Genomic DNA, 113,332 nt, shown 5'->3' with positions numbered 1-113,332 from the left:
GGTGTAGCGCGACACGAGGTAGCGCGGGGCGCCGACCGGGGCGATCGCCTCGTCGAACGCGGCTGCGAACACCTCGGCGTCGTCCTCGGTGCCGACGAGGCGGAAGCGGTACTCCCCGCCCGGGTGGACGTCGACCGCGAGCGCCGACGCGCCGATGGTCGTCAGCCCGGCCGAAGCAAGGCCGTCCGCGACTGCCGCCGCGACCGCCTCCAGCGGTGGGACGCCCGCCGTCAGGGCGAGCTGTTCTCGCACCCACGAGGCGAGGTCGTCCGCGTGCGATCGAGCGGTCACGGCGCTCCGGCCGAGGGTCGCGAGCCCGCCCACTGCGCCGGCCACGAGCGCCCACTCGCCGACGGTGAGGGAGGCGGCGCCGACACCGGCAGCCGCCGCGCCCAGCGCGAGGGACGTACGCCAGCTCGTCGCGGGGACCGGGGCCTCGGTCGTCATGCCGTCCGAGGTCAGCCGCCACGACGGAGGGACCGGCGTGAGGGTGACGACCTCGTCGGGTGGCGCGAGGTCGACGGCGGGGCGGCGTACGCGCAGCGACGCGAGCGTGACGTCCTGGTAGGGCTCACCCACCTTCCAGGCCTCGCGGATGGCGTCTCGCGCGGAGGCAGCCATCAGCATCCGTGCGTTGAGGGCGTCGAACGAGTCGACGGGTGGCGGGGTGAAGGGGGAGAAGGACGCGTCGATGTGGGCGACCCCGTCGACGATGTCGCCGTCGGCGTCGATGCCGTGGAACCCCTGGTGCTTGCGCACCAGCCGGGACCAGTCGTTGTCGCCCCTGGGGTGTGACTCCGAGACGCACACGACGGTCCAGTTGGTGGCGACCTTGTCCGGCCAGGTCGGGTCGGTGCGCAGCGCCCGGCCGCGTGTCTGGACGACGGCCGTGAGGGTGGTGGCGGTGGTCAGGTCGACGAGCGAGGAGACGCCGCGGGCGTTCCACCCCTCGCCGAGGAGACCGCGGGTGCCGACGAGGACCTGGGTCCGGCCGGACTCGAAGAACGCGGTGACGTGGCCGACCCAGGCGCGCGAGGTCCATCCGGACGCGCACGTCGCGACCGGGCCATCCGCGGTCTCGACGTGCAGGCGCGAGGCCAGGTCGGGGTCGCGGTCGGTGACGAAGGCGACGAGGTCGCGCAGCGTCGCCTCGGAGGCGGCGACGACGGAGCCGGTGACCAGCATCGGGTGCAGGAGCGCGGTGCTCGGGTCTGCGAGCAGGGCCTCCAGCGCCGCGATCGCCGACCCGGCCTCGGCGTCGAGGACCCCGTCCAGGGTCAACGGCACGGTCGCGGTCGCGCGCTCGTGGTCGCACAGCACCAGCACCCGGGTCCGCTCGCCGATCGCGGCGTGCTCGGACGCGATGATCTGGACGGCGGCGCCGGGCTTGGCGTACGACCTGGCCAGCACGCGGTCGACGGTGGAGCGCCCGCGTCGTACGCCGCGACGCGTCCACTGGTGGCCCACCGACGGCAACGCGGCCCTCACCACCGCGAGCACCTCGGCGTCGGCCGGGTCGGCGGACTCGGCGACGTGGTGGAGCAGCCAGTCGCCGAGGAGCCGGACCCAGTCCTCGGCCGACGGGGCGTGCCGGTGCCCCTCCCGAAGCCGGGCGCCGACGGGCAGGGCGAGTAGGCCCGCGTGGTGCATGCGCAGAGCGGCGTCGCACAGATCGGGCTCGCGCTCGGCGAGCGCCGCCCAGGTGGTCGTGGCGGGGACGGGCTCGACGAACCGGGCGGTGAGCCACTCGTAGAAACCGACCGACCCGAAGCCCGGGGTGGTGAGCAGGGTGGTGAGCTCGGTGAAGCGCAGCGCCTCGCCGGTCAGCCAGACCTCCTCGGTGGCCGTAGGGGTGGTCAGCCAGACGAGCTCGTCGAACGGCGCGAGGTGGCCCTCCTTCACCACCGCCGGCACCGAGACGCGGTAGCGGATCTCTCCGAAGAGCCGGTCGACGAGGGCGCGCTGCTCGCCGGCGAGGCTCTCGGGCGGTGTCGCGGTCAGCGCGAGGACGTGCGCGCGACCGATGGCGTCGAGCAGCTCGGCGAGCAGCCGCCCCCACACCTCGAGCAGGTGGTGGCACTCGTCGAGGACGAGCACCAGGCGTGGCTGGGTGCGGATCCGCTCGAAGAGGGCGACGCCGTTGGGGTGCAGCCGGTCGACGACCGGGGTCGTGGAGTCCACGTCGCCGGCGGCCTCGGAGTCGAAGACGGCCAGGGACTGGTAGGTCAGGCAGGTCAGCGGGCTGAGGAGGGACTTGTCGTCGCTCGCGTCGAGCCCCAACGTCTGGGCCTCGGCGATCCACTGGGACTGGATGGCGGTGTTGGGGGCCAGCACGACGGCGCGGGTGTCGGGGTGTGCCCGGAGCTCGCCCGAGACGGCCTCGAGTCCGACGCGCGTCTTGCCTGCGCCGGGCGGCAGGACGACCCATGCGCGTGGGTGATCCGCGTCGGCCCATGCGCGGGTGAGAGCCTCGAGCGCTTCACGTTGGTGGATGCGCAGCGGCGGCACGGCGGACGTGTCCGGATCGGGCACCGTGGACGCCTCCTGGTCGGCTCGGGGGACTCACCTGGCGAGCCGCCGTGCGCTGCAGGTGTGTCGGTGAATGCTGCCACGCGGCCGCGACCTCCACCGTCTCGGAGAGGCGGGCGCCAGCCGCCAGGCCACGGACGCCCGCGAGTGGTGTGAGTCAGAGGTGGCGCGGCAGCTCGTCGGCAGCGAGCTGCTCGAGGTGCGTCGCCGCGTCGTGGATCGCGGACTCGGTGCTCGGCGCGCGGTCGACGACGGCGTAGGCCGCGTCGATGCCGGCCGCCGCGAGGGCGGGTGGGGACAGGTGGTTGACCCCGCAGACGGCGACCACTCGGGCGCCGGCGGCCCGGGCGAGCCGTGCCACGCCGATCGGGGCCTTGCCGCGCAGCGACTGCTCGTCGAGCGCGCCCTCGCCGACGACGACGAGGTCGGCTCCCGCCAGAGTCTGCTCGAAGCCGACCATCTCGAGGACGAGGTCGATCCCCGGCCGGAGCGTGGCGCCGAGCACGGCCATCGCGGCGAACCCGACGCCGCCCGCTGCTCCGGCGCCGGGGGAGTCGCGGACGTCGCGGACGTCGCGGCCGGTCGCGGCCGACACCAGGTCGGCGAGGCGGCCCAGGTGCGCGTCGAGCTCGGCCACCTGCGCCTCGTTCGCGCCCTTCTGGGGCCCGTAGATCGCCGCTGCGCCGTGCGGGCCGGTGAGCGGGTTGTCGACGTCGCACGCCACCACCACCTCGACCTCGCGCAGCCGCGGGTGGAGCCCGCCGAGGTCGACGGCCGCCAGCGCGGCGAGGGCGCCGCCGCCGTCGCCGATCTCGGCACCCGACGGGTCGAGGAGTCGCGCGCCGAGGGCCTGGAGCAGGCCGGCCCCGCCGTCGGTGCAGGCGCTGCCGCCGACGCCGAGCACGATGCGTCGCACGCCCGCGTCGAGCGCCGCCGCGATGAGCTCGCCCGTGCCGCGGCTGGTGGCGGTCATCGGCTCCAACCGCCCGCCGGGCAGTCGCACCAGCCCCGACACGTCGGCCATCTCCACGATCGCAGTGCCCGCGAGGTGTGCCCACGCAGTGTCGACCGGCTCGCCGGTCGGCCCGCTCGCGCGGACGTCGACCCTCTCGTAGCCAGCCGCGACGGCGGCGTCGAGCGTCCCGTCGCCACCGTCGGCGACCGGGGAGACCGCCACCTCGACGTCGCCGGCGACGCCCGCCAGCCCGCGCTCGAGCGCGGCCGCGACCTCGGTCGCGGTGAGCGAGCCCTTGAACTTGTCGGGGGCGAGGAGGACGCGGGTCATGGCGCCAACCTAGGGCGTGCGTCGGCGCGTCCGGCACGCGGATCCCACGCGTCGTTCTGCGGCGACGCGCGCGCCGACGACATACGATCGCGCGCATGCAGCCCAGCCCACCCGCAGGTCCCTACGGCGGCGAGCACATGCGGCCCGGCCCGCCCGCCGTCCACCACAGCCGCAAGCCGCTGCGATGGCTGTGGGTGTTCCCCGCCTTCTCGATGGGCCTGCTGGCCGTGGTGCCGCTGATCGCCATCGCGACCAAGTCGAGGACCCGGCAGGCATGGACGTGGGCCGGCGGCCTGGGCGCCTCGTGGCTCGTGGGCTTCATGCTCGTCGCCGCCGACGACAGCGACGGCCTGGGCTCCGACATCGGTCTCACGCTCTACTTCGCTGCCTGGATCGGCTCCGTCGTCTACGCGCTCGTCATGGGAGGGAAGGTCGCGGGGCCTGCCCAGGTGAGCTATGTGCCGGTGGCTGCGCCCCTTCCGTCGTACGACCCCAACGCGGCCGCGGTGGCCCTCGTGCAGGCCGAGCGCGCCAAGCGCGAGGAGGCGCGCGCCCTCGCGAGGCGCGATCCCGCCATGGCCCGCGACCTGCGGATCGGTCGGCCCGACCTGCCCCGGCAGTACGACGACGGCGGGCTGGTCGACGTCAACAGTGCGCCCGCCGAGGTCCTGCAGCAGTCGCTCGGGCTCACCGCCGACCAGGCCACGGGCGTCGTCGAGTCACGCCAGCAGCTGAGCAGGTTCGAGCACCCCGAGGACCTGATGACCCTCGCCGGCCTCGAGCCTGCCGCCTTCGACAGCGTGAAGGACCGGATCATCCTGCTGTGACGAGGTGAGCAGCTGACGGTGGGTGGACGGAGCTCAGCGCACCTCGCGGGCGAGCCGGGCGACCGCCTCGGCCACCCGCCGCCCGAACATGACCGCGTCGTTGTGGTCGGCCCCCTCGAACACGACGCGCTCGACGAGGGCCGGCGCGCCGTCGGCGACCCGCGCGCTGAGCTCGGTCGGCACCACGCTGTCGCGGTCGCCGTAGATCACGGTGACGGGGACGTCGCTGGCGGCCAGGGGCTCCAGCACGGGGAACCGGTCGCGGAGCAGCGTGCGCACAGGCAGCCACGGGTAGTGGTGGCGACCGACGTCCGCGAGCTCGGTGAACGGCGACCGCAGCACGATGCCGGCCGGACGGTGCCGCTGCTGCAGGCCTGCGACCACGCCGGTGCCCAGCGACTCACCGAAGAAGAGCGTGCGGTCGAGCGGATGGCCGAGGTCGCCCAGGGCGCGCACCGCGGCGTCGGCATCGGCGGCCAGTCCCTTCTCGCTCGGCCTGCCGGGGTTGGCGCCGTAGCCGCGGTAGTCGACCAGAAGCACGCTGAATCCACGATCGCTCAGCTGCCGCGCGAGACCGGCGCGTCCGGCGCGGTTGCCACCGTTGCCCGGCGCCACCAGCACCGCCATCCCGGTGTCGCTCGCGGCGTCGGCCGCGACGTACCACGCACCCAGCTCGAGCCCGTCGGACGTCTGCAGGGTGACGTCACGGGCGCCGGGGAGCACCTCGTCCGCAGGCGGCACGTCGCTCGCGTCGGGGAAGTAGATCAGCTGCCGCTGCAGTCCCCAGACGGCCGCCAGGGCCAGCCCGCCGACGAGCAGCACGACCACGACCGCCATGAGGATCCTCCTGCCGAGACGACGGGTCATCGGGTCAGAGCCCGCTGAGGTCGGGCGGCACGTCGACCGAGTGGGCCTGCAGCACCTCGAGGGGTACGACGTCGAGCGCGCGCTCGGACGTGGCCGACAGCACGACGGGGGCGGCCACCCCGGCGTCGTACGCCTGGAGCCAGCGGACGGCGACGACACACCAGCGGTCGCCCGGGACGAGACCGGGGAAGTGCCACTCGGGACGCGGGGTGGACAGGTCGTTGCCGACCGCGGCCTGGTGGGCCAGGAACTCCTCGGTCATCACCGCGCAGACGGCGTGCAGGCCGACGTCCTGCGGGCCGACCGTGCAGGTGCCGTCGCGGTGGAAGCCCGTGACCGGGTCGGTGCCGCAGGGGTCGAGCTCGCCGCCGAGGACGTTGCGCTCCGTCATGGGGTGATCATCGCGCCTGCCACCTGACGGGCGCCCGGGGCGGGGCCGGTGGTTGGGTTGCGCCATGAGTGGTGAGCAGCTGCGCGAGCGCGAGATCACGGCCGCGACGTCCCTGACCCTGCCCGACGGCCGACTCAACCGCGAGGCCGTCGGCTGGACCCGGACCCCGCTGATCACCACCGACGGGATCGGGCGCGGCCGGGTGGGGCGCGGGCGCAACAAGCGCTGGGAGTACTGGGGGGTCACCACGCCCACCCATGTGGTCGCGCTCGTCGTCTCCGACATCGACTACGCCGCCGTGCACAGCATCTGGGTGCTCGACCGCCGCACCGGCGAGGAGGTCGCGCACGACGCCATCGGCGTGCTGGGACGCAGCGCGACCCTGCCCGGCACCCTCGGCCGCGGACCGGCCCGGGCGCGCACCAGGACGGTGAGCATCGACCTCGACGAGGTCGACGGCGGCACCCGGCTGCGCGCGGAGGGGAGCCGGGTGCGCGTCGACGTCACCGCCGAGCGCCCGCCCGGGCACGAGAGCCTGGGCGTCGTCGTGCCGTGGTCGGACCGGCTCTTCCAGTACACGGTCAAGGACGTCGCGCGTCCGGTCGTCGGCACGGTGTGGGTCGACGGCCAGGAGTACGCCGTCCCGGCGGGGGAGTCGTGGGCGGTGCTCGACCACGGGCGCGGGCGCTGGCCCTACGCGATGCACTGGAACTGGGGAGCCGGCTCGGGACGCACCGACGGACGCGTGGTCGGCCTCCAGGTCGGCGCGAGGTGGACCGACGGCACCGGGATGTGCGAGAACGCGCTGGTCGTCGACGGCCGCCTGACCAAGATCAGCGAGGAGCTCGACTGGCGCTACGACACCGACGACTGGATGGCGCCCTGGCGGGTGGCCGGCGAGGCCGCCGACCTGACCTTCACGCCGTTCCACCTCAAGCGCTCGGTCACCGACCTCAAGGTCTTCTCCTCGCGCACGCACCAGTGCTTCGGCCACTGGTCGGGGCGCGTGCGTGACGAGGCGGGGGAGTGGATCCGCGTCGACGACCTGGTCGGCTGGGCCGAGGACGTCCGCAACCGCTGGTGAGGGCGGCGGGTCAGGCGCCTCGCGCCGCCTTCTTCGCCGCCGCCTCGTCGCGCCGCTCCACGAAGCGGGTCGCCTCCCCGTCGAGCGCGGCGACGGCCGCGGCCAGCTCGTCGCGGGCCGCCTCGCCGTCGGCGTCCAGGTCGGTCAGCTCCCACACCCCCCACTGCCGCAGGAGCGGCGTGACGATGTCGTCGTGGTGGATGCGCAGGTCGTAGATGCCGGCCTTGGCCATCTGCACGGCCTTGCGGGAGAAGCCCGGGATGACGCTGCCGGGCATCTCGAACCCGACGACCTCCTCGGTGATCGCGCGCATGGTCTGGCTCGGCGTGAGCTCGAGCGCGGCGGTGACGAGGTTGCGGTAGAAGATCATGTGGAGGTTCTCGTCCTTGGCCACGCGGGCGAGCAGCCGGTCGGCGATCGGCTCCTCGGTGTAGCGGCCGGTGTTGCGGTGCGAGACCCGGGTGGCGAGCTCCTGGAAGGACACGTAGGCGCACACGTTGAGCAGCGACTTGTCCATCGCCTCGTAGCCGGTCTCCATCGTCTCCATCCGCGCCTGCTCGAGCTCGACGGGGTCGACGCCGCGGGTGACGAGGAGGTAGTCGCGGATGCAGAACGCGTGACGACCCTCCTCGGCCGTCCACCGGTTGACCCAGGTGCCCCAGGCGCTGTCGCGGCCGAAGGCGCGGTCGATCTCGCGGTGGTAGCTCGGCAGGTTGTCCTCGGTGAGCAGGTTGACCTCGAGGGCCGTGCGGGCGACGGGGGAGAGCTGCGACTGCGCCACCTCCCACGGGTCGCCGCCGAGGTCGGCGAAGTCGCGGCCCAGGCTCCACGGGACGTACTCGTGGGGCATCCACTCGTCGGCCATCGACAGGTGCCGGTTGAGGTTGTCCTCCACCACCGGCTCGAGCTCGGTCAGCAGCTGGGTGCTCTCGAGTGCGGCCATGCCATCTCCTCGTGGGGCTCCTCGTGGGGCTCCTCGTCGGGCGGACGCGAGGACGGACGGCCTCACCCTCCCTGCCTACACCCGCGGGGGTCCGCTGGATAGGGCGGACGAGCCGGTGGCGGGGATTACTCATCTGAGTTACTTTTTATCCATGCAGGTAACTTCCCGCTCGGTCACGTCGGAGGCCCGTCGGGCGCAGGTGCTCGAGGCGACGATCGCGGTGGTCGCCGAGGAGGGTTTCGCGCGGGCGTCGTTCGCCCGGATCGCCGAGCGCGCCGGCCTCTCCAGCACTCGGCTGATCAGCTATCACTTCGCCGGCAAGGACGAGCTGGTCGCGGCGCTGGTCGAGCACGTGGTCGCCGGGATCGGCGCGTACGTCGGCCCGCTGGTCATGCGACAGGACACGGCCCGCGGCCGGCTGCGCGCCTACATCGAGGGCGTCGTCGGCTACGCCGACACCCACCGCGCGCCGATGGCCGCGCTGCTCCAGGTGGTCATGTCCGGCGCGTGGGGCCAGGGCGCGGCCGGGCCGAGCGACGTCAGCCACCTCGAGCAGATCCTGCGCGAGGGCCAGGAGCGGGGGGAGCTGCGCGGCTTCGACCCGCTCGTCGTGGCGAGCACGGTCCAGCGCGCGGTCGAGGCCGTCCCGTTCCAGCTGCAGGCCGATCCCGACCTCGACTGCACGGCGTACGCCGCCGAGCTGGTCGAGCTCTTCGACCGCGCGACGAGCGCCGACCCGTGACCCTGCTGCGACCGGTCCTCGGCATCGTGGGCTCGACCGCGCTCTACTACCTGATGCGCCAGGCCGGCGTCAGCGTCTACGCCGCCCTCGTGGTCGGCGCGGTGCTGTCGCTCGTGCCGGCCTGCCTGGCGATGCTGCGCGGCCACCGCCCCAGCGGGCTCGAGGCGTTCTTCACCGTCCTGCTCTTCGCGAGCTTCGCGATCTCGTTGCTGCCCGGCGACGAGCGGTTCCTCCTCGCCAAGGACGCGCTCGTCACCGGCGGCGTCGGCTTCTGGTTCCTCGCGAGCCTGTGGTGGGCCGAGCGCCCGCTCGCCTACCAGTTCGCCAGGCCCATGGTCGAGGGCCGCCTCGGCTGGCCGCGCGACTGGGAGGGACTCTGGCAGCGCGAGCCCTGGTTCCGGCGGATGTGGCGCACCTCGAGCACGCTGTGGGCGACCGGCACCCTGCTCGACGCGGTCGCCCGGGTGGTGATGGCCTACACGCTCCCGGCCGACGCGGTGCCCGGGCTCAACCTCGCGATGTACCTCGCCACGGCGGTGGTGCTCAACGTGGTGACGGCCGTCGTCTACGTCCGCGCCGGCGCCGTGGGGCGAGCGCGTCGGGGCCGGGCGACGACGGGCTGAGCGCGCGACGACCAGCGTGTCCGACGGGCGCTCGCCGCCGGTCGCCGCACACCTACTGGGCTGTCCGCACGGAGCGGTAGCACGGCGAGCACCCGGCCGGGAGCATCGGCGTGGTGACGCCCCGCCGGGGCCTGACCAGAGGAGTGAGCATGTTCCGAGGCTTCGCCACCATCAGCTTCACCGCCGACGACCTGGGTGCGGCGAGCGCCTGGTACGCCGAGCTGCTCGGCGTGCAGCCCTACTACTCGTTCCCGCCGGCTCCGGCGGAGCCGGCCTACGTGGAGTTCCGGGTGGGCGACGACGAGGACGAGCTGGGGATCATCGACCGCAGGTACGCCCCGGGCTCTGCCGGGGACGGGCCGGGCGGCGCGGTGATGTTCTGGCACGTCGACGACCTCCCCGGCACCCTCGCCACCCTCCTCCGGATGGGCGCCGTCGAGCACGAGCCGCTCACCGAGCGCGAGGCCGGCTTCGCGACCGCCTCGGTGGTCGACCCGTTCGGCAACGTGCTGGGCGTGATGCACAACCCGCACTACCTCGAGGTGCTGGCGGCCCGACGCGGGTGACGACGCCGCTCGCAGAATGTGATATCACTTTGCCATCACATTCTGACGGAGGGTGCACATGAGCGGTGAGCAGCAGGTCAAGGACGCCGGACACGTCGACGAGTCGGAGGGCGGGACCCCCGCCGGCCGGCCGGTCGGGCACGAGGGGACGCGGGTGGACGTCACCGAGCGTGTGGCGTGGTCGGTCGACGGCTTCGCGGGCCTCGCGGTCTCGCTGGCGCTGATCGGGCTCGGCTGCTGGTTGGTCGTGCTCGGCATCATCGACGCCGACGCCGGGCGCGGCGGCATCGGCCAGATCCTCGGCGGATCGACCGTGGTGCTCCTCGGGCTGGTGCTCTCAGCGTCGCTGACGATCGTGGCGCCGGGACAGACCCGGGTCGTGCAGTTCTTCGGCCGCTACGTCGGCACGGTGCGCAAGCCGGGCCTGCGGATGCTCGTGCCCCTCACCACGCGCCGCAACGTCTCGGTGCGCGTGCACAACTTCGAGACCCACGAGCTCAAGGTCAACGACGCCGACGGCAACCCGATCAACATCGCCTCGATCGTCGTGTGGCAGGTCGCCGACACGGCCCGGGCCACCTTCGCGGTCGAGGACTACGAGGACTTCGTGGCGGTGCAGGCCGAGTCCGCGCTGCGCCACGTGGCGATGAGCCACCCCTACGACCACGCCGCCAACGAGGTGACCCTGCGCGGCGACACCGAGATCATCTCCGGCGAGCTGGCCGCCGAGGTCGCCGCCCGCATCGCGCTGGCCGGCCTCGAGGTCATCGAGGTGCGCATCTCCGCCCTCGCCTACGCCCCCGAGATCGCCCAGGCGATGCTCCAGCGCCAGCAGGCGTCGGCCGTGATCGCCGCGCGCGAGAAGATCGTCGAGGGCGCGGTCGGCATGGTGGAGAGTGCCCTCGCCCAGCTCGAGAGGAAGGACATCGTCGACCTCGACGCCGAGCGCAAGGCGGCCATGGTGTCCAACCTGCTGGTGGTGCTCTGCTCGGAGCGGGGCACGACACCCGTCGTCAACGCCGGGTCGCTCTACACCTGAGCGGGCCCGGCCATGGGCGAGGAGACGGAGCCGGCGGCTCCCCGACGGGGTCCGGAGCGCAAGCCCGTGCTGGTGCGCCTGGACCCCGCCGTGCACGCCGCCCTCCAACGGTGGGCGGCCGACGAGCTGCGCAGCGTCAACGCCCAGATCGAGATCGTGATCCGCGACGCGCTCCGGGCCGCCGGCCGGGCGCCGCGCGACGCCGGCCCGGTGCCCAGGCGCGGCCGCCCACCCGCCACCCGGGACGAGTGACCGCGGGGTCCGTCACGGACGCCGCGGTCACGGCCCGTCGAGCCGGACGACCAGGTCGGCGGCGTCGCGGGTGGCCGTCACCCGCTGGGCGTTGGGCTCGTCCACGCGCGTGACCCACGACCGCGCGGCCCCCGGGGACTTGCCGTACCGCTCGTGGCGGCGCACCAGCCGCTCGCGTCGTACGCCGGGGTCGAGGTCGACGTACCACGCCTCGGCGAGCAGGGGGCGGACCCGGTCCCACCCCCCGTCGGGCAGCAGGAGGTAGTTGCCCTCGGTCACGACGAGCCGCGCGGTCGGCTCGATCGCGATCGCCGCCGCGACGGGCTGCTCCAGGTCGCGCTCGAAGCCGGGGGCGTAGAGGGTGCGGTCGGGCTCGGCGTGGAGCCGGCGCAGGGCGGCGACGTAGCCGTCGACGTCGAACGTGTCGGGCGCGCCCTTGCGGTCGCGGCGGCCGAGCCTGCCGAGCTGGACGTCGGCGAGGTGGAAGCCGTCCATCGGCAGGTGGGCGACGGCGTCGGGGCCGAGGTCGTCGGCCAGTCGCGCCAGCAGCCGCTCGGTGAGCGTCGACTTGCCGGCGCCCGGCGGGCCGACGATGCCGAGCACCGCGCGGCCCGGCTGGTCGAGGAGGCGCGTGGCGCGCTCGACCAGCGCGGTGAGGCCGGGGATCCCGGGCGGCGTACGCCCGTCGGGGTCCGCCGCGTGGTCCATGCCGCGAGCGTAGGGGTGAGCGCGTCCATCGCGGGAGGTCGGCGCTGCCGACGGCGTGCTCGCGCGAGACGACGACGTCGAGGTCGTCGCCCGCGGCAGCCGGGGCTCCACGGGGACGCCGATGACCCGCGACCGGCTGCTCCCCGAGCTCGCCGAGCCGCGGGTGCTGCGCACCCGCGCCGATCAACCGCCGCACGCGTGACGTTCGGCCCTCCCCGAGCTCGCCCGCGGTCCCTAGCGTGGGGGCGAGGAGGAAGGGGGCCGTGGTGACCGACGACGTGCTGGTGGTGGACTCGCTGGTCCGCCGGTTCGGGGACCTGACGGCGGTCGACGACGTCTCGTTCCGCATCGCGCCGGGCGAGACCTACGGCCTGCTCGGGCCCAACGGGGCGGGCAAGACCACGATGATCTCGATGGTGGCCGGCCTCATCGCGGCGGACCACGGCACCGTGACCGTCGCCGGCGAGCGGATGACCCCGCGGACCACCGACCCCAAGCGGCACGTCGGGCTGGTGCCGCAGGAGCTCGCGATCTACCCCGACCTGACGGGTCGCGAGAACCTCATGCTCTTCGGCCGGTTGCAGGGCCTGCGCGGTGCGGCGTTGAAGGCGCGCGTCGACGACGTGCTCGACCTGATCGGCCTGGCCGACCGGGCCAAGGACCGCAGCAAGCACTACAGCGGCGGCATGAAGCGCCGACTCAACATCGGCGTCGGCCTGCTCAACCGGCCGACCCTGCTGATCCTCGACGAGCCCACCGTGGGCGTCGACCCGCAGTCGCGCAACGCGATCCTGGAGTCGGTGGAGGCGCTGTCGGTCGAGGGCATGGCCGTGCTCTACACGACGCACTACATGGAGGAGGCCGAACGGCTCTGCGACCGCATCGGCATCATCGACGCCGGCCGCCTGGAGGCCGAGGGCACGCGCGCCGAGCTCATCCGGCTCATCGGCGGTGTCGACACGATCCGGCTCGGCGCCAGCAGCGGTGACCTGGCGGACGCCGCCGAGGAGCTGCGCCGCATCCCGGGCGTCGAGCGCGTCGACGCCGACCGGAGCGCGGCGACGCTGACCGTCAAGGACGCCTCGACTCTCGTCGCGCCGGTCGTCGGCACGGCGGCGGCGCACGGCGTCACGCTGGCCGACGTGGAGATCTCCCGGCCCGACCTCGAGTCCGTCTTCCTCCACCTCACCGGCAAGGGCCTGCGGGACTGACGATGCGCCAGCTCCTCGTCCTCACCGGTGCCGACCTGCTCCAGCGGCTGCGCGACCGGTCGGTCCTGATCTTCGCGCTGGTCGTGCCGCTGGCGTTGATGACGGTCTTCAACCTGGTCTTCGGCGCCGCCGAGGACGTCGACCTCGCCCCGGTCACCGTCGCGGTCAGCGCTCCCGCGGCCGACGACGTCGCTCAGGTGCTGGTCGGCGTGGTCCGCTCGCTCGACGACGCCGACGAGCTCGACGTCACCGTCGTCGAGACCGACGACGAGACGGCCCGGCGGCAGGTCGAGGACGGGGACGCCGGGCTGGCACTGCTCGTCCCCGAGGGCTTCGGGCAGGCGGCCGGGGACGGGACGCCCGTCACCGTCGTCGCCGTGCGCGGCGACGAGGCCGGGGTCGAGACCGACATCGTGCTGTCGGTGGTCGACGGGGCGCTGCAGCAGCTGGCCGGCGGCGCGGCCACCACCCGCGCGGCCCTGGCCGAGGGCGTGCCGCGGGACCAGGTCGCCGCGCTGGTGGAGGAGGCCACGGCCGACGCGCCGGCGTACGACCTCGTGCGCGGCGAGGCGTCCGACGAGCAGCTCGGCGCGGGTGCGGCGCTGGTCGCGGGGCAGGCCGGGCTCTTCCTGCTCTTCACCGTGAGCTTCGGTGTCAGCGGGCTGCTGGTCGACCGCGAGGCGGGCACGCTGGCCCGGCTGCGCTCGATGCCGATCCCGCGGTGGGTGGTGATCGCGTCCAAGGCGCTGGTCAGCTTCGTGCTCGGCGTCGTGTCGACGAGCATCCTGCTGGCGCTGGGCGGCTACCTCTTCGACGCCCACTTCGGCTCGGTCCCGGCCGTCGCCCTGCTCGTGCTCTGCGCGGCCGCGGCCGGGACGTCCGTGATGTTCCTGGTCGTCCGGGTCGCCCGCACCACCGAGCAGGCGGGCATCGCGACCTCGATCGTCGCGCTGGTGCTGGGCATCGGGGGCGGCGCCTTCTTCCCGGTCGGCGCGAGCGGCGCCCTCTCGCGGGTGCTCGACCTCAACCCGGTGTCGGCGCTGCTGCGCGGGCTCGGCACCACCTCCGCCGGCGGAGGCATCGGCGACCTCGGCGCGCCGGTGGCCGTCATGCTGGGCTTCACCGTCGCGATGCTCGTCGTCTCGCGGCTCGTCCCCGACCGGGGAGCGCTGTCATGAGGAACGCCCTCACCGTGGCCGGCGCCGAGCTCCGGCTCTTCCTGCGCGACCGCTCCAACCTCTTCTTCGTCTTCGTGTTCCCCCTGCTGCTGGTGCTGATGATCGGCCTGCAGTTCGGCGAGGACGCGACCGCGGGCCGTGTGGCGGTCAGCGGCCCGGACTCGTCGCTGCGCTCCGCGCTGGTCGAGCAGCTCGAGACCCAGGACGTCGTGGTCAGCGACGACGCCGCGTGGGACGAGGCGCTGGCGCTGCTCGCCCGCGGCCGGCTCGACGCCGCCGTGCGCGTCGACGGTGACGCGGGGACGGCGTACGACGCCGGCGGGCCCGTGACGCTGGAGGTCGTGCGCGGCTCCTCGGGCACCGCCCAGGTCGTCGAGCAGGACGTGCGGACCGCCGTCGAGGCGCTGCGATCGAGACGCGGGCAGCAGCTCGCCCTGGAGGCCGCCGGGGTGCCGGCCGATCGGGTCGCCGCAGCGCTCGCAGCCGCCGAGCGCGAGGTCGGCGCCCCGCGCCTCGAGGTGACGAGCGTCGACCGGGTCAGCGAGGAGTTCGACGCGATGGGCCAGTTCGAGTTCGGTGCCGCGGGGCAGCTGCTGCTCTTCGTCTTCCTGGCCTGCCTCGGCGGGTCGGCCACCCTCATCCAGGCCCGTCGGCTCGGTGTCGTGTCGCGGATGCTGGCCGGGCCCGTGACGCCCGGTGAGCTCATCGCCGGCCAGGTGCTCGGCCGGTGGGCGATCGGCCTGTTCCAGGGCGGCTACCTGATGCTCGCGACCAGCCTCATCTTCGGCGTGGCCTGGGGCAGCCTGCCGGTCGCCCTGCTCGTGCTGGTGCTCTTCAGCCTCGTCGCGGCGGGGGCCGCGATCCTGCTGGGCACCCTGCTGGAGAACGAGGGGGCGGCCAACGGCGCCGGCATCGGGATCGGGCTGGTCCTCGCGGCACTGGGCGGGTCGATGTTCCCGCTCGAGCTCTTCCCCGACACGATGCGCACCATCTCGCGCTTCACCCCGCACGCGTGGGCCTACGAGGCGCTCGCCGACGTCCAGCGCCGCGGCGCCGGCCTGGTCGACGTGCTGCCGGAGCTCGCCGTGCTGGCGGGGATGGGGGTCCTGCTGGGCGCCCTCGGTGCCTGGTCGCTGCGGCGCAGCCTGGCCCGCGCGATGTGACGGGCTCGGCCCGCCGGCACACCCCGACGGACGGTTGACCGCCTCACTACCGTGGTCCGCATGACTGACGAGGTGAAGCAGGCAGCCACCGAGGCCGCGCAGCGAGTGGTCGACGAGGTCTCCTCCTGGCAGTACAGCGCCGAGGACAGCACCATCGCCGAGCAGCTCGACGAGGGGCTCGCCAAGGCGCAGGTCTCGCTCAGCGCAGACGAGCGCACGCGCATCCTCACCGAGATCGACGCCATGAAGGACGAGCAGTCCTCGGCCCCCCAGGTCCGGTCCGCGACCCCGGTGGAGTGACGTCATGGACGTGCGAGGAGTGCTCACCGAGGGCTTCGGCCGGATCACCGAGATCTACGACGGGATCGCCGACGGCCTCGACGACGAGACGCTGCACCACCGCCCCGACGGGGTCGGCAACCCCATCGGCTGGCTGCTGTGGCACCTGGCCCGGGTGCAGGACGACCACATCGCCGACCTCGCCGGGGAGCGGCAGGTCTGGGAGCGGTTCCAGGACCGCTTCGGCCTGCCCAACGGCACCGACGACGTGGGCTACGGCCACACCAGCGAGCAGGTCGACGCCCTGCGCATCGAGGACCCGGCCCTGCTCGTGGACTACCACCACGAGGTGACGCTCGCGACCGCGCGCTACCTGCAGACCGTCGACGAGGCCGAGCTCGAGCGGGAGGTCGACCAGCGGTGGGACCCGCCGGTCACCGCGGGCGTACGCCTGATCAGCATCGAGGCCGACTGCCTCCAGCACCTGGGGCAGGCGGCCTACGTGAAGGGACTTCTCGGGTCGCGCTCCTCCTGACACAGGGGGGAGGTCGGGGCCAACCCCTAACCTGATTAAGGTAGTCGAGTTAGTCGCCAAATCCGAAAGGACATCGCCATGCCCTCCTCCCACCGACCGATCAGCATCGACCGCCGGAGCTTCATGGGGTTGGTGGGCGCCGCCGGCATCGCGTACGCCGCCAGCTCCTGCGCCGGGCCCGGCTCGACGTCCGGTGGTGGTGGCACGGCTCCCTCTGGTGGATCGGCCACCGACACCATCTCGTTCGCCCACTGGCGCGCCGAGGACCAGCAGGTCTTCGACTCGATCATCACCGGCTTCGCCGATGCCAACGCCGACGCCGGGGTCAAGCAGGACATCTCGCCGTCGCAGGACTACCAGTCCAGCGCGATCCAGCGGTTGCGCGGCGGCGAGGTCGGCGACGCGTTCACCGCCTTCCGGGGCGCGCAGTTCGAGGACATGGTCTCCGCCGGTCTCTTCGCCGAGCTCGGCGACCAGGACTTCGTCTCCCGCTACAGCGACCGCTTCACCCCCGTGGGCCAGAAGGACGGCACCCAGTACGGCCTGCCCTACCAGGTCGTGTTCCTGATGCCGATCTACAACGTCGACCTCTTCGAGAAGGCCGGAGTCTCCGAGCTGCCGCAGGACTGGGACGGCTTCCTGGCACTCTGCGAGCAGCTGCGCTCGGCCGACGTCACCCCGATCGCCTGGCCCGGCGGCGACGCCGGCAACGCCGCGCAGCTGTTCAACGCGATGACCATGAACAACGCGCCGTCGGACGACTTCGGCACGAAGATCGAGTCCGGCGACTACAAGTGCACCGACGACTGGTTCCTCAAGACGCTCGGTCAGTACGCCGAGCTGGCGCCCTACATGCAGAAGAACGCCACGGGGAGCGCACCCGAGCCGCTGCAGCAGCTCTTCACCGAGCAGAAGGCCGCCATGCTGGCCACCGGGAGCTACCACATCGCCGCCACCCGGGCGCTGGGCGCGGAGTTCGCGATGGACCTCATCGCCCCGATCACCACGTCGGCCGGCGAGGCGCGCTACGAGGGGGTGCACAACGCCACGTTCATCCTCGGCGTCAACGGCAGCTCCGACAAGCAGGAGACCGCCGTCGCGTGGCTCGAGCACCTCTCCGACCCCGAGGTGGCCGGCGAGTACGCCAACGGCACCGCCCAGCACGTGACGGTCGAGGGGGTCGACTACACCAACCCCGACCTCAAGCGGATCGAGCCCTGGCTGTCGAGGAACACCGCCCTCGCCCCGCGCTACCAGTTCCTCGACCTCGACGTGGAGGCCGCGGTCGAGGCGGCGTGCGTCGCCGTCGTGGGCGGCCAGTCGCCGGAGCAGGCGGCCGAGGAGGCACAGAAGATCGTCGACGAGCAGATCGGATGAGGAAGCCCGACGGGCCCGGGCGACCACACCCGGCGCTCTACCTCTTCCCCCTGCCCGCCGTCGCCCTCTACGTCGTCTTCTTCGTCATCCCGACGGTGCAGGCGGTGCAGTACGCCACCACCGACTGGGACGGCTTCAGCCCCGACTTCGAGCGCGTCGGCGCCGACAACCTGGTCAAGCTGGCGACGGGCGGCGACTCGCTCTTCACCACCGCGCTGACCAACAACCTCAAGTTCCTGCTGGTCGTGGTCGTGCTCCAGACGCTGCTCTCGCTCGGTCTGGCGCTGATGCTGCTGCGCACCACCAAGGCGTCGGTGTTCCTGCGCTCGGTCTACTTCCTGCCCACCATCTTGTCCTCGGTGTCGGTCGCCTTCATCTGGCGCTTCGTCTACGACCCCAACGTCGGACCGGTCAACCAGGCCCTCGGTGCCGTGGGGCTCGACCAGCTGCAGTCGGGCTTCCTGGGCAACCCCGACCAGGCGATCTACTGGGTGGCGATGACCCAGGTGTGGGCCCACGCGGGCCAGCTGATGGTCATCTTCATCGCCGGGCTGCAGCAGATCCCCGAGGACCTCTACGAGGCCGCCCGCCTCGACGGAGCCGGTCGCTGGCACCAGTTCCGGCACGTCACCTGGCCGCTCGTGGCGCCGACCACGACGATCGTCGTCGCCTACACCACGATCCAGTCGTTCAAGGCCTTCGACCTGATCCTCGGCCTCGGCGGCAACCCGCCGCGCCGCTCCCTCGACATCTTGTCGACGCGCATCTACACGACGTTCACCAACGCCGAGTTCGGCTACGCCGCGGCCGAGTCGCTGATCTTCATGGCCATCATCCTCGCCGTGACGTTCCTGCAGCGCCGTGCGCTCAAGCTCACCCAGAGGGGAGCGTGAGGACCCGGTGACCGCCACCCTGGGCCGCCGGGCGCTGCTCGGCCTCTACGCCCTGCTCATCCTCCTGCCGCTCTCGCTGGTCCTCACCGGCAGCTTCAAGACCACCCCCGAGCTCTTCGACTCGCCGTTCGGCCTGCCGGGCTCGGTGAGCCTCGACAACTACCGCACGGTGCTGGGCGACCAGGCGATGTCCACCGCGCTGCGCAACAGTGCCCTCGTCACCGCGGGCGGCGTCGCCCTCACGCTGCTGCTCGCGATCCTCGCGGCGTACGGCGTCGCGCGCATCCCCGGCTGGCGCGGGTGGGCGATCCACGGCTTCCTGGTGCTGGGGATGGCCGTGCCGGCGCAGGCCAACATGATCCCGCAGTACGTCCTCTTCGACCAGCTCGGCCTGCTCAACAGCCTCCTCGGACTGGTGCTGATCGAGACGGTCGTGTGCCTGCCCGTGGCGGTCTTCATCCTCGCCGGCTTCATGCGCACGCTGCCGCCGGAGCTCTACGAGGCCTCGGCCCTCGACGGAGCGGGGCCCTGGCGCACCCTGTGGTCCATCGTGCTGCCGCTGTCGCTGCCGTCGATCGCGGCGACCGCGATCTTCCTGGTCGTGATCCAGTGGAACGACCTGCTCTACCCGCTGCTGTTCATCCAGACGCCGGAGAAGCGCACCCTGCCGCTCGCCCTGCTCGACTTCCAGGGCGAGTTCCTCACCAACTACCCGCTGCTCTTCACCGGCGTGCTGGTCGCCTCGGCGCCCCTGGTGGTGGCCTACGTCTTCCTCCAGCGCTACTTCGTCGCCGGGCTGACCGCCGGCTCGGTGCGCGGCTGACGTCCCCTCCACCGTCGGCTCCGGAGCCGACGACGCGGCGCCGAGCGAGCGGGTGTCGTGAGCGATCATGACGGCATCTTGAGGACGTGGATGGGCCCGGATGCGGGTCGGCGAGGCATACTTAGGGGTGATGACCTCTCAGAGCGGCCGACGGCCCAAGCACCTCCCCAGCAGCCCCTTCAAGCCTGCGGTCGAGCCCGTGGTCGAGGTGTTCGCGGTCGGTGACCGCGTCACCCACGACCTCTACGGGCTCGGGCAGGTCACCCACCTCGACAGCCACGCGGTGACCGTCGACTTCGGGTCGAAGTCGGTGCGGATCGCGCACCCCTACCCCAAGCTGCACCACCTCTGAGGCGCTTCCAGCTGGCGCCGCGACGCGGCGACCGCGCGCCGTGACGGCGGTCAGCGGCAGGGCAGCGAGCCCAGACGGGCCAGACCCTCCCGGTCGCCGGGACCGAGCTCCACCTGCCCGGTGTTGTCGGCGTACATCAGCTCCATCGGCTCCTCGATGTGGCCGAGGCCGACCACGTGGGCCAGCTCGTGGAGCACGATGGCCTCCATGGTGCGCGGCTGCTCGGCCACCGCCGCGGGCGTGAAGGCATCCAGGTCCAGCACGACGCTGCCGCTGACGAAGGTCAGGTGTCCGGCCGACCCGCGCTCGGCGACGGCCCCGCCCACGCCCGCAACCTGACCGGCCAGGTCGGCGTACTCGGTGTCGTCACCCCAGCCGATGACGACCGGGTCCGGCCGGCCGAAGAGCCTCCCGCCACCGGGGAACGGACGCTCGTCGGTCTCACCCTCGTCGGCGAACGCCAGGCCCGTCGCCGCGCTGATCCGCCTGATCGCCCCGTCCACCAGTCGCCGTCCGCCCGGCGGCTCGCCGGCCGGGTTGATCCGGTAGCGGATCTCCTCGCACGGGTCCCACCCGACCGGGTCGCCGGTCCCGCGCTGAGTCATCGCCCATGTGAACGCACCGCCCTGCCCGACGACGCGGGGCGCGGACAGCGGCCGCTGGGCCTCCATCCCGATCGCCCGGCGCAGAGTCTCCATCTGCTCGGCCGGGTGCCACGCCACGACCGCCGCGAGCATGGTCGCGGTCAGGAGCATCGTCAGCCAGGTCGAGGAGCGGGACACCTGCCCAGTGTGGCCGGTGGGTGGCGCGGGGACAGGGGATCACGTCAGATGCGCCGCTGTCCGCGGCGCGCGTGAGCGACGTGCCACCATGGCCGCATGCCGGCCGAGCTCGTCGTACGCCAGGCCGGGTTCGCGCCGGTCAAGGGCATGCGCCACCTGTCCCTCCCGGCGATCGACCTCGACGCGCACGGCGCCCTGGGTGACCGCTCGCTCTGTCTCGTCGACGTGGACCGCGCGCGGGTCCTCAGGACGGTGCAGCACCCGTCGCTGATCGGTGTCGTCGCGCGCGTCGCCGACGACCTCCTCGACCTCACGCTCACCACGGGCGAGTCGCTCTCCGCTCCCGTCGTCCCCAGCGGCCGCAGCGTCACGTGCGACTACTGGGGCCGGCAGGTCCTCCTCGAGCTCACCGAAGGTCCCCACGCCGAGCTCCTGTCCGACTGGCTCGCCGTGCGTGTGCGCCTCGCGGCCGCGCCGCGCGGGGGAGTCGTGTTCGGCGAGCCGCTCACCGTCGTCGGCACCGCCTCGTTGCGTGACCTCGCCGGCCGGGTCGGGCACGCCGGGCTCGTCGCCGAGGCGGCGCGCTTCCGGTCGACGCTCGTCGTCGAGACCGAGGAGCCCTACGTCGAGGACTCGTGGACAGGACGGGAGCTGGTCGTGGGTGGCGCGACCGTGCGGATAGGCGGCCCGGTGCCACGGTGTGCCGTCGTCGACCACCACCCGGTGACAGGGGAGCGGGACGTGCGGCTGCTGAAGGCGCTGGCGCGCGAGCGTCCGGTCAACGGTGCCGGCGAGCCGATGCTGGGGGTCTACGCGGGCTGCGTGCGCCCGGGCCGGGTCGTCACCGGCTGACCTGTCGCTGGGGCGGCGTCGAGCTGGGTCGAGCACGCCCTCGAGTGAGCCGTCAGTGACCGACGCGCCGGTCGGCCTGGCGCGGCACCACAGGCCCACGGTCGATGTCGGCGAGCTCTCGGCGAGCGAGGTCGAGGGCGCCGAGGAGGGCCCCCAGGGCGTCGATGGTGTCGTGCGCGGCGGTGTCCCACCGGTCCCAGTGCGAGCCCCGGTGGAGGGCCGCACCGCCCTGCCACGCCACGACGAGCCTGTCGACGCTGAGCTCTGCGTCGCGTCGTCGCGCGTCGATCTCGGCGACGCGGGCGGCCAGGCGCGAGGAGTCGGCCGACGGCTTGGGACGGTGGTGGTGGTGCAGGTGGCCCGAGATGATCATTGCGGGTCGTTACCCACCCGGTCCCCCCGGTTACACCCCACTTGACGACACCTAGACGGAACCGTGACGCACCCTTGCCCAACAGCGAGCCTGCCCACGGCCCGCCCGAGGTCCTACTCTGGACCGACCCACCGCCCACCGCCCACCGCCCACCTCGGAGGCCCACGTGGACACCATGACCCCTGCCTACGGCGCGGGCACGCTGCTGACGATCGCCGCCCTCGCCGTCGCCGTGCTCCTGCTCCTGATCATCGTCCTGCGCATGCACGCCTTCGTGGCGCTGGTGCTGGTCAGCCTGGGCACCGCGGTCGCGGCCGGCGTGCCCCTGGCGGACGTGCCAGCGATATCGATCGCCGCCTTCGGCAGCACGCTCGGCAACGTCGCCCTGCTCGTCGGGCTGGGCGTGATGATCGGGCGGATCCTCGAGGTGACGGGTGGCGCGCAGGTGCTGGCCGACACGTTGGTCAGTCGCTTCGGGGAGAAGCGCGCCCCGCTCGCCCTGGGCGTCGCCGCCCTGTTGTTCGGCATGCCGATCTTCTTCGACGCCGGGCTCGTGGTGTTCCTCCCGATCATCTTCTCGGTCGCCAAGCGGTTCGGCGGCTCGGTGCTGATGTACGCCCTCCCGGCCGCGGGAGCGTTCGCCGCGATGCACGCGATCGTGCCGCCCCACCCGGGCCCGGTCACCGCTGCCACCGAGATCGACGCCAGCATCGGTCTGACCCTGCTGGTCGGTGTCGTGGTGGCGGTCGTCGCCTGGATCGTCGGCGTCTACGTCGTGACCACCGCCTGGCTCGGCAAGGTGGACGTCCCGATCGACGACTCGGTGCTCACCGGCGGCCGCGAGGCCGACACCGCCAACCCACCCGGCTTCGCGCACGTGCTCGGCATCCTGCTGCTGCCGGTGCTCCTCATCGCCGCCAACACGATCTTCACCACCCTGCGCACCAACGGCTCCATCGCCGAGGACGGCGTGCTCGTCGACGCGCTGATCTTCACCGGGCAGACCCCGGTCGCGCTGCTCATCTCGCTGCTCGTGGCGACCTACACCCTGGCCGTGCGTCGCTACTCGCGCGGCGAGACCGAGCACCTGCTCAACGAGTCGCTCGGCCCGATCTGCGCGATCATCCTCATCACCGGTGCGGGCGGGATGTTCGGCGGCGTGCTGCGCTACAGCGGCATCGGCGAGGCGCTCTCGGACTCGCTCGCCGACATCGGGCTGCCGCTGATCGTCTCGGCCTTCGTGATCGCCACCACCCTCCGCGTCGCGCAGGGCTCGGCCACGGTCGCCCTGACCACCACCGCGGGGTTGATCTCGGCCGGCGTCGCCGACGCCGACCCCTCGTCGCTGCAGCTCGTGGCACTCGTACTGGCGATCGCCGCAGGCGCCACCGTCCTGTCCCACGTCAACGACTCGGGCTTCTGGCTGGTCGGCCGCTTCTTCGGGATGGACGTGCGGACCACGCTGAGGACGTGGACGGTGCTCGAGACCACGCTCGGCGTGAGCATCTTCGTGCTCGCCCTCGGCATCTGGGCCGTCGGATGACGGCGTCCGAGGCGGCTCCTCGCCACCTCGTCTTCATGGGCGTCTCCGGGTCGGGGAAGTCGACGGTGGGCCGTGCGGTGCAGGAGCGGTTGGGCTGGGAGTTCGCCGAGGGCGACGACTTCCACCCCCCGGAGAACGTCGCCAAGATGCGCGAGGGGATCGCGCTGGCCGACGCCGACCGCTGGGGATGGCTGGAGTCGCTGGCCGCCTGGACCGCCGAGCGCGACGCCCGCGGCGAGCCGACGATCATCACCTGCAGCGCCCTGCGCCGCGCCTACCGCGACGTGCTGCGGCGCGGCGGCGAGGGCACCTTCTTCGTGCACAGCACCGGCGACAAGCACATGCTGCTCGAGCGGATGAGCGCCCGCGACCACTTCATGCCGCCGAGCCTGCTCGAGTCGCAGCTCGACACCCTCGAGCCGCTGCAGCCCGACGAGCACGGGATGGACATCGACCCCGCGCTGCCGGTCGACCGGCTCGCCGCGATGGTGCTGGCGAGGCTCGACCTGCCCTGACCCGGCGGGCCTCAGCCGACCCGCCGCGCCCGGAGCACGGAGTCGCTGACGGCGATCTGCTCCCCCGACCCGGGGTGCGCCTGGGTGCGGGAGCGGGTCTCGCACGTCTCGACCACGAAGCCGTCCGGAAGGCCCGGCAGCAGCGACTCGGGGGTGAAGAGGAACGAGTGGTGGCCGTGCCTCATGCCGGTGGCCCGGTCGCCGGGGTGGTGCCCGACGACCAGCAGCGTGCCGCCCGGCGCGACCGCGGCGGCGAGGCGTCGTACGAGCTCGGGCATCGCGCCGTCCGGCAGGTGCATGAACTGCGAGGAGACCAGGTCCCACGTCTCGCCCGCCGCGTCGAAGGTGCGGACGTCGACGCGGCGGGTGGCGACCCGCTCGCCGACGCCGGCCTGCGCGGCGTGCTCGGACGTGCGGGCCAGCGCGGCGTCGGCGAAGTCGATGGCGGTGACGTCCCACCCCTGCCGTGCCAGCCAGACGGCGTCGCCGCCCTCGCCGCACCCGACGTCGAGTGCGCGGGCCGGCGCCAGCGAGGCGACCTCGGCCTCCAGCTGGGCGTTGACCCGACCGCTCCACACGCGCTCGCCGGCGTAGCGGTCCTCCCACGCCGGGCGCTCGAACATCCCCGCCCGTCGCGCCTCGACCGCGCGAGCAGCGTCCGCGGCCGCGAGGTCGCCGTTGATCCACGCACCGACGCGGGTGCCGTGGGCCGCCGAGGCCATCAGCGTCATCGAGATGTCGGTGGCGTTGCCGGCGGCGAAGACGCCGGGAACCGTCGTGGCGCCGTTGGGCTCCACACCGATCACGGACCCCAGGACGGCGCCACCCATCTCGACGGGCTGCGGCTCGATGCCGAGCGGGGCGAGGTGGTCGGCACGCACGTGCGGCCGCGACGCCACCACGATCGCCTCCCGCTCGAGCACCGAGCCGTCGGCCAGGCGCAGCCCGACGAGCCGCTCGCCGTCGGTGACGACCTCCCGCGGCGTGCCGTGCTCGACCCGTACGCCGATCGCGCCCAGCCTCTCCAGCTCGTCGTCGGCCAGCTCGACGCCGTCGTGCACGATCATCACGACGTCGGCGGAGAGCTGGCCGAACAGCAGGCCCTGGTGGCCGGCCATCGGCGAGGTCGCGAGGATCGCCAGCGGCCTGTCGCGCACCTCCCAGCCGTGGCAGTAGGGGCAGTGCAGCACGTCGCGGCCCCACCGCTGCGCCAGCCCCGGCACGTCGGGCAGCTCGTCGACCATCCCGCCCGTGACCAGCACCCGGCGGGCGCCGTAGCGCCGTCCGCCCTCGGTGGTGACCAGGAAGGCGTCGGCCTCGCCGGACACGCCGACCACGCGGTCGGCGAGCACCTCGACGCCGTAGGCCGCGACCTCGGCGCGGCCGTCCCCGAGCAGCTCCAGCGGCGCGACGCCCTCGCGCCCCAGGTAGTTGTGGGCGTGGCCGGCGGGGGCGTTGCGCGGCTCGCCCGCGTCGACGACCAGGACGGACCGCCTCGACCGGCCCAGCGCCATCGCGCCGCTCAGGCCGGCGACGCCGCCGCCGACGACCACCACGTCGTACCTCTCGTTCTCGCTCATGCGGCGAGCATGCGCCGCCGACGGCCGGTTTGACAAACATCCTTGCCGAAGTGGCAAAATCGCGGCATGGGCGACGAGGCGGTGCTGCGGGGCGTGGGCACCCGGCTGCGCCAGCTGCGGCTCGAGCGCGAGGCGACCCTGAGCGACCTCGCGGAGGAGACCGGCATCTCGGTGAGCACGCTGTCGCGGCTCGAGTCCGGCCAGCGCAAGCCCACCCTCGAGCTGCTGCTGCCGCTCGCGCGCGCCCACCGCGTCGCGCTCGACGAGCTGGTGGACGCGCCCGAGACCGGTGACCCGCGCATCCGCTCGAAGCCCGTCGTGCGCCACGGCCGCACATTCATCTCACTCACCCGCCGACCCGGCGGGCTGCAGTCGTTCAAGATGGTGTTGCCGGTCGAGCGCGACCCCCGCCCGACCCTGCAGACCCACGAGGGCTACGAGTGGCTCTACATCCTCAGCGGCCGGGTGCGCCTGGTGCTCGGCACCCGCGACATGCTGCTCGAGCCCGGCGAGGTGGTGGAGTTCGACACCCGTACGCCCCACTGGATCGGCAACCCCGGTCCGACGCCGGCCGAGGTGCTCGCGATCTTCGGGCCGCAGGGCGAGCGGATGCACGTCCGCTCCTGAGAGGTGGGGCGGCGCCGCGGAGCGCGGTCGGATGTGCCGGGGCCTCGCCGCGGCTGTCGGTAGGGTGCCTCGCGAGGCGACCGGGAGCGGCCGCCGACCACCATCTCGAACGCCGGGGGAACGATGCGCAGCGAGCTCTTCGACCAGACCAACCAGGAGAACGCGACCACGGAGCGCTTCAGCCTGCACCACCGCAAGACGCTGCGGGCGGTGCTGGGCGAGCCGGTGCTGGCCGCCAAGGGCTCGATGGTCGCCTACCAGGGGCAGGTGACCTTCGAGCACAAGTCGGCCGGGTCGCTCGGCAAGATGATGCGCCGGCTGGTGACGACCGAGGACACGCCGCTGATGACAGTGTCGGGACAGGGCGAGGTGTTCTTCGCCGACAGCGCCAAGGACATCTTCCTGGTGCACCTGGAGGGCGACGGGCTCTCGGTCAACGGCACCTCGCTGCTCGCGATGGACGCCACGCTCGACTACGACGTCCATCGCGTCAAGGGTGCCGGGATGATGAGTGGCGGGATGTTCAACACGCTCATCCAGGGTGCGGGCACCGTCGCGCTGACCAGCGACGGGCAGCCGCTGATCCTCGACTGCTCGCAGTCCCCGACCTACGTCGACGTCAACGCCGCGGTGTGCTGGTCCGCCAGCCTGGTCCCGCAGGTCGTCAGCTCGATGAACGTGCGCTCACTGGTGCGCGGCGGCACGGGCGAGGCGTTCCAGTACGCCTTCCAGGGCCCGGGCTTCGTCGTCGTCCAGCCCTCGGAGGGCCCGGTCGTCCCGCCCCACAACCACGGCTCCGGCGGCTGACGCGCCCCACGCCGCGGACGGGATCGCCGCACCGGGCCGCGGGCGCCCGCCGTTGACGGGTGAGGAAAGGGTTGCGGTTCTCCTGCCGCTGGGCGAGGATCTGGCCGGTCGTCGCGGTGCATCTCGGACGCGTCGACCGGGTCGGTGAGGCTCCACCACGGTGCGTCTCGCGATCCCGGTCGACGGTGGACGGGCTGTGCCTCTCACGGCTCCCATACACCCCCGCGACCCTGGTTCTGCGAAAACGCCACGGAATGTCGCCGAACTCCTTAGGTTGAGCCTGCGCCGGTCATGCCGGTGCGTTCTCGACTTCGACGTAGGGCTCACACAGGCGAGGCACACATGACTCAGGACGCAGCCCAGACCCGGAAGGGTGTGGGCCACTCGGTCGCCGGTTGGCCGCTCGGCCGGAAGATGGCCCTGGCCCTCGCGATCCCGCTGCTGCTCGCGGCCCTGCTCAGCGGCCTGCGGGTCACCGGCGACTACGGCGACTCGCGTCAGGCTGCGCGCAGCGCGCAGCAGGTGACCGTCATCCAGCCCGCGATCGACTACCTCACCGCGTCCGAGACCGCGATGGTGGCCGCACAGTCCGACAGCGCTGCCAGCCAGGGCGACCTGATCGACTCCATCAGCGACATCTCCGAGAACGCCGAGGCGCTGGTGCGCGCCCGTGACGAGGCCGACCTCGACGAGCTGCAGGCCGCCCACGTCAACGCCCTGCTCGACCTCAGCCAGGCGATGCGCGGCGAGGGTGCCGAGACGCTCGGCCCGGCCACCTGGATCGCGCTCGTCCGGCAGCTCGAGTCCAGCGTCTCGCAGCTCATCACCAGCGTGAACGCCGCGCAGGAGACGCCCGAGCCGCGCCTCGAGCAGCTCTCGCAGGCGATGAGCGGGCGGCTGTCACTCGCGCTGCAGCAGGGCCTGCTCGCGACCACGTTGTCCCAGTCGAGCTCGCAGGAGCTCTTCTCCGAGATCGGCGTCGAGGCCGCGGCCATCGACCGTCTCGCCGGGTCGGTGGAGGGCGTGAAGGACCAGACCGCCCTCCTTCGCACGCAGAACACCCGCCACGCCGGCCAGATCCGCGACGACGCCGCCACCGACCTCGACGGCCGTGACGCGTACGCCCCCTACGACGCGATCACCGAGAGCCTCGTCAGCGGGGTCACCGCGACCCTCGACGACGCGGCCGGAGCCGCGCAGCGCAACGCGTTCGTCGGCGCCGTGCTCACCCTCCTGGCCCTCGCCGCGGCGATCGCGCTCGCGTTCTTCATCGCCCACAGCCTCCTCGACCCGATCGGCAGGGTCCGCGACGGTGCGCTGGCCGTGGCCCGCCACCGCCTTCCCGACGCGGTCTCCCGCATCCGCGCCGGCCAGGAGCCCGAGCCGATCCGGCCCATCGACGTCCACACCGACGAGGAGGTCGGCCAGGTCGCCCGGGCGGTCGACGACCTCCACCGCCAGGCCATCCACCTCGCGTCCGGCGAGGCCCAGCTCCGCCAGACCGTCAACGCCATGTTCGTCACGCTCTCGCGCCGCTCGACCTCCCTGGTCAACCAGCAGCTCGCGCAGATCGAGCGCCTCGAGCACGACGAGGAGGACCCCAAGCGCCTCGAGTCGCTGTTCCGACTCGACCACCTCGCCTCGCGGATGCGGCGCACGGCCGACTCGCTGTTGATCCTGGCGGACGCCCCCAACCGGGCCGCCGGGCAGTTCAGCCTGACCGTCGGCGAGGCGCTGCAGGCGGCGACCTCCGGCGTGCAGGACTACCAGCGCGTGCAGATCCTCTCCAACCTCGGCACCCGCGTGGGCGACGAGGCCGCCGCCGACGTCGTCCACCTCCTCACCGAGCTGGTCGACAACGCGCTGAGCTTCTCGCCTCCGGCAGAGCCCGTCAGGCTGGCCGCCAAGGAGAGCCCCGACGGGGTGAGCATCACGATCACCGACGCCGGCCTGGGCGTGCCGCCCGCCGAGCTCGAGCAGCTCAACAACGACCTGCAGCACGGCGCCGAGGCCACCCCCGACACGGCCCGCCGCATGGGCCTGTTCGTGGTGTCCCGCCTCGCCGAGCGTCACGGCATCCGGACCCACCTGGCCCGCAACCCGGGCGGCGGCATGACGGCCACCGTCCACCTCCCGCTGTCGATCCTGCCCGACCTGGCACCGGCGGGCGCCCCGGCGCCCACGGCCGAGGCGAGCAGCACCGCCCCCTCGCCGAGGGTCGGCGCGGACCTCGTCGGCGCCGCGGCCGGCGACGCCCCGGCTCTGTCCAAGCGCGAGGCGCGCAACCGGGCCCGCGCTGAGAAGGCCGAGGCCAAGGCCGCCGAGCGCGCCGCCGCCGCCGAGGCCAAGGCCGCAGCCAGGGCCGCCAGGGCCGAGGCCGACCTGGAGCCCGTCGCGACGGGTACGACGTCCGCTGGGACCGACGCCGCTGCCACCCCGGCGCCCACTCCCGCTGCCGCCCCCGCTGCCAGCCCAGCGCCTGCTCCCACCCCCGCCCCGGCTGCGTCCGCCCCGGCTGCGTCCGCCTCGTCCGAGCCGACTCCCGACCGACCGCCGCTCGGCACCCTGCTCCCGCGCCGCGCCCCCGGCGCCAACATGCCGCTCACCGGCGCGGACGCGTTCACGCCCCCTGAGACCTCGGGCGCCACCGGACCGCTCTTCGGCAAGCGTCCCGAGCCCTCCGGCGCGAAGCCCGACGCGGCCGCCGCCGGGAGCTCCCCCGCCGAGCGCGCCGAGCGTGTCGCGCGCGTCGTCCCGATCACCGCCCTCGCCTCGCGCCAGCGGGCGCAGGCCGAGCAGGCGGCGCACTTCGAGGCGCCGGCGGCGTCCTCTGCGGACACCTCCGCGCAGGACGAGACCTCCGCCGACATCGCGGGCGAGCAACCGGTCGAGCACCCCCGGGCGCACGACCCGCTGTCCGACCCGCTCCCCGCCGGCGCGTTCGACGACCCGTTCGCCCCCGAGCGGTCCGACCCTGGGCCGTCCGCCGCCGAGCCGTTCGCGGCCGACCCTGCCCCCGTCGAGCCGTACTCGGCCGACCCGTTCGCCGCCGAGCCGTTCGCGGCCGAGCCCACCCCCGCCGAGCCCTACTCGGCCGACCCGGCACCCGCTGCCCTGGTCGCGCACCACCGCGAGGTGGAGGTCGACGCGGACGACCCGCTCGGCCTGGGCACGCCCGCCCGGCGGCAGCCGGTCGCGGAGCCGGAGCCCGAGCCGGTGGCGCCCTACGACGCGGCCGCGCTCCTCACCGAGGGCGCCGACCACCGCGCCAACGGGCACCGAGCCGACGGCCACACCGCCGACGGCCACCCGATCGGCGGCGGCCTCGGCCTGCCGACCCGCGGCGCCGAGCCGGCCCGATCCGGCGGCGAGTCGCCCATCTTCAAGTCGATGCGCTCGGGCTGGCTGGCCGGTGCCGGCGAGGGCGAGTGGCACCAGACCGAGGTCGACCGCGGCTGGGAGCTCGCCGAGCAGGTCACCGAGCCGGCTCCGGTCGCCGAGTCGACACCCGCCGGCCTTCCGCGACGCGCACCCGGCGAGCGCCTCGTCCCCGGAAGCGTGACGCCCCCCACGGCCGCCAAGACGCGCGACCCCGAAGCGATCCGCCGGCGCCTCCAGGCCCACACCGCGGGAGTCTCCCGCGGGCGACGCGCAGCCCAGAGTTCCACCCAGCACACGGAAGCAGGACCCTCATGACTCACGACACCTCCGCTGCCCCCGCCGCCAGCACGGCTGGTGACGACCGAGACCTCGACTGGGTGATGTCGCGATTCGTCGACGACGTGCCCGACGCGGCGCACGCGATCCTCGTGTCCGCCGACGGTCTCCTGATGGCCTCCAGCACCAGCATCCCGGGCGAGCGCGCCGAGCAGGTCGCGGCCGTCTCGTCGGGCCTCGCCAGCCTTGCGGTGGGCGCGGCCCGGCTCTTCGAGGGCGGGTCGGTGATGCAGACCATCGTCGAGATGGAGATGGGCTTCCTGATGCTGATGAGCGTCGGCGACGGGTCCAACCTCACCGTGCTGACGACCGAGCAGGCCGACATCGGCCAGGTGGGCTACGAGATGGCCCTGCTGGTGGACCGCGTGGGACGTACCGTCGAGGCCCAGGCCCGCGTCGGTACGGGCGGCTGAGCGGGCTCGTGCCGTGACGCCTCCAGACGACCCGGACGCCGAGGGCTACCGCCCCCGGTTGATCCGGTCCTACACCCTCACCGCAGGCAGGACGGCCGCCAAGGTCGAGCTGGCCATGGAGGCCACGCTCCGCCTGCAGGCAGGGGTGGAGGCCCCGGTGCTGTCACCGTCGGCTGCGCAGGTCCTCGAGGTCTGCGACCGGCGCTCCGTGGCCGAGGTGTCGGCTCTGACCAAGATGCCGATCGGCGTCACCCGGGTGCTGCTGGGCGACCTGATCGAGCAGGGCCTGGTCCGCATCCAGGCCACCATCACCGACAGCACGTCGACAGATGAGCGTCTCGAGCTCATCGAAAGGACCCTCCGTGGACTTCGAAACTACTAAGGCACAGCGGGCGGCTGCGTCGACGAAGATCGTCATCGCCGGCGGCTTCGGGGTCGGCAAGTCGACGCTCGTCGGCGCGGTCTCGGAGATCGACCCGCTGCGCACCGAGGCACTCGTCACCAACGAGTCGGAGGGCGTCGACGACCTCGCCGCGGTGCCCACCAAGGCCACCACGACCGTCGCGATGGACTTCGGCCGCCTGACCCTGGCCGAGGACCTCGTCCTCTACCTGTTCGGCACGCCGGGGCAGCGCCGCTTCTGGTTCATGTGGGACGACCTGTGCCGCGGCGCGATCGGCGCGATCGTGCTGGTCGACGTGGCTCGCCTCGATGAGTCGTTCTCCCCGCTCGACTACTTCGAGTCCAAGGGCATCCCGTTCATCGTGGCCGTCAACGAGTTCGACGGCGTCCCGCGCTACCCCACCGAGGAGATCGCCGCGGCGCTGGCCCTGCCCGCGGACGTGCCGATCATCAGCCTCGACGCCCGCGACCGCGAGCAGGCCAAGGGCGCGCTCGTGAAGATCACCGAATACGCCCTCATGCGACTGCGCGAGTCGCTCACCGTGAATGCGAACTGACGCCATGACCCGCAGCATGACCCGCACCATGACCCGCACCCCTCGACGCGCCGGCCCCGCCCGCACCGCGCTCGCCGCCCTGTCGTCGGTGGCCCTGATGGCCACCCTGAGTGCCTGCGGCGGCAGCGCCAACGCCGACGAGGCCGACGCGCTGAGCGACGTGTCGCTGGTCTTCAGCGGCGCGCTCACCGTCTGCAGCGACATGCCCTACGCGCCCTTCGAGTACGAGAAGGACGGCAAGCCCACCGGCTTCGACATCGACCTGGTCCGCAAGGTCGCCGACGAGCTCGACGCCGAGCTCGACGTGATCGACGTGTCGTTCGACGACATCACCTCGGGCACCTCGCTCAACAACGACGTGTGCGACCTCGCCATCTCGGCGATGACGATCACCGGCGAGCGCGCCCGCGTGCTCGACTTCTCCAGCCCCTACTTCGACGCCAAGCAGGCACTCATCACGCCGCGCGGCTCCGGGCTCGACTCGCTCCCCGAGCTCGCCGGGATGCAGGTCGGCGCGCAGAAGGAGACCACCGGCGAGACCTACCTCAAGGACTTCGCCCCGGACTCCACCCAGATCGTCACCTTCGACGACGCGGCCGGCCTCGAGGCGGCGCTCGCAGCGGGCTCGCTCGACGCGGCGATGCTCGACAACACGGTGTCCGGACAGTTCGTCACCTCCAACCGCAGGCTCAAGCTCGCCCGCGAGTTCGAGACGGGCGAGCAGTACGGCATGGCGGTGAAGAAGGACGGCAACATCCCGCTGCTGCGCACGATCAACCGCACGCTCGCCGAGCTCCGCGAGGACGGCACCTACGACGAGATCTACGCCACCTACTTCAGCTGACGGCTCCGGCTGGTCGCTGCCCGCTCAGCCCTCGGGGGTGGTGAGCTTCTCCAGCCGGGCGCGCAGCAGCGGCACGCGGTGGCTGTTGCCCTCGAGGGTGACGTACTGCTCGCCGAAGATCGCGAGCAGCGCGTCGTCGAGGCGGCGCACCGCGCCGGCGGGGTAGCGGTAGCCCATCCGGCGGATCACCGCGTCGGCGTCGACGGACGTGAGCAGGTCGTCGAGGTCGTCGACACTGTCGATGCCGAGCTCGGCGAGCAGGCCGGCGATCCAGTCGTAGTGGTCGGTGTGCGACCAGCCGGCGTCGCTGTAGTGCCCGGCGAGGAAGGTCGCGAGCTCCTGGCCGACGATGTGGTCGGCGTCGGCCTCGGCGGTGCTGCCGGGCGCGGCCGCCTGGATCCGCTCGCGGATCGTCGCGAACTCGCGGTCGGCCAGCTCGATCAGGCCGGCGGCCAGCGTGAAGCGGCGGTCGAGGTCGGCGGCGGCGTCCTCAGGCACGTTGCCCTTGTAGCGGATGTCGTGCTCGAACTCGGCCCACGCGTGCTGGAGCACCGTGCGCACCTGGACACTGGCGCGCTCGCCGACGAGCTCGGGGTGCTCCTCGGCCGCGTCGGTGCGCACGAGGAGGTGCCGGCTGGCGTAGCCGAAGCGGCCCGCGCGCGCGGTCTCCTCGCCCAGGTCGCGGTCGTCGAGGATGGTGAGCTCGTCGTCGAGCAGCTCCGCGACGGCCGCGACGTCGCTGTGGACGTAGGTGATCACCCGGACGCCGATCTGGTCGGTCACCTGCTCCAGCGGGTCGGGATAGACCAGCCGGCCGTCCAGGGCCCGGTTGGCCTTGGCCGCGAACGACGCGACGCTCTTGGTCCGCCCGGTGACGCTCAGGTAGTCGATGCCCGCGTCGTCGAGCAGGGTGCGGATCAGCGTCACCCACCCGGCGGTCGCCGCGGCCAGCTGCGGCTGTCGGGCGGCGTAGGCGCGCACGGCCTCGCGTACCGGCTCGGCCTGGGTCTCGGGGCCACTCATGGCGCCAAGCCTGCCAGTGCAGGCGCCACGGCGTCGACGCGGCGTCCCGCGTGCGAGCCTGCCGGGGGAGCGGGACCCGCGTCGATATCGTCGGAGGACCATGACAACCTCACCGCGTCGCTCGGGCGCCCGCACCCGGTCCGCCTCCGCCCTCCTCGCCGCCCTGGCCCTCTCGGCGTCGCTCGCCGCCTGCGGGTCCGACGACGAGACCGCGACCGACCCGGCCGGCGCCTCGAGCACCCCCAGCCCGTCCGAGCCCACGACGTCCCCGTCGGAGTCGCCGTCGGAGTCACCGTCCGAGCCCCCTTCGGAGTCGCCCTACGTGCCGGCCGGCGCCGAGCCCATCGACGTCGTGGGGTCCGCCGGGGTCACCGAGGCCGTCGTCATCGGCGCGACGGAGGGCGGAGGGTCGCCCTCGACGATGGCGTTCGCGCTCGACACCGACCGGGCCGTCGCCGACTTCGTCGCCGACCTCGCTGCGGGCCTGCCGGACCAGGTGGCGGCCGTCGCGGCCGACCTCCGCGACCGCTCGCCCGACGCGACGCCCTACGGGGCGGTGGTGTCGACCGGGTGCGAGCCGCCACGCAGCGTCGCCATCGACGCGGGCGAGGCCGGCTTCCAGGTCGTGCCGGCCCTGCCGAAGAGCACCGTCCAGTGCTTGGCCCCGGTCACCTACGTCGTGCTGTTCGCAGCCCCCGACGCCTGAGCCCCCGAAGCGGGGCGGACACCGGACGCCGGCACTGCGCCGGCGTCAGGGGGTGGGCGGGGTGACCGGCGGCGTCGTGGGGGGCGGCGTGACGGTGGGGGTCGGCGTGGGGGTCGGCGTGGGGGTCGGCGTCACGGTCGGCGGCGGCAGGATCGGCACGACCGGCGGCAGGTCGCCGTGGTAGACCACGCCGAACCCGTTGGGCACGAGCCGCTCTGAGCCGTCGGAGGGCTCGTTGACGATCCCGAACGCTCCACTGCCGGTGCGGCTGTACATGGCCGAGGAGCCGCCGCCGTCGAGGTTGATGGCGTTCTCCGCGCCGAGCGCGGTCATGATGTCGGCGAGCTCGACCATCGTGTAGCCGCGGCTCACCGCGGAGCGCCCGTCGACCACGAGGATCAGCAGCCGGCGGCCGTCGGCGTCGATGCCGACCGCCGTGCGGGGGTGGGCGATCGTGTTGTTGACGACCGTGCGCACGCCGTTGACGAGCAGGGGGCGGTCACCGCTGATCGCGACGGTCGGCCGGCCGCCGACGATGCGCTGCGACAGGGTGATCTTCTTGCCGCGCTTGAGGTTCTTCAGCTTGCCGGCGGCACTGCCGGTGCCGATCAGCACGCGCTCCTTGCGGTGGATCTTGCGGCCGCTGGAGAGCTTGGGCCGGTTGGAGATGACCCGGTTGTTGCGCAGGACCACCTCGCGCGCCCGCTTCTTGCCCGAGGTGACCTGGTAGCCCTCGGTGCGGTTCCAGGCGGAGGTGAACACGCCGATCTGGCCCGGCGGGATGCTCGGGTGGTTGATGCCGCTGACCGTCCAGGCGCGGCGCTGACGGATCGTGTACTCCAGGCTCAGCGGGCTGACGTGCGGCCCGGAGTCGTCGAACCACAGGGACGAGTTGACCCCGGGGATCCACCCCTCGCGCGAGCCGGTGAGGACGCCCTCCTCGCGGTCGATCGAGACCCCGAGCGGGGCGTCGGTGCGGCCGATGTCGAAGAAGTCGCCGTTGACCGCGGCGAGCGCGTCGTTCCACCCGCCGAGCTGGCTGACCTTCTTGCGGCTGGTGACGAACGTGGGGGAGAGCTCCTCGAAGGACAGGTTGGGCGCGTCGAGGTTGACGGTCACCAGGTTCATCCGCACCTGCCCGACCGGCTGGCGCCCGTCGACCTGGTCCCACTCCCGCAGCACCACGCCGGGCGCGATCTCGTAGCTGACGTCGTTCTTCACCTGGACGGCTCGCCCGCGGGCGTTGACCGGCGGGCCGACGACGATGCCGGGCTTGCCGTCGGAGGTCTGGTTGCGCCCCCGGTAGCCGTCGGCGGCACCGGACGTCAGGCCCCGGCCGTCGACGCCGTCGCGGTCGTCGGCCACCGACGGTCCGGCGCCCACGTTGAGCGCGAGCCCGGCGGCGAGCACGCCGGCCGTGGCGAGCGTCAGCGCGCGCGCGCGGGCGGGCGCGGGACGGCGGGCGGACGAGTGGGAGCGGCGCGAGGAGGAAGGCACGCGTTCCAGAGTAAAGGACGTCGTGGGGCCGGTGGGACAATTGTGGTGTGCGGGTCGGTCGTGCGCGGCGGGGCTCCGGGCCACCGCCTAGGCTGGCGCGCGTGCCCGTCGAGCCCGCGCCCCGTCCCGGCGCCGCGTGCAACACGCTGCACGTCGGTGACAACCTCGACGTGCTGCCCCGGCTCCCGGCGGGGTCCGTCGACGTGGTCTACGCCGACCCGCCCTACAACACGGGCAACGACTTCGCCTACGCCGACCGCTTCCGCGACGACTCCCACGCCGACCCGTACGCAGGACGCCACGCGGCCTGGACGGCGATGATGCGTCCGCGCCTCGTGGCCGTCCACGAGGTGCTGGCCCGGCACGGCGCGGTGTTCGTCAGCATCGACGACAACGAGGTCGCCCATCTGCGGCTGCTGATGGACGAGGTCTTCGGGGAGGCCAACTTCCTCGCCCAGGTCGTGGTCAACCTCAACCCCAAGGGCCGCCAGCTCGGCCGGGGGTTCGCGACCAGCCACGAGTACGTCCTGGCGTACGCCCGCCACCTGCCCGACTGCCTGGTCGACGGCACCAGCGCCGAGGCCGTGGACGAGGCCGACTTCCCGCTCACCGCGCCCGACGGGCGCCGGTTCCGCTACCTCCCGCTGCGCAACACCAACAAGAAGTTCAACCCGGTGAGCACGCCGACCCTCCACTACCCGCTCCACGGCGACCCCGTGACCGGGCGGGTGTCGGTGGCGGAGTTCGACGGCAGCAGGGAGCTGACGCCCGTCTTCGGCGACGGTCGGCCGGCGGTGTGGCGGTGGTCGAGGCCTCGGGTCGAGGAGCGTCCCGACGACCTGGAGTGCCGGGTGATCCGCGGCCGTGCCGGCGAGCGCGCCGACATCTTCCAGCGCGACTGGCTGCACCGCGACGGTGGGCGCCGCAAGAAGCTGCGCACGATCTGGCTGGCCGAGGAGATCGGCTCGACGGACACGGCGGTCGCCGAGCTCAAGGCGCTGGTCGGCCACGTCTTCGAGTCGCCCAAGCCCACCGGCCTCGTGCGCCGGATCCTCTCCACGCTGCCCGACGACGTCGTCGTGCTCGACCCGTTCGCCGGCAGCGGCACCACCGGTCACGCGGTCGCGCTGGCCAACGCCGCCGACGGGGGCACCCGTCGCTGCATCAGCATCAACTCCGCCGAGCCGACCCGGGAGGGCTCCAACGCCCGGCTCGCCGGCCTCGACACCGTCGCCGACATCACCCGTGCGCGGCTGGCCGCCGTCGCCGAGCAGGTCGGCGGCGGCCTCGACGTCGTCGGCTAGGCATCACGCCCAGGCATCACACCCGGAATCACAACCACGCATCACACCTGGACGCCGGCGGCCTTCTCGAGGGCCGCCAGCTCCTCGTCGAGGTGCTGCAGGAGCACCTGCAGGCGGGGGACCGTGCGCCGGCACCCGGTGAGGCCGAAGCACATCTTCTCGTCGTAGGAGGTGCAGGTGATGTTGAGCGCCATCCCGTTGATCGGGATCGACAGCGGGTAGGTGCCGGTGAGCCGGGCGCCGTTCCAGTAGTGGGTGGTGCGTGGGCCGGGGACGTTGCTGACGATGAGGTTGTAGGGCGGGCGCACGACACCCTGCATCCGGAGGAGCGGCCCGAGGATGGCCGGCGCCTGCCCGATCGCGCTCATCGCGAGGATCTGGGTCGGCGTCATCGCCGACAGGCTGGCCTTGCCGTCGGTCATCGAGCGGTGGATCGCCGCGAGGCGGTCGGCCGGGTCGGGCAGGTGGGTGCCGAGCTGCACCATCACCGAGCCGACCGCGTTGCCGCCGCCGCCCGCCGTGAGCTTCGCCTGCTTGGCGCTGAGCGCGACCGGCACCATCGAGATCAGTGTCGTGTCGGGAAGGGCGTCGAGCTCGATCAGGTAGGTCCGCATCGCGCCGCTGACCATCGCCAGCACCACGTCGTTGATCGTCGTGCCGGTGGCCCGGCCGACCGCACGCAGCCGCTCGACGGGCCAGTCCTGGGCGGCGAAGCGGCGCGAGCCGGTGATGCCCTGGTTGAGGATGGTGCGCGGGGCGTGGAGCGAGAGCGCCGAGGTCTCGTTGCGCACGCTCCTGGTCAGGGTGCGGAGCAGCGCTCCGGGCATCCCGGCGGCCTCCGCCGCGATCGCCAGGGTGGAGCGCACCGTGGCCGCGGTGAGGTCCGACAGCGACGCCTCGGAGGTGCCGTCGGGCTCCTCGTGCGCCGGGCCCGGCGGGCGCGGCCGCACCGCCCACGGCGCCGGCATGTCGCGCTCGTCGGGGTCGGTCGACAGCACGCTCGCCATCAGCCGCATCGCGGAGAGGCCGTCGACGAGCGAGTGGTGGGTCTTGGTGTACATCGCGACCCGACCGTCGTGCAGGCCCTCGATGACGTGCGCCTCCCACAGCGGCCGCTCCCAGGCCAGGCGGGTGCCGTGCAGCCGTGAGCACAGGTCGAGCAGCTCGCGGACGCGTCCCGGCTTGGGCAGGGCGCTGTGCCGGACGTGGTGATCGATGTCGAACTGCTGGTCGGGCACCCACACCAGCTGACCTGCCGTTCGCGCGGAGCGGTGCGGGTGCTTGAGGAACAGCGGCGCGACCTGCTCGACGTCGCGCATCTTCTCGTACATCTCGCGGACGTAGCCGCGGCCCGCCCCCGCGGGCTTCTCGAAGAGCTGGAGGCCGCCGACGTGCATCAGCATGTTGCGGTTCTCGGCGAGCAGGAAGCCGGTCGCCGTCGGGTCGATCACGTCCGCCACGTGCTGCTCCTCCGTCTCGGCCACCCCTCCTCGCGGGGCGAGGAGGTCCGGGCATCCTCTCGCCCCCCGCCCGGTGCCACAAGGGCATCAGGTCCTGGGTGGCTCAGGCCTTCAGCGAGTGGGCCAGCTCGGCGACGAGGGCGTCGACCACCGCGACGAGGTCGCCGCCGGACTCGTGCGCCACCGCCCGCTGGCGCTGGTAGGACGCACCGCGGACGGGGATGTCGGCGACGGCGCGCAGCTCGGCCTCGCAGCCGAGCCGTCGGGCGACGGGGGTGAGGCGTTCGAGCAGGTCGGAGAGGTCCTCGGTGACCAGCCGCTCGCGGTTGTGGTCGTCGACGATGACGATGGCGTCGAGGCCGTAGCGCGCGGCCCGCCACTTGTTCTCCTGCACCTGCCACGGCGGCAGGGTCGGCAGCCTTTCGCCGGCGGTGAGCCGGGAGTCGAGGTCGACGACGAGGCAGTGCACCAGCGCCGTGAGGGCGCCGAGCTCCTGCAGGTCGGACATCCCGTCGCACACGCGGTGCTCGAGCGTGCCCAGGTGGGGGGCGGGTCGCAGGTCCCACCGCACGTCCGACATCGAGTCGATGATCCCGGTGGTCGTCTGGTCGGCGATGCACTTCTCGAACTCGGCCCACGTCTCGAACGCGAACGGCAGGCCGGCGGTCGGGAGCTGCTGGAACATCAGCGCCCGGTTGGACGCGTAGCCGGTGTCCTGGCCCGCCCAGATCGGCGAGCTCGCCGACAGCGCCAGCAGGTGGGGGTAGGTGGTGAGCATCGACTCCAGCACCGGCATCACCCGGTCGCGCTCGGGCATCCCGACGTGCACGTGCACGCCCCAGATCAGCATCTGGCGACCCCACCACTGCGTGCGGTTGATCAGCTCGGCGTAGCGGTGGCCCTCGGTGAGCTGCTGGTGCGACCAGTCGGCGAAGGGGTGGGAGCCGGCGCCGAGGAGGTCGACTCCGAGCTCGGCCGCGGCGGGGGCGACGACCGCGAGCGTCCCGCGGAGGTCGGCGACGGCCTCCTCGACGGTGTCGCAGACGCCGGTGACGACCTCGATCGTGTTGCGCAACAGCTCCTTGTGGAGCCGCTCGGGCCGGTCGAGCCGGCCGCCGGCGAGCTCGTGGAGCTCGGACGCGACGCTGACGAGGTCGCGGCTGGCCCGGTCGACCAGCGCGAGCTCCCACTCCACCCCGAGCGTCGGCTCCGGCGACGCGTGGAAGTCGATGCGCATGCGGCGAGTCTAGGTAGGCGACCGGCGGTGAGGCTCACCCCTCCGACCGGTGCCGGCCCGGGTTTGCCACCATGGACGGATGGACCGCGAGGACGGACGCACGCGCACGCCGGGGGACCCCGACCCCGACCACGACGCCGAGCACGATCCCGACCACGATCCCGACCACGACGCGGCGCGCGCCGCGGCGGAGCAGCGCACCCTCGACAACCTGACGATCGACCTCTGCCTGCGGATCGGCGAGATGCTGCTGTCCTCGGGTGCGGGCGCGGCCGACGTCATGGCGACGATGCGCTCGGTGGCCGACCACCTCGGTCTGCGCTCGGCCGAGCTCGACGTCACCTTCACCGCCCTGTCGATGAGCCACCAGCGCTCGGGCGACGACGTACCGACGCTGATGATGCGCCACGTGCAACGGCGAGTCATCGACTACGAGCACCTCACCGCCGTCGACCACCTGGTGCGCGACATCCTCACCGACCGGGCCGACGTCTACCTCGCGCGCTCGCGGATGGCCACGATCGTCTCGCTGGGCCACGCCTTCCCGCGCTGGGCGGTCACCCTGGCGTGGATGGTGATGGCCGCCGCGGTCGGCATCTTCCTCGGCGGCGGGCCGGTCGTGGCGGTGGTCGCCGCGGTGGCGGCGGCCCTGATCGACCGGGTGCAGATCGTGCTCGCCCGGCGCCGGCTGCCGTTCTTCTACCAACAGGTCGCCGGCGGCGCGATCGCGACGGTCCTCGCCGCAGTGGTCGCGGCAGGCCCGGTCGAGGTCGACCCGTCCGTGGTCGTGACGGCCAACATCATCCTGCTGCTGGCCGGGATCGGCCTGATGGGCGCCGTGCAGGACGCGCTCACCGGCTTCTACCTCACCTCGAGCGCCCGGCTGATCGAGGCGATGATGGCGACCGCCGGCATCATCGCCGGCGTCGCGATGGGCATCTCGCTCGCCGGCGGCGTGGGCCTCGAGCTCGGGCAGCTGGTGCCGGGGAAGGTCGAGCTGGCCGACCTGCCCGCGGTGCTCGGCGGCGCCGCCGTGTCGGCGGCGGCGTTCAGCGTCGCGTCGTACGCGCCCCGCCGCGCCGTGGTGCCGATCGCGCTGATCACGGCGGGGGCGGCGGCGGTATCGCAGGGCGTCACGGCGGCCGGGTTCGGGCGCGCGGCAGCCGCCGCGGCCTGCGCCTTCTTCATCGGTCTGGTCGCCTACGCGGTGGCGGGGCGGGTGCGGATCCCCCCGCTGGTGGTCGCAGTGCCGGCGATCGTGCCCTTCCTCCCCGGCCTGTCGATCTACCGAGGCCTGACCTTCCTCGCCGAGGGCGGGCCCTTCATCTCGCGGGGCATCCTGGCGCTGATGACGGCGCTCTCGGTCGCGATCGCGCTGGCGTCCGGGGTGATCCTGGGCGAGTACGTCGCGCAGCCGCTCAAGCGGGAGGCGCGCCGCCTGGAGAGCCGGCTGTCCGGGCCGCGGCTCGTCGGGCCGTTCCGGGCGCTGTCGCGCGCGGAGCGGCGCGCGCTCAGGAGGAAGTCAGGCGACTGAGCTCGGCGAGCCACCGCCGGTGCGCGCCGTCGTACGGTGCGCGGCCGGTGCGGACGTCGACGACCAGCGCGTCGCACGAGGCCTGCGCGCGGGCAACCACGTCGGCGGGGTAGCCGTAGCGCACCTGGTGCTCGGCGAACTCGTCCTCGTCGTCGACGAACACCTCACCCGGACCGGCCGGGGCGACGTCCCACGGTGCGCTGTCCACGGGTGGAAGCGGGTCGGGGAGGCGGATGACGTCGAGGTCGAGGTCGACCGCTCGGAGCACGTCGCGGTCCCACGCGGGGGGCGTGGTGACGTCGATGTAGAGGTCGCACCAGATCCCCGGTGCCTGGAAGGTCGCGAGGTGCCACCCCTCGGGCTGCACGAGCGTCACGGAGTCGACGGCGGCGTGGAACTCGTGGCCCGGGCGATGGTTGTGCGTGCCGGCGGGGAAGCCCAGCCACTCCCCGTGCTCGTCGGCCCCGAGGTAGGTGCCGACCAGCTGCCAGTGCGGCCGGTCGCCCCACTTGGTCATCTCGCAGCGGATCGGGGTCCCGGGCTCCATACGCCCATCCCTATCAGGTCGAGTGGGCGCGACCTGGCGCGCCTACGGGGTCGAGTGGGCGCGTTCTGGCACGTAGACGGGGTCGAGTGGGCGCGTTCTCGCAGGTAGACGGGGTCGAGTGGGCGCGTTCTCACACATAGACGGGGTCGAGTGGGCGCATCCTCGCCGACTCCCGGTCAGGATGAGCCGGCTCGACGGTGATTCACCGTCAGGATGCGCCGCCTCGACGGTGATTCGCCGTCAGGATGAGCCGGCTCGACGGTGATGAGCGGTCAGGATGCGCCAGCTCGACGGTGCAGGCGGGCGACGACGTCCTGGTAGCGCGCGCCGAGGAGCCGGGCGGCGTGGTGGATGACGTGGGCGTCGAGGCCGACGAGCACCCGCGGCTTCCCGGCGAGCGCGCCGGCGAGGATGATCTCGGCGGCGCGGTCGGGCGACATCCGCGCGAGCCTGTCGTCGAACAGCGCGTCGATGCGGGCGCCGTCGAGGCCGGCGGCCTTGCGGCCGTGGCGGCTGATGCCGGTGCGGATGCCGCCGGGGTGGACGCAGGTCACGGTGACGGGGTGCCCGGCGATGAGCATCTCCTCGCGGATCGCCTCGGTGAGCCCGCGCACGGCGTACTTGGTGGCGTTGTAGGCCGACTGCCCGGGGGCGGAGACGAGGCCGAAGAGCGAGGAGATGTTGACCAGGGCGCCGTTGCCGCTCGCGATGAGGTGGGGCAGGAACTCCTTGGACCCGTGGACCACCCCGTAGAAGTTGACGCCGACGATCCAGTCGAGGTCGTCGTAGGTCAGGTCGGTGAAGTCGCCGGTCGCGGTCACGCCGGCGTTGTTGACGACGAGGTCGACCCGCCCGAGCCGTTCGACGACCGCGGACGCCCACGCCGCGACCGCGGCACGGTCGGAGACGTCGACGAGGTCGTGGCACACGGTGGTCGCACCGGCCTCCCGGACGAGCCCCACGGTCTCGGCGAGCCGCCCGGCGTCCCAGTCGGCGAGGGCGAGGAGTGCACCCGCCCGGGCGCAGCGCAGCGCGAGCGCGCGGCCGATCCCGGATCCGGCGCCGGTGATGACGATGACCTTGTCGGCGACGGTGCTGAGGCTCACCCCGCCACCGTAACCGGCGTCTACGCCGGCACGGTCGGGAGCGCCACGGTGATCGTGGTGTCGCCCGGGCGGCTGGCGAGCGCCACCGTGCCGCCGTGGGCGCGGACGATCGCCTCGACCAGCGAGAGCCCGAGCCCGGCCCCGCCGCGGCTGCGGGCCGCGTCCCCGCGGGTGAAGCGCTCGAACGCGTGGGGCGCGAGGTCCGGCGCGAAGCCCGGGCCGTCGTCGTGGACGGAGAAGCCGCTCGCGCTCCCGGTGACGGTCACGGTCGTGCCGGGCGGGGTGTAGCGGCTGGCGTTGGTCAGCAGGTTGGTGATGACCTGGTGCAGGCGGGCGGCGTCGCCCTCCACGACGAGGGGCGCGTCCGGCAGCGACAGCCGCCAGTGGTGCTCGGGGTCGACCACGCGCGCGTCGTCGACGGCCTCGAGCAGCAGCCGCGAGAGGTCCACCGGCTCGCGCTGGAGCGGACGCCCCGCGTCGAGCCGGGCGAGCAGGAGCAGGTCCTCGACGAGGGCGGTCATCCGCGCCGACTCGTTCTCGACCTTGGTCAGCGCCGCGGGCATCGTCTCCGGGCGCCGCCGGGCGAGCTCGGTGTAGCCGGCGATGGTCGCGAGCGGCGTGCGCAGCTCGTGCGAGGCGTCGGCCACGAACTGCCGCACCTGCTGCTCGCTGCGGTAGCGCCGGTCGAGCGAGTCCTCGACGTGGTCGAGCATCGCGTTGAGCGCCGAGCCGACCTGTCCGACCTCGGTGCGCTCGTCGGTGAGCCGCGCCGGCACCCGCTCGGCCATCTCGATCTCCCCGGACGCCAGCGGCAGCTCGGCGACCCGGCGGGCGGTGGCCGAGACCTCGCGCAACGACGCGAGCTGGCGGCGTACGACGACCGTCCCCACCGCCGCGGCGGCCACCACGCCGAGGAGGGTGGCGAGCAGCTCGAGGCGGACGAGGTCGCCGACGGTGTCGTCGACGTCGGCGAGGGGGAGCCCGGCGACCACCCGGCCGCCCGGGACCTCCCTGACGCCGACGCGGTAGCGGCCGAGGTCCGGGACGTAGACGGTGCGGAGCTCGGGGCCGTCGCCGTCGGCACGGACGTCGGCGAGCACGTCGAGCTGGTCGTCGCTGAGCGCGGTCGCGGCGCCCCAGCTGTCCTCGTCCTGCTCGGACAGCACCAGACCCGACGCGGTGCCGTCGTCAGGGACGACGGCCTGGATGGAGCCGAACTGCTGGCCCGGGCCGAAGCCCTCCTCGCCGCGACCCGGCCCGCGGCCGGGACCGTCCGAGCCGCGGATGGTCCGCTCGAGGGCCACCCGGACGTCGCCGTCGAGCTGGCTGTCGAGGTTGCGCTGCATCGCCAGCGTGGTCACGGTGCCGATGACGGCCGCGGTCAGCGCGACGAGCAGCACCACCACCGCGACCAGCCGCGCGGTGAGCGTGACGGGCCGGTGGAGCGGGCGCCTCACGACGCCGGCTTCAGGACGTAGCCGGCTCCGCGCATCGTGTGGATCATCGGGGGTCGGCCGGCGTCGATCTTCTTGCGCAGGTAGGAGATGTAGAGCTCGACGACGTTGGCCTGGCCGCCGAAGTCGTAGTGCCACACCCGGTCGAGGATCTGCGCCTTGCTCAGCACCCGTCGCGGGTTGCGCATGAGGAAGCGCAGCAGCTCGAACTCGGTCGCGGTCAGGTGGATCTCGTCGCCGCCGCGGTGCACCTCGTGGCTGTCCTCGTCGAGGGTGAGGTCGCCGACCACCAGCACGTTGCCCGCGTCGGCCTGCGCCGCGGTGCCGCCGCGGCGGATCAGTCCGCGCAGCCGGGCCACGACCTCCTCGAGCGAGAAGGGCTTGGTGACGTAGTCGTCGCCGCCGGCGGTCAGGCCGGCGACCCGGTCCTCGACGGCGTCCTTGGCGGTGAGGAAGAGCACCGGCACGTCGTTGCCGTCCGCGCGCAGGCGGCGGAGCACCTCGAGGCCGTCGAAGTCGGGGAGCATGATGTCGAGCACCACGGCGTCGGGGTGGAACTCGCGCGCGGTGGCCACCGCCTCGCTGCCGGTGTGCGCCATCCGCAGGTCCCAGCCCTCGTAGCGCAGGGCCATCGCGAGGAGCTCGGCGATGTTGACCTCGTCGTCGACGACGAGGACGCGCACGGGCGAGCCATCGGGTCGGGTGAGCTGTTGCACGAGACCATCGTGCCTCCGTTTCCTGTGGGACCGCTGTGTCCTTCCTGTCAGCGCGCCGAGTTGAGCCGCGGTCGACGAGCTCGCCGTCGGCCTCCAGGCGCCTGCCGAAGTCGTCCACGAACGCCATGTGGGCGTCGACCTCCTCGGGGGCCCACTGGTCGATCGGGACGTCGGTCACGGCCACCGGGGCGCCGCGATGGTGCTGGAGGAGCAGGTACTTCGGCAGGATCGGTCTCCTGGTCAGGTGCGGCCCATTGTCGCCGCGTCCACCTCGGGGACGGAGCCGCCGCGGCGCCCTCGACATCGTCGGGCCGACCGGGTCCGAGATCTCTGAGCGGCCGCAGGGGCTGGGCACAGGTGCGCCACAGGTGTGCGCCGCACGCTGGTCACATGACGAACGAGAACCTGGGCCGGCAGCCCGACGAGACGCAGCCCATGCGTCCTGCGGGCGCCGCCCCCACGGCCGGTCCCGAGGCCGGTCCCACCACAGACACACCCACCAACCCCACCACGGATGCGATGACCACTCCCCAGAACGACCCCATGACCAACGCACAGAACGACCCCACCACCACGGCGCCGACCGCGCCCCGCCCCGAGGGCAAGCGCGGGATGCGCGAGCGCCTGCGCGGGATGCGTCCCTCCGGCGACGGCGGCGGCCGCCGCTTCGGCACGGCCGCGCTCGCCGGCACCGCCATCGCCGGCCTGATCGTCGGTGGCCTCGGCGGCGTCGCCGTCAGCGCCTCGGCCGACGACGACCTCGGCCCCGGCGACTCGGGCTGGATCGAGCGCCACGACCAGGGCGGCCCCGGCGACCAGGGCGGCCCCGGCTACCAGGGCGGCCCCGGCTACCAGGGCGAGCCCGGCTACCAGGGCGAGCCCGGCTACCAGGGCGGCCCCGGCTACCAGGGCGAGCGCGAGGACGACGAGCGCCACTTCGGTCACGAGCGCGACTTCGGCGATCACGAGCACGGTGACCGCTACTTCGGTGACCGCGACTTCGGCGAGCGCGACGACGAGCGCGACGACGAGCGCGGCGGGCCGAGGTTCGGCGGCCCCGGAGCGCCCGACGGCGAGATGCCGGCCCCGCCCGAGGGCGACGCCCCGGACGCCGAGGACGACCCGACGTCCTGACCCGCTCCGCAACGGGCGCCACCGCCTCCGCACGGGTTGCCACCGTGGGCGAGAATGGCGCCCGTTGTGAAGATCACCTACCCGGCCGAGCTCCCGGTCTCCGCGCGCCGCGACGACATCGCCGCCGCCATCCGCGACCACCAGGTGGTGATCGTCGCGGGCGAGACCGGCTCGGGCAAGACCACCCAGCTGCCCAAGATCTGCCTCGAGCTCGGCCGGGGGCTCGGGGCGGCGGAGGGCGGCAGGCTGATCGGCCACACCCAGCCGCGGCGCATCGCGGCCCGCTCCGTCGCCGAGCGGATCGCCGAGGAGCTCGGCACCGAGCTCGGCGACGTCGTGGGCTACCAGGTCCGCTTCACCGACCGCACCAGCCGCGCCAGCCGGGTCAAGCTGATGACCGACGGCATCCTGCTCGCCGAGCTGCAGCGCGACCGCGACCTGCGCAAGTACGACACGATCATCATCGACGAGGCCCACGAGCGCAGCCTCAACATCGACTTCCTGCTCGGCTACCTCAAGCGCCTGCTGCCGCGCCGGCCCGACCTCAAGGTGATCATCACCAGCGCGACGATCGACGTCGACCGCTTCGCCGAGCACTTCCGCGCCCCCGTGGTCGAGGTGTCGGGGCGTACGTACCCCGTCGAGGTCCGCTACCGACCGCTGCTGGAGCTGCCGGAGAACGACGACGACGGCGAGCCGGTCCAGCGTGACCAGACCGAGGCGATCCTCGACGCCGTCCGCGAGCTCTCGGCCGAGGGACCGGGCGACGTGCTGGTGTTCCTGCCCGGCGAGCGCGAGATCCGCGACACCGCCGACGCCTTCTCCGCCCTCGGCAGCGACCGGCTCGAGATCGTCCCGCTCTACTCCCGGCTCAGCGCGGCCGACCAGCACAGGGTCTTCTCCAGCCACCCCTCCACCGTGCGGCGCGTCGTCCTGGCCACCAACGTCGCCGAGACGTCGCTGACGGTGCCGGGCATCCGCTACGTCGTCGACACCGGCGTCGCGCGGATCAGCCGCTACTCGGTGCGCACCAAGGTGCAGCGCCTGCCCATCGAGCCGATCAGCCGGGCCTCGGCCAACCAGCGCTCCGGCCGCTGCGGGCGCGTGTCCGAGGGCATCGCGATCCGGCTCTACTCCGAGGAGGACTTCGAGGCCCGCCCCGAGTTCACCGACCCGGAGATCCTGCGGACCAACCTCGCGAGCGTGATCCTCCAGATGGCCTCGCTGCGCCTCGGCGACATCGCGAGGTTCCCCTTCGTCGAGCCGCCCGACCGCCGCAACATCAAGGCCGGCACCGACCTGCTCGAGGAGCTCGGCGCGATCTCGACCGCCGCCGACCCCGGACGTCAGGAGAGTCCGCGGTCCGGACCGCAGAGGTCCATGACGTCCCGGCCGGGGGTACGCCTGACGCAGGTCGGCCGGCGGCTGGCCCGGCTCCCGATCGACCCGCGGCTGGGCCGGATGATCCTCGAGGCCGAGCGCCTCGGCTGCCTGCGCGACGTGCTGGTGATCGCCGCGGCGCTGTCCATCCAGGACCCGCGCGAGCGGCCCGAGGAGCAGCGGGCGCAGGCCGACCAGCTGCACGCCCGCTTCACGCACGAGTCCAGCGACTTCCTCACCTGGCTCAACCTCTGGCGCCACCTCAAGCAGCAGCAGCGCGAGCTGTCCTCCAGCGCGTTCCGCCGGATGTGCAAGCGCGAGCACCTCAACTACCTGCGCATCCGCGAGTGGCAGGACTACGAGTCGCAGCTGCGCCAGGTGTGCAAGGAGATGAAGCTCGACCTCGGCCGCACCGGCAGCAGCGAGGGCGGAGCGGCCTACGACGAGGACGGCATCCACCAGGCGCTGCTCTCCGGCCTGCTGAGCCACGTCGGCGCGCTCGAGGAGCGGGAGAAGTCGCGGCCGGGGGAGCGGCGCCCGATGCGGGAGTACGTCGGCGCGCGCAACGCCCGCTTCGCGATCTTCCCCGGCAGCGTGCTGAAGGGGCGCAACCCCGACTTCCTGATGAGCGCCGAGCTGGTGGAGACCTCGCGCCTGTGGGCGCGCCAGAACGCCGCCATCAAGGCCGAGTGGGCCGAGCGGATCGGCGCCCACCTGGTCAAGCGCACCTACTCCGAGCCGCACTGGTCGCGCAAGCGCGCCGCCGTGATGGCGCGCGAGCGGGTCACGTTGTACGGCGTCCCGTTGGTGGCCGACCGCCTCGTGTCCTACGGCAAGGTCGACCCGCCGCTCGCGCGCGAGCTCTTCATCCGCCACGCCCTCGTCCAGCGCGAGTGGGACTCCCGCCACCGCTTCCTCGCCGAGAACTCCCGCCTGCTCGAGGAGGCGGAGGAGCTCGAGCACCGGGCGCGGCGCCGCGACATCGTCGTCGACGAGGAGACGCTGTTCGAGTTCTACGACGCGCGCGTCGGCGCCGACGTCGTCAGCGGCCAGCACTTCGACCAGTGGTGGAAGCGGGCGCGGCAGAAGCAGCCCGACCTGCTCACGTTCGACCCCGAGATGCTCACGCACGACACCGCCGGCGAGGTGCGCGCGCACGACTTCCCGACGCAGTGGCACGACAGCGACGAGGCGGGGCTGACCTTCCCGATCAGCTACCACTTCGAGCCCGGCGCCGCCGACGACGGGCTCACCATCGACGTCCCCGTCGCCACCCTCAACCGCATCGACGCCGACGACTTCTCGTGGCTGGTGCCGGGGCTGCGCGAGGAGCTGGTCACCGAGCTGATCCGCTCGCTGCCCAAGAGCCTCCGCGTCGCGATGGTGCCCGCGCCCAACACCGCGCGCGAGTTCCTCGCCGCGACGCCGCCGGGCGCCGAGCCGCTCCTCGACGCGCTCGAGCGGTTCGCCCGCAGCACCCGCAGCCTGGTCATCCCCCGCGAGGCGTGGGACTGGTCGAAGGTGCCGGCCCACCTCCGCCCGACCTACCGGGTGGTGACCGACGAGGGGGCCGAGGCGGCCCGCGGCAAGGACCTCGACGCGCTCAAGGAGCCGCTGCGACCGACGTTCGAGCAGGCGATGGCCGACGTGGCGTCCGACTCCGGCGTGAGCGCCACCGGCCGCACGACGTGGACGTTCGGCACGGTCGAGGAGTCCTTCGTGCAGCGTCGCGCCGGCCACGAGGTGCGCGGCTTCCCCGCGCTCGTCGACGAGGGCCCGACGGTGGGCCTCCGGGTGCTCGCGACGGCCGAGGAGGCCGCCGCGCACCACCGGTTGGGCGTACGACGCCTGGTGCTCCTCGCGCTCGGGCCTGCCGACCCCGTCGACGACGTGCTCGCCGCCGCCGGGCTCGACCAGCGCGCCAAGCTCGCGCTGGTCGGCTCGCCCTACCCGTCGGTGGCCGACCTCCTCGACGACCTGCGCGCCGGCATCGTCGGCGAGGTCGTCGACCGGCACCCGACGGTGCGCGACGAGGCGGCGTACGACGCCGTGGTGGCGGACGCCCGCGACGCCGTCGCCTCCGGCCTCGGCCCGGCGGTGCACGAGGTGATGCGGGTGCTGGAGGCCTGGCGCACCACCGACCGGGCGATCTCCGGGCGCGCCGACCTGATCACCCTGCCGGCCCTCACCGACATGCGCGCGCAGGTCGAGCGGCTGATGGCCCCCGGCTTCATCGGGGAGGCGGGGGTGAGCCGGCTGCGCGACTACCCGCGCTACCTCGCCGCCGTGACCCACCGGCGCGAGCGCCTCGACGGCCAGGTCGCCCGCGACCGCCAGCTGATGGACCAGGTGTCCGGGCTGCAGGAGGCGTGGCTGCACGCCGTCGCGGCGCTGCCCGAGGGCCAGCCGATGCCCCAGCGCCTCCGGGAGGCCCGCTGGCTGCTCGAGGAGTACCGCGTGTCCCTGTTCGCCCAGCAGCTCGGCACGGCCACCAAGGTCAGCGACCAGCGCATCCGCAAGGTGATGGGAACGGCTGGCTGAGCCGTTCCGGGCCGTTCTAGGCTGGCCCGGTGACCGGTCGCCAGCACCACCGCCCGATGACCCCCGGCGACGCCTTCTTCGCCGACATCGCCGGGGGCGCCGACCCCGCGCAGCTGCGCGAGGCGGGCGACCTCGCCGCGACCGTGCTGGTGCGCGGCGCGCGCCGGTCCGCCGATCCCGCGCTTGCCGAGCGGGTGGTCCACCTCGCCGACACCGAGGGCCTCGAGACGCTCGCCGAGGTGTGGTCGGGGGCGCCCGCCGACACGCTTGCCGGGAGCCTGTGGCGGCTGTTCCTGCTGCGCTCGTGGGTGCACGCCGACCCCGACCGGGTGGCCGACGACTACGAGGCGGGCCAGCGCCGCGTCGACGTGGCGCGGGTGGTCGCCGGCGTGGCCGACCCTCCCGGCCCCGACGAGCTGCGCCGGATGGTGGACGAGGTCCTGCGCGGGATCACCCGCGGCGACTTCGCGGTCACCCTGTTCCGCGCGGCCGCCTTCGCGCGCATCGTCGCCGCCGGCCGCGCCGCCCTCGGCAGCGCCTCGCACGAGGAGATCACCCGCATGCTCGCGCTGTCGGAGCAGCTGGAGGCCGCTGGTCAGGTGGAAATCCGCGGCAGCCTCGCCTGAGGCGTTAAAATGTCCCTGAGTGCGTCGGGCCGTGGCAGCCCCGGGTCCCGAAATAAGCCGCTACGAGCGGCCACGCGCCGTGAGGCGCTCCCGGTCCGGCGCACTCATCTGCTCCGCAGGCCTAGGCTCGGGTCATGAGCCTCCGCAGCCGTGTCGCCGGCCTGCTGTCCCGCGTCGGGTCCCCCTCGTCCACGGCGCCCACGGCGCCCCCTGTGCCGTCGGCGCCCCCTTCGCCGGGCGAGGGCACCTACGCGCCCGAGCGTGACGGCGAGCCAGACCCGGGTGAGGTGGTGTGGGCATGGGTGCCCTACGAGGACGACCCGAGCCGCGGCAAGGACCGGCCCGTGCTCGTCATCGACACCGCCGGGGAGGAGCACGACGGCTGGGTGGGGCTGATGCTGAGCAGCCAGGACCACGACCGTGACGCCGCCGACGAGGCCAGGTGGGGGCGCCACTGGATGGACGTCGGCACCGGTGGGTGGGACTCCCGGGGCCGGCCCAGCGAGGTGCGCCTCGACCGGCTGATCCACCTCGAGCGGGGCGGCGTACGACGCGAGGGCGCCGCGCTCGACGAGACGATCTTCACTGCCGTGCTGGCGGCCCGCCGTGAACTGTCCCGATAGGGTTTCGCCGTGTCCCGGACCCCTTCCCTGCGTCGCTGTGCCCTGCTCGCCACGGCCCTCGCGGTCGCGCTGACGACGGCCGCCTGCACCGGGGAGGACGAGCCCGAGCCGCGCCCGACCCCCTCGGCGGGGCAGTCCGGCAATCCGACCAAGACGGCCGCGAAGCCCCGCGAGGTCACCTTCGGCGCCTACGGCAGCGAGGAGGAGGTGGCGGCGTTCCAGAGCGTCGTCGACTCCTTCAACGCCTCCTCCACCGACCGCCGGGTCGTCCTCGAGTCGTGGCCCGACCACGAGGCCGCCGTGGCCGACGTGCTGGCCGGTGACGCGCCCGACGTGTTCCTCACCTCGCGCATCGACCTCGACCAGCTCGTCGAGGCAGGTGCGCTCCAGCCCGTGAGCCTGCTGCTCGACGAGCGCGGCGTCGACTTCGGCGACCGGTTCTCGCGCGACGCCGTCGACGCCTTCGCGATGGACGACGAGCTGCAGTGCATGGCCTACTCGGTCTCCCCGATGGTCATCTACTACAACACCCGCCTCGTCGACTTCGACAAGATGGAGCGCCGCGGCCTCGACGTCCCCAGCACCAACGACGAGGGGGTGCGCGAGCGCTGGACGCTCGCCGAGTTCGGCGCGGCCGCGCAGTTCGCCAGCCGGCGCGGTGACCGGCGCGGCGTGTGGATCGACCCGACCCTGCAGGGTCTCGCGCCGTTCATCTACTCCGGCGACGGGAAGGTCTTCAACGACGACAGCGAGCCCACCTCGCTCGCCTTCGCCGACGACTCCACCCGCGAGGCGCTGAGCCAGACGCTGGCCATCCTGCGTGACCCCACGATCACGCCGACCAACGCCCAGCTGGCGCGCGCGACGCCCGTCAAGCTGTTCAAGCGCGGAGAGCTCGCGATGGTCGCCGGCTTCCGCAACCTCGTGCCGGAGATGCGTGAGGCCGAGGACCTCGACTTCGACGTGCTGCCGATGCCGGTCATCGACACCCGCGCGACCGTCGGCGACATCAGCGGCCTGTGCCTGTCCGCCGACTCCGACGTGACGGGCGACGCGGCCGACTTCATCGCCTACGCCGTGTCCGACGCGGCGATCGCCACGGTCGCCGCGACGGGCTTCATCGTGCCGGCCAACACCTCGGTCGCCGCGTCGCCGGAGTTCCTGGCGCCCGGCGAGGAGCCGGCCAACGCGGAGGTCTACAACACCAGCATCCGCTACATGGTGGTGCCGCCGTTCATCGACCGGCGTGAGGAGCTCGAGGAGGCGGTCACCCCCCTCCTCGACCGGCTCGTGACCGCGCCCGGTGTGCTCGACCTCGACGCGACGACCGAGCAGATCGACCTGGTCTCGCAGACGGTGCTCGCCCCGGAGGACGAGGAGTCGGAGTCGCCGGAGCCGACGGAGACCCCGACCGAGGAGTAGGCCAGGGGAGCAGGAGCGGCCTCCTACTCCCCGGGTGCCGCCCCGGGGTGCTCGGGATCCTGCTCGGCTCCGAGGATGGCGCCCACCAGCGCCCCGGTGACCAGCTCGGCCTGCCACGGCCGGGCGCCGTAGGACGCCAGCTGGGCACGGACCTGCTGGGCGAGCTCGGCCGGCTCGCGGGTCGCCGGGGGCGCCCACATCAGGCGCCGGAGGTAGTCGGGGGTGAGCAGGTTCTCCACCGGCAGGTGGTGCGCCTCTGCCAGGTTGAGCATCGCCTCGCGCGCGGCCTTGAAGCGTCGGTCGGCGACCGGGTCGCGATCGGCCCAGGTGCGGGGATGGGGCGGTCCGTCGCCGCGGGGTGCGCGGGTGGGCAGCTCGCTCTCGTCCATCTGACGGACCCGTTGCAGCGCGTCGACCCAGGTGGCGGCGTAGCGGCTCGCGCCTCGGCCGTGGAAGCCGGGGGTGGCCAGCAGCGCCCGGCGGTCGGACGGCATCGCGGTGGCGGCGGCCACGATCGCCGCGTCGGGCAGGATCCGCCCCGGCGTCACGTCGCGCTCGGCGGCGATGGCGTCGCGGGCCTCCCAGAGGGCGCGGGCCGCACCGAGGGCGCGACGCCCGCGCAGCCGGTGCACCCCGGACGTACGCCGCCACGCCTCGACACGCACGGCAGGCTCGAAGCCCAGCAGGTGATCGAACTCCTGGCGCGCCCACTCGGCCTTGCCGGCGCGCTCCAGCTCGGTGGCCATGTGGTCGCGCAGCTCGACGAGCACCTCCACGTCGAGCGCGGCGTACTCCAGCCACGGCTCGGGCAGCGGGCGCGTCGACCAGTCGGCCGCGGAGTGCTCCTTGCGCATCCGCTGGCCCAGCACGGTCTCGACGAGCGTGGCGAGGCCGACGCGGGGGTAGCCGAGGAGGCGGCCGGCGAGCTCGGTGTCGAAGAGGCTGGTCGGGGTGAGGCCGACCTCGCGCAGGCAGGGGAGGTCCTGGGTGGCGGCGTGGAGGATCCACTCGGTGCCCTCGAGGGCCTCCTGGAGCGGGGCGAGCGTGGTCATCCCGATCGGGTCGACGAGCCAGGTGCCGGCGCCCTCGCGGCGCAGCTGGATCAGGTAGGCGCGGTTGGAGTAGCGGTAGCCGGACGCTCGCTCGGCATCGATGGCCACCGGTCCGGTCGCCGCGGCCAGCGCCGCGCACGCCTCCAGCAGGCCGGCATCGGTGTCGACGACCGCGGGCAGGCCGTCGCGCAGCTCGAGGAGCGGGGCGGGCGGTGCCGCCGGCGCCTCGGGCTCGTCGGCGGGGGTGGCGTCGGCGGGGGTGGCCTCGGCGGGGGTGGTCTGGGGCTCGTCGGCCATCGGGTCAGGTGCCACGCTGGCCGCGTCGGCTGGGGATGGCGGTGACGCCCTCCGGCACGGGCGGCAGGCCGACCGCGGTGCACATCAGCTCGCCCCAGGCCTCGACGTGCGCCGTCATGTCGAGGTCGCCGTCGTCGTCGACCTCGGGCGTCCACGACGCGCGGATCTCGACCTGGGCGGTGCGCGCGTCCTCGGCCATGCCCCCGAAGCTCTCGCTGGTGACGCAGGTGACCGTGCCCGAGGCGGCGTGGTGTCGGGCGCCGTGCGCGTCCAGGGCCTCCACCAGCCACGACCAGCCGACCGCGGCCAACATCGGGTCGGCACCGAGCTCGGGGTCGATGTCGGCGCGGGCGTAGGCCACGCATCGGAAGGTGCCGTCCCAGGCGTCGTTGCCGGCCGGGTCGTGGAGCAGGATCAGGCGGCCGGTGCCGAGGTCCTCCTCGTCGACGGTGATGTCGGCGCTGAGGGCCGACGACCAGGGCGCGATGCGCTGGGGCGCCGGCATCTCCTCGCAGAAGACCTCCGGGCGCAGCGACGCCCGACGCATCGACTCCACGGCCGAGCGGAACTCCGCGGGCCCAGCCGCGGCAGCATTGCCCGGGTGGGTCTCGTGACGGGCCACCATGTGGCCAGAGTAGGCCAGCGCCGGCCCTCGCCGATGTGCCGCCACGCCGCCTCACCTGCGAGAATTCAGGGGTGACCGACGCCCCCCGCACGCCCCATCCCGGACTGGCCCGGAGCCCGTTCCTCGCGGCCGCGCGCGGAGAGGTGCCGTCCCACACCCCGGTCTGGTACATGCGACAGGCGGGCCGGTCGCTGCCGGAGTACCTCAAGGTGCGCGAGGGCATCGGGATGCTCGAGTCGTGCATGGACGCCGACCTCGTCACCGAGATCACCCTGCAGCCCGTGCGCCGCTACGGCGTGGACGCCGCCATCTTCTTCTCCGACATCGTGCTGCCGCTCAAGGCGGTGGGGGTCGACCTCGACATCAAGGCCGGCATCGGCCCCGTCGTGGCGTCGCCGGTGCGCACCCTCGCCGACGTCGAGGCCATCCCCGACCTGACTCCCGAGCACGTGCCCTCCATCGTGCAGGCCGTCGGCCAGCTCGTCGCCGAGCTCGGCGCGACGCCGCTCATCGGGTTCGCCGGAGCGCCCTTCACCGTCGCCTCCTACCTCGTCGAGGGCGGTCCGTCGAAGGAGCACGCCAAGACCAAGGCGATGATGTTCGGCGCCCCCGACGTGTGGGACGCGCTGATGAGCAAGATCGCCGGCATCGCCGCGACCTACCTCCGCATCCAGGTGCAGGCCGGCGCGTCGGCGGTGCAGCTCTTCGACTCGTGGGCCGGCGCCCTCACCCCGACCGACTACCGCGACTCGGCGATGCCCTACTCCCGGCGGGTGCTCGCCGCGGCGGGCGAGCTCGGCGTGCCGCGGATCCACTTCGGTGTCGGCACGGGAAGCCTGCTCGGCCTGATGGCGGAGGCCGGCGCCGACGTGGTCGGTGTCGACTGGCGTACGCCCCTGGAGCAGGCGATCCCGCTCGTGGGCGACCGCGCCGTGCAGGGCAACCTCGACCCGACCCTGGTCTTCGCGCCGACCGAGGTGATGACCGCCCGGGCCGCCGAGGTCGTCGAGGCGGGTCGCCGGGCCAAGGGCCACATCTTCAACCTCGGCCACGGGGTGATCCCCTCCACCGACCCCGGTCAGCTCACGGCGCTGACAGACTTCGTGCACGGCTGCTGATCGGCGTCACCGGGGTCAGGTCCGCGGCGGGCGCGGCCACCGCCGACTCCCGGTAGGCCCGGGCCTGTCGCACCAGCGCGCGCTGCAGGTCGCGCAGCGGCTCGGGCACCCGATCGGCCCGGCGGCGCACCATCAGCAGCGTCACGGTGGTCTGGTCGGTCTCGATCGGCCGGGTGGTGAGCACGCCGGCCCGCACGAGCGGATCGGCGACGATGGAGAAGTCGGGCAGGACGGAGATCCCGAGCCCCGCGGCCACCATGGCCTTGCCCATCTCGGCGCCGTCGGTGGCGTACGTCGTGCCGGGCAGCGAGCCGCCGAACAGGCGATGGGCGTAGCGATGCATCACGAAGCCCGGCCGCATCAGGACGTGCGGCTCCGCACGCAGGTCGTCGACGGTGACCCGGCTCCGGGCGGTCAGCGGGTGCGCCACGGGCAGGCAGGCGACCGGGGTGCCGTCGAGGAGGCGGTCGGCGACGAGCGTGGGCGGCACCTCGTCGCCGGGGAGCACGTTGACCAGGCCGAGGTCGAGCGACCCCTCGGCCAGTCCCTGGTGGATGTCGACCTGGCGCCCGTGGACCACCTCCACGCCTCCCGACCCGTGGCGCGCGTGGAGGTCGCGCAGCGCCGGGGCGAGCAGGCTGGACGAGGCGGTGTTGACCGTGCCGATGCGGAGGTCGCGCCGGCGCACCGACTGCTGGCCGGCGGCCTGGCGCAGCCGGTCGACCGCCTCGAGGACCTCCGTCATGTTCTGCAGCAGGTCGAGCCCTTGCCGGCTGATCCGCGAGCCGGTGCGGCGCCGGTCGAGCAGGGTGGTGCCCAGCTCCTTCTCCAGCTTGGTCACCGCCTCGCTCAGGGCCGGCTGGGAGATGTGCATGGCCTCGCTCGCGCGCCGCAGCGAGCCGTGCTCGGTCACCGCGGCGAGGTACTCCAGCTGTTCGATCCGCACGTGTGCTCCTGCCGTGTGCCGGGACGGGGCCCGAGGGTCTGGTGAAGGGGGGAGGGGTGACGGGGAAGGGGAGGGCCTGCGGCCCGCCCGGCAGAACCTGCCACCGGGGCGTGGTCGGGTGCCGCCGTCCTTCCGTAAAGTCTAGTGAATAACTAGACAAAACGCGAGGACGCGGTCCCGGCGCGGCGCGGCGGCCCGGGGCGGGAGGGCGGGCTGCTACTTTGTCTACAAGATCGATAGAGATAATGACATCGGGTTCGGACGTTCCGCGCCGGCGCGCACCCCGCGAAAGGATCGACATGTTGTTCCACTGGTTCCTCCCCACCAACGGCGGTGACGGCCGGCAGGTCGTCAGTGGCGGCCACGGCGTCTCGCACGGCTCCGGAGGTCGGCCCGCCAGCGTGGCCTACCTCGGCCAGATCGCCCGCAGCGCCGAGCAGCTGGGCTTCGAGGCCGCGCTCACCCCGACCGGCGCCTGGTGCGAGGACGCCTGGCTGACCACCGCGATGCTCGCCCCGCTCACGGAGCGGCTGAAGTTCCTGGTGGCCTTCCGGCCGGGGATGACCTCGCCCACCCTGGCCGCCCAGATGGCCGCCACCTTCCAGCGACTGTCGGGCGGCCGGCTGATGCTCAACGTCGTCACGGGCGGCGAGTCGCAGGAGCAGCGCGCCTACGGAGACTTCCTCGACAAGGACGCCCGCTACGAGCGGTCCGACGAGTTCCTCGAGATCGTGCGGCGGCTGTGGACCGGCGACCGGGTCACCTTCGCCGGACGCCACCTCCGCGTCGAGCAGGCGCAGCTCCAGCAGCTGCCCGACCCGATCCCCGAGGTCTACTTCGGCGGGTCGTCGCCGGCCGCGGGTCTCGTCGCCGCCCGCCACGCCGACGTCTACCTCACGTGGGGCGAGCCGCCGGCCGCGGTGGCGAGGAAGATCGCGTGGATCCGCGAGCTCGCCGAGAGGCAGGGCCGCGAGATGCGCTTCGGCATCCGGATGCACACCATCAACCGCGACACCTCCGAGGAGGCGTGGGCCGAGGCGGACCGGCTCATCGAGGGCATCGACGACGCCGAGATCCGCCGCGTCCAGGAGGGCCTCAAGAAGTCGGAGTCGGTCGGCCAGCAGAACATGCTGGCCCTCAACAACGGCTCGCGCGACGGCCTGGAGATCCACCCCAACGTGTGGGCCGGCGTCGGCCTCGTCCGCGGCGGGGCGGGCACGGCGCTCGTCGGCAGCCACGAGGAGGTCGCCGACCGGATCGAGGAGTACGCCGCACTCGGGATCGAGGAGTTCGTGCTCTCCGCCTACCCCCACCTCGAGGGCGCCTACCACTTCGGCGAGGGCGTGCTGCCCGTGCTGGAGCGGCGCGGCCTCTGGGCCGCCCCCGCGCCGGTGGCGGCCCGCGCGTCGGTGCCCCTCGGCGCGCACCGGGCGGCGTCGTGAGCGCCCGGGTCGCCGTGGTCGTCGGCAACCCCACGCCGCGCTCGCGCACCCACGCGTCGGCGCTCGCCGTCGCCGACCGGCTCGGCGGCGCCGACCTGGTGGTCGACCTGGCCGACCACGCGTCCGAGATCTTCGACCCCGCGGCGGGGCGGGTCGCCGACCTGGTCGAGGCTGTGGCAGGCAGCCTGGTGGTGGTCGTCGCCAGCCCCACCTACAAGGCGACCTACACCGGCCTCCTGAAGGCCTTCCTCGACCGCTTCCCCCACCAGGGACTGAGCGGCGTGACCGCGATCCCCCTGATGCTCGGCGCGTCCCCGGCCCACTCGCTCGCGACCGAGCACTCCCTCCGCCCGCTCCTCGTCGAGCTCGGCGCGTCGGTGCCGACCCGCGGCCTCTACGTCCTCGACTCCGAGCACGACCGTCCCGAGACCTACGACGCCTGGTTCGCGGCCGCGCACCAGCTCCTGCCCACGCTCCCCGCCCCGACCGCCCACGCCCTGGAAGCGAGCCCCGCATGACGGCGTCCACCAGCTCCTGCCCTGCACCCGTCCCCGCCCTCGACCAGCGCACGCTGCGCGACGCCTTCGGGGCCTTCCCGTCCGGGGTCGTCGCCGTCGCGGCGTCGGTCAAGGGCAGCCTCGCCGGCATCGCCGCGTCGTCGTTCACCTCGGTGAGCATCGACCCACCGCTGGTCTCGTTCTCGATCGCGACGACGAGCTCGACCTGGCCGCAGCTGCGTGAGGCCGGTCGCCTCGGCATCAGCGTGCTGGCCGACCACCACGACGCGGTGTGCCGTCAGCTCGCCGGACCGCGCGAGGAGCGCTTCGCCGGCCTGCCCTTCCGGGTCACCGGCGACGGGGCCGTGCTGCTCGACGAGGCGGTCGCGACCTACGACTGCTCGCTGCACGAGGAGGTCGTGGCCGGCGATCACGTGATCGTGCTCCTCGAGGTGCACGAGGTCGGCGCCGGGGACGGCGAGCACCCCCTCGTCTTCCACCGCTCGGCCTTCGCCAAGCTGCACCGCGACGACCTCGACCCCGCCCGCCTCGACGGCCGGATCAACGGCGCCGAGGTGGATCGCGGCGCCCGCGCCGACGCGGGGAGCGACGCGGCCTGAGGCCGGGAATCGCGAGGTTCGGCTGCACGCGAGCGCCTGAGGCAGGCGTATGGTCGAGAGCGGTAGGGGGTCCGTCGCCACCGGCGCCGGGGGGCCCGAGTCTCGTGGAGCCGGAGCAGCCCCGGGACGTCTCGGCGTCCCGGACGGAGGGAGCCCCGTGCCCATTCCAGCCGCAGACCCGGACGAGCGGGGCCGACCCGGGCGGCGTGCCGGCGCCTCGTGGAACGGCGCGCTGCCGCGCGGCCTGATCGTGCTGCTCGGCCTGGCCGCGGCGTTCGTGGTGATCTCCGGCATGCGCGCCTCGTCGAGCCTGATCGGGTCCGCCTTCCTCGCCCTGGTCCTCACGATCGCCGTGCATCCACTCCGGGTGCGGCTCGACCGTCACCTGTGGGGATGGCTGGCGACCGCACTGTGTGTGCTGCTGGTCGCCGTCCTCGCGATCGGCCTGGCGGCGTCGATCGTGGTGGCCGTCGCCAGGTTCGCGACCCTGTTGCCGCAGTACAAGGACGACTTCAACCAGGCGCTCTCCGACGCGATGGGGGTCCTCGAACGGGTGGGTGTCTCGACCGAGCAGATCCGCCACGTCCTCGACGGCCTCGACCTGGGCAAGTTCCTGGGCCTGGCCACCGACGCCCTGTCGGACGTCTACGGCCTCGTCTCCGGCCTGGTCTTCATGCTCGCGCTGGTGCTGTTCATGACCGCCGACGGCAGGTCCTTCGGGCACCAGCTCGACGCCGTGGCCACGGACCGGCCCGACCTGGTCGCCGCTCTGCGCAGCTTCGCCCACGACACGCGTCGCTACCTCCTGGTCTCCACGGCGTTCGGCCTCCTCGCGGCCGTCCTCGACACCATCGCCCTGACCCTCCTCGACCTCCCCGCGCCGCTGGTGTGGGGGCTGCTGGCCTTCCTGACCAGCTACATCCCGCACATCGGCTTCGTCATCGGACTGGTGCCGCCGGCCGTCCTCGCCCTGCTCGAGGGTGGCCCGAGCCTGTTCGTGACGGTGGTGGCGGTCTACCTGGCGGTCAACTTCGTGATCGGCTCGGTGATCCACCCCCGCGTCGTCGGCAACTCGGTTGGGCTGACCTCCACCCTGACGTTCCTCTCCCTGCTCTTCTGGGCCGGGGTGATCGGGCCCGTCGGCGCCATCCTGGCCGTGCCGCTCTCGATCCTCGTCCGCTCGCTCCTCGTCGACGCCGACCCGGCCAGCAGGTGGCTGTCCCCGCTGGTCGCCAACCGGGATCCCGCCTAGTGGCCGGGCGCAGCCGCCGCCCCCGGTGGGTCTACGGCGAGGGCGACGACCCCGACTACAGCGCGAGCCTCGCCAACGAGCGGACCTTCCTGGCCTGGATCCGCACCGCGCTGGCCCTGCTCGCCGGCGGGGTCGCCCTCGACGTGGTCGACCTCTCCATCCCCGCGGGCGCCCAGCGCGCCATCGCCCTCGCCCTGATCGTCCTCGCCCTGGTCGCCGCGGCGCTGACCTGGCTGCGGTGGGGGCTGGCCGAGCGGTCGATGCGCCGTGGCGCGTCGCTGCCGCCCCTCGGGTTCGGGGCGCTGCTCACGCTGGTGATCGTCGGGGTGTGCGCCGTCCTGCTCGCCCTGTTGTGGTGACGGGTCGTGAGGGTGAGGCCGACGCCATGACGAGCACGGAGCATCCCGGCGACGAGACGCCTCGTCGCGCCAGGCGCAAGGAGGACGACATCAAGACCACCCTGGCGTGGGAGCGCACGGCGATGGCCCTGCTGGTGGTGGCCGTCGCCACCGCCCGCCACACCTGGTCGATCCTGGGGCCGGCCGCCCTGGTCCCGGTCGCCGGGTTGACCGTGCTCACGCTGTGGGTCCTGGCCGAGGGGTGGCGCCGCTACGGCGCCGACCGCCGCGACCGCCGCCACTACCGCGCGATCGGCGGGCCGACCCTCGTGCTCGCCGCGACGACCGCACTGGCCGCCGCCACCGAGCTGGTCCACATGGTCGCCCGGTGACCGGGGTCAGGACCGCTTCGCCGACGCCCTCCGCGTGGTCGTCCTCACCGTCGCCTTCACGGTGGGGGTCTCGGGCTCCCTCTCCGCCGCCTTCTCAGGAGCCTTCTCGGCGGCCTTCTCAGGAGCCTTCTCGGCGGCCTTCTCGGCGGCCTTCTCGGGGGCCTTCTCAGGGGCCTTCTCAGGGGCCTTCTCGCTCGTCGGCGCCGCCGCCGACTTCTTCGCCGCCGACTTCTTCGCCGCCGACCTCCGGCCGACCGGCTTCTGGGCCGTCTTCTGGGCCGTCTTCTGCGTCGTCTTCTGCGTCGTCTTCTGCGTCGCCGGCTTGTGGCCCTTGAGCCGGACCAGCATCGCGTTGCCCGTGCCCGAGGTCTCCAGATAGGGCTGAGCGGTGACGAGGGTGCTCAACCTCGCCCCGGGACCGGCGAAGTTGCGCGCGTCGAACGACGGGTGGGTGCGGATCAGCTGGTTGCCCAGCGCCGGCAGCAGCGCCCAGCCGTCGTCGTCGGAGACGGCGTTGACCGCCCGGGTGAGCGCGCTCTGCAGGTTGATCGAGGGGGTGGTCGCCCCGGCCGTGTCGTCGGTGTCGGCATCGACGGCGGTGTCGTCGTCGCTGTCGTCCGTCTGGTCGGCGACGACGGCCAGGTCGATGAACTTGTCGCACGCGTTGCGCAGCGACTCCGGAGCCTTGCTCTCGCCGAGCACGTAGACCCACTTGCCCGACTCGCGGAGGCGGTGGGCGAGGCTGGTGAAGTCGCTGTCGCTGGTGACCAGCGCGAACGCCTCCACGTTGCCGTCGTAGAGCAGGTCCATCGCGTCGATCACGAGCGCGAGGTCGGTCGAGTTCTTCCCCGACGTGTAGGCGTTCTGGTGCATCGCCCGCAGGCCGAGGCTGTTGAGCTTGCGCGACCACTGCGTGAGGTGGGCGTTGGTCCAGTCGCCGTAGACCCGCCGGATCGTGGGGTTGCCGTACTTGGCGACCTCGCTGAGCACCTCGTTGGCGTAGGACGGCCGCGTGTTGTCGGCGTCGATCATCACGGCGATCCGGTCGGCTGCTGGGGAGGAGTCCATGCCCGCAGCCTAGGTCCCCGCACGGGCGGGGGAGCGCTCTGGCAGGCTGGAGGCGTGAGGCGTGACGCTGTGGTGGTGGGTGGCGGGATCGCCGGGCTGGTGGCCGCGCGAGGGCTCGCCGCCACCGGACGCGACGTGTTGCTCCTCGAGGGCTCGCCGCAGGTCGGCGGCAAGCTGCGGACCGGCGAGGTGGCCGGGCTGCGGGTCGACGTCGGTGCCGAGGCGATGCTCGCCCGCCGTCTCGAGGGGCTCGCGCTCGCCGAGGAGGTCGGCGCGCAGGTCGTGCACCCGACGCCGGCGACGTCGGCGGTCTGGTCGCGCGGGGCCCTGCGCACCATGCCCCGCTCGCTGATGGGTGTCCCGTTCGACCTCGACCAGCTCGCGGCCAGCGGGGTCCTCAGCCCCGAGGGGCTGGCCCGGGCGAGCGCCGAGGCCGACGTCCCCGTCACCTCCGACGACGTCTCCGTGGGCGACCTGGTGGCCGCCCGCCTCGGCGACGAGCTCGTCGACCGGCTCGTCGAGCCGCTCCTCGGCGGGGTCTACGCCGGCCACGCGCGCCGCATCTCCGCGGCCGCCGCCGTGCCCCAGCTGCTCGCGATGGCCCGCCGCGGCCGCCTGCTCGACCAGGCCGCCTCGGTGCCCGCCTCCGTCGCGCCCGTCTTCGCGGCGCTGCCGGGCGGGATGGGCCGGCTGCCCGGCCTCGTCGTCGACGGCGGCCGCTTCGAGGCGCGCACCTCGGCCACCGTCCGCGCGCTGCAGCGCACGCCGACGGGCTGGGCGCTCACCGTCGGGCCCACCACGAGCGCCGAGACCGTCGAGGCCGACGCCGTCGTCCTGGCCACCCCGGCCGCGCCCACCGCCCGCCTGCTCGGCGACGTTCTCCCCGACGCCGCGGCGGAGCTGGGGACGATCGAGGCGGCCAGCGTCGCCGTGGTCACGCTGGCCTTCCGGTCCCGGGACGTGCCCGAGGCGCTCTTCGACCGCTCCGGCTTCCTCGTGCCGCCCGTCGAGCGCCGCGCGATCAAGGCCTCGACCTTCTCCTTCGCCAAGTGGGCGTGGGTGCGCGACCTCGACCCCGACGTGGTGGTGCTCCGCACCTCGCTCGGGCGCCACCGCCAGGAGGCCACCCTCCAGGCCGGCGACGGCGACCTCGTGCGGGTCTCCCTCGCCGACCTGGCGACGATCGCCGGCATCACCGCGCGCCCCGTCGACACCCACGTGCAGCGGTGGGGCGGCGCGCTGCCGCAGTACGCCGTCGGGCACCTCGACCGGGTGGCGCGGATCCGCGCCTCGGTGGCGGGGGCTCCGGGACTGGCGGTGTGCGGGGCGGCGTACGACGGCGTCGGCATCCCCGCGGTGATCGGGTCGGCCCGGCAGGCCGTGGCCTCGGTCACACGGGCAGAATGAGGTCATGAGCACCGAGTCGACCGAGACGCAGACCAACGCCGCCCGCACGCGGGATCTCAACGACACGATCCGCTACACGATGTGGTCGGTCTTCAAGCTGCGCGACGTCCTGGGCGACGCCGACCGCGCGGCCGAGGCGACCGACGTCCAGGCCCTCTTCGAGGTGCTCGCCGAGCAGGACGTCGTGGTGCGCGGGCTCTACGACGTCAGCGGCCTGCGCGCCGACGCCGACCTGATGGTCTGGTGGCACGCCGCCGACTCCCAGCAGCTGCAGGGCGCCTACAACGCGTTCCGACGCACCTCCTTCGGCAGCCGCCTCGAGCCGGTGTGGTCGCAGATGGCGCTGCACCGTCCGGCGGAGTTCAACAAGTCGCACATCCCGGCGTTCCTCGCCGACGAGGAGCCGCGCGCGCACGTGTGCGTCTACCCGTTCGTGCGGTCCTACGAGTGGTACCTCCTCGAGGACTCCGAGCGTCGTCGCATGCTCTCCCAGCACGGCCAGCAGGCGCGCGGCTACGCCGACGTGCGGGCCAACACCGTCGCGTCCTTCGCGCTCGGCGACTACGAGTGGATGCTCGCCTTCGAGGCCGACGAGCTGCACCGGATCGTCGACCTGATGCGCGAGCTGCGCGCGTCCGACGCGCGTCGCCACGTGCGCGAGGAGGTGCCGTTCTACACCGGCGCCCGCGTGACGCCGGCCGAGCTGCTCGAGCGCCTGCCCTGAGCCCGGAACGGCCCGGGACGCAGTAGCGTCGGAGGATCATGAGGATCCTCACCGCTGCTGCCGTGCTGACCGTCCTGGGTGCCGCCACCGCCTGCTCGACCGAGGCCGAGATGCGGGCCGTCGACTCCGCCGGCTCGGGCGAGCCGTCCGCGTCGTCCGACGGGCCGCCGACGCCGGTGCCCGACGGGGAGGTGCGCACCCGCGGGCTGGTGACCGTGCTCGACTCCGGTGGCGGGCCCGAGCTCTGCCTGGGTGCGGTCGCCGAGTCCTACCCGCCGCAGTGCGGCGGCCCCACGCTGGAGGGCTTCGAGTGGGGTGACGTCGGTGCCGAGGAGGCCGGCGGGGTGACCTGGGGCCAGTACGCCGTCACCGGCACCTTCGACGGCACGACGTTCACCGTCACCGAGGCGACCCCGGCGGCGCTCTACGACCCGATGGGCGACGTCGAGGCCGGCGCCGGCGGCCTGGAGCCGGCCTGCGACGACGCCACCACGACCGACCCGGACAAGGCCACTCCCGAGGACATGGACGCCACCCTCGCCGCCGCCTCCGCGCTGCCGACGTACGCCAGCGCATGGCTGAGCAACGGCACGATCAGCGTCGCGGTCACCGGCGACGCCGCGGCCGCCGAGGCCGAGCTGCGCAAGACGTGGGGCGGGCAGCTCTGCGTGACCACCGTCGAGCGCACCGACGCCGACCTCAACACCATCAGCCAGGAGCTCCAGGCCGCGCTCGGCGAGCAGCTGCTGACCAGCGGCTCGACCGCGCCCGACTCGCTCGACGCGGACGTCGTCTTCGACGACGGCTCGATCCAGGCGTGGGCGGACGAGACCTACGGCGAGGGCCTGGTGACGGTCACCTCGGCGCTGCAGCAGGTCGACTGAGGCTACTTCTTCTCGTTGAGCGTGATGCTGATCGAGTTGATGCAGTAGCGGTCGCCGGTCGGCGTGCCGAAGCCGTCGGGGAAGACGTGACCCAGGTGCGAGCCGCAGGTCGCGCAGCGGACCTCGACGCGCTTCATGCCGTGGGAGTCGTCCTCGATGTACTCCACCGTGTCGGTCATCGGCTGGTAGAAGCTCGGCCACCCGCACCCGGAGTGGAACTTGGTGTCGCTGGTGAACAGCTCCGACCCGCAGGCCTTGCACGAGTAGGTGCCCTCGGTCTCGGTGTCGGTGTACTCGCCGGTGAACGCGCGCTCCGTGCCCGCCTGGCGCAGCACGGCGTACTCCTCGGGGGTGAGCTCCTCGCGCCACTGCTCGTCGGTCTTCTGCACGTCGTAGGCCATGCGGCGAGTCTACGGAGGCGATCCAGCCGGCGGCCCGGCTAGGGTCGGCCCATGGCAAAGGCGTCGGAGGCGTACGTCCGGGCGGGGGAGCGCGAGGTCAGGATCTCCTCGCCGGACCGGGTGATCTACGAGGCGACCGACCGCACGCCGGCGGTCACCAAGCTGATGGTCGCGGAGTACTTCACGAGCGTCGAGGAGGGCCTGATGCGGGCCCTGCGGGACCGGCCGACGGCGCTCGAGCGGTGGACGTCCGGCGTGCGGCCGGGCATGAAGCTGGCGACCGGACCCCAGGACCGCGATGCCGACGCGTTCTACCAGAAGCGGGTGCCCAAGGGCGCGCCCGACTACCTCGAGTCCGTCGCGATCACCTTCCCCTCCGGGCGCACGGCCGAGGAGATCTGTCCGACCGAGATCGCGGTGCCCGTCTGGTGCGCGCAGATGGGCGCGCTGACCTTCCACCCGTGGCCGGTGCGGCGCGACGACGTCGACCACCCCGACGAGCTGCGCATCGACCTCGACCCCCAGCCCGGCACGACCTTCGCCGACGCGGTGCGGGTCGCCGGGGTGGCCCGCGAGCTGCTCGCCGACCTCGGCATGACGGGCTACGCCAAGACCTCGGGCAACCGCGGCATCCACGTCTACGTCCGCATCGAGCCGCGGTGGGAGTTCGCCGAGGTGCGGCACGCCGCGATCGCGTTCGGCCGCGAGCTGGAGAAGCGCGACGACGGCGTGACCACCGCGTGGTGGAAGGAGGAGCGCGGCGAGCGGATCTTCGTCGACTTCAACCAGAACACGCGCGACCGCACCATCGCCTCGGCCTACTCGCTGCGTCCCCTGCCCGGCGCCCCGGTCTCCACGCCGCTGGCGTGGGACGAGCTGGCCTCACTCACCTCGCCGGCCGACCTCAACCTCTTCTCGGTGCCCTCGCGCCTCGCCGTCGACGGCGACCCGTGGGCGTCGATCGACGACGTGCACCACTCGCTCCAGCCGCTGCTCGACCTGTGGGAGGAGCACCCGGTCGAGCTCAACTTCCCGCCCGACCACCCCAAGATGCCCGGCGAGCCGCCGCGGGTGCAGCCGTCGAAGAAGGTCGAGTCGCACTGGGACGCCGACGGCAACCGGATCGCCGACTGAGGGCGCTCACACCCTCTCTGCCGGGGCGCGGAGCGCGAGCCCGATGAGGGCCAGCACGATGCCGAGCACGAACGCCATCGCGGAGACCCCGAAGGCGACGACCGACGTGAACAAGGACGCCTGCAGGAACGCCGAGTCCATGGCGACCTCCCGGTTGGGGTCCTCGCGGTCGAGCTCGGCGTAGGTCTTGCCGCCCGTCATCTCCAGGGTGTGCTTGTCGATGACGTCGGCCTGGCAGTAGGCCGACAGGGGGCCGTTGACCCCGTCTCCCGCGGCACACGAGGCGTCGTCGGACACGGTGATCCTCTGGTCGGCCAACGTCGTGGAGACCACGATCCAGACCACGACCCCGGCGATCGCCATGACGACCCCGACCACGATGGATGTCAACGCTGCAACCTTGCGCATGAGCCTGCTCCCTCCTGCCCGGCCGGCGCGCGGCGCCGACGGCGCGTACGTCTGCACGCCTGTCCAGCGTGACCCCGGGGGAGACAGGGCGCAACCCGGTGGCTAGGACCTCTCCCACGGCGCGGGGATCGGGAAGTAGCGCTCCAGGAAGTCGTGCAGCAGCCCGTCGGCGCGCTCCTCGTCGAAGGCGGCGAGCAGGTTGTCGGCGATGCAGAAGAAGTCGCGGTCGCGCTTGAGCATCTGGCCGAGCTGGGCCGGGAGCTGTTGGTGGCCCAGGTCGACGTAGCCGTGGCGGGCGCCGGCCCGGTACGCCTGGCCGGTGATCAGGCCGTAGCTCTGGGCGAAGGACGACAGCAGCGAGAGGTCGCTCGCCGAGCGGAACGGCGCGTGCGTGGTGCGCTCGACCTCGTCGGGGAAGCGGGCCGCGATCTCCTCCAGCGTCGTACGCCGCTGCGGGTGCGGGCTGTGCATCATCGTGTGCGTCAGCGCCACCCCGAAGGCGTCGGCGAGCACGCGACGGTTGTTGTGCGCCGCCGAGAGGTAGGGCCGGTCGTCGGTGCCGGGGAGGCCGACGGCGCGGTGGTCGGCGACGAACGCGGCGTACTGGCCGCCGGGGGAGAAGAAGTGCTCGGGGCGCCGCGGGCGGCCCAGGAAGACGTCGTCGTTGACGTAGACGAAGTGGTCGGCGAGGTCGGCCACGGCGTGGAGGCGGGTCTCGATCGCGTGCGAGCTGAACGTCGGCAGTGCCGACGCGGGCAGGATCTCGCGGTGGTCGACGACCCGCACCCGGTCGTGACCCGTGTCGAGCCACGACGGCACCTGCCCGGCGGTCACGAGGTGGATGCGCCGCACCCACGGCGCGAAGAGGTGGATGCTGCGCATCGAGTAGCGCAGCTCGTCGCGGCTGCGGTAGCGCGACGCGCCGCCGGCGCGGGCGCTCGGGGTGCCGCCGAGCTCGCGGATCCGCTCGTCGCGGGCGGCGAGCCAGGCCTCGTCGTCGCCGTCGACCCAGGTGTAGACGACGTCGACGTCGAAGCGGCAGTCGTCGACGGTGGGCAGCGCCATCACCTCGAGCGTCGGCACCTCAACGGCCTCGACGGTCGTCGTGGTGCGCGGGGTGCCGGCCGGCACGCGGTCGCCGTAGCGGTTGGGTCCGGGCGCGAGCAGGTCGCCGTCGGGCGCCTCCTCCCAGAACTGCACGCCGACCTCGACGCCCTCGGCCAGGAGTCCGTCGTGGCCGCCGCGCATCGGCCACGGCTCGAGGAACAGCGTGGCGGTGCGGGTGCGGGCGAGCTCGTCGGCCATGACCGCGACCGTGCCCCGGCGCTCGGGCCACCCGCGCTCGGCCGGGTCGCGCACCGACAGCCAGTCGGGCAACGACCCCGCGGCCAAGGCGGCGAGGAACGCGCCGCGTCGCGAGGACGGGACGACGACCACCGGGTGGGGATCGAGGCCGCGCGCCGGCACCACGAACCAGCCCTCGCCGGCGGCGTCCGCGGCCGCGGTCAGCGCCCGCAGCGCCGTCGTACGCGCCTGCGCGGGGGTGACGCCGGCCGCGCCCGAGGTCTCGGGGAGGTCGCCGAGCGGGCCGGGTCGCAGGCCGTGCAGCACCCGTCGCGGTGCCAGCGGGTCGGCGCGGCGTGCGACGGCGGTGCGGAACGTCTCGACCCACCGGCGTGCCAGCACCTGCCCGTCCCAGGAGCGCGAGCGCTCGAGGGCGGCGGCGCCGAGTCGGCCGCGGAAGTCGTCGTCGGCGGCGATCCGCAGCATGGCGGCAGCCAGCGCGGCCTTGGAGGCCGGCGGCACGAGGAGTCCGTCGACGTCGTGGGTGATCATCTCGCGCGGGCCCGACGGGCAGTCGTAGGTCACGGGGGGCACCCCGGCCGACATCGCCTCCTGCAGGACGAGCGGGTAGCCCTCCCCGCGCGAGGCGAGCACGGCCACGCTGGCCCGGGCCCACTCGGCGGCGAGGTCGTCGGTCGAGCCGGGCAGGCGTACGCGGTCCTCGAGGCCGAGCTTGCGCACCTGGGCGGCGAGGTTGTCCGCGCGCGGCCCGTCGCCCCAGATGGTGAGGGTCCAGCCCGGCAGCTGCTCGTGGACGCGCCAGAAGGCGTCGACGACGTGCTCGAACTGCTTCTCCGGCGCGAGCCGGCCGGCGGTGACGAACGTCCCCTGGTCGAGCGGGGAGCGGGGCTGGGGGTGTGCGGGGAGCGGGTTGGGGATCACCTGCAGCTCGGGCGCGGCCCCGCCGAGCCGGCCGGCGAGCCAGCGCGACATCGACTCGGTCAGGGAGACGACCACGTCGGCGCGCGGGGCGAACTGCAGCAGCGCGCCGAGGTCGTTGACCCGGCTCGACGACGCCCGGTGCTCCTGGTGCACCAGCGCCACGTCGGCGGGCGCGAGCTGGGCCACCGCGGCCAGCAGCTCGGGGGTCGTGGTGACGAGGACGTCGGCGTCGATGCCGGCAAGCGCCTCACGCATCGTGGCGTCGGTCAGGGCGTTGTAGAGCGCGTCCCAGCTGCGGGGCACGATCGTCGACTCGCGCTGGGCCAGCTCGGCGGGGTGGTCGCCGGAGACGGCGACCGGGCGCTCGGGGCGTACGTCGACGAGGTAGGTGACCTCGAGCCCGTCGACCAGCGGATAGTGGGTCGCGTCGCCGCTGCGCGTGACGCTCAGGATGCGGACCCGGTGGCCCTCGCCGAGGCTCAGGAGGGCGTTGGCCTGCTCGATGCCAGAGCGGGCGGTGCCGCCCATGCCGTCGGCGTTGAAGAGGACGTAGACGACGTCGAGCGGGCCGTCGCGGCGCGCGCGGCGCATCGCGGAGCGCACCTTGCCGCCGAGCCTGTCGGTGAGTGCCACGTGTCGTCAGTCCCGTTCTCGAGGTGGGCGGCGGAGGGTCGCGACGATCCTAGAGGCCGCCCCGGTGGGCGGGCAGGGAGCGTGCGTCCGGCCGATAGGGTGACGCCATGCCGACGTCCCCTGTCCAGCCGGACGCCCTCTCGCACGCGCAGCCCGACACGCAGCCGGGCACCCCGCTGGTGCTGGTCTCCGGGTCCGGTCGCAGCGGCACGAGCTCGCTCGCCGGCACGCTGAAGCGGCTGGGCCTCCACGTGCCGCAGCCCGAGGTGGAGGCGTCCGAGACCAACCCGCGCGGGTTCTACGAGCCGCAGTGGGTCATCGACTTCCACAAGCGGCACCTCAAGGAGCTCGCGCTCTTCAACATCGACAGCCGCCCCGCGGCCGTCGACATCGTCGCCCGCTACGTCGAGACCGGCGTCCCGACCGGCGAGCTGCACGAGTGGCTCGCCGGCCAGCTCGCCGAGCGCCAGCCCGGCGACCAGGTCGTGGTGAAGGACCCCCACGCATTCTGGTTCGCGCAGGTGTGGGAGGTCGTCAGCGCCGAGCTCGGCGCCGACCTGCGCTGGCTCACCGCGCTGCGGCACCCGGCCGAGGTGGTCGGCTCGCGCGACATCGCCTACCTCTCCAGCCAGCCCGACGAGCTGCGGCTGACCAAGGAGACGTCCAACGTCGCCGGGTGGGTGCACGCCGCGCTGCTCACCGAGCAGGCCGGCCGCGGCTCCAAGCGGGCGTTCGTGAAGTACGTCGACCTGCTGGCCGACTGGCGCGCGGCGCTCGCGCCGGTGCAGCAGCAGCTCGAGCTCGCCTTCGACACCGACCTGTCGGCGCCCGCCTCCGAGCGCGAGCACCACCCGGTCGACGACTTCATCGAGCCGTCGATGCGCAAGTCGCAGCTCACCTGGGACGACGTGCGCACCCCCGACTGGCTGCGCGACATGGCCGAGGAGGTCTGGCAGCTGCTCGGCGTGCTCACCACCACCCCGCACGACCCCGACACGCTGGCCGCGCTCGACACGATCCACGCCGACTACAACGCCCGCTACGCCGACGCCGTCGCACTCACGTTCGACCACACCAAGGCCGAGTCGACGCTCGCCGCGCGCCAGGCGCGCGAGGCCCAGCGGGCCACCGTGCAGCAGCTGCGACGCGACCTCGAGCAGGCCCGCCGCGGCCAGCAGGCAGTCGTCGGCGGCCGCGAGGCGGCCGCCATCCTGCGCCGCGCCGTCGTACGCCGCGTCACCCGCCGCTGAAGGTCGAGGCGGCGCGTTCTGACAGCGGTTGGAGGTCGAGGCGGCGCGTTCTGACAACGGTAGGAGGTCGAGGCGGCGCGTTCTGACAACGGGAAGCCGTCGAGTCGGCCTGTCCTGACGCGCGTCTCGTCAGGATGCGCCGACTCGTCGCTGTTTGGGTGTCAGGATGCGCCGACTCGACGTTGTTCGGGGGTCAGGATGCGCCGACTCGGCTAGAGGCCGCTGACGCCCTCGCCGGAGCCGGAGGACTGCTCGTCGAAGTTCTCGTGCTCGATGAGGTGGAGGACGGGTACGCCGAGCTTGCGGCGGGCGCGGGAGGTCCAGTCGACGTGGAAGAACTCGGCCACCACGTGGGGGCGGGTCAAGATGATGGCCTCCCGCGCGTCGACGGAGCGGACCAGCGCGGCGAGCGCGTCGACCGGCGGCTCGGAGGTGATCTTGCCGTGGGCGGTGCCGTCGGCGTCGCGCAGCGCCACGAGGGTCTGCTGGAGGTCGGAGGACGACTGCTCCTCGCACTCGCGGCGCAGCGCCTCGATGTCGACGTCGTTCATCGCCAGGGCCGGCGCGGCCATCAGGTCGCCCGCGCCGAGCGTGCCCAGCGAGGCCTCGATGCGCGCCGCGGCGTCCTCGAGCGGCAGCAGCACGTGGTAGACGACGGGGTCCTCGATCTCGGCGTGGAGCGACCGCACGCGCTTCGCGTCGCCCGGCGTGATCGCCTGCTCGACGAGGAGCACGACGTCGTAGCTGCCCCTGCCGTCGTGGATCGAGTCGTCGGTGGTGGGGTGGTCGGTGTGCTCGGTCATGACTCGCCTCCGGGTCGGGTGCTGAGGATCCTAGTGAGGTCGTAGCCGGCGGGCTCCTCGAGCTGGGAGTAGTCGCAGCTCTGGGGGTCGCGGTCGGGCCGCCACCTCACGAAGTGGGCGGTGTGGCGGAAGCGGTGGCCCTCCATGTGGTCGTACTTCACCTCCAGCACCCGCTCGGGTCGCAGGGCGGTGAAGCCGAGGTCCTTGCCGGCGCTCCACCGGCTCTGGGTGCCGGGGACGCGGTCGGGGTTGGCGGTGAGGAACTCGTTCCACCGGCCCCACGGGTGCTCGGCGATGTCGCACACGAGCGGCTGGAGCTCGTGCCACAGCTCGGCGCGCCGAGCGGCGGTGAAGCTGGCCGAGACGCCGATGTGCTGCAGCTCGCCGGCGTCGTCGTGGAGGCCGAGCAGCAGCGACCCGATCAGCGGCTGCTCCGGCGTGGACGTCTTGTGCTCGCGGTAGCCGGCGAGGACGACGTCGGCGGTGCGCTCGTGCTTGATCTTGAGCATGGTGCGCTTGTTGGGCTCGTACGCCGCCCCGAGCGGCTTGGCGACCACGCCGTCGAGCCCCGCGCCCTCGAACTCCTCGAACCACCGCTCGGCCTCGCCGGGGTCCTCGGTGGTGCGGGTGAGGAAGCACGGCCCGGTGCCGTCGAGGTCGCCGAGCGCCTCCACGAGGGCGGCGCGGCGCTCGGCGAACGGCCGATGCACGTACGACTCGTCGCCGAGCGCGAGCAGGTCGAAGGCGACGAAGCCGGCGGGCGTCTCGACGGCGAGCTTGTCGACCCGGCTCGCGGCGGGGTGGATGCGCTCCTGCAGGGCCTCGAACTCCAACCGCCAGCCGCCGGCGCCCTCGAGTCCGACGAAGATCTCGCCGTCGAGCACGACGCGCTCGGGCAGCTGACGGCGCACGGCCTCCACGACCTCGGGGAAGTAGCGCGTGAGCGGCTTGGTGTTGCGGCTGGCGAGCTCGACCTCGTCGCGGTCCTTGAAGACCAGGCAGCGGAATCCGTCCCACTTGGGCTCGAAGCTCAGGCCGCCGTGCTTCGCCGGGTCGGGCACGCCGCTCACGCTCTTGGCGAGCATCGGCTGCACCGGCGGCATCACGGGGAGGTCCACACAGCGAGCCTAGTGGGACGCCGCCCGGCCGCGGCGGCTACTCGTCGCCGCTGATGGAGAACGAGCGGAGGCGGTCGCCGGCGAACCACACGCCGGCGGCGGTCACCACCACGCTGGCGATGATCGCGTAGGGCAGGTTGGCCGGGTCGGGCAGCTCGGAGGAGATCTCGTGCCCGATGCGCAGGCCCCACTGGCCGATGCTGAGCCAGGCGATGCCGCTGAACAGGTTGCCCAGCAGGCTCTCCCAGATCAGCACGAACATCAGCGACGCGATGACGGCGTGCCGGGTCACCGCGGAGATCGCGAGGAAGAGCGCGGAGTACGCCGTCCCGGCGACGGTCGCGGCGACGAACAGCGCGAGCGCCCGGCTGCTGTCGCCGGTGATGAGCGCGGCGACCAGGATCGGCAGCGCCCCGGCCGTCAAGGTGGCGCCGAGCGCGACGATCCACTTGCTGAACGCGACGCCGTGACGGTTCACCGGCTTGGCGAGGAGGTAGACGATCGAGCCGTCGTCGACCTCCGGGCCGAGCACCGAGGAGGAGGCCAGGATCGCGACGAGGGGCAGCACGAGCGGGTAGCCGAGGTTGGGCAGGATCTGGTAGGCGGCGTCGCCGTCGACGAGTGCGGTCACCAGCACGACGAGCCCGATCAGCAGGATCGGGAACGCGAGCAGGAGGTAGAAGCGGCGGCGCCCCAGCAGCGCCTGCAGCGCGAGCTTGGCAATCGTCCCGTTCATGAGGGGTCCTTGATCATCGGGCCACCAGGTAGGCGAAGACGCTCTCCAGCGACTCGTCGCTGGGGGAGAGCTCGAACAGGGTCACGTCGTGCTGCCGGGCCAGGCCGGGCAGCTCCACCGCGAAGCTGCCCAGGTCGTCGACCTGGACGTCGAGGTGGTCGTCGCCGAGGCGCACCGCGCGCACCGACTCCTGCGCCATCAGCGCGGCGGCGAGGGTGCGGTTGTCGCTCGACTGGACGGCGTAGCGCACCGGCCGGTCGACCATCAGCCGGCGGATCGCGCCGAAGTCGCCGGATGCGGCGTGCCGGCCGGAGACGACGACCTCGATGTGCCGGGCGAGCCGCTCGACCTCCTCGAGGATGTGCGAGCTGAAGAGGACGGTGCGGCCCTCGTCGCCGAGGCGACGCAGCAGCTCCATGAGGTGCATCCGCTGCCGCGGGTCGACGCCGTTGAACGGCTCGTCGAGCAGCAGCACGGCCGGGTCGTGGACGAGCGCCGCGGCGATCTTGATGCGCTGCCGCATGCCCTTGGAGTAGGTGTCGAGGCGCCGGCTCGCCGGCTCGACCATGTCGACGACCTCGAGGATGCGCTCGGTGGCGCCGCCCGGGTCGGGGATCCGGTGGAGGTCGGCGTTGGCCCGGACGAACTGGCGTCCGGTGAGGTAGCCGAAGCTGAGCTCGCGCTCGGGGACCAGGCCGATGTGCCGGTAGGTCTCGGTGTTGCGCCACACCGGCCGGCCGTCGAGGGTGACGCGGCCCGCAGACGGGGCGAGGAAGCCCGACATCATCGCCATCAGCGTGGTCTTGCCGGCACCGTTGGGGCCGAGCAGGCCCGTCACGCCGGGGCCGATGGACAGCGACACGTCGTTGACCGCGACCACGTTGCCGAACCAGCGCGAGGCCGACTCGAGGACCAGGGTGCTCATCGCGAGCCCACCTTCCGGAAGCGCGCGACCAGCCCGAGCAGGCAGGCGGCGACGAGCAGCACGGCCACGATGGCGTACGCCGGGACCCAGGCGCCGGTGACGTCGACCGGCGTCTCGACGCCGGCGTCCCACGCGTTGGCCAGGCCGTTGACCAGCGACCACGGGGAGACCAGCCCGACGCCGACCGAGGCCGCCTCGCTGTCGCCCTCGTAGTAGGCGATGTTCTGCATCACCGTCACGATGCCGGTCAGCACGATCAGCGCCATCACCGAGCCGACGACGGCGAAGCCGCGGCGCAGGGAGATCGACGAGATCAGGCCGCTGACCCCGGCGATCATCATCGCCAGCAGGACCTGGAGCACGAGCGCCTTGAGGAGCGCCGTCGTCTGGTCGCTCTTGTCGAGCCCGGCGAGCATCGCGCCGGCGTAGAGCACGACGGTGGGGATCGCGGTGAAGAGCAGGACGGCGACGGTCAGGGAGAGCCACCGCACCAGCGCGAAGACCGCCGCGGGGAGCGGGCGGGCGAGGTAGAGCACGATCGAGCGGTGGCGCAGGTCGCGGGAGAACAGCACCGGCGCCTGGGAGGCGGCGAACAGGCTCACCAGCAGCTGCGTCTGGTTGGTGTAGTCGGCGTAGGACACCGGAAGGTCGCCCAGGCCGGTGAGGACCACCACGCCGACCACGATCGTGGCCGGCAGCAGCGACATCGCCAGCAACAGGAACGGCATCACCTTGGACTTGCCCGACCGGCCGAGCCCGTAGGCGTGGCGCAGTCCGGTGGCGAAGAGGGTGCGCGCGATGGCGGGGGTGCCCTCGCGCACGCCCTCGTAGTGGCGGTAGCCGAGGTCGTGGATGACGCCGGAGCGTCCCGGGCCGGAGGGCTCAGACACGGGTGCCTCCTTCGAGGAAGACGTCCTCGAGGTGGTGCCGGTCGGGCTGGAGCCGCATCAGGCCCAGGCCGAGGTCGGCGGCGACGTCGCGGACCAGGTCGTGGACGGCCGTGCCCTCGGCGAGCTCCGGCGGGGGCGGGTCGACCGCGACCATCGTGCCGCGCGGGCGGCAGGTGAGCCCGCGCTGGGCGAGGGCCTCACCGAGCCGATCGCGCTCGCTCTCGGTGCCGACCACCTCGACCAGCAGGCTCCCGGTGCGCTCCAGGAACTCACCGGTGGCGCTGCTGCGCAGCAGGTGGCCGCCGTCGAGGACGATGACGTGGTCGCTGACCTGCTCGAGCTCGCCGAGCAGGTGGGACGTGACGAGGACGGCGATGCCGAAGTCGTTGCCGATGCGCCGCACCAGGCGCAGCATGTCGGTGCGTGCCGCCGGGTCGAGGCCGTTGGTGGGCTCGTCGAGGAAGACCAGCCGCGGGTCGTGGGCCAGTGCCTGGGCGAGCTTGGCGCGCTGCTTCATGCCCGTGGAGTAGCCGCCCATGGGCCGGTAGCGCTCCTCGTCGAGGCCCACGTGGCGCAGCACGTCGGCCGACCGCTCGCGGGCCGCGGAGGCGCCCAGTCCCGACATCCTCGCCATGTGCACGACGAAGTCGCTGGCGCTCACGTCGGGCGGCAGGCAGTCGTGCTCGGGCATGTAGCCCACGAGCCGCCTGATCTCCTGGCTGTCCTGCTCGATGTCGTGGCCGAGCACGTGGGCGTGGCCGCCCGTCGGCTCGAGCAGGCCGAGCAGGATCTTGATGAGCGTCGACTTGCCGGCGCCGTTGGCGCCGACCAGCCCGGTCACGCCCTCGCCGACGTCGACGGTGAGGTCGGTCAGCGCATGCACCGTCCCGTAGTGCTTGGTGAGGCCCGCGGTCGAGATGACCGGCGGGCGTCTGAGAATCTCCCCCGTCACGACGGCCACGCTAGCGGGCCGGGACCCCACGCCGCACCCGGACGGGCCGGGATCGGCGTGGAGGTCTCGTGAAGACCGGTTGGTCTGCCGGGTCTCGGCAGTCCCGCCCGAGGCGGGCCCTAGGCTTGGGCGCCTATCCCCGGTTGGTCTGCCGGGTCTCGGCAGTCCCGCCCGAGGCGGGCCCTAGGCTTGGGCGCCTATCCCCGGTTGGTCTGCCGGGTCTCGGCAGTCCCGCCCGAGGCGGGCCCTAGGCTTGGGCGCCTATCCCCGGTTGGTCTGCCGGCAGGGCCCGCCTGACTTTGAATCAGGACTAGCGACGTAGGTTCGACTCCTACCCGGGGAGCGAAACTCGCTGGCGCCGCGGCCCGGCACCCCGGCAGGGTCGCGGTGATGCCCACCGCGACGACGTACGACGACCTGCTGGCCCGGGTGCGCGGCCTGGTGCCCGCCACGGGTCGGATCCCGGTCGTCGGCATCAGCGGTCACGGCGGCGCGGGCAAGTCGACGGTGGGGCTCCGGCTGGCCGCCGACCTCGGTCTGCGGGAGGCGCAGGTGGTGGCGACCGACTGGTGCAAGGCGGCCACGTGCGGCCGCGACGCCGGGATGTGGGAGCAGCACGACTGGGCGTTGGTCGAGTCGGTCGTGCACGACGCACGGCGGGGCCGCGAGCGGCTGAGGTTCGACTACCGCTGGTCGTCGGGGGAGACGGGCGTCGTGGACGAGCCGATGCCGGCCGTCCTGCTCGTGGAGGGCATCCGGCTGTTCAGCGACCGCACGCGCGACTGGTTCGACCTGGCCGTCTGGATCGACCTCGACCCCGCCACCGCCGGCGCCCGCGCGAAGGTGCGCAACGCCGCGCAGGGCGACGGCCGCGACGACCTCGACCTCTGGGACACGAAGTGGATCCCGGAGGGGCACGCCTACGAGCGGGTGGAGCGGCCGGCGGAGCGCGCGGACGTGGTGATCGCCGCGGCTGGCCCCTAGGTCCTGTGGCGCCGCGGCCTCGCGGTGAGGACGCCGATGGCGACGAGCACGATCCCGACCAGCAGGACCAGCCCGGCGAGCACGAGCACCACTGCCGCCGATTCGTCGAGGCCGGAGACCTTGACGCCGGTGGCCACCCGGGCCGACACACCGGCCGAGCCGTCCTCGTTCATCACCACGACGGTCCAGTCGCCGCCGGCGAGCTCCCAGGTGAGCGTCGCATCGGCGCCGCTCGCTTTCGCCGCCCAGAAGGTTTCCTGGGCCGGAGGCGAGGCGGGGGCGTCGCCGCGCGTGGTCCTGAGCTCGGCGTGGTCGTCGTGGACGTCCTCGAGCGTGGCGTGCTCCACCCCCGAGAGGTAGCGCCGCACGTCGGCCGTCGGGGCGACACCGACGAACAGCGGCGTGCCGGAGACCGATTCAGCACTGACGCGAACGTCGCCGACCAGCCCGTCGGGCAGGTCTGACCCCACGTCTCCCATGTCGAGGCGGCCGTCCTGGGAGATGACCGCGTGGGTGGCGCTGTCCACGTCGATGCGCGGACTGGTGAGGAAGCCGTCGTCCTCGGCCAGCCCGACGGCGGCCACGATCAACGCGCCGGCCGCGAGAGTGAGGCTCATCAGGACCAGGAACGAGCCGACCACGACGGAGAGGACCTTGGCGACCGTCCAGCGCGACGGCGTCGTGGACGACGGTCGCGAGATGTGCGCCGGGCCCGGATCGGTCGAGGCGCCCGCGCCATCACGCGCGCCGGGTGCATCCACGACGGTGCTCTCGTGGCCGCCCATGTCGAGCCGGAAGGGCGGGTAGCGGTCCGTCATCAATGACGTGTAGGCCGACACCCGCATGACCCACCTGTTGAGGCCGAGGAGCAGGTCGAAGATCGACCGCGGATAGCGCCCGGTGAAGAGCAGGGCGACGGCGGCGATCAGCACGAGCGTGGTGATGAGGCCGAGGCCTGCCCAGACCGCATCGGTGGAGTCGTCCGCGCCGGCCACGGCGTAGGCCGCTGCACCCGTGAAGATGCCCACGACCAGGTAGTGCGGGAAGGCGAGCAGCCACCACTTCACGAGCACGAGTCCGCGCGAGAGCCGCTCGGGGTAGTCGATCTCGAGGTGCGCGGGGTAGTCGGGCACGTCGGCAAGCCGGAACGGCGGGTAGCGGTCGGTGCCCAGGACGTTGGTGGCGTAGTAGCCCACCCGCCAGTTCCAGCGCATGATGCCGACGTTGAGGTCGAAGATGGAGCGCGGGTAGCGGCCGGTGATGAGGATGGCGAAGAACGCGACGACGCTCAGCACCCCGAACGCGATCCACAAGAACGCCAGCACGATGAAGTGGGGGATCGCGAGCAGCCACTTGACCAGCCACAGGCCACGGCTGAGCTTGGGGTCGAGGTCGGCATCGACGTGGACGGGATAGGAGTGGACGGGATAGGACGGCACGGGAGAGGTGGGGACGGGAGGGTCGCCCTGCTCCGGCGAGGTGGTCATGGGGGTCTCCTGCCGTTGCGGGGTTCCGGGGACACGGGCGGTGGCCCGACTGGCCGCAGGTCGGCCCCCACGGTCTCGCTGCGCGGCGGGCGGTGGCAGGGTCGGACGGCCCGTGCCGTGGGCGACCCGGGACCCGGGACCCTTCCGGGAAGGCGCGCCCTGACCCACACTCGAGGCGAGACCTGAGGAGGCCTGTGATGAGCCACGCCCCGATGCCCCGCCCGCCCGAGCCCTCGACCGCCCGCGTCGTCGAGGTCCGGGTCGCCCCCGTCCCGCTCGATCGGCTGACCCCGCTGCTCGCGCCCGAGCGCGTGGGCGAGCTCGGGCGCCACGTCGCCGCGGTGCGCCGCCTGCTCGGCGGTCGCACCGTGTGGAACATCAACTCGACGGCGCGCGGCGGGGGCGTGGCGGAGATGCTGCACGGGCTGGTGGCGTACGCCGCCGGCGCCGGGCTCACCGTGCGGTGGCTCACCGTGGGTGGCGGTCCGGAGTTCTTCGCCGTCACCAAGCGCCTGCACAACCGGCTGCACGGCTCGCCCGGTGACGGGGGCGCGCTCGACGCCGCCGCGCGGGCGACGTACGACGCGACGCTTGCCGCGCAGGAGCAGCAGGTGCTCGACCTGGTGCAACCGGGCGACGTGGTGCTGCTCCACGACCCGCAGACCGCCGGGCTCGCGCAGGTGCTGCGCCGGAGGGGCGTCTGGGTCGTCTGGCGCTGCCACGTCGGGGTCGACGAGCACGACCAGTGGACCCGCGAGGCGTGGGCCTTCCTGCGTGACCTCGTCGAGCCGGCGCACGCCTGCGTCTTCTCGCGCGAGCAGTTCGCCCCCGACTGGGTCGACCGGCGCTGGCTGCGCATCATCCCGCCGTCGCTCGACCCGTTCAGCCCCAAGAACGTCGGCCTCGGCGCCGAGGAGATCGACGCGCTGGTGCACCGCGAGGAGATGGTGGTCGAGGGTGGGCCGGTGCCGTCCCGCGACGCGCGGGTCGTGCTCCAGGTCAGCCGATGGGACCGGCTCAAGGACATGGGCGGCGTGCTGGACGCCTTCTCCCGGCACCTCGACGCGCTCCCGTCCGACGTGCACCTCGTGCTCGCCGGACCGGAGACGACCGGCGTGGCCGACGACCCGGAGGCGGTCGAGGTGCTCGCCGCGTGCCGCGAGCAGTGGCAATCGCTGCCGGCGGCGGCGCGGGAGCGCAGCCATCTCCTCTCGGTGCCGATGGACGACCTCGACGAGAACGCGCGCACCATCAACGCGCTGCAGCGGTGGGCGACCGTGGGGATCCAGAAGAGCCTCGCCGAGGGGTTCGGCCTGACGGTCACCGAGCCGATGTGGAAGGGCCGGCCCGTGGTGGCGTCCGCGGTCGGCGGCATCCGCGACCAGGTGGAGGACGGCGTGTGCGGCCTGCTGCTCGACGACCCGCGAGACGGCGAGGCGCTGGTCGGCGCCCTGGCCTCGCTGCTCGCCGATCCCGAGCGGTGCGAGCGGATGGGGCGCGCGGCGCACCTGCGGGTGCGCGACCACTACCTGGCCGACCGGCACCTCATCCAGTACGCCGAGCTGTTCGGGCAGCTGCTCGAGTCGGGCGAGGCGTAGGCGGCGGTTTCTCGGCGTGGCCGCGACCGGTGACAGACTGCGGGCATGGACAACCTCACCGTCATCGTCCTCGCCGCCGGCGGCGGCACCCGCATGAAGTCGAAGACCATGAAGGTGCTGCACCCGATCGGCGGGCGCTCCATGATCGGCCACGTCCTGCACGCCGTGCAGGCCGTGGAGCCGACCGAGGTCGTCGCGGTGGTCGGCCACCAGCGCGAGCAGGTCGGGCCGCACATCACCGCGCTGCTGCCCTCGGCGGTGCTGGCCGTGCAGGAGACGCAGGAGGGCACCGGGCACGCCGTCCGGGTCGCGATGGACGCGCTCGGCACCACCTCGGGCACGGTCATCGTCGCGGCCGGCGACACCCCGCTGCTGGAGGGTGACACGCTCCGGGCGTTCGCCGAGGAGCATCACGCCGCCCAGCGCGCGGTCAGCATCCTGAGCGGCCTGGTCGCCGACCCCTTCGGCTACGGACGCATCGTGCGCAACGACGAGGGCGACGTCGAGGCGATCGTGGAGGAGAAGGACGCGACGCCCGAGCAGCGCGAGATCCGCGAGGTCAGCTCCGGGATCCTGGCCTTCGACGCGGAGTTCCTGCTGTCGGCGCTGGAGCGGATCACCAACGACAACGCCAAGGGCGAGTACTACCTCACCGACGCCGTGGCCATCGCGCGCGAGGACGGGCTCACCGTCGGCGCCCACCTCATCGCCGACGTCGCGCAGACCGCGGGCGCCAACGACCGCGCCCAGCTGGCCGACCTCGGCCGCGAGCTCAACCGTCGCATCGTCACCCGCTGGATGAAGGAGGGCGTCAGTGTCATGGACCCCGCGACGACGTGGATCGAGGCCGACGTGGTGATCGAGCCGGACGTCACGATCCTGCCCGGCACCCAGCTCCTCGGCGCGACGGTGGTCCGCGAGGACGCGGTGGTCGGCCCCGACACGACGCTCAAGGACTGCGAGATCGGCGCCGGGGCCCGCGTCGTGCGCGCCCACGGCGAGCTCGCGATCGTCGAGGACCGCGCCACGGTCGGTCCGTTCGCCTACCTGCGACCCGGCACGCGGCTCGGGATCGGCGGCAAGATCGGCGCGTTCGTGGAGGCCAAGAACGCCTCCATCGGCGACGGGGCCAAGGTGCCGCACCTGTCCTACGTCGGCGACGCCGAGATCGGCGAGGGGACCAACATCGGGGCCGGCACGATCTTCGCCAACTACGACGGTGTGGCCAAGCACCGCACGGTCATCGGCCGCCACGCCCGGACCGGCTCCAACAACACCTTCGTCGCGCCGGTCGAGGTCGGCGACGGCGCGGGCACCGCGGGCGGCACCGTCGTACGCCGCGACGTGCCGCCGGGCGCGCTGGCGGTCAGCAGCGGCCCGCAGCGCAACGTCGAGGGCTGGACCGAGGCCAAGCGCGCGGGCACCGCCCAGGCCGAGGCCGCCCGGGCCGCTCGCGAGCGGCTGGAGCAGCCCGAGGAGTGACCCCGGGGTTGGTGGTGGGACGGATGTGGGTCAGACTTGACCAGCACCTCCGAACGAGCCTTCCCCCGAGGCCGACCAGGACAGCGAGGAGTCGCGTCGCGTGACCGGAATGAAGCGGACCACCGAGAAGAACCTCATGGTCTTCAGCGGCCGGGCGCACCCCGACCTCGCACACGAGGTCGCCGACCTCCTCGAGACCGGGCTCGTCCCGCAGAGTGCCTACGAGTTCGCCAACGGCGAGCTCTACGTGCGCTACGAGGAGTCCGTGCGGGGGTGCCACGCCTTCGTGATCCAGAGCCACACCGCTCCGATCAACGAGTGGATCATGGAGCACCTGATCATGGTCGACGCGCTCAAGCGCGCCTCGGCCAAGCGGATCACCGTGGTGATGCCCTTCTACGGCTATGCCCGTCAGGACAAGAAGCACCGCGGCCGCGAGCCGATCTCGGCGCGCCTGGTCGCCGACCTGTTCAAGACCGCCGGCGCCGACCGGCTGATCACCGTCGACCTGCACGCCGACCAGATCCAGGGCTTCTTCGACGGCCCCGTCGACCACCTGATGGCGCTGCCGATCCTCACCGACTACGTCAAGGAGAAGTACGGCGACCAGCAGCTCGCCGTGGTCTCCCCGGACGCCGGCCGGATCAAGGTCGCCGAGCGGTGGTCGGCGCGCCTGGGCGGGGCGCCGCTGGCGTTCATCCACAAGTCGCGCCGCATCGACGTCGCCAACGAGGTCGTCGCCAACCGCGTCGTCGGCGAGGTCAAGGACAAGATCTGCGTCCTGACCGACGACATGATCGACACCGGCGGCACGATCGTGAAGGCCGCCGAGGCGTGCATGGCCGAGGGCGCCGCCGGCGTGGTCATCGCCGCGACCCACCCGATCCTCTCCGACCCGGCGGTCGACCGGCTCAAGAACTGCTCGGCGATGGAGATCGTGGTCACCGACACCCTCCCCATCCCGGCGGACAAGCAGTTCGACAAGCTGACCACGCTCTCGATCGCCCCGCTCATCGCCCGCGCCATCCGCGAGGTGTTCGAGGACGGGTCGGTCACGTCGATGTTCGACGGCCACGCCTGACCGACCGCGCCTGACCGATCGCGCCTGACCGATCGCGCCTGACCGACCGCGCGGCGGACCACCGCGCGGCCGGGTCGCTCAGAGCGTCCGGTCGAGGTCGTCGAGCGCGTCGTTCCACGCCCGCGCGAGCACCGTCGACACGTCGCCCTCGAGGGCGACGGCGACCGCGGCGCGCAGCTCATGGCGTAGGTCGACGGGCAGCGGCAGGAGCGGGAACGCGTCGCCGATCACGTCGCCCATCGCCTGGCCCGAGCGCCGGGCCAGCGCCAGGCCGTCGGTGACGTAGCGGGCGAGGTAGGGACGTACGAGGTCGGCCTGCTCCCAGCCCCAGAACCCGGCGCCGACGGCGTCGAACTCGTGGCTGCCCAGCTCGCCCCCCATCAGCTGCGCCCAGGCGGCGGCCTTGGCCTCCGGCGTCGGCACGGCGGCTCGGGCGGTGAGGGCGGCGTGGTGGCCGGCGACCGACCTGTCGCGCTGCTCCTCCGGGGCGATCCACGAGTCGTCGCCCAGCTCGGCGAGGCGCTGGACCGCCGCCCACCGCACGGTGGGGTCGACGCCGTCGCGGCCCAGCCACGCGACGAGCAGGTCGCGGTCGGCGCTGAGCCGGGCCAGCACCCGCGACGCACCCGGGGCGAGCGACGGGTCGGCGCCGTCGACCGCACCGCGGGCGATGTCGGCGACCACCGCCAGGTGGCCGGCCACCTCGCCCGGCTCGGCGTAGCGGCGCACGACCGACTGGAGCGCGCGCATCACGCCCTCGAAGACGAGGGGGTGCCGCTCCGGACGCAGGTGCCGCTCGGCCAGCCCGAGCAGCTCGCCGACGCCGATGACCTGCGACTCGCACAGGTCGACCGCGGTCCACCACAGCACCGCACGGGTCAGCTGCGACTCGACCGACGACAGCCCGGCGGTGATCGCGGCCCAGGACTGCTCGTCGGGCCGGACGACCGCGAAGGTCTCGTCGCCGGAGTTGGGCACGACGACCTTCCCGGCGAACTCCTCGAGCCGCACCGGCTCGGCCCCGAGGTGCACGTCGCGGGAGTCCACGAGCCGCATCGCGTCGTCGTACGCCGAGACGGTGAGGCGGTGCGGTCGCGAGCCCGCGCGGGTCAGGACCGGCACGCCCTCGTCGTCGCGGCTCACCCGCAGGGTGTCGAAGCCGGTGGTGCGCAGCCAGGCCGCCGCCCACGCCCGGACGTCCTTGTCGGTGGCCGCGTCGAGCGAGTCGAGAAAGTCGGCCAGGTCGGCGTTGTCGAAGGCGTGCGCGGTGAGGTGGCGGTTGACGCCGGCGAGGAAGTCCTCCTCGCCGAGCCAGTGGCCGAGCTGGGCGAGCGCGGCGTTGCCCTTGGCGTAGGTGATCATGTCGAAGTTGGCGAAGGCCGTGTCGACGTCGACGATCTTGTCGGTGTCCTCGGCGATCGGGTGCGTCGAGCGCCGCCGGTCGGCGCGGTAGCCGGCCGGCTTGCGGGTGATCGCGGCCGACGTCCAGGCGTCGGTGTAGCCCGCCGCCACGCCCGCGACGTCGTAGCCCATGAAGTCGGCGAACGACTCGTTGAGCCACGAGTCCTCCCACCACCGCATCGTCACCAGGTCGCCGAACCACATGTGGGCCATCTCGTGGGCGATCGTCGAGGCCAGCCACTCGCGCTCGAGCTCGGTGGGCGTGCCCTGGGTGAGCGCCTGGTCGCGGAAGACCACGCAGCCGGGGAACTCCATCGCGCCCCAGTTGAGCCCGGGGGCGAAGACCTGCTGGTAGTCGGCGTAGGGGTAGTCGGGCTCGAAGATCGTCGTGTAGTGCTGGAAGCACGCGCTGGTGATGCGACGCAGCTCGTCGGCGTCGCGGCGCAGCTCGCGCTCCTGCGAGGCCCGGGCGTGCCAGCCGAACGGCAGCGTCCCGCCCGGCGCCGGGGCGTAGGGCTCGTCCCACGTGACCGAGACCCACGGTCCGCCGACGAGGGTGAAGAGGTAGGAGGAGAACGGCGGCGTGGTGCCGAAGCGCCAGGTGTCGGCGCCCTCGCCGCTCGCGCGGTCCTCCAGCGGGCCGTTGGCCAGCACCGTCCAGTGCGACGGCGCCGTGACGCCCACCGTGAAGGTCGACTTGATGTCGGGCTGGTCGAAGCAGGGCACGACCTTCTGGGCGATGTCCATCGAGGTGTGCGCGCAGACGTAGCGCTCGCCGTCGGCCGGGTCGACGGTCACGGTCATGCCGTCGCCGTCGGTGACGTAGGGCATCCGCGCGGTGACCCGCACGGTGTTGGTCGCGGCGAGGTCGGTCAGTGCGATCCGCCCGTCGGCGTACGGCGCGGGGGACCCGTCGAGCGTCACCGCCGTGGCGCCGTTGAGCTCGAGGAACGTCGACGCCCCGGGCTGGGTGCAGCCGAACGAGATCGTCGCCTCGACGCCGAAGTCCTCGGTGGAGGTCAGGTCGAGGTGGACCTCGGTGTGGACGTCGGTCAGCAGCACGGCGCGCTCGCGCGCCTCGGGGAGCAGAAGGGGCACCGGGCCACCCTAGTGAGCCCGCCGGAGGCGACCGCGATTCGACCCGGCCGCGGGCCGGGGTCTAGAGTTCTGGGGTTGCCTCGGCGAGGGAGCCCGCACGACCCGGACTCCGTGATCGACTGGGCCGGTCCCTTGCGCCGCGCCTCCGATCCGGAGCGCGGCGTTCGTCGTCTCCGGCCCCGAGGCCCACCGACCACGCACTCGCACGACCAGCCCACGACGTACGGAGAACACCATGTCTGCCCCCGAGAAGATCGCCGCCGAGGCGCGCACCGAGTTCGGCAAGGGCGCCGCCCGCCGCATCCGCCGCGAGGACAAGATCCCCGCCGTCATCTACGGCCACGGCAACGACCCGATCCACGTCATCCTGCCCGGCCACCAGACGATGATGGCTCTCAAGCACGGTGGCGCCAACGCGCTGCTGGCCCTCGAGGTCGACGGCTCCGAGCAGCTCGCCCTGACCAAGGACGTCCAGATCGACCCGATCCGCCGCGTCATCGAGCACGTCGACTTCGTGGCCGTGCGCCGCGGCGAGAAGGTCACCGTCGACGTCCCGATCCACGTCATCGGCGACGCCGCCCCCGACACCCTGGTCGTCAACGAGAACGCCGTGCTCTCCGTCGAGGCCGAGGCCACCCACATCCCCGAGTTCTTCGAGGTCTCGGTCGAGGGCGCCGCCATCGGCACCCAGATCCTCGCCAAGGACCTCGACCTGCCGTCGGGCACCACCCTGCTCGCCGACGAGGACCTGCTCATCGTCAACGTGACCCAGCAGATCTCCGCCGAGGCCCTCGAGGCCGAGCTGGAGGAGGCCGAGGCCGACGCCGGCATCGAGCACGACGCCCCGCAGTCCGACGACGACGCTGCGTCCGGCGACGACGCCGCCGAGGGCTCCGACTCCGAGTGACCAAGGGGCGCGTCCTCGCGCCCAGACCCCGTCGAGTCGGCGCATCCTGACGCACGTCGCGTGCAGGATGCGCCGACTCGGCGCCATTTCGGCGTCAGAATGCGCCGCCTCGACTGATTGGATGGGACCGTGAGCGACGCCCCGACCTCGGACGTCTGGCTGGTCGTCGGGCTCGGCAACCCCGGCCCGGCCTATGCCGGGCACCGCCACAACATCGGCTACCTCGTCACCGACGAGCTCGCCTCCCGGATGGGCGCGAAGTTCCGCGCGCACAAGACGGGCCGCGCCGACGTCGTCGAGGGCCGCCTCGGGCTCGGCGGCCCGCGGGTCGTGCTCGCCCGCGGCCGCGGCTACATGAACGAGTCCGGCGGCCCGGTCAAGGCGCTCGCGACCTTCTACAAGGTCGCCCCCGACCACATCATCGCGATCCACGACGAGCTCGACATCGCCTTCGGCACCCTGCGGGTCAAGCTCGGTGGCGGCGACAACGGCCACAACGGGCTGAAGTCGATGCGCTCCTCGCTGGGCACCGGCGACTTCTACCGGGTGCGGGCCGGGATCGGCCGCCCGCCCGGGCGCCAGGACGTCGCCGACTTCGTGCTGTCCAACTACTCGACCGTCGAGCGCAAGGAGCTGCCGTTCCAGGTCTCCGACGCCGCCGACGCGGTCGAGTCGCTGATCACCGACGGCCTCGAGAAGACCCAGCAACGCTTCAACTCCTGACCGCACCGTCCCCCGTTTGGGGCATGAGGTCGCGCCCGCGAGCGCCTAGCGTCGACGGGACGGACGGGGGAGTGCGATGGCGCCAGGGCCGACCGCCCGGCCGGCGGGCCGGCGTACGCGGCTGCGCCGCCCGGCGGCGGTGGTCGCGCTGCTCGTGGTGCTCGCCGTCGCGGCCGCGGCGTGCGTCAACCTCAGCCTCACCAGCCGGATGGGCCGCATCGACGGCGCGTTCGACGGGCTGTCCGGGCGCCCGGCGCCGGCGGCCGGCGACACGATCCTCCTGGTCGGCACCCGCCCGGGCGGCACGCAGGACGTGGCGTGGCTGCCCGGCGAGCAGTCCGTCGAGTCGATGATGCTCGTGGAGGTGCCCGCCGACGGCCGTAGCGCGCTCGTCGAGTCGGTGTCCGTCCGCGCGGACGCGCCGGTCGTGGACGGGCCGAGCGCCGTGGTCGCGGCGGTGGAGTCGTCGACCGGGCGGCGGGTCGACCACCTGGTGGCGATCGACTGGCAGACCTTCGCCGAGCTGGCGGCCGACAACGACGTCGACGCGACCTACCGCTACGGGTCGGCCCCGGGCGTGCAGCACGACTACCTGCGACTGGTCCTGGAGGGGACCCTGCACGCCGAGCTGCGCAAGCAGCCCCACCTGCTCTACCGCGCCCTGCGCACGACGGCGTCCGGCGTGGCGGTCGACGACACCTGGTCGGTGCTCGAGCTCGACCTCCTGGTGCTCCAGCTGCGCGACCTGCGCTCGGCCGACATCCGCTTCGCGGACGCGACGGGGTAGGGCTCCCCAAAATGGGCGAAAGCCCCCGTGGGCGCTCCTCCGGGGCGAGCGCCTTGCCCAAGATCTGAGGGTGCCGCCGATCGGTCGGCACGCGACGTGGGGGAGTGGGAATGGCCCTGGCCAGTGTCGTCATCCCGGCGCACAACGAGGCAGCGACGATCGGCCGCAACCTGGCCGCGTTGCGCGGCGGGACACGCGGCGGCGACCTCGACGTGGTCGTGGTCTGCAACGGCTGCACCGACCGCACGGCCGAGGTGGCCCGGGCGGCCGACCCGCAGGCCCGCGTGATCGAGATCGCGCAGCCGTCCAAGGCCGAGGCCGTCCGGGTCGGCAACGCCGCCACCGACGTCTTCCCGCGCATCCACCTCGACGCCGACATCGAGCTCGGCGGCGTCGCGGCGCTCCGGCTCCTGGAGCCGATCGCCCGCGACGAGGTGCTGGCCACTGCGCCGCGCCGCGCCGTGCCGCGCACGGGCTGCTCGCCCTGGGTGCGGTGGTACTACGACGTGTGGGAGGCGCTGCCGCAGGTGCGGACCGGCCTGTTCGGTCGTGGGGTCGTGGTGCTCTCCGAGGAGGCCCAGGCGCGCGTGGGCGCGCTGCCGCGGATGATGGGCGACGACCTCGCCATGTCCGACTCGTTCGGCGACCACGAGCGCCGCGTCGTGCCCGGTGCCGTCGCCGTGGTCCACCCGCCTCGCACCGTGCGCGACCTGGTCCGCCGTCGGGTGCGGGTCGCGACGGGCAACGCCCAGGCCGAGCAGCTCGGCGTACGCCGTCCCGCCTCGCGCACGAGCCCGCGCACCCTGCTCGGCCTGGCCGCCGAGCGGCCGGGGCTCGCCCTCCGGCTCCCGGTGTTCGTGGCCGTCCACGTCGCCGCCCGGCTCGGTGCCCGACGGGCGCTGAGGGACGGGGACTTCACCACCTGGCAACGAGACGAGAGCTCCCGCACATGACCTCACTGTCCAGCGCGCGTGCCCGCTCCCGCGCCCACTCCCGCGACCGCGCCCACGTCGCGCCCACCGCGACCGTCGAGGACGGCGCCCGCGTCGGTCGCGGCGCCCAGGTGTGGGACCAGACCGTCGTCCGAGAGGGGGCGCAGGTCGGCGACGGAACGATCCTGGGCCGCGGCGTCTACGTCGGCCCGGGCGCCCGGATCGGCGAGCGGTGCAAGGTGCAGAACCAGGCCCTGGTCTACGAGCCGGCCGTGCTCGGGGACGGGGTGTTCATCGGCCCCGCGGTGGTGCTCACCAACGACACCTACCCGCGCGCGGTGACGACCGACGGCCGGCGCAAGGGCGCCGAGGACTGGGAGCCCGTCGGGGTCACCATCGGCGAGGGCGCGTCCGTCGGGGCGCGCGCCGTGTGCGTGGCCCCGGTGCGGATCGGCCGGTGGGCCAGCGTCGGCGCCGGCGCGGTCGTGACGCGCGACGTCCCCGACCACGGGCTCGTGGTGGGCATGCCCGCACGACGCATCGGATGGGTGGGCCGCAGCGGCGTCCCGCTGGTCTTCGACAACCGCGACCGGTGGATCTGCCCGGTCACCGGAGAGGTCTACGTGGAGGCCGACGGCCGACTGGAGGAAGCACGATGAGCATCCGCACACCCGGCCCCCTGGGCATCGCCGTCATCGGCGCCGGCTACTGGGGCCCCAACCTGGTCCGCAACTTCGGGGCGTCCCCCGACTGGAGCCTCGAGGCGGTCTGCGACCTCGACCTCGAGCGGGCGCGCCGGGTCGCCGGCCCGCACGTCGAGGTCACCGACAGCCTGGAGCGGGTGCTCGACGACCCGCGCATCCACGCCGTCGCGATCGCCACCCCGGCCCGTACGCACCACGGGCTCGCGCTGCAGGCGCTCAGCGCGGGCAAGCACGTGCTCGTGGAGAAGCCGCTCGCGGACAGCGTCTCGCGCGGCCGCACCATGGTCGACCTGGCGGCTGCCCAGGGCCTGACCCTGATGACCGACCACACCTACTGCTACACGCCGGCCGTGCAGCGGATGCGCGACCTCGTCGGCAGTGGCGAGCTCGGCCAGGTGCACTTCGTCGACTCGGTGCGGATCAACCTGGGGCTGGTGCAGCCCGACATCGACGTGCTGTGGGACCTGGCCCCGCACGACCTCGCCATCCTCGACTTCGTGCTGCCCGGAGGGCTGCCCACGACGGGCATCGGCGCGACCGGAGCCGACCCCATCGGCGCCGGCCGCGCCTGTGTCGGCCACCTGACGCTGCCGCTGCCCGACGACGGGCTCGCGCACGTGCACGTCAACTGGCTCAGCCCCACCAAGATCCGCCAGATGGTGATCGGCGGGTCGCGGCGCACGCTGGTCTGGGACGACCTCAACCCCCAGCAGCGGCTCAGCATCTACGACCGCGGCGTCGACCTCGCCCGCACCTCGGTGGCCGGCGCCGACCGCACCGCCTCGACCGTGTCCTACCGGCTGGGCGACACCTGGTCGCCGGCGCTGCCCGAGCGGGAGGCTCTCGGGGCGATGGTGACCGAGTTCGCCACCGCGATCCACGAGGGCCGCCCGGCGGTGACCGACGGCCGCGCCGGGCTGCGGGTCCTCGAGGTGCTCGAGCAGGCCTCGCACCGGCTGGCCGAGCGGTCCGGGACGGCGTACGACGCCGGGTCGGCGGTCCCGCCGGGCCCACCGGCGCCCCGCCTGAGCGTGCTGGAGGCGGCGCGATGACGGCCCTCGCAGGAGCGACCGCGCTGGTGACCGGCGGCGCCGGCACCATCGGCTCGACGCTCGTCGACCAGCTCTTCGATGCCGGCGTCGCCCAGGTGCGGGTGCTCGACAACTTCGTCCGCGGCCGGGAGGCCAACCTCCAGGCTGCCCTCGGGCGCGGCGACGCCGACCTGGTGCTGGTGCGCGGCGACATCCGCGACCGCGACCTCGTGCACGACCTGACCCGCGGCTGCGACCTGGTCTTCCACCAGGCCGCCATCCGGATCACGCAGTGCGCCGAGGAGCCGCGGCTGGCGCTGGAGGTGCTGGTCGACGGCACCTTCAACGTCGTCGAGGCCGCGGCGTCCGTGCCGGGCGTCGACAAGCTCGTCGCGGCGTCGTCGGCGTCGGTCTACGGCCTCGCGGAGCGCTTCCCGACGCCGGAGGACCAGCACCCCTACGACAACGACACGTTCTACGGTGCCGCCAAGACCTTCAACGAGGGCATGCTGCGCAGCTTCCGGGCGATGCACGGGCTCGACTACGTCGGGCTGCGCTACTTCAACGTCTACGGACCGCGCATGGACGTCCACGGCCTCTACACCGAGGTGCTGGTGCGGTGGATGGAGCGCATCGACGACGGCCTCCCGCCGCTCATCTTCGGCGACGGCCGCCAGACGATGGACTTCGTCTTCACCACCGACATCGCCCGGGCCAACGTGCTGGCGGCGTCCTCCGACGTCGTCGAGGGCGTCTACAACGTCGCCCGCGGCGAGGAGACCAGCCTGCTGGGGCTCGCGCAGACGCTGCTGCGCGTGATGGGCTCCGAGCTGCCCGTCGAGCACGGCCCGGAGCGGGGCGTCAACGGAGTCGTCCGCCGCCTCGCCGACACCTCCGCCGCCCGGCGCGACCTCGGCTTCACGGCCACCACCGGGCTCGAGGACGGACTGCGGCAGCTGGTCGAGTGGTGGCGTCCCCAGCGCGAGCAGATCGCCGCCGGACGCTCCGTGGCGGTGGCTCGATGAGCCTCGAGCAGGAGCTCACGCGCATCAACGTGATGCAGCCGTGGCTCGGCGAGGAGGAGGTGGCCGCCGTCTCGGAGGTGCTGCGCTCCGGCTGGGTGGCCCAGGGCCCGCGCGTCGCGGCCTTCGAGACGGCGTTCGCCGAGGCGCACGGCGTCGCGCACGCCGTGGCGCTGAGCAACTGCACGACCGCCCTGCACCTGGCGCTCGTCGTCGCCGGGGTCGGTCCCGGCGACGAGGTCGTGGTGCCGTCGTTCTCCTTCGTCGCCACCGCCAACGCGCCGACCTACGTCGGCGCCACCCCGGTCTTCGCCGACGTCGACCCCGACACGGGCAACCTGACGCCCGCCACGATCGCCACGGCGGTCACCCCGCGCACGCGCGCGGTGATCGCCGTGGACCAGGGCGGCGTGCCGCTCGACCTCCTGGCCATCCGCGCCTGGTGCGACCCGCTCGGGATCACGGTCGTCGAGGACGCCGCCTGCGCGGCCGGGTCCACGGCCCACGGTCGACCGGTGGGCGCCGGCGCCGAGCTCGCGACCTGGTCGTTCCACCCGCGCAAGCTCCTCACGACGGGGGAGGGCGGGATGCTCACCACCTCCCGGGCCGACTGGGCGGCCCGCGCCCGGCGCCTGCGCGAGCACGCCATGAGTGTCTCCGCCGCCGAGCGCCACGCCAGCGTGCTGGCGCCTCCGGAGAGCTTCGACGAGGTCGGCTTCAACTACCGGATGACCGACCTCCAGGCCGCGGTCGGGCTGGTCCAGCTGCGCCGGCTCCCCGAGATGGTGGCCCGGCGCCGCGAGCTCGCCGCGAGGTACGCCGAGGCGGTCACCGTGCTGCCCGGGATGCGGCTCGTGGGCGACCCGGCATGGGGCACCACCAACTTCCAGTCCTGCTGGCTCGAGGTCCTGCCCGACCACCCGCTGGACCGCGAGCAGATGATGGAGCACCTCGCCGCGGCCGGCATCTCGGCGCGCCGCGGCATCATGGCGGCCCACCGCCAGCCCGCGCACGGCGAGCGGGGGCACGCGCCGCTGCCGGTCACCGAGCGCCTCACCGACCGCACGCTGGTGCTGCCGTTGTTCCACCAGATGAGCGACGCCGAGCACCAGCGGGTGTGCGACGCCCTCGGGACGGCGTGGCGGCCGTGACGGGGCTGGTGCTGGTCGGCGCCAGCGGCCTGGCGCGCGAGGCGACCGCGGTCGCCGTGCTCCTGCAGCACGACGGGCCGCTCCACGTCGTCGACGACGACCCGCTCAGGTGGGGCACCCTCCACGGCCTGGTGCCGGTGCTGGGCGGGGTCGACCTGGTCACCGAGCTCGTCGACCACGAGGTGGTCCTGGCGCTCGGCAAGGGCCGCCTGCGCCGCCGCATCGCCACGCGCCTGGCCATGGTCGGTCTCGACCCGGCCCGCTACGGCACCCTGCTCCACCCGCGCCTGGTGCTGCCCGGCAGCTGCCACGTCGGCGCCGGCACGATCGCCCTCGACGGCGTGGTGCTCACCGCGGACGTCGAGGTCGGCCAGCACGTCGTCCTCATGCCGCACGTCACGCTGACCCACGGCTGCACCGTGGCCGACTACGCCACCCTGTGCGCCGGGGTGTCCCTCGGCGGCGGCGTCGAGGTGGGCGAGGCGGCCTACCTCGGCATGAACGCCTCCGTGCGCGAAGGCGTGCGCATCGGCGCCGACGCGACCGTCGGGATGGGGTCGGTGGTCCTCGAGGACGTCCCCGCAGGACAGACCTGGGTGGGAGTGCCCGCCCGACCGATCCGGACAGGAGTCCGCACATGAGCAACGTCCCCTTCGTCGACCTCGCCGCCCAGCACGCGGAGATCGCCGCCGAGGTGGAGGCTGGCCTCGCGGCCGTCTTCGCCGCGACCGCCTTCGTCGACGGCCCGCCCGTCGCCGACTTCGAGCACCAGTACGCCGAGTTCGTCGGCGTCGACCACTGCGTCGGGGTCGCCAACGGCACCGACGCCCTCGAGCTCGCGCTCCGAGCCGCCGGTGTGCGTCCGGGCGGCGAGGTGGTCATCCCCGCCAACACGTTCATCGCCACCGCGGAGGCCGTCTCGCGCATCGGTGCGCTGCCCGTCCTGGTGGACTGCGACGACGAGCGGCTGCTCATCGACCCCGACCTGGTCGCGGACGCGATCACCGACCGGACGCAGGCCGTGGTGGCCGTCCACCTCTTCGGCCAGCTCGCGCCGATCCAGCGGCTGGCGGAGGTCTGCGACGCAGCCGGCGTGCCCCTCGTCGAGGACGCCGCCCAGTCCCAGGGCGCGCGGGTCGACGGGCGCGGCTCGGGCGGGCTCGGCACGGTCGCCGCCACCAGCTTCTATCCCGGCAAGAACCTCGGGGCTGCGGGCGACGCCGGCGCGGTGACCACCGACGACGCGACGATCGCGGCGGAGGTGCGCCGCCTGCGCAACCATGGCTCCTCGACCCGCTACGTCCACGACGTGATCGGCATGAACTCCCGGCTCGACACGGTGCAGGCGGTCTACCTGCGCGCCAAGCTCGACCGGCTGGAGAAGTGGAACGAGCTCCGGGTGCGGGCGGCCGCCCGCTACGACGCGCTCCTCGCCGACGTGCCCGGCGTACGCCGCCCGCTGCTCGGAGCGGAGGGCCAGCACGTCTGGCACCTCTACGTCGTGCGGGTCGCCGAGCGCGACCGGGTGCTGGCCGAGCTCGGCCGGGCGGGCGTCGGCGCGGGCGTCCACTACCCCTACCCCGTGCACCTGACCGGCGCCTACGCCCACCTGGGTCTCGGCCCGGGGACCGCGCGGGTGGCGGAGCGGGCGGCGGGGGAGATCCTGTCGCTGCCGATGCACCCGCACCTCAGCGAGGACCAGCAGGAGCGGGTCGTCGCGGTGCTGGCCGACGCCGTCGCCGGGATCCGCGGATGACCACCCTGCTCGTCGCCAACGACGGTGGGCACGTGATGCAGCTGCACACCCTGCGACCGCGCCTCGGCGTGGGCGACGACGTGGTGTGGGTGACGCCCCGCACGGCCCAGACCGAGTCGCTGCTCGCGGGGGAGCGGGTCCACTGGGCGCTGCCGTGCCCGCCGCGCGACACCCGCGCGCTGGCGCGCAACGCCGTCGCGTGCCGACGGCTCTTCAGCGACCACGACGTGTCGCTGGTCGTGAGCACCGGCGCCGCGCTGGCCCTCGCCCTGCTGCCGCAGGCGCGGCTGCGCGGGATCGAGACGGTCTACATCGAGAGCGCCACCCGGCTGGACGCGCCGTCGTTGTCGGGTCGCGTGCTCGCGCTGGTGCCCGGCATCAGGACCTTCAGCCAGTCGACCTCCCTCACCCGCGGCCACTGGCAGTACCTCGCCTCGCCGTGGGAGCTCTACGAGACCATGCCCACCGAGGACCGGGCGGTGCGCTCGATGGTGGTCAGCCTCGGCACCCAGGAGGGCTACGGCTTCCGGCGGCTGCTCGACCGGCTCGTGGCCCTGGTGCCGCCCGGCGCCGAGGTGCTGTGGCAGACCGGGGGCACCGACGTCACCGGTCTCGGGATCGACGCGCGCGAACGCGTGCCGTCGGCCGAGATGGCCGCCGCCATCCGCGCCGCCGACGTCGTGGTCGCGCACGCCGGCACCGGGATCGCGCTGATGGCGCTGGAGAACGGCCGGTGCCCGGTGCTGGTGCCCCGCCGCGCGATGCACGGCGAGCACGTCGACGACCACCAGCTGACCATCGCGCTCGAGCTGGCCCTGCGCGACCTGTGCATCTCGCGCGATGCCGACAGCCTCAAGGCGCGCGACCTGGTGGCGGCTGCCAGCCGCACGGTGACCAAGGTGCCCGACCCGCCGCCGCTGCGCATCCGCGCGACGCGGGAGGCGGTCGCCGCCGGCCTCTGACGCGTCTGTGAAATTGGGGATATCGACCGCTCCGCTGCCCGCTCGGGGTGCCGCGTGGACAGGATCTGACCGTGGGGCGCCGCGTCGCGGGCCGTGAAGGGTGGAGAGATGGCCAGCACTGCTGGGAATCGCACGTGGGGTCTCGGGCGAGCGTGGACGTGGAAGGTGGCAGTGCTCGCGCTGGTCGCGGCACTGAATGCGATGGTGGGACCGGCCCTGCTGGGTGGTCCGTCGGCGGCCAGTGCCGCGGACCCCTGCGGCCCGTCGGGCAACAAGATCGCCTGTGAGAACGCCAAGACGGGCACCGACGCCGAGGTCTGGGACATCGACGGGGCCGGCTCGGACTCCATCCAGGGCTTCTCGACCGACATCTCGGTCAACGTCGGCCAGAGGATCGACTTCAAGATCAAGACGCCGGCGACGTCCTACTCCATCGGGATCTACCGGATCGGCTACTACCAGGGCTACGGCGCTCGCTACATCACCTCGGTCAGCCCCAGCGCGTCCCTTCCCCAGGACCAGCCCAACTGCATCAAGGACGGCACCACCGAGCTGTACGACTGCGGCAACTGGGCGGTGTCGGCGTCGTGGAACGTGCCGTCGACGGCCGTGTCCGGCGTCTACGTCGCCCTGCTCAAGCGCTCCAACGGCGACCGCAGCCACATCACGTTCATCGTGCGAGACGACGCCAGCACCTCCGACGTCGTGTTCCAGACCTCCGACCCGACGTGGCAGGCCTACAACACCTACGGCGGCTCGGACTTCTACCAGGGCGGCGCCAACGGTCGCGCGTACCAGCTCTCCTACAACCGCCCCATGATGACGCGCGGCGACAACGGCGGGCGCGACTTCTTCTTCTCCAACGAGTACCCGATGGTGCGCTTCCTGGAGCAGAACGGCTACGACGTCAGCTACATCGCCGGTGTCGACACCGACCGCAGGGGCCACCTGCTCACCAACCACGAGGTCTTCCTGTCCGTGGGTCACGACGAGTACTGGAGCGGCGCCCAGCGCGCCAACGTGGAAGCGGCGCGTGCGGCCGGTGTCCACCTGCAGTTCCTCAGCGGCAACGAGGTCTACTGGCGCACCCGCTACGCGCCGTCCGCCGACGTCAGCCACACGCCCTACCGCACCCTCGTCTCCTACAAGGAGACCTGGGCCAACGCCAAGATCGATCCGTCCCCCCAGTCCACCGGCACCTGGCGCGACCCCCGGCTCGCGCCGAGCAGCCAGGGCGGTGGACGGCCGGAGAACGCGCTCACCGGCACGGCGTACCTCTCGAACTTCAGCGAGCTCCCGATCACGGTGAGCTCGGAGGAGGGCAAGCTGCGCATGTGGCGCAACACGTCCCTGGCGACACTGCCGGCCGGTACCAGGGCCGCACTGTCCGACGCGACCATCGGCTACGAGTCCAACGAGGACCTCGACAACGGGCACCGGCCCGCGGGACTGATCCGGATGTCGACCACGGTCGGCGACGTGCCCCAGATCCTCCAGGACTTCGGCAACACCACGGCGCCCGGGAAGACCGAGCACCACATCACGCTCTACAAGGCGCCCAGCGGCGCGCTCGTGTTCAGCGCCGGCACGATCCAATGGTCGTGGGGGCTCGACGACACCCACGACCGGGTCGGGGGACCGCAGGACGCCCGGATGAGGCAGTTCCAGGTCAACCTGTTCGCCGACATGGGCGTCCAGCCCTCGACCCTGGCCCCCGGGCTGGTGCCCGCCACCAGGAGCACCGACACCACGGCACCCACGGTGGCGATCACCGCGCCGGCCACCACCGTCCAGCAGCACAACGGCGCGTCGGTGACCATCACCGGCACCGCCGGCGACGTCGGGGGCCGGGTCGCAGGCGTGGAGGTGTCCCTCGACGCCGGGGAGACCTGGCACGCCGCCACGGGCACGACGTCCTGGTCCTACACGACCCTGCAACGCGGGGTCGGCGCGGTCAGTGTGCGGGCGCGGGCGATGGACGACAGCGCCAACATCGGCGCCGCCGTCACCCGCTCCTACACCGCCAAGTGCCCGTGCAGCGTCTTCGGTCAGTCCATGCCCGACACGCCCGCGGTCGACGACGCCTCGTCGGCCGAGGTCGGCCTGCGCTTCGTCGCCGGGGGCGACGGCTTCATCACGGGCGTGCGCTTCTACAAGGGTGCCGGCAACACCGGGACACACGTCGGGTCCCTGTGGGGCGCCACGGGTGAGCGGCTCGCCTCGGTCACCTTCACCGGTGAGACGGCGTCAGGCTGGCAGCAGGCGAGCTTCTCCGCGCCGGTGGCAGTCGCGGCCGGCCAGACCTACGTCGTCTCCTACACGGTGCCCAACGGGCACTACGCGGTCCAGGCCGACGCCTTCGCGGCCGCGCCGCTCGACACCGGGGCCCTGCTCGTCGAGGGCGGCTTCGGCGCGGCGTCGGCGGGCGTGTTCGGCCCCGCCGGCTCCTTCCCCAACCAGTCCTACCGAGGCAGCAACTACTACGTGGACGTGCTCTTCAACACCGAGGACGCGTCGCCCCTGATGGCGACCAACCAGCTCCCGGTGGCCGGCGCGTCGAGCGTGCCCACCACGTCGACGGTGACGGCACGCTTCACGAAGCCGTTGACCGCGGGCAGCGCCGGCCTGGTGCTGAAGGACTCCAACAACGCCACCGTCGCGGGTGCCACGACCTACGACGCCTCGACCCGCACGGTGACCTTCACGCCGAGCCAGCCGCTGGCCGGCTTCGTGAGCTACACCGCCACCGTCTCCGGCACCGACACCCAGGGCAGCCTGGTGACGGCCGGCAGGACCTGGTCGTTCCGCACCGCCAGGCCCGCGGCCGCGGTGGGGGCCTGCCCGTGCACGCTCTTCGACGAGACCGAGGTGCCGACGGTGCTCCAGGCCACCGACGGGTCGCCGCTCACGGTGGGCACGCGTTTCACCACCACGCAGAACGGCGTGATCACCGGCGTCCGCTTCTACAAGTCGCAGGCCAACACCGGCAGTCACGTCGGCACGCTGTGGAGCTCAGCCGGGGCGGTGCTCGCGTCGGGCACCTTCGCCGGTGAGTCGACGGTCGGCTGGCAGGAGCTGACGTTCACGCAGCCCGTGCCGGTCGCGAAGTCGACCGAGTACGTCGTGTCCTACCACTCGCCGACCGGCCTGTTCTCCCACACGACCAACGGCTTCCTCGCCGAGAACCACTCCCGCGGACCGCTTGCGGTCACCGGCACGTCGGGTTCCTACGCCTACGGCACCGGCTTCCCGGGGTCGAGCTCGTCGAACAACTACTACGTGGATCCCGTCTTCGCCTATCCCGAGCCGTCGATCTCGGTCACGTCGCAGGACCCGGCCGACGGAGCGACGGGGGTCAGCCGCGGGAGCGTCGTCTCGGTCCGGACGTCCGCGGCGGTCGCCAACGGCTACACCTTCGTGCTGAGCCAGTCGGGCAGCACGATCGCCGGCACGACCACGTCCAACGCCGACCGCACCAAGCTGACGTTCACACCGACCCAGCCGCTGCCGAAGGATGTGCTCGTCACGGCGTCCCTCACCGGCGTGGTGTCCGACGAGGGCGCGACGCTCCCGGCTCAGCAGTGGACCTTCCGCACGTCCGGTGACGACGACGTGGCCCGCCCCCAGAGCCTCTTCGGGGACCTCGTGCCCCAGGTGCAGGCCGCGGACGACAGCTCGTCGGTCGAGGTCGGCACCCGGTTCGTCCCGGCCGCGGACGGCAAGGTGACCGCCATCCGGTTCTTCAAGGGAGCAGGCAACGGCGGCACGCACACCGGCTCGATCTGGAGCGCCACCGGCACGCGGCTCGCGACGGTGACGTTCACCAACGAGACGGCGACCGGGTGGCAGACGGCCACGCTGGCGACGCCCCTCAACGTGACCGAGGGCCAGGAGTACGTCGTCTCCTACCTCGCGCCGCAGGGTCGCTACTCCATGTCGCCGCAGTTCTTCGCCACCGCGTGGGTCGAGGGTGACGTCACTGCGCCGGCGGCCAACAACGGTCGCTACGTCTACGGCGGCGGCTACCCGGCCTACAGCTACAACGCCACCAACTACTTCGTGGACGTGGTCTACCGGCGGGGCGTCCCGACGATCACCACGACCGGCCGATCGCCGTCCTCCGGGGCGACCGAGGTCGCCACCTCGGTGTCGCCGAGCATGACGTTCTCGGCCCAGGTGTCGCCTGGCTGGTCCTTCACGGTCAAGGACGGCGCGACGACCGTGCCGGGCACCGCCACGCTGTCGGGCGACGGCAGGTCGCTGACGTTCGTGCCCAGCGGGGGACTACCGCCGGGCAGGACCTTGACCGCGACGGTCTCCGGGGTGGTCTCGACCCGTGGTGCGGTCCTGGCCGACCAGACGTGGTCGTTCACGACGAAGGCGTCGGCCACCGCGGTGGCCAGCCTGATCGGCCCCGCGACGCCCGCCACCGTGTCGTCGGGCGAGTCGAGCGACATCGAGCTGGGCATGGCGTTCACGACCAGCAAGGCCGGGACGGCCACGGCGATCAGGTTCTACAAGGGACCCGGCAACACCGGGACCCACACCGGGTCGATCTGGAACGCCGCGGGCACTCGCCTCGCGACGGTGACGTTCACCAACGAGACCGCCAGCGGCTGGCAGACCGCCGCCCTGGCGACGCCGCTGGCGCTGACGCCGGGAGAGACCTACGTCGTCTCCTACTACGCACCCAACGGCAACTTCTCCTACACCGGAGCCTTCTTCGCCAGTGCCGTCACCTCCGGGCCGCTGACCGCGGCGACGACCCAGAACGGGCGCTACGTGTACGGATGGGGAGGTGGGTTCCCGGTGTCGTCGTGGAACGCCACCAACTACTTCGTCGACCTGGAGTTCGAGTACGCGGTGCCGTAGGGCGAGACCGCGCGGACGGCCCGGGTGCGGGCCGGGCATGCAGGGGACCAGGGGGACCGGCGGCTTTGGCCGACGCAGGGGGAAGACGTGACGTGAGTGGGGACACTGTGAGCAGGACTCGGGGACGGCAGGTCCTCGACGGGCGCGCTCCGGAGTCGGGGCGCGGCCTCGAGGCGCGCGTGCGGTCGGGCGCGGCGTGGGGAGTCGTCAACAACCTGACGATCCGCTTCGCCAACATCGCAGTGATGGTGGTGGTGGTCCGCCTCGTCTCACCTGAGCAGTTCGGGGTGTTCGCCGCGGCACTGACGGTGTCGGTGGTCGTGAGCGGCTTCGCCGACTGGGGAGTCGCGGCCTACCTGGTGCGCGGCGACGTCGACCCCGACGAGGTGGGTCCGACCGTCACCGCGATCGCCATCCTCAGCGGTGTCGTCCTGGCGGTCCTGGTCAGCCTCTCCGCGCCGCGGCTGGCGGACATGTTCGGGGCGCCCGCCGCGGTCGAGGAGATCCGGGTGATGTCCCTCGTCCTCGTCGTCGGCGGCGTGATCGCCGTGCCCACGGCCCTGCTCGCGCGCGAGTTCCAGCAGGGCCGGCTCTTCGCCGCGACCGTCGCGGGCTTCGTCCCCTCGAGCATCCTGCTCGTCGTCCTCGCCACGCAGGGTGCCGGCGCGATGGCGTTCGCCTGGTCGCGGGTCGCGGCCATCGTCTTCCAGGGGGCCTTCATCCTGGTCGCGGTGGCCCGGGTCTACCGACCGCGGATCACCTCGCGCCACCTGCGCCACGTCTTCGCCTTCGGGCTCCCGCTCGCGGGTGCCAACCTGGTCAACTACGCCCTCGTCAACGCCGACTACGCCTTGGTCGGACACCAGTTCGGCGCTGCCTTCCTCGGCGTCTACATGCTCGCGTTCAACGTGTCCTCCTGGGCGACCGCCGTCCTCAGCGGTGCGATCAACGGCGTCGCGATGCCCGGCTTCTCGCGGGTGTGGGGCAACCGCCAGCAGCTCTCCTCCGCGCTCGGCCGCTCCACCCGGGCGGTCTGCCTGGTCGCCTTCGTCATCGCCGCGATGACCTACGTGCTCGCCGAGCCGCTCATCCGGGTGCTCTACGGCGCGACGTGGGACGAAGCGGCGCCGGTGCTGGAGATCCTCGCGGTCTACGGCGGCTGCTTCGCCCTCGTCTCCCTGCTCTCCAACCTGCTCGTCGGTGCCGGGCGCACGTCGCGGGCGCTGGTGATCCAGGTGGCCTGGCTCGTTGCCCTGTTCCCCGCGATGGCGATCGGGGCGCGAATGGACGGGCTCCATGGCGTCGCCTGGGCCCACGTGGCCGTCGTGCTCCTCGTCGTGCTGCCCGCCTACGGGCTCGCGGTGTCGCCGCTCGTCGACGGGCTGGCCGGCATCCTGGGCCGCGCGATCGTCCTGCCGCTGGCCTGCGCAGGACTGGCGGCGGTCGCCGCCGCGCTCGCCATGCGCACGGTCGAGAGCCCCCACGGGCAGCTGCTGGTCGGTGCCGCGGCCGGCGGCGCGGTCTACACCGCGGTCGCGGGCCGTGCGCTCCTCGACCTCGCCCGGTCCGGACGCGGCGGAGGGGGCGCGTGAACGCCGGACCTCGAGCCACCACGGTGCCCGTGGCGAAGCCGCGTCTGCTCTTCTTCCGCTGGGTCCGCCCGGGGCTGGCGCCGTTCGTCCACGACCAGCTCGCCGAGCAGATCCGCGGCCTCTCGTTGCACTTCGACGTGACCCTGGTCGACCAGGACGGCGACTTCGACGCCCTGTGCGACCAGCACCGGCCCGACCTCGTCCTCTTCGAGTCCGGCGTCTACGTCGGACCGCGCCGGCTGACCCGCCTCGACACCCACGCAGACGTTCCGCGGATCGGCTTCCTCAACTCGGACGCGTTCGACCCGGTGCGGGGAGTGTTCCTCGCCGACATGGCCGACTGGGGCGTGGAGACCTACTTCACCGTCTCGGTGGCGATGGGCGCCTACACCCCCGAGATCGCCGATCGGCTCTTCTACTGGCCCAACTGGGTCGACCCGCAGGTCCACCGCGACCACGGCCTGCCCAAGGTCGTGCCGGTGCTGCTCACCGGGAGCCAGGCGCGGCACTACCCGTGGCGCAACCGCGTCAACAAGGTGCTCGCCCAGCACTACCCCGTCCTCTCCACGCCGCACTTCGGGTGGACCGACTCGGCCGGCACGCGGTCGATGCCGGTGGGCGAGGCGTACTCGCGCCTGATCAACTCCGCCTCGTTCGCCCCGAGCTGCGGCAACTTCACGCAGGACTTCGTGCGCAAGCACCTCGAGATCCCTGCCTCGGCCACCTGCCTGATCGCCCAGGACACCCCCGCCATGCACGCGGCGGGCTACGTCGACATGGTCAACTGCGTCCTGGCCGACGAGGACGACGTGCTCGACAAGGTGCACCACCTCGTCACCCACCCCGACGAGCTGGCCGCGGTGACGGTCGCCGGGCGGCGTCTCGTCCTCGAGCGGCACACCGCCGACCAGCGTCGGCAGCTTCGCGACTGGTACGACCTGGCCACGAGCACCGGCTCGACCGCCGCGCTGGTCCAGGACCACCCCTTCGCGCCGGTGCGGTCGGCCTCCTCGAACCCCTCGACGGGCAAGTCCACGGCTCCGGGGTCGACGGCCGAGGACCGCGTCTACCTGCGCCAGGGCTGGGCTGCGGTCGAGCGGAGGCGCTACCAGGATGCCGAGCGCGCGTTCACCGGCGCCGCCAGCTTCCAGTACGTCCCCGAGGCGGTCGTCGGCACGGCCACGGCCCAGCTGCTCGACGGCCGGGCCGCCGATGCGCTGTCATCGGTCACGCAGCTGCTCGAGCGGGTCGACGGGCTCTACGAGCCCACCAGCCCCGACCCGGTCCAGTGGGCGGTGCTCATCTGGGCCCGCCTGTGCCTCGGCGACCTCGCGGGCGCCCAGGTGGCGGCGGCCGAGCACCCGGGCCTGGGCCACACCGAGCTCGACCGGACCCGCGCCGTCGTCGCGGACCTCACCGGCATGGCGGTGCCCCCCGCGCCCATCGGTCGTCCGTCTCCCAACCCGCTGCCTCCGCTCTCGTGGACGCACTGGCTCGACCGCCTCGCCACGATGCTCCGGGCGAACGACCAGGCCGAGGCCGCGGCCGAGGTCGCCACCCTCGCGAGGGACCTGGAGCCGCGACGGGGCGCGACACCCCAGCGGACGGTGGGCGTCGCCCCGCTCGCCCCGGCCCCCGTGCGCCGACCGTCGACCGCCGTGCCGGCGTCGGTGGCCGGCACGGTCGGGGCCGCGGTGCGTCGCGCCGCCACGGGCCTGCGAGGCGTCGCGGCGCAGGCGACCGAGCGGGTGCGCGAGAGCGCCCGACGTCGGGTCGGGCACGACTGGCTGGAGTCGCTGACCGATGTGGTGGAGCGCGAGGCGCTCGACACGGTGCTCGTCTTCGGCGCCTCCCGCCTGAGCCTGCGGGAACGGTCCATGCGGCTGGCAGCGGCGCGCAACCCCCGCCTGCCGCGGGTCGCCGACGTGGCCGCCGGCCGGGACGAGCCGACCGGCACCGGCCCCGACGCTGCCGACCAGCGGACCCTCGTGCACGTGGGCCGGCACGCGGTGATCACCCCGGCCGTGGGCGACGCTGCCCACCGGGCGCGCATCGTGATCCTCGAGGACGCGTTGCGCAGCCCCGTCACCCGCCTGGCCGAGCAGCTCACGTGGAGCGGTCGGTTCGAGCTCATCGCTGCGTCCCGCGACCGTGGCGGCTACTACATCTTCCGCCACCAGTTGGGGGTCAGCGACCGAACGCCGCGATCCGCCAGTCCCGGTAGCGGCTGGACCAGTCATGCGCGGACCTGAAGGCGGCGAGCTCCTCCGCGGAGGGGCGAGGCACCTCACACGCGGTGAGCACCGCCGGGGCCAGCGGCGTGCCCTCCTCGACCAGGAGGCACCGATCGGAGACGCCACGCATCGGCTCGAGGTCGGTGGCGACGACCCGCGCTCCGGAGGCCAGGTACTCGTAGAGCTTCAGTGGGCTCATGGCCTCCGACATCGGCGTACGCCGGTGGGGGATGAGGCAGACCGTGGCCCGCGCCATCAGCTCGAGGACGACCGGGCGCGGCTCAGGCGGCATCACGTGCACGTTGGGCACCTCGGCGAGACGGGCGAAGCGCGGCGGGTCCTGGAGCGGGCCGACCAGCACGACCTGCCAGTCGGGGAGGTCGAGGGCCAGGCGGCGCACGGCCTCGACGTCGACCCGCTCCTGCAGCGCTCCGACATACAGGGCGACGGGTCCGTCCAGCTCCTCGAACCAGCCAGGAACGGCAGCGCCCCCCGGCTCGTGGTCCATGCCGTTGATGCCGTTGGGCACGACGCTGCCACGGGGCGACCCGACTCGGTCCACGATGGCGCGCGTGACGCCGATGACGTTGACCTCCCGCTCGGCCATCAGCTCGTAGCCGTGGGCGACGAGGTCGGTCAGGTGCGCGTGGTTCGGGTAGGTCAGCCAGTCGTCCCAGCCGTAGTAGACGACGTCGCTCCAGTGCCGGTCGTCCGCGACCGCCGCGAGCAGCGGGTGGCAGCTCACCAGCACGGGACGCTCCTGCCCCAGGCGCCGGCTCGCCGCGGCGAGCCAGTGGTCGAGACGACGGTAGGTCGCGAGCGACGACTCGACGGACGGGGAGTCCTGACGCCGCCACCTCCGAGGCTGGACCAGATGGCGTCTGGGTCGGTCGGGGAGGAGCTCCGCCGCCTGCCCGCGGCCACGAAGCCGCTCGAGATGGCTACGCAGCGGGTTGGCCACGACGACGCTGTCCAGCGAGGTGTCGTCGAGGAGATGCACCGCGAGGCGGTCCGGGGACCAGGCGAACTGCCGGGTCAGGCCGTCCGCCCACGTGTGGTAGGCGAGCGCAAGGGTCACCTCAGTGGGGTGAGCACGTTGCGGTGGGGTCACGGTGTTCGCTCGCGATCGCTAGCTGCGGACCTGGCCCTCCGCAGGATAGTGGCGGCATCTGCCGAGTCGGGGCGAATGCGCCGACCCGAGGGCCACTCGTCGTTAGCATCGAATTGTTCACGCCCCGAGGAGAGCGGCTCGTATGGACTTCATTGACGGTCTGATGGTGTTGCGGCGTCGATGGTGGATCGTCCTCATCGGGCTCGGGCTGGTCGCGGCGGGTGTGATGGTGGTCCGCTCGCTGGTCCCGGTCCAGCACCAGGCCTCCGGGTTGATGCTCTTCCTCCTCCCGCCCGACGCGCCGGGGGACAACACGAGGGTCAACCCCTACCTGAACCTGCCGGCGGGCCTGACGACGACCGCCTCGCTGATCGGCTCGGAAGCGGTCTCCGACGATGTCGCCGCGTCGCTCGCAGCCGAGGGATACGACGCCGTCTACTCCGTGGCGCTCGTCCCCGACACCGGACCCCTGCTCACGATCACCTCGACCGACACCGACTCCGCCGTCGCCGTGGCGACCCGTGACGCGGTGATGAGCTGGATCGACAAGAGGCTGGTCGACATCCAGGTCAGTGTGGACGCACCGCGTTCGCAGCTGATGAGGACCAACAAGACCAGCGTCACGACGACCGCAGAGGTGCTGTCGGGGAGCCGGCTCCGTGCGATGGCGGGAGCCGCCGCTGGTGGCTTGGTCCTCCTTCTGGTGGCCGTGTTCGTGATCGATCGTCTCCTGACCCGGCGACAGCGTCGCGCGGCGCGTGCCGAGCACGAGCCCGGCTCCGGGCCGAGCGGTCCCGACGATGATCCGATCCGGACGGCCGCGGTGGTGGACGAGGACGGTGCCGACGACGCGGTGCAGCACCATCCGGTCGACGCCCCGGCCCCCGAGGTGGTGGAGCACGCACCGGTCACCCGTCCCGACGCCGGCACCGCTCGTCCGTCGTCGCGGCCCGAGAGGTCGGGGCGTGGCAAGAAGCAGACGCGGCCGAGGGGCGGACGGTGACGCGTGGCGACCCGACCGCACCTGCTCGTCGGCACGGATCCCGTCGTTGCTGATGTGACGGGGGCTCGCCGCACGCTCCCGGCAGTCCACTTCCTGTGCGCGTACGTCGTGCTCCTGCTGGGGCTGCCGTCCGTGCTGATCTTCGCCCCCCTGGGATCGCCCGGGACTCCGGCGAACATCTGGGGTCTGGGCATCCTGTTGTGGTGGGTGCTGGCGACCCTGGGGGGACAGAATCGCGTCAGCGGACTCACCTGGTATCGGGTGGTCGTCGGTGCGTTCGCCGGCACCGTGCTGATGAGCTACGCCTCTGCCATGGCCCATGGGTGGTACTCGCCGGGCCACCTTCGCCGGGGCATCAGCGACTGGACGCTCATGGTCCCCTCGGTCACCGAGCTCGCGGACGTCCAGGTGAGCGCTGCCGACCGCGGGCTGGTCGCGGTGTTCGCCTGGGTGGGGATCACGCTCCTCGCCGCAGAGGGCCTGAGGACCTGGCAGGAGCTCGAGCGGGTGATCACCTGGCTCGCGGCGCTGGGCGCCTTCATGGCCGTGCTGGGTCTGGTCCAGTACCTCACGGGTTTCAGCATCACCTCGCTCTACGTCATCCCCGGGCTCAGTGCGAACTCCGAGTTCGGCAGCGTGGCCTCCCGGTCGGTGGTCAACCGGGTGTCCGCGACGGCCGCGCACCCGATCGAGTTCGGGGTGATCATGGCCGCCCTGCTGCCGCTGTCGCTGCACCGCACCGTGTACGAGTGGGGCAATCGTTGGGCCCTGACGCCGACCATCCTGATCGCGGTGAGCGCGGGACTGTCGGTGTCCCGATCGGCGGTCGTGTCCACGATCGTGGCGCTCGTCGTGATCCTGGTCGGCTGGCCCAACAAGTGGAGGATCCGCGCACTGGTGCTGCTCCCGTTCGCGATCGTGGCCATGCGTGGGGCCTTCCCAGGACTGCTGGGCACCATCTACGCCCTCTTCGCCAACCTCGGCAACGACCCGAGCATCTCTGGACGGACCACCGACTACGACGCGGTGTCCCTCCTCTGGAGCCAGGGCCCGGTCCTCGGTCGCGGCTTCTTCACGTTCGTGCCGCAGTTCTACAGGATCCTCGACAACATGTACCTGCTCCTGCTCCTCGAGCTGGGGATCGTGGGACTCCTCTGCACGATCGTGCTCTTCGTGACCGGCTTCCTCTCGGCTCGCGCGGCGCGCTCGCGCGCGCCCGACGAACGCTCGCGACACCTCGGGCTGTGCCTGTCGGCGTCCCTGCTGGGCCTGTTCGTCGCCCTCGGCACCTTCGATGCCCTCGTCTTCTCCATGACGGCAGGTGCCCTGTTCCTGCTGCTCGGCCTGTCGGCCGCCGCGTGGCGGCTCAGCCGCCAGCAACGGACGGCTGCCCATGACGGCCGGTGACCCGATCGATGACGAGGTCGTCGTCGTCGTCGTCACCTACAACAGCGCGAGCCTGGTGGCCGACCTCCTGGCGTCGTTGCCGACGGGCATGGGCGACGTGCCCTGGCGTCTGGCCGTGGCCGACAACGACTCCCACGACGGCTCACTGGAGGTCGTGCGCGAGCTGGCGCCCGCCGCGGTGCTCGTGCCCGTGGGGCGCAACGCCGGCTACGCCGCCGGGATCAACGCGGCCGTGGCCGCCACCGGGGTCGGTCGCGCCGTCCTCGTGCTCAACCCCGACGTACGCCTCATGCCGGGGTGCGTGCCGGCCCTGCTGGAAGCGCTGGCGCTGCCCGGCACGGGCGTCGCGGTGCCGCGGCTCCTCGACGGGCAGGGGGGCCTGGTCCCGTCCATGCGCCGTGAGCCGACCATCGCACGGGCGCTGACCGACGCGCTGCTGGGGGCCACCCGGGCCGGTGGCCTGGGTGCCCTCGGGGAGGTGGTGACCGACCCGTCGGCCTACGACCGTCCCGCGACGACCGAGTGGGCCGAGGGCTCGACCCAGCTGATCAGTGCCGAGTGCTGGGCGGCGTGTGGCGAGTGGGACGAAGGCTTCTTCCTCTACTCCGAGGAGACCGACTACCACCTGCGGGCTCGAGACCGCGGTTATCTCACCCGGTACGTCCCCTCGGCGACGGCGGTCCACCTCGGCGGTGACTCCACGACGTCACCACGACTGTGGTCGATGCTCGTGGCCAACCGGCTCCGGCTCTTCGCGCGTCGCAACGGCCCTGTCCGCACAGCCGCCTACTGGCTGGTGCTGCTCGCCCGGGAGACCAGCCGGGGCGTCCTCGGCAAGCAGACGTCGCGCGCGGCGGTCCGCGCCTTGCTGTCGCCGCCGACCCTGCGGGCCGCCCGAGGCCCCGAGTGGGGCGCGTGACCGCGTCGATCAGCGCAGTCGTTTGGCGAGGCCGACGGCCTCGAGCCTGACCCGCTGGCCGAGGGGCTGGGGCGTGAGCATCTCCCGGCGGACCGAGTGGGGTGTGTCGTGCGAGCGGACGCTGAACCGGGGCTGGAGCCAGGCGCTGTCCGTGGACCACCGGCGGTCGCTCGACGCGACGGACGCGTAGCCGAGCCTCCGCAGGTGACCGAGCGTGCGGCGGTCGTAGCGTCCGAGCGGGAGCGCGGCCCGGTCGACCTGCTGCCCGGCGGCCTCGGCGAGGATCGCCCGTGCCTCGACGAGCTCACGGCGCACCCCGGCCGGCAGGAGGCCGCGCCACGGGCGGTGGTCCATGCCGTGCGAGCCGATGGTCATGCCGGCGCGCGACAGCTCGCGGACGTCGCCGCGCGCCAGGCTGCCCGGCCGGTCGAGGCGGGCGGCCAGGACGTAGAAGGTGGCGGTGAGGCCGCGCTCCACGAGCGCGGGCAGGCCGATCTCCAGGTCCGACGCGTTGCCGTCGTCGAAGCTGAGCCGCACCCGAGGGTCGCCGGCGACCTCGTCGAGCACGCGCTGGTAGGTGTCGGCGGTGATCCAGTAGGGCTCCTCGCCGTCCTCGAGGTCGCGCGCCGGGCGACCGATCCCGTGGAAGCAGAGGTGGACGACCCGGGCAGCCGATCCTCGGCGCATGACGCTTCCCCCCTCACCCACCGCGAGCAGGTGCCCGCGCACCTCCAGTCGAGCGTGGCGCCGGGATCGCGGAGGGACTTCCCGGTCCTACATCCCATGAGTTGGGTATGCGCGTCCGCCACGGCGCATCCGCGGTCCGGACGGATCTAGCGTGATCGCCATCGGTCCCGATCGGGGCTCGGTGTGGGGAAGCGCCGCGGGTGGGATCAGCACGCGGGCGCTCGAGCTCGAGGAGGGCCAGCGTGGGGGTGCACGTCGAGCCAATCACGTCTCGTGACCTTCCCGAGGTCGGCCGGTTCCTGCACCAGCACCTCAACGCCCGCGTCGCGCCCCAGCAGTGGGTCGAGGCGCTCGCGGTGCCGTGGCTGGTGGACCAGCCCAACCATGGCTACCACCTCCGCCAGGACGGACAGGTCGTCGGCGCCTACCTCGCCTACTACTCCGACCGGGTCGTCGGCGGCTCGGTCGAACGGTTCTGCAACCTCGGAGCATGGTGTGTCCTCGAGGGTCACCGGCACCGCGGCACGCGCCTCCTGACCCGGCTGCTCGCGCAGGAGGGCTACCACTTCACCGACTTCTCGCCGAGTGGCAACGTCGTGCCGCTCAACCGCAAGCTGCACTTCGCCGACCTCGACACCACGACCGACCTGGTCCCCAACCTGCCGGCCACGCCCCGGAACGGGGTCCGCGTCTCGAGCGACGCCCAGGATCTCCTCGAGACGCTGACGCCCGCGGAGCTCGACCGCTACCGCGACCACGTGCGCGCAGCCGCTGCCAAGCACCTCCTCGTCAGCACGCCCCGCGAGCACTGTCACGTGGTCTTCCGCCACGACCGGCGCAAGAACGTGCGCGCGTTCGGGACGATCCTCCATGTCAGCAACCCGGACCTGTTCCGCACGGCCGCCGGCCAGGTCGCCGGCCACCTGCTCACCAGGCACCGGATCCCGATGACCCTGGTGGAGCATCGAGTCGCCGGCGGCAGCGTGCGCCACGGGCGGCAGCTGGCCCGGCCCCGTCCCAAGATGTTCCGCAGCCCGACCCTGGCGCCGGAGCACATCGACTACCTCTACAGCGAGCTGACATGCCTCGCGTGGTGAGGGACGGGATCGGTGCAGTGACTGCCCAGCCCGCCACCGCTCTCCCCGCCCCGGCGGCGGCCGCGGCACCCTCGAAGGAGCCGGCTCCCGCCGTGCGGCCGAGCGCCCGGGTCTCGCAAGGACCGGACCTGCTGGTGGGAGGAGTGCCCGTACGCCGCCTCGCCGACCGCATCGGCAGCACACCGTTCTTCGCCTACGACCGGGCCATGCTGACGGACCGCATCGCCGCACTCCGGGCCGCTCTCCCCGCCGACCTCGAGATCAGCTACGCCGTCAAGGCGAACCCCATGCCTGCCCTGGTGCAGCACCTCAGCCGAATCGTCGACTCCCTCGACGTCGCCTCAGGTGCCGAGATGCGGCTCGCCCTCGATACGCCGGCCGCGCCGGAGACGGTCAGCTTCGCCGGGCCGGGCAAGTCCGTCGAGGAGCTGTCCCAGGCGGTTGCCGCAGGGGTCGTCATCGAGATCGAGTCGCGGCTCGAAGCCGAGCGGATCACCGCCGTCGCCGCCCGGATGGGGATCCGGCCGGTCGTGGCCATCCGGGTCAACCCCGACTTCGAGGTGAAGGGCTCCGGGATGCGGATGGGTGGCGGCCCCCAGCAGTTCGGGGTGGACGCCGAGGACGTACCGAGCCTGGTCCGCGAGCTCGAGGTCCGGGACCTCGACCTGCGCGGCTTCCACGTCTTCGCCGGGTCGCAGAACCTCCATGCGGACATCCTCATGAAGGCGCAGCGCGAGACGGTCGACCTGGTCATGCGGATGGCCGAGGCCATGTCGGCGACGCCGACCTACTTCAACCTGGGCGGCGGCTTCGGCATCCCGTACTACGGCAAGGAGCAGCCGCTCGACCTCGGTGCGATGGGCGACAACCTCCATCAGCTGATGCGCGACCGGCTGCGACCGGCCTTCCCGGACGCCCGCGTCCTGCTCGAGCTCGGCCGATACATCGTCGGCGAGGCCGGGGTCTACGTGACCCGCGTCGTCGACCGGAAGGTCTCCCGCGGCACCACGTTCGTGGTGGTGGACGGCGGCATGCACCACCAGCTGGCGGCGTCCGGCAACTTCGGCCAGGTGATCCGGCGCAACTACCCGATCGCAGTGGGGACGCGGATGGACCAGGCCGCTTCGGAGACCGTCCAGGTGGTCGGGTGCCTCTGCACGCCGCTGGACCTGCTCGGCGACAAGGTCGACCTGCCGGTGAGCGAGGTCGGCGACCTGGTCGTCCTCTTCCAGGCCGGGGCCTACGGGCTCACCGCAAGCCCTACCCAGTTCCTCAGCCACGCCGCACCGCTGGAGGTGCTGGTGTGAACCCTCGAAAGGTGACGAGATGACCGACATGATGCTCACCCGGACGGCCGACGTGCTGGCCAGCATGCTCGCCGAGCTGCTCGGCGGCAGCCCCTCCGACTACCCGCCCGACACCGAGCTGTTCGGCTCGTTGCCGCAGCTCGACTCGCTCGCCCTGGTCGAGCTGATCACCGCGATCGAGGACCGATTCGAGTTCGAGCTCGACGAGGAGGACATCACCGCCGAGGTGTTCGGCACGGTCGACTCGCTCGCGCGGCACATCGACACCTGCACCTCCTGAGGCATGGTCGAGCTGCACGGCCTCGTGCGAGCCGCCGCGGCGGGCGCCGCACCGCCGACGGTGTCGGACCGCAGGAAGGTGCGCCCGCTGTCCGAGGTCCTCGAGGGCGCCGAGCACCTGGCGGCGCGCATCCGGTCCCTGTCGGTCCGCGAACGCCCGGTCGTGGTCGCGCGGCTGCCGGCATCGGTCGACGCGGTGGAGGTGCTCCTCGCCGCCGTTGCCGGCGACCTCACCTTCTGCTTCGTCGACCCCTCCGCGGCCCCGGAGCGGGTCTCGGCCATCGAGGCGGCTCTCGACCCGGACGTGGTGGTCGACTCGGAGGGGCTCACCGGTCGCACTCCGACCAGCGACGGCCCCGCTTCGGGAGGCTACGTCGCGACCTCCTCCGGCTCCACTGGCGGAGCTCCCAAGGGCGTGCTCTCCACGTGGTCGTGTCTTGCCGAGTTCGCGCCCCACGGCGCGGCCGCACTCCGGCTCGGGCCGGGCGACCGGCTCGCCGAGCCGTCGCATCCCGCCTATGACCTGTCGATGACCAACTGGCTCCTGGCCCTGGCCAGCGGTGCCTCTCTCGTCGTGTCGAGCGCGCTGGG

The 113,332-nt window shown here is 73.1% G+C and carries 106 protein-coding genes and 1 tRNA gene (2 of these 107 running past the window's edge); 73 read left to right on the top strand and 34 right to left on the bottom strand.

Annotated elements, in window-relative coordinates; all coding sequences use genetic code 11:
• Both JX575_RS16335 and JX575_RS16330 read right to left on the bottom strand, forming a co-directional pair.
• Positions 1-2,532 carry the 5' portion of a DEAD/DEAH box helicase family protein gene (locus JX575_RS16335; RefSeq protein ID WP_241005214.1) on the bottom strand. The gene continues 276 nt to the left of window position 1, outside the view, so 2,532 of the gene's 2,808 nt are visible here — the first part of the coding sequence; it begins with the start codon at positions 2,530-2,532; its stop codon lies beyond the left edge, outside the window.
• Between the two features lie 154 nt (positions 2,533-2,686).
• Positions 2,687-3,814, bottom strand: coding sequence for a glycerate kinase (locus JX575_RS16330; RefSeq protein ID WP_186339131.1), 1,128 nt, complete (start codon positions 3,812-3,814; stop codon positions 2,687-2,689).
• Between the two features lie 95 nt (positions 3,815-3,909).
• Here JX575_RS16330 and JX575_RS16325 point away from each other — a divergent pair, with 95 nt between their 5' ends.
• Positions 3,910-4,641 (top strand): helix-hairpin-helix domain-containing protein, encoded by a 732-nt coding sequence (locus JX575_RS16325; protein ID WP_186339130.1) that lies wholly within the window; start codon positions 3,910-3,912, stop codon positions 4,639-4,641.
• Positions 4,642-4,674: 33 nt separating this feature from the next.
• Here JX575_RS16325 and JX575_RS16320 read toward each other — a convergent pair whose 3' ends face one another.
• Together JX575_RS16320 and JX575_RS16315 are read right to left on the bottom strand one after the other, a co-directional pair.
• On the bottom strand, positions 4,675-5,478 hold the full coding sequence (locus JX575_RS16320) for an alpha/beta hydrolase (RefSeq protein ID WP_206054428.1): 804 nt from the start codon (positions 5,476-5,478) through the stop codon (positions 4,675-4,677).
• 34 nt (positions 5,479-5,512) lie between these two features.
• Positions 5,513-5,899 carry a DUF2237 domain-containing protein gene (locus JX575_RS16315; RefSeq protein WP_186339128.1) on the bottom strand — a complete coding sequence of 129 codons (387 nt, stop codon included), beginning with the start codon at positions 5,897-5,899 and terminating at the stop codon, positions 5,513-5,515.
• A gap of 64 nt (positions 5,900-5,963) precedes the next feature.
• Between JX575_RS16315 and JX575_RS16310 the strand changes: the two genes are divergently transcribed.
• Positions 5,964-6,983, top strand: a complete 1,020-nt coding sequence (locus JX575_RS16310) for a DUF2804 domain-containing protein (RefSeq protein ID WP_186339127.1) — start codon at positions 5,964-5,966, stop codon at positions 6,981-6,983.
• Positions 6,984-6,993: 10 nt separating this feature from the next.
• On the opposite strand, the gene JX575_RS16305 is transcribed toward JX575_RS16310, so the two are convergent.
• Positions 6,994-7,926 (bottom strand): acyl-ACP desaturase, encoded by a 933-nt coding sequence (locus JX575_RS16305; protein ID WP_186339126.1) that lies wholly within the window; start codon positions 7,924-7,926, stop codon positions 6,994-6,996.
• 151 nt (positions 7,927-8,077) lie between these two features.
• On the opposite strand from JX575_RS16305, the gene JX575_RS16300 reads away from it, so the two are divergent.
• From JX575_RS16300 to JX575_RS16280, 5 genes are all read left to right on the top strand, one after another.
• Entirely contained in the window at positions 8,078-8,668 is a 591-nt protein-coding gene (locus tag JX575_RS16300; RefSeq protein WP_186339125.1) for a TetR family transcriptional regulator, read from the top strand.
• Entirely contained in the window at positions 8,665-9,291 is a 627-nt protein-coding gene (locus JX575_RS16295; protein ID WP_186339124.1) for a VC0807 family protein, read from the top strand. The genes JX575_RS16300 and JX575_RS16295 overlap by 4 nt, the downstream gene beginning before the upstream one ends.
• Positions 9,292-9,440: 149 nt before the next feature.
• Positions 9,441-9,857, top strand: coding sequence for a VOC family protein (locus JX575_RS16290; RefSeq protein ID WP_186339123.1), 417 nt, complete (start codon positions 9,441-9,443; stop codon positions 9,855-9,857).
• 58 nt (positions 9,858-9,915) lie between these two features.
• A complete protein-coding gene (locus JX575_RS16285; protein WP_186339122.1) occupies positions 9,916-10,896 on the top strand; it encodes an SPFH domain-containing protein in 981 nt (326 codons plus the stop codon).
• A gap of 12 nt (positions 10,897-10,908) precedes the next feature.
• Positions 10,909-11,148, top strand: a complete 240-nt coding sequence (locus tag JX575_RS16280; protein WP_186339121.1) for a hypothetical protein — start codon at positions 10,909-10,911, stop codon at positions 11,146-11,148.
• 27 nt (positions 11,149-11,175) lie between these two features.
• On the opposite strand, the gene JX575_RS16275 is transcribed toward JX575_RS16280, so the two are convergent.
• Entirely contained in the window at positions 11,176-11,856 is a 681-nt protein-coding gene (locus JX575_RS16275) for a nucleoside/nucleotide kinase family protein (protein ID WP_186339120.1), read from the bottom strand.
• Between the two features lie 55 nt (positions 11,857-11,911).
• Between JX575_RS16275 and JX575_RS16270 the strand changes: the two genes are divergently transcribed.
• The 10 genes from JX575_RS16270 to JX575_RS16225 all read left to right on the top strand — a co-directional run bounded on the left by JX575_RS16270 (position 11,912) and on the right by JX575_RS16225 (position 19,667).
• Positions 11,912-12,058 carry a hypothetical protein gene (locus tag JX575_RS16270; RefSeq protein ID WP_186339119.1) on the top strand — a complete coding sequence of 49 codons (147 nt, stop codon included), beginning with the start codon at positions 11,912-11,914 and terminating at the stop codon, positions 12,056-12,058.
• Between the two features lie 61 nt (positions 12,059-12,119).
• Positions 12,120-13,067 (top strand): ABC transporter ATP-binding protein, encoded by a 948-nt coding sequence (locus JX575_RS16265; RefSeq protein ID WP_206054427.1) that lies wholly within the window; start codon positions 12,120-12,122, stop codon positions 13,065-13,067.
• A 2-nt stretch (positions 13,068-13,069) separates the two neighbouring features.
• Positions 13,070-14,245 (top strand): ABC transporter permease, encoded by a 1,176-nt coding sequence (locus tag JX575_RS16260; RefSeq protein WP_186339118.1) that lies wholly within the window; start codon positions 13,070-13,072, stop codon positions 14,243-14,245.
• The gene (locus tag JX575_RS16255; RefSeq protein ID WP_186339117.1) at positions 14,242-15,408 is read left to right on the top strand and encodes an ABC transporter permease; all 1,167 of its coding nucleotides are present in this window, start codon (positions 14,242-14,244) and stop codon (positions 15,406-15,408) included. Before JX575_RS16260 ends, JX575_RS16255 begins: the two co-directional genes overlap by 4 nt.
• Positions 15,409-15,468: 60 nt before the next feature.
• Positions 15,469-15,708, top strand: coding sequence for a hypothetical protein (locus tag JX575_RS16250; RefSeq protein WP_186339116.1), 240 nt, complete (start codon positions 15,469-15,471; stop codon positions 15,706-15,708).
• Between the two features lie 4 nt (positions 15,709-15,712).
• Positions 15,713-16,222, top strand: a complete 510-nt coding sequence (locus JX575_RS16245; protein WP_186339115.1) for a DinB family protein — start codon at positions 15,713-15,715, stop codon at positions 16,220-16,222.
• A gap of 78 nt (positions 16,223-16,300) precedes the next feature.
• Entirely contained in the window at positions 16,301-17,599 is a 1,299-nt protein-coding gene (locus JX575_RS16240; RefSeq protein WP_241005213.1) for an extracellular solute-binding protein, read from the top strand.
• Positions 17,596-18,492 carry a sugar ABC transporter permease gene (locus tag JX575_RS16235; RefSeq protein ID WP_186339114.1) on the top strand — a complete coding sequence of 299 codons (897 nt, stop codon included), beginning with the start codon at positions 17,596-17,598 and terminating at the stop codon, positions 18,490-18,492. Before JX575_RS16240 ends, JX575_RS16235 begins: the two co-directional genes overlap by 4 nt.
• A 7-nt stretch (positions 18,493-18,499) precedes the next feature.
• Positions 18,500-19,315: a carbohydrate ABC transporter permease gene (locus JX575_RS16230; RefSeq protein WP_186339113.1), complete on the top strand. Its 816-nt coding sequence runs from the start codon at positions 18,500-18,502 to the stop codon at positions 19,313-19,315.
• Between the two features lie 130 nt (positions 19,316-19,445).
• Positions 19,446-19,667, top strand: coding sequence for a hypothetical protein (locus JX575_RS16225; protein ID WP_186339112.1), 222 nt, complete (start codon positions 19,446-19,448; stop codon positions 19,665-19,667).
• A gap of 50 nt (positions 19,668-19,717) precedes the next feature.
• Here JX575_RS16225 and JX575_RS16220 read toward each other — a convergent pair whose 3' ends face one another.
• Complete coding sequence (locus JX575_RS16220; protein WP_186339111.1) at positions 19,718-20,449, bottom strand: matrixin family metalloprotease; 732 nt, start codon at positions 20,447-20,449, stop codon at positions 19,718-19,720.
• Between the two features lie 96 nt (positions 20,450-20,545).
• Between JX575_RS16220 and JX575_RS16215 the strand changes: the two genes are divergently transcribed.
• Positions 20,546-21,301, top strand: coding sequence for an MOSC N-terminal beta barrel domain-containing protein (locus tag JX575_RS16215; protein ID WP_186339110.1), 756 nt, complete (start codon positions 20,546-20,548; stop codon positions 21,299-21,301).
• Positions 21,302-21,353: 52 nt separating this feature from the next.
• Here JX575_RS16215 and JX575_RS16210 read toward each other — a convergent pair whose 3' ends face one another.
• On the bottom strand, positions 21,354-21,674 hold the full coding sequence (locus JX575_RS16210) for a hypothetical protein (protein ID WP_186339109.1): 321 nt from the start codon (positions 21,672-21,674) through the stop codon (positions 21,354-21,356).
• Positions 21,675-21,849: 175 nt separating this feature from the next.
• Between JX575_RS16210 and JX575_RS16205 the strand changes: the two genes are divergently transcribed.
• Together JX575_RS16205 and JX575_RS16200 are read left to right on the top strand one after the other, a co-directional pair.
• Complete coding sequence (locus JX575_RS16205) at positions 21,850-23,217, top strand: GntP family permease (RefSeq protein ID WP_241005457.1); 1,368 nt, start codon at positions 21,850-21,852, stop codon at positions 23,215-23,217.
• Positions 23,214-23,732: a gluconokinase gene (locus tag JX575_RS16200; protein WP_186339107.1), complete on the top strand. Its 519-nt coding sequence runs from the start codon at positions 23,214-23,216 to the stop codon at positions 23,730-23,732. Before JX575_RS16205 ends, JX575_RS16200 begins: the two co-directional genes overlap by 4 nt.
• Positions 23,733-23,743: 11 nt before the next feature.
• On the opposite strand, the gene JX575_RS16195 is transcribed toward JX575_RS16200, so the two are convergent.
• Positions 23,744-25,312: a bifunctional NAD(P)/FAD-dependent oxidoreductase/class I SAM-dependent methyltransferase gene (locus JX575_RS16195; RefSeq protein WP_186339106.1), complete on the bottom strand. Its 1,569-nt coding sequence runs from the start codon at positions 25,310-25,312 to the stop codon at positions 23,744-23,746.
• Positions 25,313-25,378: 66 nt separating this feature from the next.
• Here JX575_RS16195 and JX575_RS16190 point away from each other — a divergent pair, with 66 nt between their 5' ends.
• From JX575_RS16190 to JX575_RS16160, 7 genes are all read left to right on the top strand, one after another.
• Positions 25,379-25,939: an XRE family transcriptional regulator gene (locus JX575_RS16190; protein ID WP_186339105.1), complete on the top strand. Its 561-nt coding sequence runs from the start codon at positions 25,379-25,381 to the stop codon at positions 25,937-25,939.
• 123 nt (positions 25,940-26,062) lie between these two features.
• Entirely contained in the window at positions 26,063-26,746 is a 684-nt protein-coding gene (locus JX575_RS16185; RefSeq protein WP_186339104.1) for an AIM24 family protein, read from the top strand.
• 342 nt (positions 26,747-27,088) lie between these two features.
• Positions 27,089-30,442 (top strand): ATP-binding protein, encoded by a 3,354-nt coding sequence (locus tag JX575_RS16180; protein WP_186339103.1) that lies wholly within the window; start codon positions 27,089-27,091, stop codon positions 30,440-30,442.
• Complete coding sequence (locus JX575_RS16175) at positions 30,439-30,876, top strand: roadblock/LC7 domain-containing protein (protein WP_186339102.1); 438 nt, start codon at positions 30,439-30,441, stop codon at positions 30,874-30,876. Before JX575_RS16180 ends, JX575_RS16175 begins: the two co-directional genes overlap by 4 nt.
• A 13-nt stretch (positions 30,877-30,889) precedes the next feature.
• Positions 30,890-31,258 (top strand): DUF742 domain-containing protein, encoded by a 369-nt coding sequence (locus JX575_RS16170; protein WP_186339101.1) that lies wholly within the window; start codon positions 30,890-30,892, stop codon positions 31,256-31,258.
• On the top strand, positions 31,239-31,835 hold the full coding sequence (locus JX575_RS16165; protein WP_241005211.1) for an ATP/GTP-binding protein: 597 nt from the start codon (positions 31,239-31,241) through the stop codon (positions 31,833-31,835). Before JX575_RS16170 ends, JX575_RS16165 begins: the two co-directional genes overlap by 20 nt.
• A 16-nt stretch (positions 31,836-31,851) precedes the next feature.
• The gene (locus JX575_RS16160; RefSeq protein WP_206054426.1) at positions 31,852-32,679 is read left to right on the top strand and encodes an ABC transporter substrate-binding protein; all 828 of its coding nucleotides are present in this window, start codon (positions 31,852-31,854) and stop codon (positions 32,677-32,679) included.
• 24 nt (positions 32,680-32,703) lie between these two features.
• Here the strand turns inward: JX575_RS16160 and JX575_RS16155 are convergent, their stop codons facing one another.
• Entirely contained in the window at positions 32,704-33,702 is a 999-nt protein-coding gene (locus JX575_RS16155) for a (p)ppGpp synthetase (RefSeq protein WP_277395301.1), read from the bottom strand.
• Between the two features lie 100 nt (positions 33,703-33,802).
• Between JX575_RS16155 and JX575_RS16150 the strand changes: the two genes are divergently transcribed.
• A complete protein-coding gene (locus JX575_RS16150) occupies positions 33,803-34,408 on the top strand; it encodes a hypothetical protein (protein WP_186339098.1) in 606 nt (201 codons plus the stop codon).
• Positions 34,409-34,453: 45 nt separating this feature from the next.
• On the opposite strand, the gene JX575_RS16145 is transcribed toward JX575_RS16150, so the two are convergent.
• Positions 34,454-35,905: a phosphodiester glycosidase family protein gene (locus tag JX575_RS16145; RefSeq protein WP_186339097.1), complete on the bottom strand. Its 1,452-nt coding sequence runs from the start codon at positions 35,903-35,905 to the stop codon at positions 34,454-34,456.
• A gap of 101 nt (positions 35,906-36,006) precedes the next feature.
• Here JX575_RS16145 and JX575_RS16140 point away from each other — a divergent pair, with 101 nt between their 5' ends.
• Positions 36,007-37,209 carry a site-specific DNA-methyltransferase gene (locus JX575_RS16140; protein WP_241005210.1) on the top strand — a complete coding sequence of 401 codons (1,203 nt, stop codon included), beginning with the start codon at positions 36,007-36,009 and terminating at the stop codon, positions 37,207-37,209.
• 41 nt (positions 37,210-37,250) lie between these two features.
• Here JX575_RS16140 and JX575_RS16135 read toward each other — a convergent pair whose 3' ends face one another.
• Positions 37,251-38,669: a wax ester/triacylglycerol synthase family O-acyltransferase gene (locus JX575_RS16135; RefSeq protein ID WP_186339096.1), complete on the bottom strand. Its 1,419-nt coding sequence runs from the start codon at positions 38,667-38,669 to the stop codon at positions 37,251-37,253.
• A 103-nt stretch (positions 38,670-38,772) separates the two neighbouring features.
• The gene (locus tag JX575_RS16130) at positions 38,773-39,906 is read right to left on the bottom strand and encodes a glutamate--cysteine ligase (protein ID WP_186339095.1); all 1,134 of its coding nucleotides are present in this window, start codon (positions 39,904-39,906) and stop codon (positions 38,773-38,775) included.
• A gap of 79 nt (positions 39,907-39,985) precedes the next feature.
• On the opposite strand from JX575_RS16130, the gene JX575_RS16125 reads away from it, so the two are divergent.
• Positions 39,986-41,440 (top strand): threonine/serine exporter family protein, encoded by a 1,455-nt coding sequence (locus JX575_RS16125; RefSeq protein WP_186339094.1) that lies wholly within the window; start codon positions 39,986-39,988, stop codon positions 41,438-41,440.
• On the opposite strand, the gene JX575_RS16120 is transcribed toward JX575_RS16125, so the two are convergent.
• The 4 genes from JX575_RS16120 to JX575_RS16105 all read right to left on the bottom strand — a co-directional run bounded on the left by JX575_RS16120 (position 41,418) and on the right by JX575_RS16105 (position 45,263).
• Positions 41,418-41,987, bottom strand: a complete 570-nt coding sequence (locus JX575_RS16120; protein WP_186339093.1) for a DUF402 domain-containing protein — start codon at positions 41,985-41,987, stop codon at positions 41,418-41,420. The genes JX575_RS16125 and JX575_RS16120 overlap by 23 nt on opposite strands.
• 272 nt (positions 41,988-42,259) lie before the next feature.
• Positions 42,260-43,093 (bottom strand): SDR family NAD(P)-dependent oxidoreductase, encoded by an 834-nt coding sequence (locus tag JX575_RS16115; RefSeq protein ID WP_186339092.1) that lies wholly within the window; start codon positions 43,091-43,093, stop codon positions 42,260-42,262.
• A 20-nt stretch (positions 43,094-43,113) separates the two neighbouring features.
• Positions 43,114-44,550 carry a HAMP domain-containing sensor histidine kinase gene (locus tag JX575_RS16110; RefSeq protein ID WP_241005209.1) on the bottom strand — a complete coding sequence of 479 codons (1,437 nt, stop codon included), beginning with the start codon at positions 44,548-44,550 and terminating at the stop codon, positions 43,114-43,116.
• A complete protein-coding gene (locus tag JX575_RS16105; RefSeq protein ID WP_277395300.1) occupies positions 44,547-45,263 on the bottom strand; it encodes a response regulator transcription factor in 717 nt (238 codons plus the stop codon). The genes JX575_RS16110 and JX575_RS16105 overlap by 4 nt, the downstream gene beginning before the upstream one ends.
• Positions 45,264-45,653: 390 nt before the next feature.
• Between JX575_RS16105 and JX575_RS16100 the strand changes: the two genes are divergently transcribed.
• The 5 genes from JX575_RS16100 to JX575_RS16080 all read left to right on the top strand — a co-directional run bounded on the left by JX575_RS16100 (position 45,654) and on the right by JX575_RS16080 (position 52,989).
• A complete protein-coding gene (locus tag JX575_RS16100) occupies positions 45,654-46,397 on the top strand; it encodes a hypothetical protein (RefSeq protein WP_186339091.1) in 744 nt (247 codons plus the stop codon).
• 54 nt (positions 46,398-46,451) lie between these two features.
• Complete coding sequence (gene hrpA / locus JX575_RS16095; protein ID WP_186339090.1) at positions 46,452-50,318, top strand: ATP-dependent RNA helicase HrpA; 3,867 nt, start codon at positions 46,452-46,454, stop codon at positions 50,316-50,318.
• A gap of 29 nt (positions 50,319-50,347) precedes the next feature.
• Positions 50,348-50,944, top strand: coding sequence for a hypothetical protein (locus tag JX575_RS16090; RefSeq protein ID WP_241005208.1), 597 nt, complete (start codon positions 50,348-50,350; stop codon positions 50,942-50,944).
• A 134-nt stretch (positions 50,945-51,078) separates the two neighbouring features.
• Positions 51,079-51,567 (top strand): type II toxin-antitoxin system PemK/MazF family toxin, encoded by a 489-nt coding sequence (locus JX575_RS16085; RefSeq protein WP_186339089.1) that lies wholly within the window; start codon positions 51,079-51,081, stop codon positions 51,565-51,567.
• Positions 51,568-51,576: 9 nt separating this feature from the next.
• Positions 51,577-52,989 (top strand): extracellular solute-binding protein, encoded by a 1,413-nt coding sequence (locus tag JX575_RS16080; protein WP_186339088.1) that lies wholly within the window; start codon positions 51,577-51,579, stop codon positions 52,987-52,989.
• 23 nt (positions 52,990-53,012) lie between these two features.
• Here JX575_RS16080 and JX575_RS16075 read toward each other — a convergent pair whose 3' ends face one another.
• Together JX575_RS16075 and JX575_RS16070 are read right to left on the bottom strand one after the other, a co-directional pair.
• Positions 53,013-54,353, bottom strand: coding sequence for an HRDC domain-containing protein (locus JX575_RS16075; RefSeq protein ID WP_241005207.1), 1,341 nt, complete (start codon positions 54,351-54,353; stop codon positions 53,013-53,015).
• On the bottom strand, positions 54,343-54,963 hold the full coding sequence (locus tag JX575_RS16070; protein ID WP_186339087.1) for a DUF3000 domain-containing protein: 621 nt from the start codon (positions 54,961-54,963) through the stop codon (positions 54,343-54,345). The genes JX575_RS16075 and JX575_RS16070 overlap by 11 nt, the downstream gene beginning before the upstream one ends.
• Before the next feature lie 71 nt (positions 54,964-55,034).
• Here JX575_RS16070 and hemE point away from each other — a divergent pair, with 71 nt between their 5' ends.
• Positions 55,035-56,081: a uroporphyrinogen decarboxylase gene (hemE, locus tag JX575_RS16065; protein WP_241005206.1), complete on the top strand. Its 1,047-nt coding sequence runs from the start codon at positions 55,035-55,037 to the stop codon at positions 56,079-56,081.
• Here the strand turns inward: hemE and JX575_RS16060 are convergent.
• Positions 56,047-57,027, bottom strand: coding sequence for a LysR family transcriptional regulator (locus JX575_RS16060; protein ID WP_186339086.1), 981 nt, complete (start codon positions 57,025-57,027; stop codon positions 56,047-56,049). The two genes, hemE and JX575_RS16060, sit on opposite strands and share 35 nt — an antisense overlap.
• 299 nt (positions 57,028-57,326) lie before the next feature.
• Here JX575_RS16060 and JX575_RS16055 point away from each other — a divergent pair, with 299 nt between their 5' ends.
• The 6 genes from JX575_RS16055 (at position 57,327) to JX575_RS19840 (ending at position 61,568) form a co-directional block, all read left to right on the top strand.
• Complete coding sequence (locus JX575_RS16055) at positions 57,327-58,469, top strand: LLM class flavin-dependent oxidoreductase (RefSeq protein ID WP_186339085.1); 1,143 nt, start codon at positions 57,327-57,329, stop codon at positions 58,467-58,469.
• Positions 58,466-58,987 carry an NAD(P)H-dependent oxidoreductase gene (locus JX575_RS16050; RefSeq protein ID WP_186339084.1) on the top strand — a complete coding sequence of 174 codons (522 nt, stop codon included), beginning with the start codon at positions 58,466-58,468 and terminating at the stop codon, positions 58,985-58,987. Before JX575_RS16055 ends, JX575_RS16050 begins: the two co-directional genes overlap by 4 nt.
• Positions 58,984-59,586 (top strand): flavin reductase family protein, encoded by a 603-nt coding sequence (locus JX575_RS16045; protein ID WP_186339083.1) that lies wholly within the window; start codon positions 58,984-58,986, stop codon positions 59,584-59,586. Before JX575_RS16050 ends, JX575_RS16045 begins: the two co-directional genes overlap by 4 nt.
• 157 nt (positions 59,587-59,743) lie before the next feature.
• On the top strand, positions 59,744-60,838 hold the full coding sequence (locus JX575_RS16040; protein WP_206054425.1) for an AI-2E family transporter: 1,095 nt from the start codon (positions 59,744-59,746) through the stop codon (positions 60,836-60,838).
• Complete coding sequence (locus JX575_RS16035) at positions 60,838-61,197, top strand: DUF202 domain-containing protein (RefSeq protein ID WP_206054424.1); 360 nt, start codon at positions 60,838-60,840, stop codon at positions 61,195-61,197. The genes JX575_RS16040 and JX575_RS16035 overlap by 1 nt, the downstream gene beginning before the upstream one ends.
• Before the next feature lie 26 nt (positions 61,198-61,223).
• On the top strand, positions 61,224-61,568 hold the full coding sequence (locus JX575_RS19840) for a DUF202 domain-containing protein (RefSeq protein ID WP_186339082.1): 345 nt from the start codon (positions 61,224-61,226) through the stop codon (positions 61,566-61,568).
• A 6-nt stretch (positions 61,569-61,574) separates the two neighbouring features.
• Here the strand turns inward: JX575_RS19840 and JX575_RS16025 are convergent, their stop codons facing one another.
• Positions 61,575-62,636: an NYN domain-containing protein gene (locus JX575_RS16025; protein WP_186339081.1), complete on the bottom strand. Its 1,062-nt coding sequence runs from the start codon at positions 62,634-62,636 to the stop codon at positions 61,575-61,577.
• Positions 62,637-62,690: 54 nt separating this feature from the next.
• On the opposite strand from JX575_RS16025, the gene JX575_RS16020 reads away from it, so the two are divergent.
• The 3 genes from JX575_RS16020 to JX575_RS16010 are packed head-to-tail and all read left to right on the top strand — an operon-like array spanning position 62,691 to position 65,651.
• Complete coding sequence (locus JX575_RS16020; RefSeq protein ID WP_241005205.1) at positions 62,691-64,043, top strand: FAD-dependent oxidoreductase; 1,353 nt, start codon at positions 62,691-62,693, stop codon at positions 64,041-64,043.
• A 4-nt stretch (positions 64,044-64,047) separates the two neighbouring features.
• Positions 64,048-64,767, top strand: a complete 720-nt coding sequence (gene hemQ, locus JX575_RS16015; RefSeq protein WP_186339080.1) for a hydrogen peroxide-dependent heme synthase — start codon at positions 64,048-64,050, stop codon at positions 64,765-64,767.
• Between the two features lie 38 nt (positions 64,768-64,805).
• Entirely contained in the window at positions 64,806-65,651 is an 846-nt protein-coding gene (locus JX575_RS16010) for a hypothetical protein (RefSeq protein ID WP_186339079.1), read from the top strand.
• Between the two features lie 2 nt (positions 65,652-65,653).
• Here JX575_RS16010 and msrB read toward each other — a convergent pair whose 3' ends face one another.
• Positions 65,654-66,052 carry a peptide-methionine (R)-S-oxide reductase MsrB gene (msrB, locus tag JX575_RS16005; RefSeq protein WP_186339078.1) on the bottom strand — a complete coding sequence of 133 codons (399 nt, stop codon included), beginning with the start codon at positions 66,050-66,052 and terminating at the stop codon, positions 65,654-65,656.
• Between the two features lie 51 nt (positions 66,053-66,103).
• On the opposite strand from msrB, the gene JX575_RS16000 reads away from it, so the two are divergent.
• A complete protein-coding gene (locus tag JX575_RS16000) occupies positions 66,104-67,186 on the top strand; it encodes a DNA polymerase domain-containing protein (RefSeq protein WP_186339077.1) in 1,083 nt (360 codons plus the stop codon).
• A gap of 6 nt (positions 67,187-67,192) precedes the next feature.
• On the opposite strand, the gene JX575_RS15995 is transcribed toward JX575_RS16000, so the two are convergent.
• Entirely contained in the window at positions 67,193-67,576 is a 384-nt protein-coding gene (locus JX575_RS15995) for an aromatic ring-opening dioxygenase LigA (protein WP_241005204.1), read from the bottom strand.
• A 120-nt stretch (positions 67,577-67,696) separates the two neighbouring features.
• Entirely contained in the window at positions 67,697-70,453 is a 2,757-nt protein-coding gene (locus JX575_RS15990) for a stealth conserved region 3 domain-containing protein (protein WP_186339075.1), read from the bottom strand.
• Between the two features lie 107 nt (positions 70,454-70,560).
• On the opposite strand from JX575_RS15990, the gene JX575_RS15985 reads away from it, so the two are divergent.
• Positions 70,561-71,703 carry a sulfotransferase family protein gene (locus JX575_RS15985; RefSeq protein ID WP_186339074.1) on the top strand — a complete coding sequence of 381 codons (1,143 nt, stop codon included), beginning with the start codon at positions 70,561-70,563 and terminating at the stop codon, positions 71,701-71,703.
• Positions 71,704-71,915: 212 nt separating this feature from the next.
• Here JX575_RS15985 and JX575_RS15980 read toward each other — a convergent pair whose 3' ends face one another.
• From JX575_RS15980 to JX575_RS15955, 6 genes are read right to left on the bottom strand one after another with little or no spacing between them, the layout of a single operon-like run.
• A complete protein-coding gene (locus JX575_RS15980; RefSeq protein ID WP_186339073.1) occupies positions 71,916-72,506 on the bottom strand; it encodes a hypothetical protein in 591 nt (196 codons plus the stop codon).
• Positions 72,503-73,624 carry an ATP-dependent DNA ligase gene (locus JX575_RS15975; protein WP_186339072.1) on the bottom strand — a complete coding sequence of 374 codons (1,122 nt, stop codon included), beginning with the start codon at positions 73,622-73,624 and terminating at the stop codon, positions 72,503-72,505. Before JX575_RS15975 ends, JX575_RS15980 begins: the two co-directional genes overlap by 4 nt.
• Positions 73,625-73,661: 37 nt before the next feature.
• A complete protein-coding gene (locus JX575_RS15970; RefSeq protein WP_186339071.1) occupies positions 73,662-74,360 on the bottom strand; it encodes an ABC transporter permease subunit in 699 nt (232 codons plus the stop codon).
• 13 nt (positions 74,361-74,373) lie between these two features.
• Positions 74,374-75,285 carry an ABC transporter ATP-binding protein gene (locus JX575_RS15965; protein WP_186339070.1) on the bottom strand — a complete coding sequence of 304 codons (912 nt, stop codon included), beginning with the start codon at positions 75,283-75,285 and terminating at the stop codon, positions 74,374-74,376.
• Positions 75,282-76,175 (bottom strand): ABC transporter permease, encoded by an 894-nt coding sequence (locus JX575_RS15960; RefSeq protein ID WP_186339069.1) that lies wholly within the window; start codon positions 76,173-76,175, stop codon positions 75,282-75,284. Before JX575_RS15960 ends, JX575_RS15965 begins: the two co-directional genes overlap by 4 nt.
• Positions 76,168-77,127 carry an ABC transporter ATP-binding protein gene (locus JX575_RS15955; RefSeq protein ID WP_241005203.1) on the bottom strand — a complete coding sequence of 320 codons (960 nt, stop codon included), beginning with the start codon at positions 77,125-77,127 and terminating at the stop codon, positions 76,168-76,170. The genes JX575_RS15960 and JX575_RS15955 overlap by 8 nt, the downstream gene beginning before the upstream one ends.
• 264 nt (positions 77,128-77,391) lie before the next feature.
• On the opposite strand from JX575_RS15955, the gene JX575_RS15950 reads away from it, so the two are divergent.
• Together JX575_RS15950 and JX575_RS15945 are read left to right on the top strand one after the other, a co-directional pair.
• Positions 77,392-77,470: transfer RNA gene (locus JX575_RS15950), tRNA-Gln, on the top strand.
• Between the two features lie 47 nt (positions 77,471-77,517).
• Positions 77,518-78,111, top strand: a complete 594-nt coding sequence (locus tag JX575_RS15945) for a hypothetical protein (protein WP_186339068.1) — start codon at positions 77,518-77,520, stop codon at positions 78,109-78,111.
• On the opposite strand, the gene JX575_RS15940 is transcribed toward JX575_RS15945, so the two are convergent.
• Entirely contained in the window at positions 78,108-79,598 is a 1,491-nt protein-coding gene (locus JX575_RS15940) for a DUF4389 domain-containing protein (protein ID WP_186339067.1), read from the bottom strand. The two genes, JX575_RS15945 and JX575_RS15940, sit on opposite strands and share 4 nt — an antisense overlap.
• 197 nt (positions 79,599-79,795) lie before the next feature.
• On the opposite strand from JX575_RS15940, the gene JX575_RS15935 reads away from it, so the two are divergent.
• From JX575_RS15935 to JX575_RS15925, 3 genes are all read left to right on the top strand, one after another.
• Positions 79,796-81,196 carry a glycosyltransferase gene (locus tag JX575_RS15935; RefSeq protein WP_186339066.1) on the top strand — a complete coding sequence of 467 codons (1,401 nt, stop codon included), beginning with the start codon at positions 79,796-79,798 and terminating at the stop codon, positions 81,194-81,196.
• Positions 81,197-81,241: 45 nt separating this feature from the next.
• Positions 81,242-82,678: a bifunctional UDP-N-acetylglucosamine diphosphorylase/glucosamine-1-phosphate N-acetyltransferase GlmU gene (gene glmU / locus JX575_RS15930; protein ID WP_186339065.1), complete on the top strand. Its 1,437-nt coding sequence runs from the start codon at positions 81,242-81,244 to the stop codon at positions 82,676-82,678.
• Positions 82,679-82,787: 109 nt separating this feature from the next.
• A complete protein-coding gene (locus JX575_RS15925; RefSeq protein WP_186339064.1) occupies positions 82,788-83,759 on the top strand; it encodes a ribose-phosphate diphosphokinase in 972 nt (323 codons plus the stop codon).
• A 78-nt stretch (positions 83,760-83,837) separates the two neighbouring features.
• Here JX575_RS15925 and pepN read toward each other — a convergent pair whose 3' ends face one another.
• Positions 83,838-86,258 carry an aminopeptidase N gene (pepN, locus tag JX575_RS15920; protein ID WP_186339063.1) on the bottom strand — a complete coding sequence of 807 codons (2,421 nt, stop codon included), beginning with the start codon at positions 86,256-86,258 and terminating at the stop codon, positions 83,838-83,840.
• A 235-nt stretch (positions 86,259-86,493) separates the two neighbouring features.
• Between pepN and JX575_RS15915 the strand changes: the two genes are divergently transcribed.
• The 14 genes from JX575_RS15915 (at position 86,494) to JX575_RS15850 (ending at position 104,949) form a co-directional block, all read left to right on the top strand.
• Entirely contained in the window at positions 86,494-87,165 is a 672-nt protein-coding gene (locus tag JX575_RS15915; protein ID WP_186339062.1) for a 50S ribosomal protein L25/general stress protein Ctc, read from the top strand.
• Between the two features lie 129 nt (positions 87,166-87,294).
• Positions 87,295-87,888 carry an aminoacyl-tRNA hydrolase gene (gene pth, locus JX575_RS15910; RefSeq protein WP_186339061.1) on the top strand — a complete coding sequence of 198 codons (594 nt, stop codon included), beginning with the start codon at positions 87,295-87,297 and terminating at the stop codon, positions 87,886-87,888.
• 76 nt (positions 87,889-87,964) lie between these two features.
• On the top strand, positions 87,965-88,675 hold the full coding sequence (locus JX575_RS15905) for a hypothetical protein (RefSeq protein WP_186339060.1): 711 nt from the start codon (positions 87,965-87,967) through the stop codon (positions 88,673-88,675).
• Between the two features lie 110 nt (positions 88,676-88,785).
• On the top strand, positions 88,786-89,628 hold the full coding sequence (locus JX575_RS15900; RefSeq protein ID WP_206054422.1) for a glycosyltransferase: 843 nt from the start codon (positions 88,786-88,788) through the stop codon (positions 89,626-89,628).
• The gene (locus JX575_RS15895) at positions 89,625-90,266 is read left to right on the top strand and encodes an acyltransferase (protein ID WP_186339059.1); all 642 of its coding nucleotides are present in this window, start codon (positions 89,625-89,627) and stop codon (positions 90,264-90,266) included. The genes JX575_RS15900 and JX575_RS15895 overlap by 4 nt, the downstream gene beginning before the upstream one ends.
• Positions 90,263-91,363 carry a Gfo/Idh/MocA family oxidoreductase gene (locus JX575_RS15890; protein WP_186339058.1) on the top strand — a complete coding sequence of 367 codons (1,101 nt, stop codon included), beginning with the start codon at positions 90,263-90,265 and terminating at the stop codon, positions 91,361-91,363. The genes JX575_RS15895 and JX575_RS15890 overlap by 4 nt, the downstream gene beginning before the upstream one ends.
• Positions 91,360-92,367, top strand: coding sequence for an NAD-dependent epimerase/dehydratase family protein (locus tag JX575_RS15885; RefSeq protein WP_186339057.1), 1,008 nt, complete (start codon positions 91,360-91,362; stop codon positions 92,365-92,367). The genes JX575_RS15890 and JX575_RS15885 overlap by 4 nt, the downstream gene beginning before the upstream one ends.
• Positions 92,364-93,515, top strand: a complete 1,152-nt coding sequence (locus JX575_RS15880) for a DegT/DnrJ/EryC1/StrS family aminotransferase (RefSeq protein WP_186339056.1) — start codon at positions 92,364-92,366, stop codon at positions 93,513-93,515. Before JX575_RS15885 ends, JX575_RS15880 begins: the two co-directional genes overlap by 4 nt.
• The gene (locus JX575_RS15875; RefSeq protein ID WP_241005202.1) at positions 93,503-94,156 is read left to right on the top strand and encodes a NeuD/PglB/VioB family sugar acetyltransferase; all 654 of its coding nucleotides are present in this window, start codon (positions 93,503-93,505) and stop codon (positions 94,154-94,156) included. The genes JX575_RS15880 and JX575_RS15875 overlap by 13 nt, the downstream gene beginning before the upstream one ends.
• Positions 94,153-95,271 (top strand): DegT/DnrJ/EryC1/StrS family aminotransferase, encoded by a 1,119-nt coding sequence (locus tag JX575_RS15870; RefSeq protein WP_186339055.1) that lies wholly within the window; start codon positions 94,153-94,155, stop codon positions 95,269-95,271. The genes JX575_RS15875 and JX575_RS15870 overlap by 4 nt, the downstream gene beginning before the upstream one ends.
• Complete coding sequence (locus tag JX575_RS15865) at positions 95,268-96,233, top strand: glycosyltransferase (RefSeq protein ID WP_186339054.1); 966 nt, start codon at positions 95,268-95,270, stop codon at positions 96,231-96,233. Before JX575_RS15870 ends, JX575_RS15865 begins: the two co-directional genes overlap by 4 nt.
• Positions 96,234-96,341: 108 nt before the next feature.
• The gene (locus tag JX575_RS15860) at positions 96,342-101,105 is read left to right on the top strand and encodes a DUF4082 domain-containing protein (protein WP_186339053.1); all 4,764 of its coding nucleotides are present in this window, start codon (positions 96,342-96,344) and stop codon (positions 101,103-101,105) included.
• A 107-nt stretch (positions 101,106-101,212) separates the two neighbouring features.
• Positions 101,213-102,697, top strand: a complete 1,485-nt coding sequence (locus JX575_RS15855) for an oligosaccharide flippase family protein (protein WP_186339052.1) — start codon at positions 101,213-101,215, stop codon at positions 102,695-102,697.
• A gap of 29 nt (positions 102,698-102,726) precedes the next feature.
• A complete protein-coding gene (locus tag JX575_RS15850; RefSeq protein ID WP_186339051.1) occupies positions 102,727-104,949 on the top strand; it encodes a glycosyltransferase in 2,223 nt (740 codons plus the stop codon).
• Here JX575_RS15850 and JX575_RS15845 read toward each other — a convergent pair.
• Positions 104,885-106,009: a glycosyltransferase gene (locus JX575_RS15845; RefSeq protein WP_186339050.1), complete on the bottom strand. Its 1,125-nt coding sequence runs from the start codon at positions 106,007-106,009 to the stop codon at positions 104,885-104,887. The genes JX575_RS15850 and JX575_RS15845 overlap by 65 nt on opposite strands.
• A gap of 175 nt (positions 106,010-106,184) precedes the next feature.
• Here JX575_RS15845 and JX575_RS15840 point away from each other — a divergent pair, with 175 nt between their 5' ends.
• Genes JX575_RS15840 through JX575_RS15830 form a run of 3 tightly spaced genes read left to right on the top strand, consistent with a single transcriptional unit; the run spans position 106,185 to position 109,371 of the window.
• Positions 106,185-107,045, top strand: a complete 861-nt coding sequence (locus JX575_RS15840) for a hypothetical protein (protein ID WP_186339049.1) — start codon at positions 106,185-106,187, stop codon at positions 107,043-107,045.
• Positions 107,046-107,048: 3 nt separating this feature from the next.
• On the top strand, positions 107,049-108,452 hold the full coding sequence (locus JX575_RS15835; RefSeq protein ID WP_186339048.1) for an O-antigen ligase family protein: 1,404 nt from the start codon (positions 107,049-107,051) through the stop codon (positions 108,450-108,452).
• Positions 108,439-109,371 carry a glycosyltransferase family 2 protein gene (locus tag JX575_RS15830; RefSeq protein ID WP_186339047.1) on the top strand — a complete coding sequence of 311 codons (933 nt, stop codon included), beginning with the start codon at positions 108,439-108,441 and terminating at the stop codon, positions 109,369-109,371. Before JX575_RS15835 ends, JX575_RS15830 begins: the two co-directional genes overlap by 14 nt.
• 9 nt (positions 109,372-109,380) lie before the next feature.
• On the opposite strand, the gene JX575_RS15825 is transcribed toward JX575_RS15830, so the two are convergent.
• The gene (locus JX575_RS15825) at positions 109,381-110,058 is read right to left on the bottom strand and encodes a polysaccharide deacetylase family protein (protein ID WP_186339046.1); all 678 of its coding nucleotides are present in this window, start codon (positions 110,056-110,058) and stop codon (positions 109,381-109,383) included.
• A gap of 242 nt (positions 110,059-110,300) precedes the next feature.
• On the opposite strand from JX575_RS15825, the gene JX575_RS15820 reads away from it, so the two are divergent.
• The 4 genes in view from JX575_RS15820 to JX575_RS15805 are tightly spaced (at most 19 nt apart) and all read left to right on the top strand, a layout consistent with a single transcriptional unit that may run on beyond the window.
• The gene (locus JX575_RS15820; RefSeq protein ID WP_186339045.1) at positions 110,301-111,155 is read left to right on the top strand and encodes a hypothetical protein; all 855 of its coding nucleotides are present in this window, start codon (positions 110,301-110,303) and stop codon (positions 111,153-111,155) included.
• Positions 111,156-111,172: 17 nt separating this feature from the next.
• Positions 111,173-112,462 carry a pyridoxal-dependent decarboxylase, exosortase A system-associated gene (locus JX575_RS15815; protein ID WP_241005201.1) on the top strand — a complete coding sequence of 430 codons (1,290 nt, stop codon included), beginning with the start codon at positions 111,173-111,175 and terminating at the stop codon, positions 112,460-112,462.
• Between the two features lie 19 nt (positions 112,463-112,481).
• Entirely contained in the window at positions 112,482-112,742 is a 261-nt protein-coding gene (locus tag JX575_RS15810) for an acyl carrier protein (protein ID WP_186339043.1), read from the top strand.
• A 3-nt stretch (positions 112,743-112,745) separates the two neighbouring features.
• Positions 112,746-113,332, top strand: partial view of an AMP-binding protein gene (locus JX575_RS15805; RefSeq protein WP_186339042.1) — the 5' end (the start) only. The gene runs 841 nt beyond the window's last position; 587 of the gene's 1,428 nt are visible here — the first part of the coding sequence; it begins with the start codon at positions 112,746-112,748; its stop codon lies off the right edge, out of view.

Source organism: Nocardioides sp. zg-1228, from assembly GCF_017086465.1.
GTDB lineage: Bacteria > Actinomycetota > Actinomycetes > Propionibacteriales > Nocardioidaceae > Nocardioides.
The sequence above is the reverse complement of the archived record's forward strand: the minus strand, read 5'-3'. Positions and strand labels throughout refer to the sequence as shown.

What these genes read in the sequence shown, in the direction of transcription:
- JX575_RS16330 (WP_186339131.1), bottom strand. Translation starts at nt 3,814, where the DNA reads ATGACCCGCGTCCTCCTCGCCCCCGACAAGTTCAAGGGCTCGCTCACC.
- JX575_RS16325 (WP_186339130.1), top strand. Translation starts at nt 3,910, where the DNA reads ATGCAGCCCAGCCCACCCGCAGGTCCCTACGGCGGCGAGCACATGCGG.
- JX575_RS16320 (WP_206054428.1), bottom strand. Translation starts at nt 5,478, where the DNA reads ATGGCGGTCGTGGTCGTGCTGCTCGTCGGCGGGCTGGCCCTGGCGGCC.
- JX575_RS16315 (WP_186339128.1), bottom strand. Translation starts at nt 5,899, where the DNA reads ATGACGGAGCGCAACGTCCTCGGCGGCGAGCTCGACCCCTGCGGCACC.
- JX575_RS16310 (WP_186339127.1), top strand. Translation starts at nt 5,964, where the DNA reads ATGAGTGGTGAGCAGCTGCGCGAGCGCGAGATCACGGCCGCGACGTCC.
- JX575_RS16305 (WP_186339126.1), bottom strand. Translation starts at nt 7,926, where the DNA reads ATGGCCGCACTCGAGAGCACCCAGCTGCTGACCGAGCTCGAGCCGGTG.
- JX575_RS16300 (WP_186339125.1), top strand. Translation starts at nt 8,078, where the DNA reads ATGCAGGTAACTTCCCGCTCGGTCACGTCGGAGGCCCGTCGGGCGCAG.
- JX575_RS16290 (WP_186339123.1), top strand. Translation starts at nt 9,441, where the DNA reads ATGTTCCGAGGCTTCGCCACCATCAGCTTCACCGCCGACGACCTGGGT.
- JX575_RS16285 (WP_186339122.1), top strand. Translation starts at nt 9,916, where the DNA reads ATGAGCGGTGAGCAGCAGGTCAAGGACGCCGGACACGTCGACGAGTCG.
- JX575_RS16280 (WP_186339121.1), top strand. Translation starts at nt 10,909, where the DNA reads ATGGGCGAGGAGACGGAGCCGGCGGCTCCCCGACGGGGTCCGGAGCGC.
- JX575_RS16275 (WP_186339120.1), bottom strand. Translation starts at nt 11,856, where the DNA reads ATGGACCACGCGGCGGACCCCGACGGGCGTACGCCGCCCGGGATCCCC.
- JX575_RS16260 (WP_186339118.1), top strand. Translation starts at nt 13,070, where the DNA reads ATGCGCCAGCTCCTCGTCCTCACCGGTGCCGACCTGCTCCAGCGGCTG.
- JX575_RS16255 (WP_186339117.1), top strand. Translation starts at nt 14,242, where the DNA reads ATGAGGAACGCCCTCACCGTGGCCGGCGCCGAGCTCCGGCTCTTCCTG.
- JX575_RS16250 (WP_186339116.1), top strand. Translation starts at nt 15,469, where the DNA reads ATGACTGACGAGGTGAAGCAGGCAGCCACCGAGGCCGCGCAGCGAGTG.
- JX575_RS16245 (WP_186339115.1), top strand. Translation starts at nt 15,713, where the DNA reads ATGGACGTGCGAGGAGTGCTCACCGAGGGCTTCGGCCGGATCACCGAG.
- JX575_RS16240 (WP_241005213.1), top strand. Translation starts at nt 16,301, where the DNA reads ATGCCCTCCTCCCACCGACCGATCAGCATCGACCGCCGGAGCTTCATG.
- JX575_RS16235 (WP_186339114.1), top strand. Translation starts at nt 17,596, where the DNA reads ATGAGGAAGCCCGACGGGCCCGGGCGACCACACCCGGCGCTCTACCTC.
- JX575_RS16225 (WP_186339112.1), top strand. Translation starts at nt 19,446, where the DNA reads ATGACCTCTCAGAGCGGCCGACGGCCCAAGCACCTCCCCAGCAGCCCC.
- JX575_RS16215 (WP_186339110.1), top strand. Translation starts at nt 20,546, where the DNA reads ATGCCGGCCGAGCTCGTCGTACGCCAGGCCGGGTTCGCGCCGGTCAAG.
- JX575_RS16210 (WP_186339109.1), bottom strand. Translation starts at nt 21,674, where the DNA reads ATGATCATCTCGGGCCACCTGCACCACCACCACCGTCCCAAGCCGTCG.
- JX575_RS16205 (WP_241005457.1), top strand. Translation starts at nt 21,850, where the DNA reads ATGACCCCTGCCTACGGCGCGGGCACGCTGCTGACGATCGCCGCCCTC.
- JX575_RS16200 (WP_186339107.1), top strand. Translation starts at nt 23,214, where the DNA reads ATGACGGCGTCCGAGGCGGCTCCTCGCCACCTCGTCTTCATGGGCGTC.
- JX575_RS16195 (WP_186339106.1), bottom strand. Translation starts at nt 25,312, where the DNA reads ATGAGCGAGAACGAGAGGTACGACGTGGTGGTCGTCGGCGGCGGCGTC.
- JX575_RS16190 (WP_186339105.1), top strand. Translation starts at nt 25,379, where the DNA reads ATGGGCGACGAGGCGGTGCTGCGGGGCGTGGGCACCCGGCTGCGCCAG.
- JX575_RS16185 (WP_186339104.1), top strand. Translation starts at nt 26,063, where the DNA reads ATGCGCAGCGAGCTCTTCGACCAGACCAACCAGGAGAACGCGACCACG.
- JX575_RS16180 (WP_186339103.1), top strand. Translation starts at nt 27,089, where the DNA reads ATGACTCAGGACGCAGCCCAGACCCGGAAGGGTGTGGGCCACTCGGTC.
- JX575_RS16175 (WP_186339102.1), top strand. Translation starts at nt 30,439, where the DNA reads ATGACTCACGACACCTCCGCTGCCCCCGCCGCCAGCACGGCTGGTGAC.
- JX575_RS16160 (WP_206054426.1), top strand. Translation starts at nt 31,852, where the DNA reads ATGACCCGCACCATGACCCGCACCCCTCGACGCGCCGGCCCCGCCCGC.
- JX575_RS16155 (WP_277395301.1), bottom strand. Translation starts at nt 33,702, where the DNA reads ATGAGTGGCCCCGAGACCCAGGCCGAGCCGGTACGCGAGGCCGTGCGC.
- JX575_RS16150 (WP_186339098.1), top strand. Translation starts at nt 33,803, where the DNA reads ATGACAACCTCACCGCGTCGCTCGGGCGCCCGCACCCGGTCCGCCTCC.
- JX575_RS16130 (WP_186339095.1), bottom strand. Translation starts at nt 39,906, where the DNA reads ATGCGCATCGACTTCCACGCGTCGCCGGAGCCGACGCTCGGGGTGGAG.
- JX575_RS16125 (WP_186339094.1), top strand. Translation starts at nt 39,986, where the DNA reads ATGGACCGCGAGGACGGACGCACGCGCACGCCGGGGGACCCCGACCCC.
- JX575_RS16120 (WP_186339093.1), bottom strand. Translation starts at nt 41,987, where the DNA reads ATGGAGCCCGGGACCCCGATCCGCTGCGAGATGACCAAGTGGGGCGAC.
- JX575_RS16100 (WP_186339091.1), top strand. Translation starts at nt 45,654, where the DNA reads ATGACGAACGAGAACCTGGGCCGGCAGCCCGACGAGACGCAGCCCATG.
- hrpA (WP_186339090.1), top strand. Translation starts at nt 46,452, where the DNA reads ATGGCGCCCGTTGTGAAGATCACCTACCCGGCCGAGCTCCCGGTCTCC.
- JX575_RS16085 (WP_186339089.1), top strand. Translation starts at nt 51,079, where the DNA reads ATGAGCCTCCGCAGCCGTGTCGCCGGCCTGCTGTCCCGCGTCGGGTCC.
- JX575_RS16070 (WP_186339087.1), bottom strand. Translation starts at nt 54,963, where the DNA reads ATGGTGGCCCGTCACGAGACCCACCCGGGCAATGCTGCCGCGGCTGGG.
- JX575_RS16055 (WP_186339085.1), top strand. Translation starts at nt 57,327, where the DNA reads ATGTTGTTCCACTGGTTCCTCCCCACCAACGGCGGTGACGGCCGGCAG.
- JX575_RS16045 (WP_186339083.1), top strand. Translation starts at nt 58,984, where the DNA reads ATGACGGCGTCCACCAGCTCCTGCCCTGCACCCGTCCCCGCCCTCGAC.
- JX575_RS19840 (WP_186339082.1), top strand. Translation starts at nt 61,224, where the DNA reads ATGACGAGCACGGAGCATCCCGGCGACGAGACGCCTCGTCGCGCCAGG.
- JX575_RS16025 (WP_186339081.1), bottom strand. Translation starts at nt 62,636, where the DNA reads ATGGACTCCTCCCCAGCAGCCGACCGGATCGCCGTGATGATCGACGCC.
- hemQ (WP_186339080.1), top strand. Translation starts at nt 64,048, where the DNA reads ATGAGCACCGAGTCGACCGAGACGCAGACCAACGCCGCCCGCACGCGG.
- JX575_RS16010 (WP_186339079.1), top strand. Translation starts at nt 64,806, where the DNA reads ATGAGGATCCTCACCGCTGCTGCCGTGCTGACCGTCCTGGGTGCCGCC.
- msrB (WP_186339078.1), bottom strand. Translation starts at nt 66,052, where the DNA reads ATGGCCTACGACGTGCAGAAGACCGACGAGCAGTGGCGCGAGGAGCTC.
- JX575_RS16000 (WP_186339077.1), top strand. Translation starts at nt 66,104, where the DNA reads ATGGCAAAGGCGTCGGAGGCGTACGTCCGGGCGGGGGAGCGCGAGGTC.
- JX575_RS15985 (WP_186339074.1), top strand. Translation starts at nt 70,561, where the DNA reads ATGCCGACGTCCCCTGTCCAGCCGGACGCCCTCTCGCACGCGCAGCCC.
- JX575_RS15980 (WP_186339073.1), bottom strand. Translation starts at nt 72,506, where the DNA reads ATGACCGAGCACACCGACCACCCCACCACCGACGACTCGATCCACGAC.
- JX575_RS15970 (WP_186339071.1), bottom strand. Translation starts at nt 74,360, where the DNA reads ATGAACGGGACGATTGCCAAGCTCGCGCTGCAGGCGCTGCTGGGGCGC.
- JX575_RS15965 (WP_186339070.1), bottom strand. Translation starts at nt 75,285, where the DNA reads ATGAGCACCCTGGTCCTCGAGTCGGCCTCGCGCTGGTTCGGCAACGTG.
- JX575_RS15945 (WP_186339068.1), top strand. Translation starts at nt 77,518, where the DNA reads ATGCCCACCGCGACGACGTACGACGACCTGCTGGCCCGGGTGCGCGGC.
- JX575_RS15940 (WP_186339067.1), bottom strand. Translation starts at nt 79,598, where the DNA reads ATGACCACCTCGCCGGAGCAGGGCGACCCTCCCGTCCCCACCTCTCCC.
- JX575_RS15935 (WP_186339066.1), top strand. Translation starts at nt 79,796, where the DNA reads ATGAGCCACGCCCCGATGCCCCGCCCGCCCGAGCCCTCGACCGCCCGC.
- glmU (WP_186339065.1), top strand. Translation starts at nt 81,242, where the DNA reads ATGGACAACCTCACCGTCATCGTCCTCGCCGCCGGCGGCGGCACCCGC.
- JX575_RS15925 (WP_186339064.1), top strand. Translation starts at nt 82,788, where the DNA reads ATGAAGCGGACCACCGAGAAGAACCTCATGGTCTTCAGCGGCCGGGCG.
- JX575_RS15915 (WP_186339062.1), top strand. Translation starts at nt 86,494, where the DNA reads ATGTCTGCCCCCGAGAAGATCGCCGCCGAGGCGCGCACCGAGTTCGGC.
- JX575_RS15905 (WP_186339060.1), top strand. Translation starts at nt 87,965, where the DNA reads ATGGCGCCAGGGCCGACCGCCCGGCCGGCGGGCCGGCGTACGCGGCTG.
- JX575_RS15900 (WP_206054422.1), top strand. Translation starts at nt 88,786, where the DNA reads ATGGCCCTGGCCAGTGTCGTCATCCCGGCGCACAACGAGGCAGCGACG.
- JX575_RS15895 (WP_186339059.1), top strand. Translation starts at nt 89,625, where the DNA reads ATGACCTCACTGTCCAGCGCGCGTGCCCGCTCCCGCGCCCACTCCCGC.
- JX575_RS15890 (WP_186339058.1), top strand. Translation starts at nt 90,263, where the DNA reads ATGAGCATCCGCACACCCGGCCCCCTGGGCATCGCCGTCATCGGCGCC.
- JX575_RS15885 (WP_186339057.1), top strand. Translation starts at nt 91,360, where the DNA reads ATGACGGCCCTCGCAGGAGCGACCGCGCTGGTGACCGGCGGCGCCGGC.
- JX575_RS15880 (WP_186339056.1), top strand. Translation starts at nt 92,364, where the DNA reads ATGAGCCTCGAGCAGGAGCTCACGCGCATCAACGTGATGCAGCCGTGG.
- JX575_RS15870 (WP_186339055.1), top strand. Translation starts at nt 94,153, where the DNA reads ATGAGCAACGTCCCCTTCGTCGACCTCGCCGCCCAGCACGCGGAGATC.
- JX575_RS15865 (WP_186339054.1), top strand. Translation starts at nt 95,268, where the DNA reads ATGACCACCCTGCTCGTCGCCAACGACGGTGGGCACGTGATGCAGCTG.
- JX575_RS15860 (WP_186339053.1), top strand. Translation starts at nt 96,342, where the DNA reads ATGGCCAGCACTGCTGGGAATCGCACGTGGGGTCTCGGGCGAGCGTGG.
- JX575_RS15840 (WP_186339049.1), top strand. Translation starts at nt 106,185, where the DNA reads ATGGACTTCATTGACGGTCTGATGGTGTTGCGGCGTCGATGGTGGATC.
- JX575_RS15830 (WP_186339047.1), top strand. Translation starts at nt 108,439, where the DNA reads ATGACGGCCGGTGACCCGATCGATGACGAGGTCGTCGTCGTCGTCGTC.
- JX575_RS15825 (WP_186339046.1), bottom strand. Translation starts at nt 110,058, where the DNA reads ATGCGCCGAGGATCGGCTGCCCGGGTCGTCCACCTCTGCTTCCACGGG.
- JX575_RS15810 (WP_186339043.1), top strand. Translation starts at nt 112,482, where the DNA reads ATGACCGACATGATGCTCACCCGGACGGCCGACGTGCTGGCCAGCATG.